The 111,419-nt window shown below is 55.3% G+C and carries 121 protein-coding genes, 2 tRNA genes, 1 pseudogene and 1 riboswitch (1 of these 125 running past the window's edge); of the genes and pseudogenes, 30 read left to right on the top strand and 94 right to left on the bottom strand.

Annotation, left to right across the window (positions count from 1 at the left end; all coding sequences use genetic code 11):
* Positions 1-120 carry the beginning of a hypothetical protein gene (locus tag QWY83_RS10085; protein WP_249945983.1) on the bottom strand. The gene continues 414 nt to the left of window position 1, outside the view, so the window shows 120 of its 534 coding nt (coding positions 1-120); its start codon is at positions 118-120; its stop codon lies beyond the left edge, outside the window.
* 3 nt (positions 121-123) lie between these two features.
* Positions 124-843 carry a 16S rRNA (uracil(1498)-N(3))-methyltransferase gene (locus QWY83_RS10080; protein WP_249945984.1) on the bottom strand — a complete coding sequence of 240 codons (720 nt, stop codon included), beginning with the start codon at positions 841-843 and terminating at the stop codon, positions 124-126.
* A 12-nt stretch (positions 844-855) separates the two neighbouring features.
* On the opposite strand from QWY83_RS10080, the gene ubiA reads away from it, so the two are divergent.
* The 3 genes from ubiA to QWY83_RS10065 are packed head-to-tail and all read left to right on the top strand — an operon-like array spanning position 856 to position 4,126.
* Positions 856-1,815, top strand: a complete 960-nt coding sequence (gene ubiA, locus QWY83_RS10075) for a 4-hydroxybenzoate octaprenyltransferase (protein ID WP_249945985.1) — start codon at positions 856-858, stop codon at positions 1,813-1,815.
* A gap of 60 nt (positions 1,816-1,875) precedes the next feature.
* Complete coding sequence (locus tag QWY83_RS10070) at positions 1,876-3,789, top strand: OmpA family protein (RefSeq protein ID WP_290245949.1); 1,914 nt, start codon at positions 1,876-1,878, stop codon at positions 3,787-3,789.
* A gap of 10 nt (positions 3,790-3,799) precedes the next feature.
* A complete protein-coding gene (locus tag QWY83_RS10065; protein ID WP_067550271.1) occupies positions 3,800-4,126 on the top strand; it encodes a hypothetical protein in 327 nt (108 codons plus the stop codon).
* A 7-nt stretch (positions 4,127-4,133) separates the two neighbouring features.
* Here QWY83_RS10065 and QWY83_RS10060 read toward each other — a convergent pair whose 3' ends face one another.
* Positions 4,134-5,081, bottom strand: coding sequence for an L-threonylcarbamoyladenylate synthase (locus tag QWY83_RS10060; RefSeq protein ID WP_249945987.1), 948 nt, complete (start codon positions 5,079-5,081; stop codon positions 4,134-4,136).
* Positions 5,082-5,189: 108 nt separating this feature from the next.
* On the opposite strand from QWY83_RS10060, the gene QWY83_RS10055 reads away from it, so the two are divergent.
* The 5 genes from QWY83_RS10055 (at position 5,190) to QWY83_RS10035 (ending at position 9,308) form a co-directional block, all read left to right on the top strand.
* Positions 5,190-6,890, top strand: a complete 1,701-nt coding sequence (locus QWY83_RS10055) for an acyl-CoA dehydrogenase (protein WP_105235852.1) — start codon at positions 5,190-5,192, stop codon at positions 6,888-6,890.
* Positions 6,890-7,927 (top strand): MBL fold metallo-hydrolase, encoded by a 1,038-nt coding sequence (locus QWY83_RS10050; RefSeq protein WP_249945988.1) that lies wholly within the window; start codon positions 6,890-6,892, stop codon positions 7,925-7,927. The genes QWY83_RS10055 and QWY83_RS10050 overlap by 1 nt, the downstream gene beginning before the upstream one ends.
* 48 nt (positions 7,928-7,975) lie before the next feature.
* Complete coding sequence (locus QWY83_RS10045; protein WP_249945989.1) at positions 7,976-8,443, top strand: DUF6173 family protein; 468 nt, start codon at positions 7,976-7,978, stop codon at positions 8,441-8,443.
* Positions 8,444-8,524: 81 nt separating this feature from the next.
* A complete protein-coding gene (locus QWY83_RS10040; protein ID WP_105235855.1) occupies positions 8,525-8,659 on the top strand; it encodes an aa3-type cytochrome c oxidase subunit IV in 135 nt (44 codons plus the stop codon).
* Positions 8,660-8,699: 40 nt separating this feature from the next.
* Positions 8,700-9,308 carry a hypothetical protein gene (locus QWY83_RS10035; RefSeq protein ID WP_249945990.1) on the top strand — a complete coding sequence of 203 codons (609 nt, stop codon included), beginning with the start codon at positions 8,700-8,702 and terminating at the stop codon, positions 9,306-9,308.
* Here QWY83_RS10035 and QWY83_RS10030 read toward each other — a convergent pair.
* From QWY83_RS10030 to greA, 4 genes are all read right to left on the bottom strand, one after another.
* Positions 9,292-9,627, bottom strand: coding sequence for an AzlD domain-containing protein (locus QWY83_RS10030; RefSeq protein ID WP_249945991.1), 336 nt, complete (start codon positions 9,625-9,627; stop codon positions 9,292-9,294). The genes QWY83_RS10035 and QWY83_RS10030 overlap by 17 nt on opposite strands.
* Positions 9,618-10,277, bottom strand: coding sequence for an AzlC family ABC transporter permease (locus tag QWY83_RS10025; RefSeq protein WP_249945992.1), 660 nt, complete (start codon positions 10,275-10,277; stop codon positions 9,618-9,620). Before QWY83_RS10025 ends, QWY83_RS10030 begins: the two co-directional genes overlap by 10 nt.
* A 144-nt stretch (positions 10,278-10,421) precedes the next feature.
* A complete protein-coding gene (locus QWY83_RS10020; RefSeq protein WP_249945993.1) occupies positions 10,422-11,411 on the bottom strand; it encodes a hypothetical protein in 990 nt (329 codons plus the stop codon).
* Between the two features lie 19 nt (positions 11,412-11,430).
* Positions 11,431-11,901: a transcription elongation factor GreA gene (gene greA, locus QWY83_RS10015; protein WP_249945994.1), complete on the bottom strand. Its 471-nt coding sequence runs from the start codon at positions 11,899-11,901 to the stop codon at positions 11,431-11,433.
* 321 nt (positions 11,902-12,222) lie between these two features.
* Here greA and QWY83_RS10010 point away from each other — a divergent pair, with 321 nt between their 5' ends.
* The 3 genes from QWY83_RS10010 (at position 12,223) to QWY83_RS10000 (ending at position 16,525) form a co-directional block, all read left to right on the top strand.
* Positions 12,223-13,869: an electron transfer flavoprotein-ubiquinone oxidoreductase gene (locus QWY83_RS10010; protein ID WP_105235860.1), complete on the top strand. Its 1,647-nt coding sequence runs from the start codon at positions 12,223-12,225 to the stop codon at positions 13,867-13,869.
* A gap of 69 nt (positions 13,870-13,938) precedes the next feature.
* A complete protein-coding gene (locus QWY83_RS10005; RefSeq protein ID WP_249945995.1) occupies positions 13,939-15,678 on the top strand; it encodes a tetratricopeptide repeat protein in 1,740 nt (579 codons plus the stop codon).
* Positions 15,665-16,525, top strand: a complete 861-nt coding sequence (locus QWY83_RS10000) for a 4-(cytidine 5'-diphospho)-2-C-methyl-D-erythritol kinase (protein ID WP_249945996.1) — start codon at positions 15,665-15,667, stop codon at positions 16,523-16,525. Before QWY83_RS10005 ends, QWY83_RS10000 begins: the two co-directional genes overlap by 14 nt.
* Here QWY83_RS10000 and QWY83_RS09995 read toward each other — a convergent pair.
* Positions 16,518-17,516 carry a polyprenyl synthetase family protein gene (locus tag QWY83_RS09995; protein WP_249945997.1) on the bottom strand — a complete coding sequence of 333 codons (999 nt, stop codon included), beginning with the start codon at positions 17,514-17,516 and terminating at the stop codon, positions 16,518-16,520. The two genes, QWY83_RS10000 and QWY83_RS09995, sit on opposite strands and share 8 nt — an antisense overlap.
* Positions 17,517-17,571: 55 nt before the next feature.
* Between QWY83_RS09995 and QWY83_RS09990 the strand changes: the two genes are divergently transcribed.
* The 3 genes from QWY83_RS09990 (at position 17,572) to QWY83_RS09980 (ending at position 18,823) form a co-directional block, all read left to right on the top strand.
* Entirely contained in the window at positions 17,572-17,787 is a 216-nt protein-coding gene (locus QWY83_RS09990) for a putative signal transducing protein (protein WP_105235864.1), read from the top strand.
* Positions 17,784-18,536 carry a tRNA1(Val) (adenine(37)-N6)-methyltransferase gene (locus tag QWY83_RS09985; protein ID WP_249945998.1) on the top strand — a complete coding sequence of 251 codons (753 nt, stop codon included), beginning with the start codon at positions 17,784-17,786 and terminating at the stop codon, positions 18,534-18,536. The genes QWY83_RS09990 and QWY83_RS09985 overlap by 4 nt, the downstream gene beginning before the upstream one ends.
* A gap of 119 nt (positions 18,537-18,655) precedes the next feature.
* Positions 18,656-18,823, top strand: a complete 168-nt coding sequence (locus tag QWY83_RS09980; RefSeq protein WP_067550298.1) for a YdcH family protein — start codon at positions 18,656-18,658, stop codon at positions 18,821-18,823.
* Here the strand turns inward: QWY83_RS09980 and yddG are convergent.
* The 15 genes from yddG to QWY83_RS09905 form a co-directional block, all read right to left on the bottom strand.
* Positions 18,820-19,683 (bottom strand): aromatic amino acid exporter YddG, encoded by an 864-nt coding sequence (gene yddG, locus QWY83_RS09975; RefSeq protein ID WP_249945999.1) that lies wholly within the window; start codon positions 19,681-19,683, stop codon positions 18,820-18,822. The two genes, QWY83_RS09980 and yddG, sit on opposite strands and share 4 nt — an antisense overlap.
* A gap of 60 nt (positions 19,684-19,743) precedes the next feature.
* Positions 19,744-20,466 carry an acetoacetyl-CoA reductase gene (phbB, locus tag QWY83_RS09970; protein WP_249946000.1) on the bottom strand — a complete coding sequence of 241 codons (723 nt, stop codon included), beginning with the start codon at positions 20,464-20,466 and terminating at the stop codon, positions 19,744-19,746.
* 145 nt (positions 20,467-20,611) lie between these two features.
* On the bottom strand, positions 20,612-21,787 hold the full coding sequence (locus tag QWY83_RS09965; RefSeq protein WP_105235867.1) for an acetyl-CoA C-acetyltransferase: 1,176 nt from the start codon (positions 21,785-21,787) through the stop codon (positions 20,612-20,614).
* A gap of 124 nt (positions 21,788-21,911) precedes the next feature.
* Positions 21,912-22,688: an EAL domain-containing protein gene (locus QWY83_RS09960; RefSeq protein ID WP_249946001.1), complete on the bottom strand. Its 777-nt coding sequence runs from the start codon at positions 22,686-22,688 to the stop codon at positions 21,912-21,914.
* 91 nt (positions 22,689-22,779) lie between these two features.
* The gene (locus QWY83_RS09955; RefSeq protein WP_249946002.1) at positions 22,780-23,220 is read right to left on the bottom strand and encodes a molybdenum cofactor biosynthesis protein MoaE; all 441 of its coding nucleotides are present in this window, start codon (positions 23,218-23,220) and stop codon (positions 22,780-22,782) included.
* Positions 23,220-23,468, bottom strand: coding sequence for a molybdopterin converting factor subunit 1 (gene moaD, locus QWY83_RS09950; RefSeq protein WP_249946003.1), 249 nt, complete (start codon positions 23,466-23,468; stop codon positions 23,220-23,222). The genes QWY83_RS09955 and moaD overlap by 1 nt, the downstream gene beginning before the upstream one ends.
* 4 nt (positions 23,469-23,472) lie before the next feature.
* Positions 23,473-24,060: a CDP-diacylglycerol--glycerol-3-phosphate 3-phosphatidyltransferase gene (gene pgsA / locus QWY83_RS09945; RefSeq protein ID WP_067550312.1), complete on the bottom strand. Its 588-nt coding sequence runs from the start codon at positions 24,058-24,060 to the stop codon at positions 23,473-23,475.
* An 84-nt stretch (positions 24,061-24,144) separates the two neighbouring features.
* Positions 24,145-26,040 carry an excinuclease ABC subunit UvrC gene (uvrC, locus tag QWY83_RS09940; RefSeq protein WP_435404513.1) on the bottom strand — a complete coding sequence of 632 codons (1,896 nt, stop codon included), beginning with the start codon at positions 26,038-26,040 and terminating at the stop codon, positions 24,145-24,147.
* A 263-nt stretch (positions 26,041-26,303) separates the two neighbouring features.
* On the bottom strand, positions 26,304-27,083 hold the full coding sequence (locus QWY83_RS09935) for an SDR family oxidoreductase (RefSeq protein WP_249946004.1): 780 nt from the start codon (positions 27,081-27,083) through the stop codon (positions 26,304-26,306).
* 13 nt (positions 27,084-27,096) lie between these two features.
* Entirely contained in the window at positions 27,097-28,032 is a 936-nt protein-coding gene (locus QWY83_RS09930) for a calcium/sodium antiporter (RefSeq protein ID WP_249946005.1), read from the bottom strand.
* Between the two features lie 168 nt (positions 28,033-28,200).
* Entirely contained in the window at positions 28,201-28,992 is a 792-nt protein-coding gene (locus QWY83_RS09925) for a S49 family peptidase (RefSeq protein ID WP_249946006.1), read from the bottom strand.
* 43 nt (positions 28,993-29,035) lie between these two features.
* On the bottom strand, positions 29,036-29,797 hold the full coding sequence (locus QWY83_RS09920) for an ABC transporter permease (RefSeq protein ID WP_249946007.1): 762 nt from the start codon (positions 29,795-29,797) through the stop codon (positions 29,036-29,038).
* Entirely contained in the window at positions 29,794-30,726 is a 933-nt protein-coding gene (locus tag QWY83_RS09915; protein ID WP_249946008.1) for an ABC transporter ATP-binding protein, read from the bottom strand. The genes QWY83_RS09920 and QWY83_RS09915 overlap by 4 nt, the downstream gene beginning before the upstream one ends.
* An 83-nt stretch (positions 30,727-30,809) precedes the next feature.
* Positions 30,810-31,640, bottom strand: coding sequence for a tryptophan synthase subunit alpha (trpA, locus tag QWY83_RS09910; RefSeq protein WP_249946009.1), 831 nt, complete (start codon positions 31,638-31,640; stop codon positions 30,810-30,812).
* Positions 31,641-31,714: 74 nt separating this feature from the next.
* Positions 31,715-32,347, bottom strand: a complete 633-nt coding sequence (locus QWY83_RS09905) for a YcbK family protein (RefSeq protein ID WP_249946010.1) — start codon at positions 32,345-32,347, stop codon at positions 31,715-31,717.
* 173 nt (positions 32,348-32,520) lie between these two features.
* Here QWY83_RS09905 and ilvD point away from each other — a divergent pair, with 173 nt between their 5' ends.
* Positions 32,521-34,356 (top strand): dihydroxy-acid dehydratase, encoded by a 1,836-nt coding sequence (gene ilvD, locus QWY83_RS09900; protein WP_249946247.1) that lies wholly within the window; start codon positions 32,521-32,523, stop codon positions 34,354-34,356.
* A gap of 48 nt (positions 34,357-34,404) precedes the next feature.
* On the opposite strand, the gene QWY83_RS09895 is transcribed toward ilvD, so the two are convergent.
* Both QWY83_RS09895 and QWY83_RS09890 read right to left on the bottom strand, forming a co-directional pair.
* Complete coding sequence (locus QWY83_RS09895; protein WP_249946011.1) at positions 34,405-35,715, bottom strand: TRAP transporter large permease; 1,311 nt, start codon at positions 35,713-35,715, stop codon at positions 34,405-34,407.
* Positions 35,712-36,290, bottom strand: coding sequence for a TRAP transporter small permease (locus QWY83_RS09890; protein ID WP_249946012.1), 579 nt, complete (start codon positions 36,288-36,290; stop codon positions 35,712-35,714). The genes QWY83_RS09895 and QWY83_RS09890 overlap by 4 nt, the downstream gene beginning before the upstream one ends.
* Before the next feature lie 428 nt (positions 36,291-36,718).
* On the opposite strand from QWY83_RS09890, the gene QWY83_RS09885 reads away from it, so the two are divergent.
* A complete protein-coding gene (locus QWY83_RS09885) occupies positions 36,719-38,116 on the top strand; it encodes a bifunctional enoyl-CoA hydratase/phosphate acetyltransferase (protein ID WP_249946013.1) in 1,398 nt (465 codons plus the stop codon).
* Entirely contained in the window at positions 38,113-39,276 is a 1,164-nt protein-coding gene (locus QWY83_RS09880; RefSeq protein WP_249946014.1) for an acetate/propionate family kinase, read from the top strand. Before QWY83_RS09885 ends, QWY83_RS09880 begins: the two co-directional genes overlap by 4 nt.
* Here QWY83_RS09880 and QWY83_RS09875 read toward each other — a convergent pair.
* The 10 genes from QWY83_RS09875 to QWY83_RS09830 form a co-directional block, all read right to left on the bottom strand.
* A complete protein-coding gene (locus tag QWY83_RS09875) occupies positions 39,273-40,973 on the bottom strand; it encodes a hypothetical protein (RefSeq protein ID WP_249946015.1) in 1,701 nt (566 codons plus the stop codon). The genes QWY83_RS09880 and QWY83_RS09875 overlap by 4 nt on opposite strands.
* A complete protein-coding gene (locus tag QWY83_RS09870) occupies positions 40,970-42,094 on the bottom strand; it encodes a protein-glutamate methylesterase/protein-glutamine glutaminase (protein ID WP_249946016.1) in 1,125 nt (374 codons plus the stop codon). Before QWY83_RS09870 ends, QWY83_RS09875 begins: the two co-directional genes overlap by 4 nt.
* Positions 42,091-42,930 (bottom strand): CheR family methyltransferase, encoded by an 840-nt coding sequence (locus QWY83_RS09865; RefSeq protein WP_249946017.1) that lies wholly within the window; start codon positions 42,928-42,930, stop codon positions 42,091-42,093. Before QWY83_RS09865 ends, QWY83_RS09870 begins: the two co-directional genes overlap by 4 nt.
* 16 nt (positions 42,931-42,946) lie before the next feature.
* Positions 42,947-43,435, bottom strand: a complete 489-nt coding sequence (locus tag QWY83_RS09860; protein ID WP_249946018.1) for a chemotaxis protein CheW — start codon at positions 43,433-43,435, stop codon at positions 42,947-42,949.
* Between the two features lie 14 nt (positions 43,436-43,449).
* Positions 43,450-45,120, bottom strand: a complete 1,671-nt coding sequence (locus tag QWY83_RS09855; protein WP_249946019.1) for a methyl-accepting chemotaxis protein — start codon at positions 45,118-45,120, stop codon at positions 43,450-43,452.
* 15 nt (positions 45,121-45,135) lie between these two features.
* Positions 45,136-45,618 carry a chemotaxis protein CheW gene (locus QWY83_RS09850; protein WP_105235886.1) on the bottom strand — a complete coding sequence of 161 codons (483 nt, stop codon included), beginning with the start codon at positions 45,616-45,618 and terminating at the stop codon, positions 45,136-45,138.
* Entirely contained in the window at positions 45,615-47,597 is a 1,983-nt protein-coding gene (locus QWY83_RS09845) for a chemotaxis protein CheA (RefSeq protein ID WP_249946020.1), read from the bottom strand. The genes QWY83_RS09850 and QWY83_RS09845 overlap by 4 nt, the downstream gene beginning before the upstream one ends.
* Positions 47,597-47,962, bottom strand: a complete 366-nt coding sequence (locus QWY83_RS09840) for a response regulator (RefSeq protein ID WP_249946021.1) — start codon at positions 47,960-47,962, stop codon at positions 47,597-47,599. Before QWY83_RS09840 ends, QWY83_RS09845 begins: the two co-directional genes overlap by 1 nt.
* Before the next feature lie 13 nt (positions 47,963-47,975).
* A complete protein-coding gene (locus QWY83_RS09835) occupies positions 47,976-48,275 on the bottom strand; it encodes an STAS domain-containing protein (RefSeq protein WP_249946022.1) in 300 nt (99 codons plus the stop codon).
* Positions 48,276-48,651: 376 nt separating this feature from the next.
* The gene (locus QWY83_RS09830) at positions 48,652-49,089 is read right to left on the bottom strand and encodes a 6,7-dimethyl-8-ribityllumazine synthase (RefSeq protein WP_249946023.1); all 438 of its coding nucleotides are present in this window, start codon (positions 49,087-49,089) and stop codon (positions 48,652-48,654) included.
* A 76-nt stretch (positions 49,090-49,165) separates the two neighbouring features.
* Positions 49,166-49,295: riboswitch (FMN riboswitch) on the bottom strand.
* Between the two features lie 135 nt (positions 49,296-49,430).
* Here QWY83_RS09830 and QWY83_RS09825 point away from each other — a divergent pair.
* Positions 49,431-49,507 (top strand) — tRNA-Arg (locus QWY83_RS09825).
* On the opposite strand, the gene QWY83_RS09820 is transcribed toward QWY83_RS09825, so the two are convergent.
* The 11 genes from QWY83_RS09820 to QWY83_RS09770 form a co-directional block, all read right to left on the bottom strand.
* Complete coding sequence (locus QWY83_RS09820) at positions 49,508-50,470, bottom strand: SLAC1 anion channel family protein (RefSeq protein WP_249946024.1); 963 nt, start codon at positions 50,468-50,470, stop codon at positions 49,508-49,510.
* Positions 50,471-50,789: 319 nt separating this feature from the next.
* Positions 50,790-51,308 carry a DUF2478 domain-containing protein gene (locus QWY83_RS09815; protein WP_249946025.1) on the bottom strand — a complete coding sequence of 173 codons (519 nt, stop codon included), beginning with the start codon at positions 51,306-51,308 and terminating at the stop codon, positions 50,790-50,792.
* Positions 51,309-51,319: 11 nt separating this feature from the next.
* Complete coding sequence (locus QWY83_RS09810) at positions 51,320-52,540, bottom strand: molybdopterin molybdotransferase MoeA (protein ID WP_249946026.1); 1,221 nt, start codon at positions 52,538-52,540, stop codon at positions 51,320-51,322.
* Positions 52,541-52,590: 50 nt separating this feature from the next.
* Positions 52,591-53,208 (bottom strand): carbonic anhydrase, encoded by a 618-nt coding sequence (locus QWY83_RS09805; protein WP_249946027.1) that lies wholly within the window; start codon positions 53,206-53,208, stop codon positions 52,591-52,593.
* Positions 53,209-53,386: 178 nt separating this feature from the next.
* Entirely contained in the window at positions 53,387-54,196 is an 810-nt protein-coding gene (locus tag QWY83_RS09800) for a peptidylprolyl isomerase (RefSeq protein WP_249946028.1), read from the bottom strand.
* 5 nt (positions 54,197-54,201) lie between these two features.
* The gene (gene narI / locus QWY83_RS09795; RefSeq protein WP_249946029.1) at positions 54,202-54,900 is read right to left on the bottom strand and encodes a respiratory nitrate reductase subunit gamma; all 699 of its coding nucleotides are present in this window, start codon (positions 54,898-54,900) and stop codon (positions 54,202-54,204) included.
* 11 nt (positions 54,901-54,911) lie between these two features.
* Positions 54,912-55,628, bottom strand: coding sequence for a nitrate reductase molybdenum cofactor assembly chaperone (narJ, locus tag QWY83_RS09790; protein ID WP_435404512.1), 717 nt, complete (start codon positions 55,626-55,628; stop codon positions 54,912-54,914).
* Positions 55,625-57,148, bottom strand: coding sequence for a nitrate reductase subunit beta (gene narH, locus QWY83_RS09785; protein WP_249946030.1), 1,524 nt, complete (start codon positions 57,146-57,148; stop codon positions 55,625-55,627). The genes narJ and narH overlap by 4 nt, the downstream gene beginning before the upstream one ends.
* Positions 57,145-60,873, bottom strand: a complete 3,729-nt coding sequence (locus QWY83_RS09780; protein WP_249946031.1) for a nitrate reductase subunit alpha — start codon at positions 60,871-60,873, stop codon at positions 57,145-57,147. The genes narH and QWY83_RS09780 overlap by 4 nt, the downstream gene beginning before the upstream one ends.
* A gap of 64 nt (positions 60,874-60,937) precedes the next feature.
* Positions 60,938-62,335, bottom strand: a complete 1,398-nt coding sequence (locus QWY83_RS09775; protein ID WP_249946032.1) for a NarK family nitrate/nitrite MFS transporter — start codon at positions 62,333-62,335, stop codon at positions 60,938-60,940.
* Between the two features lie 69 nt (positions 62,336-62,404).
* A complete protein-coding gene (locus QWY83_RS09770; RefSeq protein WP_249946033.1) occupies positions 62,405-63,814 on the bottom strand; it encodes an MFS transporter in 1,410 nt (469 codons plus the stop codon).
* A 249-nt stretch (positions 63,815-64,063) separates the two neighbouring features.
* Here QWY83_RS09770 and QWY83_RS09765 point away from each other — a divergent pair, with 249 nt between their 5' ends.
* Entirely contained in the window at positions 64,064-64,762 is a 699-nt protein-coding gene (locus QWY83_RS09765) for a cyclic nucleotide-binding domain-containing protein (RefSeq protein WP_249946034.1), read from the top strand.
* A gap of 170 nt (positions 64,763-64,932) precedes the next feature.
* Here QWY83_RS09765 and QWY83_RS09760 read toward each other — a convergent pair whose 3' ends face one another.
* From QWY83_RS09760 to QWY83_RS09750, 3 genes are read right to left on the bottom strand one after another with little or no spacing between them, the layout of a single operon-like run.
* Positions 64,933-68,022 (bottom strand): efflux RND transporter permease subunit, encoded by a 3,090-nt coding sequence (locus QWY83_RS09760; protein WP_249946035.1) that lies wholly within the window; start codon positions 68,020-68,022, stop codon positions 64,933-64,935.
* Positions 68,019-69,320, bottom strand: coding sequence for an efflux RND transporter periplasmic adaptor subunit (locus QWY83_RS09755; RefSeq protein WP_249946036.1), 1,302 nt, complete (start codon positions 69,318-69,320; stop codon positions 68,019-68,021). Before QWY83_RS09755 ends, QWY83_RS09760 begins: the two co-directional genes overlap by 4 nt.
* 4 nt (positions 69,321-69,324) lie before the next feature.
* On the bottom strand, positions 69,325-69,822 hold the full coding sequence (locus QWY83_RS09750; protein WP_249946037.1) for a cytochrome b: 498 nt from the start codon (positions 69,820-69,822) through the stop codon (positions 69,325-69,327).
* A gap of 95 nt (positions 69,823-69,917) precedes the next feature.
* Between QWY83_RS09750 and QWY83_RS09745 the strand changes: the two genes are divergently transcribed.
* Entirely contained in the window at positions 69,918-70,511 is a 594-nt protein-coding gene (locus QWY83_RS09745; protein WP_249946038.1) for a TetR/AcrR family transcriptional regulator, read from the top strand.
* Between the two features lie 193 nt (positions 70,512-70,704).
* Here QWY83_RS09745 and QWY83_RS09740 read toward each other — a convergent pair whose 3' ends face one another.
* The 5 genes from QWY83_RS09740 to QWY83_RS09720 all read right to left on the bottom strand — a co-directional run bounded on the left by QWY83_RS09740 (position 70,705) and on the right by QWY83_RS09720 (position 76,297).
* A complete protein-coding gene (locus QWY83_RS09740; RefSeq protein ID WP_249946039.1) occupies positions 70,705-72,090 on the bottom strand; it encodes a transposase in 1,386 nt (461 codons plus the stop codon).
* Between the two features lie 562 nt (positions 72,091-72,652).
* A tRNA-Arg gene (locus QWY83_RS09735) sits at positions 72,653-72,729 on the bottom strand.
* Positions 72,730-72,792: 63 nt separating this feature from the next.
* A complete protein-coding gene (locus tag QWY83_RS09730; RefSeq protein WP_249946040.1) occupies positions 72,793-74,193 on the bottom strand; it encodes a sensor histidine kinase in 1,401 nt (466 codons plus the stop codon).
* 18 nt (positions 74,194-74,211) lie between these two features.
* A complete protein-coding gene (locus QWY83_RS09725; RefSeq protein ID WP_249946041.1) occupies positions 74,212-75,576 on the bottom strand; it encodes a dihydrolipoyl dehydrogenase family protein in 1,365 nt (454 codons plus the stop codon).
* Entirely contained in the window at positions 75,569-76,297 is a 729-nt protein-coding gene (locus tag QWY83_RS09720) for a TVP38/TMEM64 family protein (RefSeq protein WP_249946042.1), read from the bottom strand. Before QWY83_RS09720 ends, QWY83_RS09725 begins: the two co-directional genes overlap by 8 nt.
* A gap of 250 nt (positions 76,298-76,547) precedes the next feature.
* Between QWY83_RS09720 and rpmH the strand changes: the two genes are divergently transcribed.
* From rpmH to QWY83_RS09675, 9 genes are all read left to right on the top strand, one after another.
* Positions 76,548-76,682: a 50S ribosomal protein L34 gene (gene rpmH / locus QWY83_RS09715; protein ID WP_067550427.1), complete on the top strand. Its 135-nt coding sequence runs from the start codon at positions 76,548-76,550 to the stop codon at positions 76,680-76,682.
* A 20-nt stretch (positions 76,683-76,702) separates the two neighbouring features.
* Complete coding sequence (rnpA, locus tag QWY83_RS09710) at positions 76,703-77,092, top strand: ribonuclease P protein component (protein ID WP_249946043.1); 390 nt, start codon at positions 76,703-76,705, stop codon at positions 77,090-77,092.
* Positions 77,089-77,337 (top strand): membrane protein insertion efficiency factor YidD, encoded by a 249-nt coding sequence (gene yidD, locus QWY83_RS09705; protein ID WP_249946044.1) that lies wholly within the window; start codon positions 77,089-77,091, stop codon positions 77,335-77,337. Before rnpA ends, yidD begins: the two co-directional genes overlap by 4 nt.
* Positions 77,338-77,356: 19 nt before the next feature.
* Positions 77,357-78,223 carry a tRNA 2-thiocytidine(32) synthetase TtcA gene (ttcA, locus tag QWY83_RS09700; protein ID WP_249946045.1) on the top strand — a complete coding sequence of 289 codons (867 nt, stop codon included), beginning with the start codon at positions 77,357-77,359 and terminating at the stop codon, positions 78,221-78,223.
* Positions 78,224-78,288: 65 nt separating this feature from the next.
* Complete coding sequence (locus QWY83_RS09695) at positions 78,289-79,803, top strand: putative bifunctional diguanylate cyclase/phosphodiesterase (RefSeq protein WP_249946046.1); 1,515 nt, start codon at positions 78,289-78,291, stop codon at positions 79,801-79,803.
* Between the two features lie 113 nt (positions 79,804-79,916).
* Positions 79,917-81,698: a membrane protein insertase YidC gene (yidC, locus tag QWY83_RS09690; protein WP_249946047.1), complete on the top strand. Its 1,782-nt coding sequence runs from the start codon at positions 79,917-79,919 to the stop codon at positions 81,696-81,698.
* 49 nt (positions 81,699-81,747) lie between these two features.
* Positions 81,748-82,398: a ribosome biogenesis GTP-binding protein YihA/YsxC gene (gene yihA, locus QWY83_RS09685; protein ID WP_067550438.1), complete on the top strand. Its 651-nt coding sequence runs from the start codon at positions 81,748-81,750 to the stop codon at positions 82,396-82,398.
* Between the two features lie 39 nt (positions 82,399-82,437).
* Positions 82,438-83,316 carry an acetylglutamate kinase gene (gene argB, locus QWY83_RS09680; protein ID WP_105234140.1) on the top strand — a complete coding sequence of 293 codons (879 nt, stop codon included), beginning with the start codon at positions 82,438-82,440 and terminating at the stop codon, positions 83,314-83,316.
* A gap of 631 nt (positions 83,317-83,947) precedes the next feature.
* Positions 83,948-84,457, top strand: a complete 510-nt coding sequence (locus tag QWY83_RS09675) for a SixA phosphatase family protein (RefSeq protein WP_249946048.1) — start codon at positions 83,948-83,950, stop codon at positions 84,455-84,457.
* 42 nt (positions 84,458-84,499) lie between these two features.
* Here the strand turns inward: QWY83_RS09675 and QWY83_RS09670 are convergent, their stop codons facing one another.
* The 30 genes and pseudogenes from QWY83_RS09670 to rpmC form a co-directional block, all read right to left on the bottom strand.
* Positions 84,500-85,291, bottom strand: a complete 792-nt coding sequence (locus QWY83_RS09670) for an amino acid ABC transporter ATP-binding protein (RefSeq protein ID WP_067550446.1) — start codon at positions 85,289-85,291, stop codon at positions 84,500-84,502.
* Between the two features lie 10 nt (positions 85,292-85,301).
* Positions 85,302-85,964 (bottom strand): annotated as a pseudogene (locus QWY83_RS09665) (amino acid ABC transporter permease); the annotation flags it as partial.
* Between the two features lie 1,201 nt (positions 85,965-87,165).
* The gene (locus tag QWY83_RS09660; protein WP_105234137.1) at positions 87,166-88,443 is read right to left on the bottom strand and encodes an amino acid ABC transporter permease; all 1,278 of its coding nucleotides are present in this window, start codon (positions 88,441-88,443) and stop codon (positions 87,166-87,168) included.
* 125 nt (positions 88,444-88,568) lie between these two features.
* A complete protein-coding gene (locus QWY83_RS09655) occupies positions 88,569-89,588 on the bottom strand; it encodes an amino acid ABC transporter substrate-binding protein (protein WP_105234136.1) in 1,020 nt (339 codons plus the stop codon).
* 202 nt (positions 89,589-89,790) lie between these two features.
* Positions 89,791-90,501, bottom strand: a complete 711-nt coding sequence (locus QWY83_RS09650) for an ATP12 family chaperone protein (protein WP_249946049.1) — start codon at positions 90,499-90,501, stop codon at positions 89,791-89,793.
* Positions 90,498-91,175: an HAD-IA family hydrolase gene (locus tag QWY83_RS09645; protein WP_249946050.1), complete on the bottom strand. Its 678-nt coding sequence runs from the start codon at positions 91,173-91,175 to the stop codon at positions 90,498-90,500. The genes QWY83_RS09650 and QWY83_RS09645 overlap by 4 nt, the downstream gene beginning before the upstream one ends.
* A complete protein-coding gene (locus tag QWY83_RS09640) occupies positions 91,168-92,220 on the bottom strand; it encodes an RluA family pseudouridine synthase (protein ID WP_249946051.1) in 1,053 nt (350 codons plus the stop codon). The genes QWY83_RS09645 and QWY83_RS09640 overlap by 8 nt, the downstream gene beginning before the upstream one ends.
* Positions 92,217-92,594 carry a fluoride efflux transporter CrcB gene (crcB, locus tag QWY83_RS09635; protein ID WP_249946052.1) on the bottom strand — a complete coding sequence of 126 codons (378 nt, stop codon included), beginning with the start codon at positions 92,592-92,594 and terminating at the stop codon, positions 92,217-92,219. Before crcB ends, QWY83_RS09640 begins: the two co-directional genes overlap by 4 nt.
* Before the next feature lie 31 nt (positions 92,595-92,625).
* Positions 92,626-93,942 carry a replication-associated recombination protein A gene (locus QWY83_RS09630; protein ID WP_249946053.1) on the bottom strand — a complete coding sequence of 439 codons (1,317 nt, stop codon included), beginning with the start codon at positions 93,940-93,942 and terminating at the stop codon, positions 92,626-92,628.
* A gap of 39 nt (positions 93,943-93,981) precedes the next feature.
* Positions 93,982-94,572 (bottom strand): acyl-homoserine-lactone synthase, encoded by a 591-nt coding sequence (locus QWY83_RS09625; protein WP_249946054.1) that lies wholly within the window; start codon positions 94,570-94,572, stop codon positions 93,982-93,984.
* A gap of 60 nt (positions 94,573-94,632) precedes the next feature.
* Positions 94,633-95,244 (bottom strand): autoinducer binding domain-containing protein, encoded by a 612-nt coding sequence (locus tag QWY83_RS09620; RefSeq protein WP_249946055.1) that lies wholly within the window; start codon positions 95,242-95,244, stop codon positions 94,633-94,635.
* A gap of 135 nt (positions 95,245-95,379) precedes the next feature.
* Positions 95,380-95,808: a 50S ribosomal protein L17 gene (gene rplQ / locus QWY83_RS09615; protein WP_067550465.1), complete on the bottom strand. Its 429-nt coding sequence runs from the start codon at positions 95,806-95,808 to the stop codon at positions 95,380-95,382.
* Positions 95,809-95,925: 117 nt separating this feature from the next.
* The gene (locus QWY83_RS09610; RefSeq protein ID WP_167668762.1) at positions 95,926-96,942 is read right to left on the bottom strand and encodes a DNA-directed RNA polymerase subunit alpha; all 1,017 of its coding nucleotides are present in this window, start codon (positions 96,940-96,942) and stop codon (positions 95,926-95,928) included.
* 110 nt (positions 96,943-97,052) lie between these two features.
* Positions 97,053-97,445 carry a 30S ribosomal protein S11 gene (rpsK, locus tag QWY83_RS09605; RefSeq protein ID WP_067550467.1) on the bottom strand — a complete coding sequence of 131 codons (393 nt, stop codon included), beginning with the start codon at positions 97,443-97,445 and terminating at the stop codon, positions 97,053-97,055.
* Between the two features lie 15 nt (positions 97,446-97,460).
* Positions 97,461-97,829: a 30S ribosomal protein S13 gene (rpsM, locus tag QWY83_RS09600; RefSeq protein ID WP_067550469.1), complete on the bottom strand. Its 369-nt coding sequence runs from the start codon at positions 97,827-97,829 to the stop codon at positions 97,461-97,463.
* A gap of 252 nt (positions 97,830-98,081) precedes the next feature.
* On the bottom strand, positions 98,082-98,657 hold the full coding sequence (locus tag QWY83_RS09595) for an adenylate kinase (protein WP_249946056.1): 576 nt from the start codon (positions 98,655-98,657) through the stop codon (positions 98,082-98,084).
* A complete protein-coding gene (gene secY, locus QWY83_RS09590; RefSeq protein ID WP_245918104.1) occupies positions 98,654-100,015 on the bottom strand; it encodes a preprotein translocase subunit SecY in 1,362 nt (453 codons plus the stop codon). Before secY ends, QWY83_RS09595 begins: the two co-directional genes overlap by 4 nt.
* A gap of 105 nt (positions 100,016-100,120) precedes the next feature.
* Positions 100,121-100,585 carry a 50S ribosomal protein L15 gene (rplO, locus tag QWY83_RS09585; RefSeq protein ID WP_067550473.1) on the bottom strand — a complete coding sequence of 155 codons (465 nt, stop codon included), beginning with the start codon at positions 100,583-100,585 and terminating at the stop codon, positions 100,121-100,123.
* Between the two features lie 190 nt (positions 100,586-100,775).
* Positions 100,776-100,997, bottom strand: coding sequence for a DUF1127 domain-containing protein (locus QWY83_RS09580; RefSeq protein ID WP_105234127.1), 222 nt, complete (start codon positions 100,995-100,997; stop codon positions 100,776-100,778).
* 228 nt (positions 100,998-101,225) lie between these two features.
* Complete coding sequence (gene rpmD, locus QWY83_RS09575) at positions 101,226-101,414, bottom strand: 50S ribosomal protein L30 (RefSeq protein ID WP_067550477.1); 189 nt, start codon at positions 101,412-101,414, stop codon at positions 101,226-101,228.
* A 12-nt stretch (positions 101,415-101,426) separates the two neighbouring features.
* Positions 101,427-101,987 (bottom strand): 30S ribosomal protein S5, encoded by a 561-nt coding sequence (gene rpsE, locus QWY83_RS09570; RefSeq protein ID WP_067550479.1) that lies wholly within the window; start codon positions 101,985-101,987, stop codon positions 101,427-101,429.
* Between the two features lie 12 nt (positions 101,988-101,999).
* Complete coding sequence (gene rplR / locus QWY83_RS09565) at positions 102,000-102,359, bottom strand: 50S ribosomal protein L18 (protein WP_067550481.1); 360 nt, start codon at positions 102,357-102,359, stop codon at positions 102,000-102,002.
* An 11-nt stretch (positions 102,360-102,370) separates the two neighbouring features.
* Entirely contained in the window at positions 102,371-102,904 is a 534-nt protein-coding gene (rplF, locus tag QWY83_RS09560; protein WP_105234126.1) for a 50S ribosomal protein L6, read from the bottom strand.
* Positions 102,905-102,914: 10 nt separating this feature from the next.
* Positions 102,915-103,307, bottom strand: a complete 393-nt coding sequence (gene rpsH / locus QWY83_RS09555; protein ID WP_105234125.1) for a 30S ribosomal protein S8 — start codon at positions 103,305-103,307, stop codon at positions 102,915-102,917.
* 13 nt (positions 103,308-103,320) lie between these two features.
* Entirely contained in the window at positions 103,321-103,626 is a 306-nt protein-coding gene (rpsN, locus tag QWY83_RS09550; RefSeq protein ID WP_067550487.1) for a 30S ribosomal protein S14, read from the bottom strand.
* 16 nt (positions 103,627-103,642) lie between these two features.
* Positions 103,643-104,206, bottom strand: a complete 564-nt coding sequence (gene rplE, locus QWY83_RS09545; protein ID WP_067550489.1) for a 50S ribosomal protein L5 — start codon at positions 104,204-104,206, stop codon at positions 103,643-103,645.
* Positions 104,206-104,511: a 50S ribosomal protein L24 gene (rplX, locus tag QWY83_RS09540; RefSeq protein ID WP_067550490.1), complete on the bottom strand. Its 306-nt coding sequence runs from the start codon at positions 104,509-104,511 to the stop codon at positions 104,206-104,208. Before rplX ends, rplE begins: the two co-directional genes overlap by 1 nt.
* On the bottom strand, positions 104,511-104,879 hold the full coding sequence (gene rplN / locus QWY83_RS09535; protein WP_067550492.1) for a 50S ribosomal protein L14: 369 nt from the start codon (positions 104,877-104,879) through the stop codon (positions 104,511-104,513). Before rplN ends, rplX begins: the two co-directional genes overlap by 1 nt.
* A 78-nt stretch (positions 104,880-104,957) precedes the next feature.
* Entirely contained in the window at positions 104,958-105,188 is a 231-nt protein-coding gene (rpsQ, locus tag QWY83_RS09530; RefSeq protein WP_067550494.1) for a 30S ribosomal protein S17, read from the bottom strand.
* Positions 105,189-105,191: 3 nt separating this feature from the next.
* A complete protein-coding gene (gene rpmC, locus QWY83_RS09525) occupies positions 105,192-105,389 on the bottom strand; it encodes a 50S ribosomal protein L29 (RefSeq protein WP_067550496.1) in 198 nt (65 codons plus the stop codon).
* A 247-nt stretch (positions 105,390-105,636) separates the two neighbouring features.
* On the opposite strand from rpmC, the gene QWY83_RS09520 reads away from it, so the two are divergent.
* Positions 105,637-106,257: a TIGR02466 family protein gene (locus QWY83_RS09520; RefSeq protein ID WP_105234123.1), complete on the top strand. Its 621-nt coding sequence runs from the start codon at positions 105,637-105,639 to the stop codon at positions 106,255-106,257.
* Positions 106,258-106,327: 70 nt separating this feature from the next.
* Here QWY83_RS09520 and rplP read toward each other — a convergent pair whose 3' ends face one another.
* The 10 genes from rplP to QWY83_RS09470 all read right to left on the bottom strand — a co-directional run.
* Positions 106,328-106,741, bottom strand: a complete 414-nt coding sequence (gene rplP, locus QWY83_RS09515) for a 50S ribosomal protein L16 (protein ID WP_067550498.1) — start codon at positions 106,739-106,741, stop codon at positions 106,328-106,330.
* A gap of 11 nt (positions 106,742-106,752) precedes the next feature.
* Positions 106,753-107,463 carry a 30S ribosomal protein S3 gene (rpsC, locus tag QWY83_RS09510; protein ID WP_249946057.1) on the bottom strand — a complete coding sequence of 237 codons (711 nt, stop codon included), beginning with the start codon at positions 107,461-107,463 and terminating at the stop codon, positions 106,753-106,755.
* A complete protein-coding gene (rplV, locus tag QWY83_RS09505; protein ID WP_067550502.1) occupies positions 107,463-107,843 on the bottom strand; it encodes a 50S ribosomal protein L22 in 381 nt (126 codons plus the stop codon). The genes rpsC and rplV overlap by 1 nt, the downstream gene beginning before the upstream one ends.
* A gap of 3 nt (positions 107,844-107,846) precedes the next feature.
* The gene (gene rpsS, locus QWY83_RS09500) at positions 107,847-108,125 is read right to left on the bottom strand and encodes a 30S ribosomal protein S19 (RefSeq protein WP_105234121.1); all 279 of its coding nucleotides are present in this window, start codon (positions 108,123-108,125) and stop codon (positions 107,847-107,849) included.
* A 3-nt stretch (positions 108,126-108,128) separates the two neighbouring features.
* Positions 108,129-108,968: a 50S ribosomal protein L2 gene (gene rplB, locus QWY83_RS09495; RefSeq protein ID WP_067550506.1), complete on the bottom strand. Its 840-nt coding sequence runs from the start codon at positions 108,966-108,968 to the stop codon at positions 108,129-108,131.
* Between the two features lie 123 nt (positions 108,969-109,091).
* The gene (locus QWY83_RS09490; protein WP_067550507.1) at positions 109,092-109,388 is read right to left on the bottom strand and encodes a 50S ribosomal protein L23; all 297 of its coding nucleotides are present in this window, start codon (positions 109,386-109,388) and stop codon (positions 109,092-109,094) included.
* Complete coding sequence (gene rplD / locus QWY83_RS09485; protein ID WP_067550510.1) at positions 109,385-110,002, bottom strand: 50S ribosomal protein L4; 618 nt, start codon at positions 110,000-110,002, stop codon at positions 109,385-109,387. The genes QWY83_RS09490 and rplD overlap by 4 nt, the downstream gene beginning before the upstream one ends.
* Positions 109,992-110,717: a 50S ribosomal protein L3 gene (gene rplC / locus QWY83_RS09480; protein WP_067550512.1), complete on the bottom strand. Its 726-nt coding sequence runs from the start codon at positions 110,715-110,717 to the stop codon at positions 109,992-109,994. The genes rplD and rplC overlap by 11 nt, the downstream gene beginning before the upstream one ends.
* Before the next feature lie 14 nt (positions 110,718-110,731).
* Positions 110,732-111,043 carry a 30S ribosomal protein S10 gene (gene rpsJ, locus QWY83_RS09475; protein ID WP_067550514.1) on the bottom strand — a complete coding sequence of 104 codons (312 nt, stop codon included), beginning with the start codon at positions 111,041-111,043 and terminating at the stop codon, positions 110,732-110,734.
* A gap of 264 nt (positions 111,044-111,307) precedes the next feature.
* Positions 111,308-111,419 (bottom strand): EF-Tu C-terminal domain-related protein (locus tag QWY83_RS09470; RefSeq protein WP_290245991.1); only part of this gene is annotated, 112 nt, incomplete at its 5' end.

The raw sequence follows: 111,419 nt of genomic DNA, 5'->3' as shown, positions 1-111,419 counted from the left end.
GACGATCCCAAAGCTAAAAGACGCGAGCCACAGGCCAATCGCAACGATTGCGCCACCCATGATGGTTTGCTGATGACGTAGCAGCGCCGCCTTGGCTTCGGGCCGGATCAGGTTTGCCATGTCTTACCAATCGCCCAATAGCTGCTGCCAAACCGTAAGGGCGGCAACGGCAGCGGTGTCGGCTCGCAGAATGCGCGGACCGAGGCTGACGGAATGCGCATAGGGTTTAGATTTCAGACGTGTGCGCTCTGCCTCGGAAAACCCGCCTTCTGGTCCGATCAAAATCGCCCATGGGCCCTTGCCAGCACCAGTCAGAACCTCTTGGGCACCAACCAGCGCTTCGTCACAGAACATCAACTGTCGGCTTTCGTCCCAATGGTCGAGCACCTTGGACAGTTTTTCCATCTCCCCAACCTCGGGGACATAGGTGCCGCCGCACTGCTCTGCCGCCTCAAGCGCGTGGGCTTGCAAGCGTTCTACATTCACACGCCCAGAGTTGGTAAAGTCGGTTTGAACAGGGATGATCCGCGCCGCGCCCATCTCTGCTGCTTTCTCGACGATGAAATCTGTGCGGTCTTTTTTGATCGGCGCAAAATAGAACCAGAGGTCAGGCGGCATTTGCAGGGGCTTTGTCTGCAACACGCACACGAGCGATCCCGCCTTTTTACCTGCCCGCGCAACCTCTGCATCCCATTCGCCGTCACGACCGTTGAACAGCGACACGACTGTGCCTTCGGTCAAACGCATCACGCCAAAAAGGTAATGAGCCTGCTCTTTTTCAAGAGAGACGGTTTGCCCTTCATCAAGGGCCTGTTCTACATAGAGCCGAACTTTAGATGCCATGGGGCGGACAATATGAGCGACACCGACCAAATGCCAGAGGGCACAGTAGCCGATGCGGTGAAAGGCAATTGGGTCGACACGCTAGCACCCGCATGGACCCGCCCCTACCTCAGGCTATCTCGCGCGGATCGGCCCATCGGGACTTGGCTCTTGCTCTTGCCCTGTTGGTGGAGCCTTGCGCTCGCCATTCTGCACACAAACAGCGTTGGTGTATTCGACCTCTGGATTGCCGTCAGTTGCGCGGTCGGGGCGTTTTTGATGCGTGGCGCGGGCTGCACGTGGAATGACATCACAGATCGGGACTTTGACGCGGCAGTTGCACGAACACGGTCCCGCCCGATCCCGTCAGGCCAAGTCACCCCGAAGAAGGCAGCCCTCTGGATGGGGCTTCAGGCGCTTATTTCGCTCGGTATCCTCGTCAGCTTTAACACCTTCACGATCGCCCTCGGTGTCGTGTCGATTGTCCCTGTCCTGGTCTATCCCTTCGCAAAACGGTTTACGTGGTGGCCTCAAGTGTTCCTCGGCATCGCGTTCAACTGGGGCGCGCTCATGGGCTGGGCCGCGCACACGGGATCACTGGGTTGGCCGCCTGTCCTGTTGTATCTCGGCGGCATCGCATGGACGCTGTTTTATGACACGATCTACGCCCATCAAGACACCGAAGACGATGCTCTGATCGGCGTGAAATCGACCGCTCGTCTGTTTGGGGATCGCTCCGCAATGTGGCTCCGTTGGTTCCTAATCGCGACCGTTGCGCTGCTGGGTTCTGCTGCCGTTCTGGCCACGATCGACCGTTCAATGCTATCTCTGGTGGTAGCAGTTTGTGGCGTGTGGGCGATGGGCTGGCACTTGATGTGGCAGCTCACACGTTTCAATTCTGACGACAACGCCATTTTGTTGAAACTTTTCAGATCTAACCGCGATACTGGGCTCATTCCTGTGCTGTTTTTCGCCTGCGCGGTTTTACTTTGATTGCACCTTTGGGCTGTAGGGCCTAGACAATACGAAATTCAAAAAAGAGCCGCCCTACATATGCGTCTATCCTCGGTTTTCATTCGCGTCGGCACCTTCGGAGTGGCTGCACTGATTGCAACCTTGGGCGCGCAGAGTGCCGTGCACCTTCTCGAAGACAAATCCACGCTCGCCGTTCAAGAAGCCCTGCTCGATGCTGATCTGGGTTGGGTTCGGGTGATCGGCGACGGCTTGCAGGTCGTCCTAGAAGGCGAAGCCCCTGACGAAGTGTTCCGCCTGCGGGCTGTGAACGCGGCAGGTGGTGTGGTTGATGCAAGTCGCGTGATCAGCAACATGGGCGTTGCCAATCAGACCGGCATTGAGGCCCCAGATTTTGCCATCGAAATCCTGCGCAACGACAGCGGCGTATCGCTGATTGGGCTTATCCCCGCGTCAACGGATCGGCAGAACCTGAATGGCCGTATCGCGACCGCTGCAAAGGGCAGCACTGTGACGGACCTCCTCGAGGGTGCGGATTATCCTGTTCCAGAAGGCTGGCGGAGCGCTGTAAACTTTGCTCTGCGGGCGCTGGAGGTTCTTCCTCGCTCTAAAATCTCGGTCAGTGCTGGGTCAGTGACAATCAACGCCAGCGCAGACAGTGGCGATCAACGACGCGATCTAGAGCAACGGATCAGGTCGCTAAAACCGGACAATGTAGCACTTGCTCTGACAATCACCGCACCGCGTCCCGTTGTGTCGCCCTACATCACGCGCTTCATCATCGACGAAAACGGCGCACGGTTTGAAGCCTGCACAGCAGATACGGCAGCGTCGCGCGATAAAATCCTGACGGCAGCCCATGCAAACGGCTACGAGGGGCGCGATTCGTGCACCTTGGCTTTGGGCGTTCCATCGCGCACGTGGGGCGACGCTGTTTCGCAATCGATCAATGCGTTGGGCGAGCTGGGCGGCGGGACACTGACCGTTTCGGACGCCGACGTCACCGTGACCGCGCCAGTTAATACAGATCAAGCGACTTTCGACGACGTCATCGGCCGTTTGGACAACGCTCTGCCTGAGTTATTCGCACTCACAGCCCATCTACCGACTACGACGGAAAATGGCGACGATGGTCCCGAGCAATTCATTGCGACACTGAGCGAAGACTCCAAACTGGACCTCAGCGGCCGCGTGCCAGATGACCTGACAAACATGGTTATCGAAAACTACGCGAGAGCAAAATTCGCTGGTGATGAGGTCATCATGGGCACGTTGGTCGACAGCGAGGGACTGCCCGCTGGATGGCAAGTCCGCGTTCTGGCTGGCTTAGATGCATTGTCGAACCTGTCGAACGGTACCGTGACCATCCAATCCGACACGATTTTGATCACTGGTCAAACTGGTGACGAAGAAGCCTCTGCCAATATTTCGGGCCTTTTGGTCGAGAAGTTTGGGTCGGACGCGACCTTTAGTGTCGATGTCGAATATGTACCGCAGCTTGACCTCGTCGTGGAAACACCGTCGTCCGAAGACTGCGTTGCACAAATCAATGTCGTCACCGAAAATCGCAAAATTACCTTTGATCCTGGCTCTGCGACGCTCACCACTGACACGCTTCCTGTGATGGACGACATCGCGGAAATCCTAAGCCAGTGCGTCGATATTGAACTCGAAATCGCTGGCTATACCGATAGCCAAGGCAGCGAAGAGATGAACGCAAGGCTCAGCCAGAATCGCGCCGAATCTGTTGTGTCAGCGCTGCGTATGCGCCGCATCATCACTTCTAGCTTCACAGCCAAGGGGTACGGTGAGGCCGATCCGATCGCCGATAACGACACCGAAGAAGGCCGCGAAGCAAACCGCCGTATCGAATTCCACTTGGTTCAGCCCGAACCGACCGAGGACGCTACAGCGGAGCCTGATGCGACCGAAACACCAACCGACGAAACCGCGCCCGTGACCGAGAGCGCGCCCGCCGACCAAGCCGCCGAATAAGGGACACGTCATGAACAGAACCGAGCTTATCTTTGCAACGGCAGTCATCCTGTTTGTGGCCTTCTCTTTGGGATGGTTCGCAAGCTGGCTGATCAACCGCTTTACTCGCGTGACTAAGGCCGAAATCGGTGAATTGGACCGCATGGCGCAGGCCCTGCACGAAGCCGAAGAAACCCGCGATCAGGCGATCACCTACCTGCAACAGCGCGAGGCAGAGATCACCAACCAACTGGCACAGACCGAGGCAGAGTTGCGCGCAGCCATGGACGGCCTACGCGATGCGCGTCACGAGGCCGAAGAGCTTCGGATGTATATCGAAAAGAACAACCTCGGCTGAGATTGCGTTAGTCCCGTGGGGCAGCTGCGCGAGCAAGGCGATCATTGATCGCGCGACCCAGCCCAACGTCAGGCACAGGCGACACGGCGATTTTTGCGGCCCCGAGTGCGTTCAGTTGATGCAGGCACGCAAAGAGGTTCGCGGCTGCTTCGACCAAATCACCCGTTTCAGACAACGACAGTGACGCGCCATCTATTGGGCCGAATCCCAGAAGGGTTTCGTCTGGCTGTGGGTCAGTGACGTTCAATCGCATGGTGCCTTCGGGCGCATAATGTGACGCGAGTTGCCCCGGCGCGACGATTCCCTCTCCCGCAGGGACCAAGGGACGGCTCAGCGCGGCCTCAATAGCCTCAGCAGGGACACCGCCCAAACGTAACAACGCGGGTTCACCGACACAGCCGACAATTGTGGACTCGACGCCAACACCGCATTGTCCACCATCGATGACCGCATCAATACGGCCAGACAATCCTGCGATGACGTGGGACGCCGATGTCGGGCTGACGCGACCCGATGGGTTCGCCGATGGGGCAGCAACAGGTCCGTCAAAGCTGCGCAGAACACCCTGTGCAACATCACCTTGAGGCACACGGATCGCTAACGTTTCAAGGCCCGCAGTAACTAGGGGTGAAATACCCGCATCTGCCCGCAACGGCAGAACCAACGTCAAAGCGCCGGGCCAAAATTGAGCGGCCAGAACCTCAGCTTCTGCAGAGAAGATCACATAGCGACGGGCCGTTTCCACATCAGGAACGTGCACAATCAAGGGGTTAAACGACGGGCGCCCTTTGGCCGCGTAAATCTGCGCAACGGCGTGATCGTTTCGCGCATCTGCGCCGAGCCCGTAAACCGTTTCCGTTGGGAACGCGACCAGCCCTCCGTCACGCCAAATCTGGGCGGCACGGGTCAAATCATCACTTTTGGACGAAAGTAGTATGGTCTTAACGGTGGTCATGACGCTGCGTTTCAGTTGCGGGGTCGGAGGGCATGGCTACCCTACTCTTTGATAAAGTGGAATAGACTGACCATTCTTTGGCCAATCCCGTGAAGTGAAGGACATCAGATGCCGTATCGTAGCCCCGTTTCCGATTTTCGGTTCATCATGGATCACATTGTCGATTTTGACGCTCTTGCGCAAACAGACAAATACGAAGAGGCCACACCTGATCTGGTCGACGCAATCCTAGGCGAAGCGGGCAAGCTCTGTGATGAGGTCATCTATCCCGTCCAGCGCAATGGTGATCTGCACCCTGCAAAGCTGGAGAACGGCATCGTTCGCACCTCCCCCGGTTTCGCTGAGGCCTTTTCTGCCATCGCCGAAGGAGGCTGGATTGGCGTTTGTGCGAACCCAGAACACGGCGGCATGGGGCTTCCGGTTACGATCGGCACAGCAATCAATGACATGCTGTCGGGTGCTTGTCTGTCCCTCCACCTCAATCCGCTCCTGACCCAAGGCCAGATTGAAGCGCTGGAACATCACGCAAGCGATGAGATCAAAGAACTGTATTTGCCGAAACTGATTTCGGGCGAATGGACAGGGACGATGAACCTGACCGAACCGCAAGCTGGTTCTGACGTTGGCGCGCTGTCATCCAAAGCGGAACCGCTGGGCGACGGCAGCTTTGCGATCACGGGGCAGAAAATCTACATCACTTGGGGTGATAGTGATTTCAGCGAAAACATCTGCCACCTTGTTTTGGCCCGCTTGCCCGATGGTGTTCCTGGCACCAAAGGCATCAGCCTCTTTATCGTTCCCAAATTCATCCCGAACGCGGACGGCACTTTGGGTGAACGCAATAACCTGCGCGTTGTGAGCCTCGAACACAAACTCGGTCTTCACGGTTCGCCAACTGCTGTAATGAGCTATGAAGGTGCGCGTGGCTGGTTGGTCGGCCCCGAAAACGGTGGCATGGCTGCGATGTTTACCATGATGAACAACGCGCGTTTGGGTGTCGGCACCCAAGGGATCGGGATCGCCGAAGCCGCGTATCAAGCTGCTTTGGCCTACGCGATGGACCGCAAACAGGGTAAAGTTGGCGGCACTGGCACCATCGTCGAACACCCCGATGTGCGCCGTATGTTGGCAACGATGAAGGCCGAAATCTTTACCGCACGCACGATTGCACTGGCGTGTGGCACCGCGATTGACATGGGCATCGCGACGAACGACGAGAAATGGAAGGCCCGCGCGGCCCTACTCACCCCGATTGCAAAGGCGTTCGGAACAGATGTTGGCATTGATGTGGCCAATACGGGCATCCAAGTTCACGGCGGCATGGGTTTTGTCGAAGAAACAGGTGCAGCCCAGTATTTGCGCGATGTTCGTGTGACCGCGATTTATGAAGGCACCAACGGCATTCAAGCCATGGACCTCGTTGGCCGTAAAATGATGGACGGCGGTGATGCGGCCTATCGCCTACTCGACGAGGTCGAAGCAGGTGCAGATGCCGCAAAAGCGAGCCTCCCCGAACTCGCCGAAGCTGTCTGGCAATCTGCAGAAACCCTGCGCGAGACAACGGAATGGTTGGTTGGCCAAGACATGACGGATCGCTTTGCCGTGTCCGTTCCTTATCTGCGCGCCTTCGCTCGTGTGCTGGGTGGCCACTACCACCTGACCGCGGCTCTTAAGGGCGACGAAACCCGCAAGAAACTGGCGGCATTCTACATCAAACGCCTGCTGCCCGAACATGTGAGCCTGTGCGCCCACGTGCGCGAAGGTAGCGATGATCTTATGGCGATCTCGCCAGACGATCTGGCAGCGTGATGGACGGCAGCAAGAGCCTGATCCGCTACCCGCACGAAACACCGCCCGAAAATGGTGCGGCTATCGAAGTAGCGGAAGGCGTCCTATGGATTCGCCTTCCGCTGCCGATGGCTCTCGACCATGTAAACGTCTACGCGCTGGACGAAGGCGATAGCTGGACGCTCATTGATGCCGGCATCAACACGCGGAAATGTCGTGCCGCGATGGAAGCCGCGATGGCAGGGTCTCTGGCTGGCAAGCCAATCACGCGGGTCGTCCTGACCCACCACCACCCCGACCATGTGGGTTTGGCTGGATGGCTGACGGGCCTCGGGGCGGAACTTGTCATGCCCCGCACGGCTTACCTTTTGACGCGTATGCTCACCATGGATGAGCAATCCAACTACTCGGCCCATAACCTCGCATTTTATCGGCGGAACGGCATGGCGGCCGAGGTTCTTAAGCAGCGCGAAACGGAACGTCCGTTTAACTTTTCCGACTGCGTTTTACCGCTACCCGCAGGTTACACGCGCATTTGCGATGGTGAGACGATCACCATGGGTGGGCGCACGTGGGACATACGGATGGGCGACGGCCACGCACCAGAACACGCAACGTTCTGGAGCCGCGATGACGCCCTCGTTCTGGGTGGCGATCAACTGCTGCCATCCATTAGCCCGAATATCGGCGTCTACCCGACAGAGCCTGACGCCGATCCATTGGGCGAATGGCTGCGATCCTGCCGTCAGTTCGCGCAGATTGCCAGCCATGAGCATTTCGTTCTGGGTGGGCACAAATTGCCTTACTACGGACTGCCCACTCGGCTTCAGCAATTGATCGAAAACCACGAAGGTGCGCTAAATCGCATCGAGGAACACCTATCGACACCCCGTGTTGGCGGTGACTGCTTTATCCCGCTGTTCAAGCGCGAAATTACTGGCGATCAATACGGACTGGCCTTTGTCGAAACGGTTGCCCATCTCAATCACCTTTTGAAACAAGGTCGAGTGACCCGTGAAATGGGGCCCGATGGCGCGTGGCTCTGGCAACGGGTCTAGACCTCTGGGCAGAGAAGGCTAGTGTTACCTCTGACAATGGGGGCACCAATGAGCGAACTTTCCGACACAATCGAAACTTCGGCGGAATATGCCGAGAACGCAGTCCTACCCGCACTTCATGAGGTCCATCTCAGTCCTAATGCAAAGTCCGCAGCACCGACGCAGATCCCATCCAATCTTCAAGGTAATGGAGAAGAGAAAAGCGCAGCGCGGTGGGCCTACGAACGCCTGATCCTGTATATTCAGAACTTCGAAAAGCAGCTTGATGCGGACCAAGAGGTTGCGATGGGCTTTACTGGCTCGGACGCAGGCGTGATGCGGATTGAAGGTTTGGGGTATTTCGACCCTGATATCGTGACGTTCTACGGCAGCACCGAAACGGGCACGCGCACTCAATTGATCCAACACGTGGCTCAACTGAACGTCATGTTGATGGCCCTTCCGAAACCAACCGAGCAAGCAGAGCCCACGCGGATCGGGTTTGAATTGGCGAAAGACCTCGAAACGACGGCATGATGGACATTTTGACATCGTGACAGACAGAATTGAATCGTCTATCCACGCGCAAAGCGAACAGAATTCGAGAAGGAGCCTCACATGGCTGAACACAAGCACGGCACCATGGACGCCAGCACACACGAAGCAACCTTTGAAGGCTTCGTAAAATTCTCAACCCGCGTCGCGACGATCTGCATTGTCGCACTGGTGTTGCTTGCTCTGATTAACGGCTAATCAGCAAGTCACAAATTTCGCGCTTTGGGGGCGCGCATTGATGGATCGGCGATCATTTTTGATAGGCGCGCCGCTGGCATTGGCTGGCTGCGCCGCCGAACCCGTCTGGGCTCCTGACAATCAGGTTGCCAGCATGCGCTATCATCACGATGGCCCGCCCCGCCTTACCCTTATGACCATGCGCAACGTAGGTTCCGGCCGCGGCGCCCATACGAGCCTCATGGTCAATGCATCCGAACGGGTCATTTGGGACCCCGCTGGATCGTTCAAACATCCTTCGATCCCTGAACGCAACGATGTCATCATCGGTGTCACGCCACAGATCGAAGACTATTACATTTCTTACCATTCCCGCGCGACGTTCTACACCGTTGTCCAAGAGCTTGATGTCTCTGCCGATGTTGCGGAACGTGCGCTTCGGGCGGTTATGACACACGGTGCCGTGCAGAAAGCCAATTGCGCACGGTCGACCTCGGCCATCCTGAAATCCCTACCGGGGTTTGACCACATCCGCGTCACATTCTTTCCTGAAACCTTGGAAACGCAATTCGGCAAAATGCCCGGCGTTCGGACACGAGAAGTGCGTGAGAATGATTCCGACGACAACGCGCAGGTGCTCTACCAGATTCAGGTTAGCCCGCTGCGCTAAGCTGTAGGCCGATAATCAGCACCGCACTCCCCGCGACAATCGCAGGAAGAACCTTACGCGTCACCATCCCTACAGCCAGCGTGGTCAAGGCGGCAAGCATTCGAACGGGATCGGTCTGGCCATCGGTCGCATTCGGCCAAAGCACCTGTGGCGCGACGAGTGCGGGCAGAACAGCCACTGGCGTGAACCGCAACAAACGAACGACGATGGGCGGCAAGGGGCGATCACCGATTAGTCCCAAGAATGAAAATCGGATCAGAAATGTCCCGACGGCCAAAATGGCGATGACCGTCCAAACCAGCACTGCATCTACAGCCATGTCGCGCTCCGTTTTTCTTGCCAAATTTCCGTTGCGGCCCCTGCGGCCATGGCGCAGGCCGCCGCGATCAAAAGCCCCATCCCTGACGGCAATCCAGAGAGTATAAGTCCAACCGCCACTGACACCGATGCCGCGATCATCTGCGGCACTGTTCTTAGCATTGGCCCAACCAGCGCGATAAAGGTGATCGGCAGGATGAAATCGATGCCAAGGTCCGTGGGAATAGCTTTGCCAATAAGCGCCCCGACCAAAGTCGCCGCAATCCAAGTCGGCACAATCGGAGTGGCGACGCCAAAAAAGAAGGTAACCTTGCGTTCTACGGGCCACTCTGGATTTTGCTCGTAGGCAATGCTGGCAACCGCATAAGTTTGATCGAAATTCATGTAGGCGATCAGTGCACGCTGCCACAGTGGAGCCTTACCCAGATGCGGCACAAGTGCGGCGGAATACATCGCCATCCTCAGGTTCACCGCCAACGCCGCTGCAATGATCAACCAAAGCCCCGCGTTATCGACCATCATTTGCAACGCCGTGAACTGGGCGGCCCCCGCGATCACAAGCATCGTCATGCCCATGGTTTGCGTCAGCGTGAGCCCCGCATCCATCGCGACGACGCCGAACAAAAGGCCAAAAGGTACGACGACGAACATAAAAGGCAAACCGCCAGTCAAACCTTGGCGATAGGCTAACGCACGCGAAGAGGGGGCATAATGATCAACCAGAATGTGAAACGTCGAATTTGATCATTTATTCAAACTCGGAGTTTTACAACCCCTCGACGATCACGAAATAGATCAGTCAAACGCGCCAGTCACACGGCCTACAAGCATAAAGGCCCGTGCAGTTCTGGTTTCTGACAGTGCGGCGATTTCCTCATCCGTGGCCTGCGGTTCGAACGCAACAAGCATCTGATCAAAACGACGTAGGAAATGGTGCGCGGCATCGCGGAAAATAGCATCCTCGCGCATACGAGCCGAGGTCAGTGCCAGACAGGACCGATCGCGAATACCGCCCAAAACGGCTGTTGCACGACCGCGCTCACCCTTAGCAAAGCGGCGCCAAATTTCTGGACGAGCACGGTCGGGCCGCATGTCGTCCATGTAGATACCGTCTTGGGACAAGAGCGTAAGGACATCTTGGCTCGCCTGAACCAGCTGTCGGGCTTGACGGTCCTTGAGCGCAGCACGAAGGGCAGCAAACCCGTCAGCATCCTGATCCGATTCTGGGAAATTGATCGCACGGATCAACATCGCATTCGAAAGCGGCGGCTGCAGCTCTTCTGCGGTGGTCCCCAAGGCGAGACTGGGCTGATCGTCTGACGGTTCGGGCTTGGCCAAGGGTAATTGCACACGGCCCTGTTGGCGGGCCGACGAAAACGTCGCCAATACCGTCTCTGTTTTCTGGGCTGACTGCGCAATCGCGGCCAGTTTCTCTTCGACCTGCCCTGTGATCGCTTTGGACTTCGCCTCACGTTCACCAAACAACGCCTGACGCATGTCATCAATGGAACTACGCAGTCGTTCTGTTTCTTCGCGGTAGATACGCGCGGTCCGTGCGGCGCTGGCTGCGACCCAAATCACCGCCACGGGCAGAAATAGCGCAACGAGCGTCATGACAAAGCGCAAGCTGTCCATCGACCCATCACCATTCGACGGCGCGAAATAGAAAAACGCGCCCGCACCAACGAGCCAAATGAACGTAACCGAATAGCCAATCAGCTCCGCACTCGAAAGAGAGCGGGGTTCGTCTTTGGTTTCTTTAGCTTTGCCTAGACCAGTGCCCATGGCGTGCCGCCTTCCAGCGTTAAACGAAGAGGACCGACAAAATTTCGTAGCTACGGTCGCCGCCAGGTGTGCGTACTTCAACGCTGTCACCTTCGTCTTTACCGATCAAAGCGCGAGCGAGCGGCGATTTGATGTTCAACTTGCCGTTCTCAAGATCAGCCTCGTATTCACCAACGATCTGATATTTCTTCTCTTCGTCAGTGTCTTCATCGACCAACTCGACGGTCGCGCCGAATTTGATTGTTCCCGACAGTTTCGACGGATCAATAACTTCAGCAAGGGACAGAACGCCTTCGAGTTCCTTAATGCGGCCCTCGATGAACGACTGCTTTTCTTTGGCAGAGTGATACTCTGCGTTCTCGGAAAGATCGCCCAGCGCACGCGCTTCGGCAATGGCCTGAATGATAGCTGGACGCTCCACCGATTTGAAGTGTTTGAGTTCAGCGTCAATCTTGTCAAAACCGGCCCGAGTCAGCGGGATCTTTTCCATAATTTACTCCGTCGCACGTCTGTCGTGTTCTCTTGCCCATAACCTATCGGGCAGGTCAAAAGTCAATAGCCCCGCATATCGATTAAAGCTACAAGAAATCAATAAGCCAAGGCGTTTAAGGGGATAACGGACCGATATATCGATCTACTCCACCCTAAGACGGAGAAAGGCCCGCAATATTTTAACGTCGATACCCCGTCCAAATGTCGCAATGCAGCAAAATAACGCCGTGTCGTGATTGCCCAAGAGTTGCGTCTAGTTTAGTCCTTTTGCGAAAGAATGTTACCCAAGCGCGTCGCGCTGAGAACAAAAGGAAATGCCATGACCGCCATCGAACGCGAAGCAATGGACTATGATGTTGTGATCGTCGGTGCCGGCCCTGCTGGGCTTTCGGCCGCGATCCGTCTGAAACAACTGGATGCCGACCTGAGCGTCGTCGTTCTGGAAAAGGGCTCTGAGGTTGGGGCTCACATCCTGTCGGGTGCGGTTCTGGACACCTCTGGCCTTGATCGCCTGATGCCTGATTGGAAAGCCAAAGGCGCGCCGATCAAAACCGAAGTCAAAGAGGACAACTTCTACTTCCTCGGCGAAGCTGGCGGTATCCGCCTGCCGAACGCTGCGATGCCGCCGCTCATGAACAACCACGGCAACTACATCGTGTCGATGGCGAACGTCTGCCGCTGGATGGCAGAACAGGCCGAAGAACTGGGCGTCGAGATTTTCCCAGGCATGTCCTGTTCGGAACTGGTCTACGGCGAAAACGGCGAAGTCGCTGGCGTTGTTGCTGGCGTTTTCGGCCTTGAGGCTGACGGCTCCTACGGTCCGAACACCGAGCCGGGGATGGAGCTTCGCGGTAAATACGTCTTCCTTTCCGAAGGCGTGCGCGGCTCGCTCTCCAAAGAGGTTATGGCGAAATACGACCTTTCCAAAGGGCACTGCCCGCAAAAGTTCGGCATCGGCATGAAAGAGATTTGGGAGATCGATCCAGCTAAGCACAAAGAGGGCACAGTGACCCACACGATGGGCTGGCCTCTGGGGTCCGAAGCTGGCGGCGGTTCGTTCATCTACCACCTCGACAACAATCAGGTTTACGTCGGCTTCGTGGTTCACCTGAACTACAAAAACCCGCACTTGTTCCCTTACATGGAATTCCAGCGGTTCAAGCACCACCCGATGGTGGCTGAACTGCTCAAAGGCGGTAAACGCGTGGCCTACGGTGCTCGTGCGATCTCTGAAGGCGGCTATCAGTCGATCCCGCAGACTGCGTTCCCCGGTGGTGCGCTGCTCGGTTGTTCGGCGGGCCTCGTCAACGTGCCGCGTATTAAGGGTAACCACAACGCGATGCATTCGGGCATCGAGGCTGCGGAATCCGCATTCGCAGCGATCCAAGCGGGTCGTTCAGGCGATGTGCTAGCAGACTACGATACTCGCGTCCGCGAAGGCGTGATCGGCAAAGACCTCAAGAAGGTCCGCAACGTGAAGCCGATGTGGTCGAAATACGGTCTCTTGGGTGGTCTGGCGTTGGGCGGTCTGGACATGTGGACCAACACGCTCGGCTTCTCGTTCTTTGGCACCCTGCGTCACGGCAAAACCGACGCTGCCTCGACCGAAGAAGCGTCGAAGCACCAGAAGATCGACTACCCGAAACCCGATGGCGTTCTGTCGTTTGACCGCCTGACCAACGTGTCGTTCAGCTTTACCAACCACGAAGAGTCGCAGCCTTGCCACCTTCAGCTCAAAGACGCCTCAGTTCCGATCTCGGTTAACTTGCCCAAGTTCGACGAACCAGCGCAGCGCTACTGCCCCGCAGGTGTCTACGAGGTCCTTGAGGGCGAAGACGGTCCGAAGTTCCAAGTGAACTTCCAGAACTGTGTTCACTGCAAAACCTGCGACATCAAAGACCCGTCCCAGAACATCAACTGGACCGTCCCACAAGGCGGTGACGGACCGAACTACCCGAATATGTAATCTCACATCCGCGAGATCACGCCCATTTGGCCCGTCGTCTGATTGCAGGCGGCGGGCCATTTCTTTACGATGTCTTTGAAACTTCTGGATAAGGGGCGCTGCTTCGTGAAAATTCGCACGTTCGGTCTGATGCTGCTCACTGTGGCGAATATCGGTTTGGCACCTTTGCCGTCGCAGGCAGATAGCTTGTCAGGCCCCTACCTCGCAGCACAGCGGGCCTTTGCGGCGGGCGATTTCGAACAGGCGGCGGAATATTACCAACGCGTTTTGGCAATCGACCCAGAGAATATTGGCATGGCAGATAGCGCCATGTCGTCGCTCGTGGCACTCGGTGATTTCGAAGCAGCGCTGCCATTTGCGCAACTCCTAACAAGCCAAGGAAACGTGAGCCAAATCGCGAATATGGTCGTGATGCTTGATCATATCAAAGCGGATCGTTGGAAAAAGGTGCAGTCAGACCTCGAGACTGGACTAGCCGTCAGCGATATGATCGACGGAGCCGTTCAGGCTTGGGGTGCATTGGCCCAAGGAAACGTGCGCGATGCGATTGAAGGTTTCGATGCAATAATCGCAACCGAAGGGCTATCCGCCTTTGGATCATACCAAAAAGCGCTCACGCTAGCCTATGTTGGTGATTTCGAAGGGGCCGAAGACCTGTTCGGAGATCCTGCAAACACCAGTATGCTGCGAAACACTCGCGCGTTGATCGCGCAAGCGCAAGTATTGGGACAGCTGGGCCGCACCGACGATGCGATTGCGCTGTTATCTCGAGCCGACCCATTGGGTAGCGACACCGCGATCCAAAACCTTCTAGCACGCCTAACTGCAGGCGAAACCGTGCCTTTCGATGGGATCACTAATCCCAAAGAAGGCCTTGCCGAAGTGTTCCTGACAGTCGCCATCGCCATCCAAGATGAAGCGCCCGAGGCCTACACCCTCGCTTATTCGTGGGCCGCACATGAACTGGCCCCGACACGTTCAGACGCGATCCTGACCACGGCGGAACTCTACGACGCGTTGGGCCGCTATGACCTGTCCAACGCGACCTTCGCGATGATCTCACCCGAAGACCCCGCATTCCTCGATGCAGAGATCGGTCGCGCGGCTGTCCTCGAAGCGGACGGACGCAACGACGCCGCCATCGAAGTGTTGCAGCAATTGGCTCGCACCTATCCAGAGTCCGGCTACGTCGCTGCGACTTTAGGCGACTCTTTGCGTCGGGTTGAGGACTACAAACAGGCCGACAGCGTCTACACGACCGCACTCGACCTCTACGGTGAGGATGCGTCCAGCGCGTGGTTCATCTATTTCGCACGCGGGATTTCGCGCGAACGGTTGGACCGCTGGGATGATGCCGAAAGCGATTTCCGCGCCGCGCTCGATTTGCGCCCTGGCCATCCCTCGGTGCTGAATTACCTCGGCTATTCACTCGTCGACCGTGGCGAGAAGCTCGACGAAGCCTTGTCGCTCATCGAACAAGCTGTCGCGGCCCAACCCAACAATGGCGCGATCATTGACAGCCTTGGCTGGGCCCTGTTCAAACTTGGACGTTTCGAAGAGGCTGTTCCCGTCCTCGAACGAGGGAGCGAACTGGAAGCCACCGATCCTGTGGTGAATGATCACTTGGGCGATGCTCTTTGGGTCGTGGGTCGGAAACTCGAAGCGCAATTCCAGTGGCAGCGTGCGCTGTCATTTGATCCCGAAGAAGACGAAGCTGCCCGAATCCGCCGAAAAATCGCGATTGGTTTGGATGCGGTGATGATTGAAGAAGGCAAAGACCCATTATCGGTGGCCCGTGGCGACAATTAAGACAACAGCACCTGCAAAGATAAACCTGACCCTGCATGTCACTGGCCAGCGGGCCGATGGGTATCATTTGCTGGATAGTTTGGTCGTTTTTGCCGAAGTCGGCGACGTCATCTCGGCCACCCGCGCTGTCGATATGCGACTGACGGTAACGGGACATTTTGCCGAAGGTGTGCCCCTCGACGGCAGCAACCTCGTTCTGAAAGCCGCCGAAGCCCTCCGTCGTGAGCGCGGCGTGACGATGGGCGCGCACCTCCATCTTGAAAAGAACCTCCCCCATGCTGCGGGGATTGGTGGCGGGTCGTCTGATGCGGCGGCAACGCTGAAACTTTTGGCCGAGCTGTGGGATGTTGAGCCATTGGCGCATGACGACCCTGCGGTCCTTGCCCTTGGTGCCGATGTTCCTGTTTGCCTACGTGCCCCGACACCCTGCCGCATGGCTGGGATCGGTGAAGAGTTGAGCGATTTTACCGCCCTGCCCCGCGCGGCACTCGTCCTCGTCAATCCAAATGTCGAAGTGCCAACGCCTGAAGCCTTTCGTGGGCTAACGCAGAAAACAAACCCGGCAATGGGTGAACTGCCAGTTGGTGTAACGCTCAATGGGTTTACGGACTGGCTGCATGAGCAGCGCAACGACCTTCATAAACCTGCCGCTGCAGTTGCCACAGAAATTGACAAAGCGCTCACCATGATGCGCCAGCAACGCGCCGTTCTTTGGGCAGGGATGTCAGGGTCAGGTGCGACTTGCGTGGCGGTGGTCAAGGATATGGGGGCCGCCCGTCAGGTCGCCCGCATGATCCAAATTCGAGAACAAAGTTGGTGGGTTGTCCCCACCCCGCTTCTTAGCTGATACGCGCAACCACGTAGTCAGCGATATCCGACAGCATGTCGCGGATGTCGTGTGCCGGGACTTCCGCAAGACATGCTTTAGCTTTCGCAGCCCACTGCAACGCCTCATCGCGAGTGTCATCCAACGCACCATGCTTGCGCATGATGTCGAGTGCGGCCTCTAGGTCGCCTTCGACTTGTTTGCCCTTCGCGATGGTGCGCGTCCAAAACGCCATCTCGTCCGCATCCGATTTCGCGACCGCTTTGATCAACGGCAGTGACAATTTCCGCTCGCGGAAGTCATCGCCGATGTTCTTACCGATCGCCTCGGTTCCACCGTAGTCGAGCAAATCGTCAACCATTTGGAACGCAATGCCCAAGGCGTCGCCATAATCGTAGAGCGCTTTCTCGACGCTCTCATCTGCGCCAGAAATCACCGCGCCGACCTGAGTGGCCGCAGAGAACAACGCTGCCGTTTTACCACGGATCACCTTTAGATAAGTATCTTCGGTCGTGGTCAGATCACGTGCTGCGGTGAGCTGGAGAACTTCGCCCTCAGCAATCGTCGCAGACGCATCAGCAAGGATGCCCAAAACGCGGATCGAACCCGTTTCGACCATGATCTGGAACGACCGAGAGAACAGATAATCGCCGACCAGAACGGACGACTGGTTATCCCACAAAAGGTTCGCCGTCGGACGCCCGCGACGCTGATCACTTTCGTCGACAACGTCATCGTGCAGCAAGGTCGCTGTATGAATAAACTCAACCGTTGTCGCTAGATGAATGTGATACGGACCCTCGTAACCGCAGAGTTTCGCCGCCGCGAGCGTCAGCATCGGGCGCAAACGTTTTCCACCAGCTTCGATCAAGTGGGCAGTCACTTCAGGAATACGGGGCGCGTGTTCCGACGACATCCGATCACGGATCATCAGGTTCACGGCTTCCATTTCAGGCGCCAGCGCCTCTGCCAGACGTTCATGCGGTTTGGTGGCAGTTACATCGAGGCTCATCACAGGCTCCACGGCGCTATTGGCAAAGTCGGTTTCCCGCCTTACGTCTTTGGGTATGAAAGAGCTTTTACGCACAACCGACCCCACTGTGATCGCCTTTGCAAAGGTGCTCTTAGACGGTGAGGGTATAGACTGCTTCGAGTTTGACGTAAATATGAGCGTCCTCGACGGAAGCCTCGGCATTTTGCCGCGCCGCATTATGGTGCGAGATGCCGATCATTTCATCGCAACTGCCGTTTTACGCGACAATGAAATCGATTTGGGCCTGTGACTGACCTTAGCTGCGATAACTTTCTGAATGGTAAGGTTAGGGTCTGGCAGCCGATCAATGGCTACCGCGCTGGCGTTGATCCTGTTCTGCTCGCCGCTGCTGTTCCGGCAAAATCAGGCCAAACCGTATTGGAACTTGGCTGCGGCGTAGGCACGGCTAGCCTGTGTCTTTCAGCGCGGGTTGCAGAACTGTCGATCACTGGCGTCGAATTACAGCCAGAGTATGCGGAACTGGCGCGCAAAAATGCCGCCGAGAACAAAGCGCCATTAGATGTGATCACCGCCGACCTTCGTGCCTTACCAGCGGACCTCAGAAATCAGCAATTCGATCACGTCATCATGAACCCACCCTACTATGATCGCACGGCATCTACTGCCGCGACTGACCTTGGTCGGGATACTGCACTCGGCGGTGATACCCCTTTGGCGGACTGGGTGACGATCGGCGCAAAGCGCCTCGCGCCGAAGGGCTATTTCACACTTATCCAACGAATCGACCGCTTACCCGAAGTGCTAAGCGCCGTTCAGACCTGTCTGGGTTCAATCATCGTCCAACCTATCGGGGCCCGTAACGGCCGCAGTGCAGGCCTCTTTATCGTCCAAGCGCGCAAGAATGGGCGGGCGGCCTTCAAGCTCGCAGCGCCCTTTGTCATGCATGTTGGAGAGAGCCATACCGCTGACGGTGAAAGCTATACGCCCGAAGCCACCGCTATTTTACGAGATGGCGCTGAATTGAGCATAATTTGTTAATTTAATTGCGCAGGATCGGCGGAAAACGACCGATCTCGAAAAATGCTGCAGCGCCGCGTGACAGTTTTGTAAAACTGTGCTGCAATCGAGTCGCAACCATCACAACAGAGGAGACGACTATGAGCCTAAGTTCGCACATCGAGGAACTGAGGAAGAAACACCAGAACCTCTCTGCGGCCGTAGAAAGTGCACAGCGCAGTCCGGCAATTGACGCATCAGAGATTAGCCGTCTCAAGAAACAGAAGTTGATGGTCAAAGAGGAAATTACGCGCCTGACAACCCACTAAGGCCTACGGCTCGCTTGTGCGGCCAGTGCCGCGCCTCCGGTAATTAGGGCAGCGGCAAGTAACAAAGTCCAAGTCGGGGCTGCGATCCCCGCGACAACAAGCGCCAAGGTGGAGAGAACAGGCGCAGCATAGGAGGCGACACCAAGCAATTGGATGTCGCCTTTTTTCACGCCCACATCCCAAACAAAAAACGCGATCCCGACGGGGCCAACGCCGAGCCCAATGACTGACAGCCATCCAAGCGTGGTGGTCGGCCAGATCGTGTCTTCCAATGCGACGTGCGCGACCCCTGACAGAATTGCGGTGGCGAGGCAAAACACGACGACCGATGCTGTCGGGACGGCCCCGAAACTGCGGGATACGACCGAATACCCTGACCATGTGAGCGCACAGAGGAACGCCAATCCGTAACCGGGCAATGCATCAGCATTAAACCCTGTCACACCTTGCGCGACGATCAAAACTGCGCCCGCGAATCCGATCAGTCCTCCGATGATGTGGCCGCGTTTCAAGTGCTCTCCCGGCAACAGACCAGAGAACAAGACGATCAATAGTGGCCAAAGGTATGCTATCAGGCCCGCCTCAGCGGCGGGGGCCATTCGTAGCGCCGAAAAATACAGGAAGTGATAGCCGAAGAGACCCGCCGTTCCGATGAGATAGACCCGTAGCGGCACACGGCGAAGTTGCGACAAGCCACCCGTTGCAAGCAACCAGATCACACCAATCCCCCCGCCGATCGCAAAGCAGAGCGCGTTCAACAGAAAAGGCGGCACGGGGGCCGATCCGACGGTGAAGAGCGCGAGCAGCGCCCACAAAAGGACCGCGATAAATCCGACTGCTGTGTAAGAGGTTTTAGACATGAAAAGGGCCGATCATTGTGACCGGCCCAATTTGACTAATAAAATCAAACGCGCAAGCGATTAGACGAAGAACTGTCCGCCGTTCGCGGAAATGGTCGAGCCGTTTACAAAGCCCGCGTCGTCTTCGACGAGGAATTTCACGCAACGCGCGATTTCTTCCGGCTCGCCCAGACGACCTGTCGGGATCTGGCCAATGATAGCTTCACGCACTTTTTCCGGAACAGCCATAACCATTTCGGTCGCGATGTAGCCTGGGCAGATTGCGTTTGCTGTGATGCCGAAACGTGCACCTTCTTGGGCCAACGATTTCACGATGCCGAGGTCACCGGCTTTGGTCGCGGCATAGTTAACCTGACCGAACTGACCTTTTTGACCGTTGATCGAGGAGATGACCACGATGCGGCCAAACTTGCGCTCACGCATACCCGGCCAAATCGGGTGAACGGTGTTGAAAACGCCCGTTAGGTTGGTGTCGATCACTTCCTGCCATTGTTCGCGGGTCATTTTGTGGAACGGCGCATCGCGAGTGATGCCTGCGTTTGCCACAACGATGTCAATCGGGCCGAGGTCCACTTCGACCTGCGCAAGACCCGCCGCGCTTTCGTCGTAGCTGCCAACGTTCCATTTGTAAGTCTTAATGCCTGTTTCAGCAGTGAAGGCAGCGGCTTTTTCGTCATTCCCAGCATAGGTCGCAGCTACGGTATAACCAGCGTCTTTAAGGGTTTTAGAAATCGCAGCACCGATGCCGCGGGAACCACCAGTTACAAGAGCTACACGGGACATTTGATTCTCCTCCTAAGAAATTCAGTTAGTAACGTTATTATTTGAAACGACATATATACGCAATATTATTGCGCTGCAATGCCGCATCGAACAAAAAAGGGGCCCAGCGCGCTGAACCCCTTTGACGTAGAGTAAACGCCGAATGTTACAGGCGTTCAACACACATTGCGACGCCCATGCCACCGCCGATGCAAAGGGTAGCGAGACCCTTTTTCGCATCGCGGCGCTGAAGTTCGAACAACAGGGTGTTCAGAACACGACAGCCCGATGCACCAATCGGGTGACCGATTGCGATTGCGCCGCCGTTTACGTTCACAATTGCTGGATCCCAGCCCATGTCCTTGTTCACGGCGCAAGCCTGTGCAGCAAAGGCTTCGTTTGCCTCGACGAGGTCGAGATCGCCAACCGACCATCCAGCTTTGGCCAGTGCTTTCTTCGACGACGGGATCGGGCCACAGCCCATGATCGACGGGTCGAGGCCAGCGGTCGCGTAGGACGCAATGCGTGCCAGCGGTGTCAGACCACGGCGAACGGCTTCTTCTTCGGTCATCAGCAGAACGGCTGCCGCACCGTCGTTCAGGCCAGATGCGTTACCTGCAGTGACAGAGCCGTCTTTGGTGAAAGCTGGGCGCAGTTTCTGCATGCTTTCAAGGGTCGCGCCGTGGCGGATGTATTCGTCTTTGTCGACAATGGTGTCGCCCTTACGGCCTTTGACGGTGAACGCGATGACTTCGTCGTCGAATTTGCCAGCCTTCTGCGCTGCTTCCGCTTTGTTCTGCGACGCAAGCGCGAATTCGTCCTGCATTTCGCGGGTGATGCCCCACTGGTTTGCAACGTTTTCAGCGGTCTGACCCATGTGGTAGCCGTTGAATGCATCCCACAGGCCGTCTTTGATCATGGTGTCGATCAGCTTCATGTCGCCCATTTTGGTGCCGTTGCGCATGTGAGCACAGTGAGCCGAGAGGGACATGTTTTCTTGACCGCCAGCAGCAACGATCGACGCATCGCCGAGCATGATGTGCTGTGCAGCAAGAGCAACCGCGCGAAGACCCGAACCACAAACCTGGTTAAGGCCCCAAGCAGCGGATTCAATCGGCAGGCCCGCAGCGATGTGTGCCTGACGTGCAGGGTTTTGGCCCTGACCAGCGGTAAGAACCTGACCAAGGATGGTCTCATCCACTTCGCCTTTTTCAATTCCAGCGCGCGCGACAACCGCTTCGAGCACAGCAGCACCTAGTTCATGCGCAGGAACATTGGCAAAGGAACCGCCAAAGCTGCCAACAGCAGTTCGTGCGGCAGACGCGATTACGATATTGGTCATGAGAATCCTCTCCTCTAAGGCTCAGAAAAACGGCAATTTGCTGATCACCATCGGCATCTATGTACAAATTATGCCTGCTTGGCGCAACATTATTTCGCTGCGACGCAGCTAATATAGATAGACTTTAGATTGAGAGTCGCGGCGCACCGAAATGATAGCCCTGCAAGCAATCGATTCCCATGTCACAGAGCAATTCTGCCTCTGCTGCCGTTTCCACACCCTCAACCACAGCAAACATCTCGAACTGCTGGGCCACGGTGATCAACGCTTCAGCCATGACCTGATTGTCGGGCGAGTCCTGAATGTTATGGATAAAACAGCGATCAATTTTCACCATATCGAAGTAGAAATCTTTGAGCCGCTGAAACGCGATCAATCCCGCGCCGAAATCATCGAGGGAGAAATTCACGCCATAGGGCTGCATGTCCTCCATAAAGCGGATCAACACCTCATGAAGCTGCATCGCAGAAGTTTCACTAATTTCAAGGATCAGCCGCGGCCCGATATCGCGCCCTCGGTTCAAGCCTGCCGTCAGGGTTCTGCGCCATTTTCCATCCGCCAATGACCGCGCCGACATGTTAACCGCCAAACGCATCGTCGGATTATTACGCAGAACCTCTAACCCCAGTCGCAACGACGCGCAGTCGATTTCGCGACCTAGGACGGTCTCTTCGACCTCGCCCATGAACTGACCCGCAGGGATAATTCGGCCTGTGCTATCGCGCAGACGGATCAGCCCTTCGTAAAATGCGACGGTGGTGCCATCCGCCGCCGCTATGACAGGCTGAAAGGCCAGTTGCGCCTGTCCCGCAGCGAGAGACTTGCGCACCATATTCATCACGTCTCTGTCCCGCGCATACACAGCATAATCGAGCGGGGTCTGTGGTTCTGCGGCAGCCATATAGTCCATCCTTTGCAACGGATAGAGATTGGCCGACCGATACCTAAAGCGCGGTAAAGGAAACGGAATTGAATAGAATTTGAGGTACTTCTTACCAGCGGTCGAGAGCGGCTTCGTCTTCGTCCCGCGCCTCAACCCAGCCATCGCCAGATTGGGTCATCTCTTTCTTCCAGAACGGCGCACGCGATTTCAGGTAGTCCATGAGAAATTCGGCGGCTTGGAACGCATCGACCCTGTGACGCGATGCCGTTGCGACCATCATAATCTGATCGCCAGCAGTCAAACGACCATGACGATGGATCACCAAGGCCCCTGCCAAATCCCAGCGCGACTGAGCCTCTGACACAATCGCGGCAATCGCCTTTTCGGTCATGCCCGGATAGTGTTCGATCTCCATTGCGACGAGGCCACCGTCCACATCGCGCACCACACCAGTAAAGCTCACAACCGCGCCTGCACCTGCAACGGTGTCGGTAAAGGCGTTCAGTTCCGCGCCCGCGTCAAAGACTTCGGTTTGGATGCGAACGGTCATCAGCCACCTGTCATCGGCGGGAAAAACGCGACTTCGCGCGCGCCGGCCAGCGAAGCATCGAAATCTGTCAGTTCTTGATCAACGGCCACACGCAGCGCGCGCAGGTCAGAAAACGCCAGCGCATACCGCTCTTCACGGGCTTTGAGCTCTTCGATCAGTTCAGCAACTGTCGCCGCATCTGTTGCGACTTGTTCGCGGGGCACTCCGATCCGTTCACGGACCCATGCAAAGTAAAGGATATCAATCATGCGACTACTTTAGATACGGCAGAGCTTTTCGGAAATAGTCCAAACCGGTGATAAACGTCAGGATAGAGGCGACCCACAAAATGGCGACACCCAGATACCAACTGTGCCGCGCGTAGTCCAAAAAGGCCACATCGCGTAGCGCGTGATGTTCGAATGCTCCTGTAGAAAACAGGATCGAAATCGCCACCATCTGTGCAGTTGTTTTCCATTTGGCCAGCTTGGTCACTTTCAAAAGACCCGCCGTATCCCCAAGGTATTCGCGCAGACCAGACACAAACACTTCGCGGAACATGATGATTGTCGCGGGCAACAGGAACCACGGGTTCATACCAGAGAACCCCGTGATGACCATGAGCGCAATCACGACCATCGCCTTATCCGCAATAGGGTCCAGCATTGCGCCGATTTTGCTTTCTTGTTTCCACGCGCGAGCGAGATAGCCATCCAGAAAATCGGTCACAGCGGCCAGCACGAACAGGACCAGTGCGAACCAATCGGCCCATGGACGTGCGAAGTATAGGAACATCAATGCCACACCCGGCGCAGCCAACAGGCGCAACACGGTCAAGGTATTCGGCAAGGTCCACTTCATAATCGCCCCCTTTCGTCCCATGCCTCTTCTTAACGGGCGGCTGCGACGGCGAACAGCCCCCACATTGAACCACCGTAGGGTTGTTCAGCCATTTTCGTGAAAGTAGGCGTAAATCGTCTCGGCCATCGCGCTCGAAATGCCGTCAACAGCCAGCAAATCCGACAAATTCGCGCCCCGAACGGCTTTAGCGCTGCCAAAGTGCGCAAGCAAAGCGCGTTTACGTGTCGCACCAACCCCTGGAATATCGTCCAAGGTCGTCACACCAATCGCTTTGGACCGTTTGGCGCGGTGGGTGCCGATGGCGAAACGGTGTGCCTCATCGCGCATACGCTGGATGAAGTAGAGAACGGGATCATTGCGCTGCAGGGCAAAGGGACGCTGACCTGTGCGGTAGAACTCTTCTTTGCCGTGATCACGATCAACGCCTTTTGCGACACCGACCATCGCCACATCAGCGACGCCCATCTGGTCCATGATCTCCTGCACCGCAGACACCTGCCCTGCACCACCATCAATCAGCAGAAGGTCCGGCCAGTTGCCCGACGTCCGATCAGGGTCTTCTTTTTGAAGGCGCGCAAATCGACGCGTGAGCACTTCTTTCATCATGCCAAAATCGTCACCCGGTGTGATGCTATCGCCCCGAATATTGAACTTACGGTATTGCGATTTCATGAACCCGTCAGGCCCTGCGACGATCATAGCGCCAACGGCATTGGTGCCCTGAATGTGGGAGTTGTCGTAAACCTCAATGCGCTCTGGCGGCGCGTCGAGGTCGAATGCCTCAGCGATGCCACGAAGTAGTTTCATCTGCGTAGCACTTTCGGACATTTTCCGCGCAAGGCTCTCTTTCGCATTGCGGAGCGCGTTGCTGACCAGCTCGGCCTTTTCGCCGCGCTGCGGGACAGTGATCTCGACCTTGCGCCCTGCTTTCTCGGCCAACGCCTCAGCCATCAGATCTTCGTTATCGAGGCCATGAGACAAGATGAGTGCCTTTGGCGGATCGCGGTCTGAGTAGAACTGGCCGACGAATGCCTCCATCACTTCCGCCAAATCTTCGTCTCCACTGATCCGCGGGTAAAAGTCGAAATTGCCCCAGTTTTGGTTCGCGCGAATAAAGAACACCTGCACACAGGCTTGCCCGTTTTCGGTATGGAGCGCGATGATATCTGCCTCTGCCACCGTCCGAGGGTTGATCCCTTGGGCCGTTTGAACTTGGGTCAGCGCCTTGATCCGATCGCGCAGGGAGGCGGCACGTTCGAATTCCATCGCCTCTGACGCCGCCATCATATCAGCGGCGAGGTTCTCTTGGATCTGAGCAGTTTTGCCCGATAGAAAATCAGCCGCATCTTTGACCGACTTTCGGTATTCGGCCTCGGTGATATAGCCGACACAGGGAGCCGTGCAGCGTTTGATCTGATATTGCAGACACGGGCGGGTGCGTCCCTCAAACTGGCTATCGGTACAATTGCGGAGCAAAAAGACTCTTTGGAGCTGACTTAGGGTGCGATTTACCGCCCCAGCACTCGCAAAAGGCCCGAAATACTGGCCCTTCTCTTTCTTCGCACCACGGTGTTTTTTAACCATCGGAAACGCGTGATCGGTCACCAGCACATTCGGAAACGATTTGTCGTCGCGCAGCAGCACGTTGTAGCGCGGCTTGAGCTGCTTAATAAGGTTTTGCTCTAGTAGAAGCGCCTCAGTTTCCGTCCGCGTCGTCAGGAACATCATCGACGCCGTTTCCGAAATCATCCGCGCGATACGGCCCGAGTGATTACCAGGACGCGCATAGTTCGACACCCGATTACGCAGGTTTCGCGCTTTTCCCACATACAAAACGCGACTTTCTTCATCCAACATTCGATACACGCCCGGTGAACCATCGAGCGTTTTCAAATAGGCCGCGATGCGGTCGTATCCGGTCAGAGGGGCGTCACTGTCGTCGTTCACTTCACAAGCCTGTGATTCTTTGGTTCGCTGCAATTTTACATCCCCGTCGGCAAGGGGAAAGGCATCCACTGAAACTGTGGATAACTCTGTGGAGTGATGCCGCACAGATGGAAAAAATCCTTATTTTTCGGCTCACTCCTTAGTTTGCCTATTTTTTAATCAATATAATAAATACCTGAAATTAAACGATAAAAAATTTTCCACCCGTTCAAACACCTGAAAACACAGGATTAAGTAACAGTTTCATGTCGGTATTTTGACAAAGTGCACAACTTGTCGCGCAATCTTTGAGATTGTTACTCGACCCCAAGTATATCTTGCGTTTTCCAACCTAGGTGCTGACCGCCGTCGACGCAGATCAATTGGCCCGTCACAGCGACCGAGTCGACCAGAAAACCCAACGCCGCACATATGTCTTTTGGGTTCGATCCACGCTCCAAAATCGTGGAACGGCGTTGCTGCTGAAAGTGATCGAGGGTCTGCCGCCCGCCCTGCAACGTCGGGCCAGGTCCGATCGCGTTTACACGGACTTTCGGAGCAAGACCTTGGGCCGCCGTTTGGGTCAGCGCCCAAAGCCCCATTTTGGCGATGGTGTAGGTCGAAAATTCTGGCGTCAATTTCCGGACACGCTGATCGATCATATTGACGACCAAGCTTTGCGCGACTGGTTCCCCCATATCATCCACGATCGGATCAGGGGCCTGCGCGGCTAATGCTTGAGTCAGGACATAGGGCGCGCGGAGGTTCGACTCCATATGCCGATCCCAACTAGTGCGCGTCGCAGTATGGATGTTGTCGTATTCAAAGATTGACGCATTGTTCACCAAACAGGTGATCGGGCCGCCCAGTGCCTCTGCTGCTTTTGGCAACAAATCTTGTACTTCGGCTTCGATCAGCAAATCAGCTTGAAGCGTGACCGCGGATCGACCCATTGCCCGAATAGCCATTGCCGTCTCCTCGGCACCTTCTTTGCTGCTCGCGTAGTGCACAGCAACATCATAGCCGCGCTCTGCCAAATAGAGGGCCATATCACGACCCAAACGAGCACCTGCTCCGGTTACCAATGCGCGCTTCATCATCGAACTCCTGTCACAACAGGACAAAGAGATAGGCCAGATACAGCGCGGTCAAGGCAATGCCTGCAATCCGGCCAAGATCACGTTTGAAAAAGACGAATGGGATCAACAAAAGAGATGCGGCAGCCATCGCCCACAGGTCGCGGGTTAGGAATTCTGTGGGCACGGGGATGTCGCCAAAAAAGCTCGACAGCCCGACGATTGCCAAAAGGTTAAACATGTTCGACCCGATGACGTTGCCCAACGCTACATCCGCCTGACGACGCAGGGATGCCATGACGGTCGTCGCAAGTTCGGGCAGCGACGTGCCGACAGCCAGAAGGGTCAGACCAATCACTGCATCGCTGACCCCATAACGAACGGCGATGTTCGTCGCGCCTTCGACCAAGATGTTCGCCCCCAAAGGCAGACCAACCAAACCCACTGTCAAAAACGCAATGATCTTCTTCCAAGTCATGCTTGGGTCAGCGCCCTCGACCGCCTCATCTTCAGACGATTGAGCACGGTGCTTGAGCGTCTCCAAAAGGGTATGCCCCAAGATCAACGCCAAAGCAGCGATGAGGATCAGACCTTTGACCCAAGTGATCGGTCCCGTAAAACATAGGCCGATAAACAACGCAGTACCCGCGAGCATTTGCAGATAGCTGGCGCGGGTATCGTAGTGGCTGGTGTGCATAAGCGCGATCATCGCTGGAATACCCAAGACGATCAAAATATTCGCCGTATTCGACCCTACGACATTCCCCAAAGCGAGCTCTGGAACGCCATCCAAAATGGCTTGAACCGAAATCAGCAATTCAGGGGCAGAGGTGCCAAAGGCCACAATCGTCAGCGAGACGACCAGCGCAGGCACCCCTAGTCGCAGGGACAGATTCACCGCCCCTTTGACCAAAGCATCGCCCGCCAGCAGCAGGATAATCAAACCTGCAAACGTCAGCACCCAATCCATAAAACCTTAGTCCTTTTTGCAGCCACATCGGGATTTGCCGATGCGAAACTTTCCGCAGCGCGGGCATTTGGCAGATGCAATGCGATCCTGCCCAGGGAAGCGCCACTTTCCGAACATGGCCAAAACGACCATGAAAATCAGAAAGAAAAAGACGGCGCGCACCAACATTTACAAACCAAACCGCGCAAAGGATGCGCGTTCTTCAACGCCCGCGATCACATCCTGTGCCGCTTGGGCACCGAACCGTTGGAACAGCGAACGACGCTGTTCGTAGCGTCGGAACGTGACCTTATCGCCGAAACGGTCTTTCATCACTGACACCAAATGCCCAATGCCATCCGCTAGACCGTTTTCGACGGCACGCTGGCCGATCCAGATCTCGCCCGTGAAGTGATCCGTGCCTTCAGTCAATTTTCCCGCGCGACGGGATTTTACATAGTCGATGAAATAGACATGCAAGTCATCCAGCCAGCCGCGCAGACGTTCGATGTCCTCTGGGTTTTCAGGCTTGAACGGGTCGAGCTGAGATTTGGACTTACCAGCCGTATGAACCCGCCGCTCTACGCCATATTTACCGATTAGATCGCTAAAGCCGAAGCCTGCAGAGATCACGCCAATGGACCCAACGATCGAACCGCGATCCACGAAAATCTCGTCCGCAGCGCAGGCCAGCCAGTAACCGCCCGATGCCGCCACGTCTTCGACAAAAGCGAAAACGGGGATGTCCTTTTCTTCGGACAATCGGCGAATGCGTCCGGCAATCAACGACGACTGAACAGGTGATCCGCCGGGTGAGTTGATCTGCAGCGCAACCGCATCGGGTTTACCGCGAAACGCCTTTTCGATCACAGGCGCGAGGCTGACATCATCTAGCCCGCGCGACGAATTGGAGATTTGCCCCTGAAGCCGAACGACGGCGACACGGGGGCCTGATTTCACAAAGGGTATCCAGCGTTTCATACGATGACAGATAGGCACGAGGTCCAGCCGTAACAAGCCGCCGTCACGAACGAATGCGCCAACCCGTGCGGAATATCCACGCAATTGCACCGAGGCACAGCGCGGTAAACGCCGCAATCGCCATGAGCGACACGCCAACAGGAACATCTGCCTGTTCAAAGAACGACCAGCGGAACCCAGAAATCAGATAGTGAACTGGGTTCAAAAGAGTCACGGCCTGCCAAAACGGCGGCAACATGGTGGTCGAGTAGAAGCTCCCCCCGAGGAACACCAACGGCGTGATGATCAGCAGTGGGATGATCTGCAGTTGCTCAAAATTCCCAGCCCAAATCCCGATGATGAAGCCCAGCAGAGAGAACGACAGACAGGTTAGGATCAAAAACGCGACCATCGCCAAGGGATGCATCACCTGAACATCGACAAAGAAAAACGAGGTGACAAAGATGATTGCCCCGATAATGAGGGCCTTAGACGCTGCCGCCCCGACATAGCCCACTGTAGCCTCAAGGAAGTTGATCGGCGCCGAGAGGAGTTCGTAGATCGAGCCCGTGAATTTCGGGAAATATATCCCGAAAGATGCGTTAGAGGTCGCTTGGGTCATGACTGACAGCATGATCAGACCCGGCACGATGAATGCGCCATAGCTGACGCCCTCGACCTGATCGATACGGCTGCCAATCGCCGCGCCGAACACGATGAAATAGAGCGAGGTTGAGATAACTGGCGCGAGGAAGCTCTGCCGATAAGTGCGGAAAAAGCGCGACATTTCGAAAATGTAGATCGCACGCATTGCTTGATAGTTCATGCTGCGTCTCCTTTGACCAGACCGACGAAAATCTCTTCGAGGCTGCTTTGCCGTGTTTCCATATCCACCATTTGAAGCCCCGCTTTTTGAAGGTCATTCAAAAGGGACGTGATGCCCGTGCGGTCGGCCTTTGTGTCGTAGACGTAGCGCAGGCGCGCGCCCTCTTCGATCACCTCAAGCCCATGGGCACTGAGTGCATCTGGAATGTCGCCCACAAAAGGTTGATCCAACTGAACGATCAGTTCTTTCTGCCCCATGTGGCTCATCAAGGCATCTTTGTCCTGAACGAGCATAATCTGGCCCTTGTCGATCACGGCGACGCGGTCAGCCATGGCCTCGGCCTCTTCGATGTAGTGGGTGGTCAGAATGATCGTCACGCCATCCTGACGAAGCCGATCAACCACCGCCCACATGTCTTTACGCAACTCAACGTCTACACCCGCGGTCGGTTCATCTAGGAACAGAACTCGCGGTTCGTGGGCGAGCGCCTTGGCAATCAGAACACGACGTTTCATACCACCCGAAAGGGCCATAATCTTGGTGTCTTTTTTGTCGAGCAAACCAAGCTGGCGCAGAATGTCCGTCACCAAAGCGTCGTTACGCGATTTTCCAAAGAGGCCGCGCGAAAAACTAACCGCGTTGAAAACGGTTTCAAACGCTTCGAGGCTAAGCTCTTGGGGCACCAATCCGATCATCGACCGCGCAGCACGATAGTCCTTGAGGATGTCATGGCCGCCAACGGTCACTGTCCCCGACGATGGCATCGTGATGCCGCAGATCGTCGAGATCAGCGTGGTTTTACCCGCTCCATTCGGCCCGAGGAGCGCAAGGATTTCGCCCTCTTCAATATCGAGCGTGACGCCCTTGAGCGCTTCAAACCGTGAGGCGTAGCTTTTGCGCAGGTCATTAACCCGTACGATCGGTGCCATTCGGAAATCCCCCTTAGTCGGGCAAAGAAATAGCCCGCAGCACTGCTACGGGCTACTGATATTTATGTGCGGCTGTGCGCAGATCAGTTGCTTTTGGCGCGACGCACACCAGCGGCAAGATCAGCAACCATGTCATTGACGGCAGTCGCGGTCGCGGCCGTAGCGGTATCACCTGCGCCAAAGGTCGATGCGATTTGGTTGACCAGCGCGGTGCCCACAACCACGCCATCGGCATGTTCGCCCAGCGCTGCAGCGTGTTCACCCGTCTTAACGCCAAAGCCCACGACAATCGGCAGGTCAGTATATTTGCGGATACGCTCCAACGCGGTCGACACGACCGAATAATCTGGTGTTGCCGCGCCCGTAATGCCGTTGATCGACACGTGGTAAACAAAGCCCGAAGAATTCTTCAGAATGACAGGAAGGCGTTTATCGTCCGCAGTCGGCGGAACGAGACGAATGAAAGCCAAACCCTGTTTCATCGCGGGGATGCAAAGTTCGTCATCTTCCTCAGCAGGGACATCCACGACGATCATGCCGTCAACGCCAGCGTATTTGGCATCGAGGACGAATTTCTCGGGGCCGTAGGAATAGATCGGGTTGTAGTAGCCCATCAAGATGACCGGAGTATCTGGGAAATCCTTGCGGAATTCACGCACCAGATCGAGCGTCTTAACGGTCGTTTGCCCCGCATCAAGAGCGCGCAGGCCAGACGCCTGAATGGCAGGACCATCGGCAACTGGATCTGTGAAGGGCAAGCCAAACTCGACGATATCCGCGCCAGACGCTGCAACGTTTTTCAGAATAGCGAGAGAGGTTTCCGCATCCGGATCACCCGCCATGGTGTAAGTCACCAGAACAGGACGATTTTCGGCACGGGCTTTCGCAAAGCAGGCGTCGATACGGGCGGTCATGATAGTCTCCTTGGCCGTGAGCAAAACGGCTTTAACAGGAAAGCGCGAGGTTGCAAACGGGGCGTGGCACCACGTTAGGCGGCTGTGCCCCAAAACCTCACCCGACCCGTGTCGACATGCACAAATGTGTCGTAGCCCCCGACCCCACCCATGTGCAGCCCTTTGGCGAGTTGGATCGTATCGCGGACCGACACTCCAGGCAGGCTAAAATCAATTGCCTTCGCCTGAATATGAAGCGAATTGCGCGCAGCATTGGCCCCCGCCGCGCGGATAGCGTCATTGGTTGCACGACTGCGGTAGCCAGAGAGAAAACGCATGTCGCCCGAAAACCCTTGGCGACGGGCTTGCTCTTGGATTTCAAGCAGACCTACCACAGCGTTTGCATCAATCGGTTTGACTTCGTTTCTACGCCAGTCCCGCATAAAGCGGTTCACTTGATCCAGCGCCGTATGATCGACACCTGTCGCCTGCACAGGGCGCACCGCGATGCGTTCGTCCGTGTGGATATTCCACATATTGAGAACGGGCGTTCCCGCGGCGAAGTCGACCTGAGGCGATTGGCCCATCGGCCCTTCCAGCGACGGTTCAGGTTCTGGATCGTACATCTCGTAAAGGCTCGCGCCTGTGTCGAGGTCAATCAAAGGCCCAGCGCCGCGTGCCAGAATGCTCCCAGTGGTCGCAATAGCAGGACGCGCGACGAATGGCATCGCTAAACCTACTATCAATCCTGTTATGACATCACGACGTTGCACGCGTTTCCCTTTGACCTGATCTGCCAATGAAAGTGCAAGTTCTGGGCCAAACAGGAAATCGCCGCGAAACCCTGTTCATCGGCTTTGTGACGTTATATCTAGTCAACGCGCAACAGATGGATGTCCCAATGCCCTATTACCGTTCTCGTAAATCCACCCATGGCCGCAACATGGCAGGTGCCCGTGGTCTTTGGCGTGCCACAGGCATGACCGATGGTGATTTTGGTAAGCCGATTATCGCAGTCGTGAACTCGTTCACCCAGTTCGTTCCGGGTCACGTTCACCTCAAAGACCTCGGTCAAATGGTCGCCCGCGAAATCGAAAAAGCAGGCGGCGTTGCAAAAGAATTTAACACGATCGCGGTCGATGACGGCATCGCGATGGGTCACGACGGGATGCTCTATTCGCTCCCTAGCCGCGAAATCATCGCTGACTCGGTCGAATACATGGTGAACGCGCACTGCGCTGACGCGATGGTCTGTATCTCGAACTGTGACAAGATCACCCCGGGTATGATGATGGCGGCAATGCGCCTGAACATCCCCGTGATCTTTGTATCTGGCGGCCCGATGGAAGCTGGCAAGGTTCAGATCGGCGATCTAGAGCACGCGCTCGACCTCGTTGACGCGATGGTTGCTGCAGCTGACGACAAATATACTGATGAAGAAGTTGACGCGATTGAGAAAGCCGCCTGCCCGACCTGTGGCTCGTGCTCTGGTATGTTCACCGCGAACTCGATGAACTGCCTTGCTGAGGCGCTCGGCCTTGCTCTGCCGGGTAACGGTTCGGTTCTCGCAACGCATGCGGATCGCAAGGAACTCTTCCTCGAGGCGGGTCGCAAGATCGTTGAAATCACCAAAGCCCACTACGAAGAAGAGAAACCGGGGCTTCTACCGCGTGACATCGCGACGTTTGAAGCGTTTGAGAACGCAATGTCGCTCGATATTGCGATGGGTGGTTCGACCAACACCGTCCTCCACCTTCTCGCTATCGCTCATGAGGGCGAAGTGAACTTTACGATGGCGGACATGGACCGTCTGTCGCGCAAGGTTCCGTGCCTGTCCAAAGTTGCCCCTGCAAAAGCGGACGTTCACATGGAGGACGTGCACCGCGCTGGTGGCATCATGGCGATCCTTGGCGAACTGCATCGCGGCGGCCTGCTGCACGGCAACGTCAGCACCGTTCACACCCCCACTATGGCCGAAGCCATTGCAAAGTGGGACGTGATGACCACCAACGACCCGAAAGTGGACGAATTCTTCCGCGCTGCACCGGGTGGTGTTCGCACGACCGAAGCGTTCTCGACCCAGAACCGCTACAAAGAGCTCGACCGTGATCGCAAAGGCGGCGTGATCCGCTCGGTAGAAAACGCGTTCTCCAAAGATGGCGGCCTTGCCGTTCTGTACGGCAACATCGCGCTGGACGGATGCATCGTGAAAACGGCAGGCGTTGACGACTCGATCCTCAAGTTCACTGGCAAAGCCAAGGTCTATGAGAGCCAAGACGATGCTGTGAACGGCATCCTGACGGGCAAAGTGGTCGAAGGCGACGTCGTAGTCATTCGCTACGAGGGTCCGCGCGGCGGCCCGGGCATGCAGGAAATGCTCTACCCGACGTCCTACCTGAAATCCAAAGGCTTGGGTAAGTCCTGCGCGCTCCTCACCGACGGCCGTTTCTCGGGCGGCACTTCGGGCCTGTCTATCGGCCACGTTTCCCCTGAAGCCGAAGAAGGCGGCCTGATCGGTCTGGTCGAAACTGGCGATACCATCGAGATCGATATCCCGAACCGCACCATCAACCTCGCTGTTGATGAAGCGACTCTGGCCGCACGCCGTGAAGCAAAAGGCCCGCTTCCTTGGAAACCCGCAGAGCCACGCAAGCGTCAAGTATCGACCGCGCTCAAGGCCTACGCAATGCTGGCATCATCGGCAGCAAAGGGCGGCGTTCGTATTCTTCCAGAATAAGTTCGCGCATCATTACAGTCAAAGGCCGCCTCTATCGGGCGGCCTTTTTCATATCAGAAAGAGCGTGATCGCTGGGAACAAAAGCAAAATCGCCACGCGGATCAAATCGGACCCCACGAACCAAATAACTGCGCGATAGGTCTCTGGCATCGGGGTTTCACGATCCATCGAGTTGATGATGAACAGGTTCATCCCCACAGGCGGCGTTATCAATCCGACCTCAACCACGATCAAAACGAGAACCCCGAACCAGATCGCCAGTTCTTCGGTCGTCATGCCCCATTCCATCATTTTCAACGCAGGGAAAAAGATTGGGACGGTCAGTAGTATCATCGACAGGCTGTCCATCACGCAGCCCATGATGAGATAGAACACAAGGATGGCGATCAGGATAACGATAGGCGCGTAGCCTTGGGACAAGAGCCATTCCGACACCTCTTGCGGTGCACCTGATCGGGCAAGGAAGCCGTTGTAATACTTCGCGCCAAATACGATCAGATAGATCATCGCGGATGATTTTGCCGTCGCCAGAAACGCCTCGACCATAGCACTCCGCCCTAGGGTTCCGTTTAGCGCCGCGACGATCCCCGTCCCAGCCGCGCCAACGGCAGCCCCTTGGGTTGGCGTGAAGAGCCCAGTGTAGATGCCACCAACAACCGTCGCGAATACGGCGAGTACAGGCCAGACTTTGACCAGCTCGCGCATCCGATCCGCATAGGACACGGGCGGACGCGTGCCCGCTTGATCAGGATACCGCCGCACATAGAGTGAGATGGTGATGGCATAACCAACTGCTGCCAAAAGGCCCGGAATGAAGGCCGCAAGGAGCAATTTCGCGATGTTTTGCTCGGTCAGGATCGCATAGACGACAAGGATCAAAGACGGCGGAATGAGGATACCTAACGTTCCGCCTGCGGCCAGCGTTGCCGTCGAAAACCCACCTGCATAGCCAGCGCGTTTGAGTTCAGGCAGAGCGACCTTGCTCATCGTGGCCGCCGTGGCCAGCGAGGACCCGCAGATCGCACCAAAGCCAGCACAGGCCCCGACCGCTGCCATGGCCACCCCGCCGGGGCGATGGCCAATCCAGCTTTCTGCGGCTTTGAACAAGGCACGCGACATGCCGCCAATAGATGCGAAATGCCCCATGAGGAGGAACATCGGCACGATTGACATGGAGTAGTCGGAAAATGTTGTGAAGGTCTCAGTCTTTAACTTTGCCAAAGCGAGGTTGGGGTTCCCCATCATCAACCAAAGCCCGCCAAATCCCGCGCAGAACATCGAAATACCGATTGGCACGCGCAGAAAAATGAGGCCGAGAAGTGCGGGAAACGACCAGAGGCCGATTTCGAGGTTACTCAATGAACCGCCCCTTCCACAACGGGCAGGATCGCCCGCCCCGTCAGTGCCTCTGCTATTCGAACGGTTGCCGTGTAGAGGCTGCATAGCGCCGTGAGCCCCAGCCCAATGAGAGCTACCAAATACGCCCACCAAAGCGGAATCTGCAGCAATGTCGTCCGCGTGCCTGCACGGTGTTTTGCCTCTAAACCCTCGAACAATTTCCAAACGATCACGACCAGTACAGCGGCGACCAACACGTCAACAAATGCTTGGAGGATGCGCAAAACGGGCACAGGCATGTTTTGCGTAAAGAGGTCGACGCGCGCATGTCCTGCTGTCATCTGACACAAGGGCAAGAAAAGGCAAATCGTAACCGCCATGCCCAGCTCGACCAGTTCGAAATCACCGCGCACGGGCCCAATGCCCAGCGCCAATATCCCGTCGGACAAGGCTGGAGCGCGCTCAACCATCGCATGTGAGATGTCAGCAGTGATTTTGCCGATAATCGACAAGCAAACCATCACGATGAGCGCTGACAGAACCAATCCGCCCACGATCGCACAGCCTTTTGCCAACCAAAGTAAAACTCTGAACATCCCGTCCACGTTCATATGCCCCTTTGACCGCAGCGATATGCGCAAAGGTCCTGAAAGTCGAGATTTTAGGGGGCCAGAAATACAAAACCCCCGATCCGCTCAGCCTTTTGGGCGATCAGATCGGGGGTATTAATGCTAGTCCATATCCCTCCTCCAAAGCATATGGACCTGCATCAAACTGAAACCTGTGTTTCGAGCGTCAACGTGACGGCAGGTCACCCTGATGTCAAATAGTGCAAATACAACCTATACTTTTGAGACTTTTATGCTGCTGTGCAGCATTTTTCCACATTATCGATTGAGCCGTTGAACTGTCGAGCCAGTTTCATAATTTTATGATTAAGGTCAAAGCGAAAGCCCGTGGGGACAGCTAGTGACCTCTCGGGAGGAACGACCGGACACCAACTCAAGGGAGCCATCGGGCCACCATGCATCTCGTAAACAAAACATTCGATGAACTCAGAATCGGTCAGACCGAATCCCTCCGCCGATTGGTGACGGCAGACGACCTGTACGTGTTCGCCAACGTATCAGGGAACTACAACCCGATGCACCTGCCGCGTCACGATGGCGACGGCGATGGTTCGGTCGAAAGCGTCGCGCCTGGGATGTATGTGGCCTCACTGATTTCCGCGGTGCTGGGAACTTGCTTGCCTGGCCCTGGAACGCTTTATCGTCGCCAGACGCTAGAATTTTTTGACCGCGTTCATGCTGGCGAAGAAATAATCTGCACGGTCACTGTCACCACCAAAGATGAGGATGGGATAGTCACTCTATCCACCGACATCACCCATGCTGACACGGGCAACCTCGTGTTGCGTGGTGAGGCGCAGGTCCATGCCCCAACGGTCAAGTTTGACCAAGACAACGTAGACGTGCCGCGCCTCGTCGTCGAAAGGCATCGGCATTTTGAGGCCCTTCTGGAGAAGGCAAAGCCCCTGCCCCCACTTGCAACAGCGGTCGTCTGCCCCGAGGAAGTAAAATCCTTGGGGGGCGCGCTACTTGCGGCGCAAGAGAGCATCATCACGCCCATCCTGATCGGCAATCCTGCCAAGATCAAAGCCGCGGCAGACGAACTGGGCGAAGATATATCTGCCTTTGAAATCATCGCGGCGGACCATCACTCAGCTGGATCGATCGCCTGCAAGCTGGTCCATGACGGAAAAGCGGCTGCCGTAATGAAGGGGCATCTACACACGGACGATCTGTTGCGCCCGATGTTGGACAAACAAAACGGTCTGCGGGTCGGCCGTCGATTTACCCATGTCTTTGTCATGGACGTTCCGGGCATGCGGCACCCCGTGATGGTCACGGACGCCGCGATTAACATCGCGCCTGACCTCGAAACCAAGGTCGACATTGTTCAGAACGCAATCGACCTCGCGATTTCTATTGGGTCCGAAGAACCGCTTGCCGCTGTTTTGTCTGCTGTTGAGACCATTAATCCGTCTATCCCATCCTCAATCGACGCTGCGCTTTTGTCCAAGATGGCAGAGCGCGGACAAATCACGGGCGGCAAAGTTGACGGCCCGCTGGCGATGGACAATGCGGTCGACATCGGTGCTGCCCGTACAAAGGGGCTAAGCGGCGATGTGGCTGGCCACGCGAATATCCTTGTTGTTCCCAACCTTGATGCGGGGAATATGTTGGCCAAACAGCTCGCATTTATCAGCCACGCCGAAGGGGCTGGCCTCGTTCTAGGGGCAAAAGTTCCCGTGATCCTGAACTCGCGGTCTGACAGCAAAATGTCGCGCCTTGCATCCTGCGCTGTTGCTGCGCTCCATGACGCACGGCTCAATGGCGTCAAAGCAGGTGACGTGAAATGACGACCGTTTTAACGCTGAATGCGGGGTCATCATCGCTGAAATTTGCAGTCTACTCGTCAGATAGCGATCACCCGCTGGTCACGGGATTGGTGGACCGGATCGGGACGAATGCAACGTTGAAACTAAAGGATAAACGGGGGTTCGACCTACCAACGAAAACTGACGGTCTGAGCACACATCAAGAAGCGCTCACCTCTGTGCTTTCAGCAATCGAGCCAGAACTGGATGGACAATCGATCGATATCGTAGGGCACCGCGTCGTTCATGGTGGACTGTGGTATGATGCACCCGTGATGGTCACGGATGAAGTTTTAGAGCGGTTGACCACGCTCGAACCGTTTGCGCCCCTTCACCAGCCGCATAACCTCAATGGGATCAAGGCAGCCAAAGCGGCGTTTCCTAACGCGCCTCAGATCGCCTGTTTCGACACCGCATTTCACCGCCACCACCCTTATGTGAACGATACCTTTGCGATACCCCGCGCCTATTACGACAAAGGCGTGCGGCGGTATGGGTTTCATGGGCTGTCTTATGATTACATTGCTGGCGAATTACGCCGCATCGCGCCGACAATCGCCCAAGGTCGTGTAGTCGTTGCCCACCTCGGGAACGGCGCATCAATGTGTGCGATCCAAGACGGCAAGTCAGTCGCATCGACCATGGGGTTTTCGGCCCTCGATGGGTTACCGATGGGAACCAGATGCGGGCAACTCGACGCGGGTGTCGTTCTATATCTGATGGACCAAGAGGGCCTTTCGGCGACCGACATTTCAGACATGCTCTACAAGAAATCCGGCCTTCTTGGGCTGTCTGATTTGTCAAACGACATGCGAACGCTAGAGGCCTCGGATAGCCTCGAGGCCCGACAGGCAATCGACTATTTTGTCTTCCGCATTCAGCGCGAACTGGGCGGGATGGCCGCTGCGATGGGCGGGATTGATGGCTTGGTATTCTGCGGCGGGATTGGTGAAAATTCAGCCTTTATCCGTGATCGCGTCTGCGAACGAACGGCATGGATGGGGATCGAAATCGATCACAGTAGGAACGACGCCCATGCGCAGGTCATCTCGACAGAGATGTCCCGAACAACGGTCATGGTCATTCCAACCAACGAAGAGCTCGTGATCGCACGCGCCGCCCGTGAACTCACAGACGTTTAAAAGAGGATATCGTCCAGATCATCCGAACCAGCGTCGGGCGCGGTATCGGCGACAGCTTCGAGAGTTACGAAATCGCCACCGAAAAGTTCGTCGTGGATGATCCGTTCACCTTCCATGGTGTATTTCGAACGGAGTGATGAAAGGATGTCCGACATTCGATCAGGGTCACTCGCGCCCTGATCGGAAACCGTATCCTTGAACAATTGCAGTCCCATCAGATGCGACCCAAGGCGGTCAAGACGTTCGCTAAAGCGCTCCAACTCACCCGTTGCCGATGCGATCTGAATTGGCAGCGAAGAGGCCGCCGCGTCAAAACCAGAACTGGTGCGAACCATCAGCCCATTTGCTGTCTCGATCATATTGAACAGCGACTGGCCGTCGTTTGAGAAATCCGACAGGCAGTTTTCGAGGCCACCTATACGATCTTCGGTCAAGACACGGATCGTTTCACGCGTATCGGCCAAAATCGACTGAAGCCGCGCGATGATGAGGTCGCTCTCGTCCGTCAAATCGCGGAGCCAATGCGCCAACTCGCGAAGTGCGCGGCCTTCAGTACCAAGTTTTGCGCAGATGATCACAGCGTTGATACCAGACAGACGGATCTGATGCGCGATGCCACGCAGGGTCGCTTCGTGTTTCAGAATAACTGACAAACGGTTGTGGACTGCTTCTGCGCGGCCTTTCATGGCGGCGAAGTGTTCACCGTTACCGCGTAAGCTCTGTTCGAGCTTTTTGTGTTCCTTCCCACCCGCCGTCGACGAAAGCCCAGTCCCACCCAAGGTCGTTCGCGAAGCCGCTAGAATAGCCTGCTCGCCACGCTCCTGAACGGCACGCAAAGAGGCAATCGCCGTTTGGATGTCCTCTTGGGTCCGAAGCTTCATACGCTCGGACAATGCGATCGCGAGATCAGCCAGTCGGGACGCATCGCGGCCATCAACAGTTTCCGCAATCGCCAGTGTCTCTTCGACACGCTCGATACGCTGACGCGCGGAATCGCCGGTTTGAAGCGCCACGATGATACGCCCGACTTCAGACGCGATCTGATTGGCCTGTTCATCCATGTCCTGCGCGGCAGAAACCATGCCTGCCTGACCATCGCGAATTTTGGTCGACATGGTCGAGAACGCAGCAATGGACGGCATAACGTTCTGGCGCAATTCGCCCAGCATCAGCCGCTGCTCGTAGTCCATCGCTCTGACGTCATAAGCAATTTCTGCCATCGAGTCGTTGATTTCGCTTAGGATGTTCTCTGACTCTTCCGACATAGCGGCAAGCCTGTCGATAAAAGCCGTCACCTGCGGACGTGCGGGAACAAGGCTGTTGCCCTGAATGCGCGCGTTGATCGAAATATTGGCGATGGTCCGAACAACGCGATCCAATTCATGGACTTCGGACGAAATCAGACGCACCGATTTATGCAGTTCTGACGATGCTGTCGTAAAGCTGCCGCAGTTGGCCTGAAGCGTCGAAAGATGCGCGTTGACGGTATCGATCAATGCGGACAGTTGCGCTTCGGTTTCAGCACCGAGTCCCTCGCGCAATTCGCCAAACACCGACGACAAATAACCAAGCCGATCTAGGGCACCTTCTAGGCTTGAGCTCGTCGATACAAAGGTTGTTTCGATCTCTGATCTGAGCCGAACAAAGTGGTCAATTGTCGCGCGAATGGGCGATTGGATAGGGGTAAAATGCGTCATGAGCCGGCCCCGTGATACCCGTGCATACGGGCAAATGTAGTGATTGAAAGTGCAAGACGGCCTAGAGGCAGAACCTGCTTTGCGTGACCGAGGTTCACCGCTTCGCGTGGCATGCCGTAGACGACACAAGTTGCCTCGTCTTGGGCGATAGTGTGGCCACCCGCCCGTTTGATTTCGCCCAAGCATTGCGCCCCATCATCGCCCATGCCCGTCATGATGATACCCAGAATATTCGCGCCACCCGCCGCGGCCCCAGAGCGGAACAGCACATCAGCAGAGGGTCGATGCCGACTGACACTTTCGCCTTCCACCACTTGGACGCGGTAACCCGAAGGACTACGGCGCAATAGCATGTGACGATCACCCGCAGCGATGATGCAGCGCCCTTGTGTGACAGTCATTCCGTCTTCGGCTTCGCAAATTTCGATCTGAGCGAGGCTATTCAAACGATCCGCAAAGGCTTTGGTGAAACCTTTTGGCATGTGCTGAACGACGACGATCCCAGGAGCATCCGCAGGTAAAGCGCAAAGGACTTCGCGCAGAGCCTCAGTCCCCCCCGTCGAGGCGCCGATGCAAACGATCGGTTCAGTCTTTGGGATCGGGCGCGAGAAGTTAGGCGGCGGTAGAATGACATCCGCTGAGAGTTTAGCCGTGGGCTGAACTGGCGCTGCCGCACGACGCGGGAGCCTGCGACCAGGCGCGCGATTGCTCTGAGCAGCGGCATGGATTGCATCACAAATTCTGGCCGACGCCTCTTGGAATACCTTCGCGTCTGCCATCGACGGCTTGAGGATCACATCAACGGCACCCGCCTCCATTGCTTCGACACTACGCTGGGATCCGCTCTGCGTAAGCGAGGAACAGATGATGACGGGCAATGGACGCTGCGCCATGATCTTTTTTAGGAATGTGATCCCGTCGACACCCGGCATTTCAAGGTCGAGCAGGATGACATCTGGCAAAGCCTCTTTCATCAAACGTGCTGCGGAATAGGCATCCTGCGCCATGGCCTGAACGCTCAACGCTGGATCGCTTTCAACGATTTTACGCATCATGACGCGCGCCGACGATGAATCGTCCACGATCAGAACTTTGATGGGGTCAATTTCGGCACTGGTCATCTTGCGATCTTCTTAAAAATTGTAGGTTTTACTTGTTCGAGGCTGTCACATCGAACGACCATGCTTTCAGCGTGCCCCACGATCAGATAACCGCCTATCTGCAAGTGGTCTGCCAGCCTTTGTACGACAGCTGCTTTGTCAGGCGCATCGAAGTAGATCAGGATATTGCGCAGAAAAATCACAGATACATCGCGGTCGACGGGGTAGGACAGATCGATCAGGTTCATGTGACGGAACCGAACGCGCTGACGTAGCTCGGGGACGATGCGCACTTTGCCATCCATTCGCGGGGTCTGCGCAGTCATGATGTAGCGCCGCGCTAAATCAGGGGCGACGGTCGAAATCTGTTCTTCATCATAGACGCCAATCGTCGCCTTTTTGATCATGCGACGCGAGATATCAGTGCCCAGAACGCCCCAGTCAAATCGCACGCCTGTGCGACAGGCCTCGGACAGAACCATCGCGATTGTATAGGCTTCGGCACCTTCGGAACTCGCGGCGCTCCAAACCTTCATGCGTGCCTTTTTCACACCCGCATTGGCGATTAGCTCGGGCACGATATGGCTGCGCAAGAAGTCAAAATGCTCCTTCTCGCGGAAAAAGCTCGTCGTGTTTGTGGTGATGAGATCAATGACCTGACGCAATTCATCTTCGGGCAATTGTCCATTGACGAGAGCCTGAAGGTAGCTGTTCACATCAGGAAGCTGCCACATGACCATCCGCTTGCGCAGACGCTGTTCGATCATTGGGGCCTTTGACGCGGGCAAGCTAATGCCAGTTAGGGTCCGGATGATATGCCGGAACCTTTCGCTGGTATCAGTTTGCAATGACGTCATGACCACGGTGGAATCCTCAAGCCGCGTCAATCGCAGCAGAGGTCGAGACCCCAGCTAGAAGTGCAGGATCACCAAACAGATGATCAAGGTCGAGGACGCTCACGATTTCACCGTTGCGACGTCCGATCCCCGCGATGGCAGCACCGTCCCACCGCAGCAATTCAGCTTCGGTCAACGGACGAATTTCTTCGTCGTCCATACGGGTAACTTCGATCACGCGGTCTGTCCGCACGCCAACAACGCCAGAGCCCGTGCCATAGTCCATCAAGGTCACGAGGATACGTGTATTGGGCGTGTCCTCTAACGGCTCGAGGTTCAGCAAACTACGCAGATCGACGACAGGGATATTTTCCCCACGCAAATCAATGATGCCCATCAGATACTTCGGAGCCTTCGGCAATGGTGCGATGGGACGAATGTCCAGAATCTCTCGAACCCGATCGACCGCGACACCATAGATGGCGCGGTCGATTGTGAAGGTGACGATGTCAGTGCAAGTCGACATACATCCGCTCCGGATCAGTAGGATTTGCTGCGAGCAAATTGATCGTCGAGCGAATCCAGATCATCTTCACCCAGATCGAAATCGAACCCACCATCAGCTTTTTGCGGACGCGATGGACGCATCGGTTTCTTGGCAGCATTTGCAGCAGGAGCAGATTTGCGCGGTGCTGGTTTTTCAGCTGCAGCGCCATCCATTTCAAAGAACCCAACGATACGCTCCAACTCAGAGGACATATCCGCCAATTCAACCGCACTTGCCGAGAGTTGCTCGGACGCCGAGGTGTTCTCTTGGGTCACGCGGTCCAGCTGTTGGATCGACATGTTGATCTGGGACGAACCCGTTGCCAGTTCACGCGCAGCCACCGAAATTTCAGTGACAAGCGACGATGTGCGTTCGATGTCAGGAACAAGACCTTGAAGCATTTCACCAGCGCTTGCAGCAGTCTGAACTGTCGACGCAGAGAGCGACGAGATTTCAGTTGCCGCAGTCTGGCTACGTTCTGCGAGTTTCCGAACTTCAGCCGCAACGACCGCGAAACCACGCCCATGCTCACCCGCACGTGCAGCCTCAACAGCAGCGTTCAGAGCGAGCAGGTCGGTCTGACGCGCGATTTCCTGCACAATCATGATGCGTTCAGCGATGGTCTGCATCGCATCAACAGCTTGGGTCACAGCCTTACCGCTGTTGCGCGCATCTTCGGCAGACTTGGTTGCCATCTGTTCGGTGATGCTCGCGTTTTCAGCGGTCTGTTTGATGTTCGCAGCCATCTGCTCAACAGCAGCCGAAGCTTCTTCGGTCGACGATGCCTGTTCTGTTGCGCCCTGCGAGAGCTCTTCGGAGGTCGCGGCCATCTGAGTCGCGCCGTTGTTCACGTTGCGCACCGAATGGGTCACTTCACCGACGATATCACGCAGCTTTACAACCATGTCGTTGATTGCGGTCTGCAGATCACCGATCTCGTCACGGCCCTGGACGTCAATTGTGTTGCGAAGATCACCTTTGGCAACGCTACGAGCCATTGCCGAAGCCACACCAAGGCGACGCGAGATACTCAGAACGATGAAGAGCGCGGAAATAGCACCCACCAGCATCGTTGCGGCAACGATGATAATCAGATTGCGACGACCGGCAACAAAGCTCGCTTGGTCTGCAGCGACGCTGGCTTCGAGGCGGCCGTGAACGAGTTCATGCAGTTGCTCGAGCATGTTCTGCAGATTTTCTGTTTCGTCGCGCAAAGCGCCGTGGAACATGGTGTTCGCTGGATCACCCTGACCCGAAAGTTCATATGCTATGACACGCTGAGCGGTCGCCAGCGCTTCAGCATCGGCCTGTTCGAAATTATCTAAGATCGTGATCATGTCCGGCGTAGCGACAGCACGAATTTCAGCCACATATTGCTTGGCTTCCTCATTCAGCTCATTCAAGTGCGCGCGAAGGTTCGGAATGTGGTTCGCTGGCGCATCAGGAAGACCGATGAGAATTTCCGCAACAGTGGTACGGACCATCAATTTAATGCGGGTCAGATCTTCGATCAGCAACAAAACCGGAACTTCGTCAGCGACAACCGCGTCGTAGTTTTGGTTGACCTTATCGAGGTCCCTAAGGGCGATCCCCATCGAAATCGACGAGAGGATAAACACGAACAAAAAGGTGGCGGCGAGTTTAACTTTGATGCTCAGACGCATGTCACAGTTCCCAAGTTAGGCAACAGCGGCGCGCTGCGCCATTGCTGTAAAGATTGCGGATAGGTCGGGGATGAGGACGAATTCGCCCTCTGGGCCCTTGAACAGGCCTTCGACAAATTCAGAGGGCCACATAGACGTGGCGGGTAGTGGTTCGATGGATTTCGACGGGATGGTCGCGACTTCGTGGACGATGTCAGCCATCACGGCGACCGTTGTTGGTTCGCCGCCGATGACGGCTTCTAGGACGAGGAAACGACGAGCGTCCTCGGGGCGTTCGGCTGGATTGGGGTCGTTGATCCCCAACGGCAAACGCAGGTCGCCCAGTGGCAAAACTGCCCCACGGACGTTAACCACCCAAGGCGCAAAATCACCTGCACCTGGAACGCGGGTCGTTGGAAGCGGGTCGATGATCTCGCGCAGATCGGTCGCTGGAATAGCGAGGCGTTGAGGGCCGATCGAAAAGGTGATTACGATTTTATGAGACGCGGCGAGTGTCATGCGGCCACCTCTTTCTTAGGTTCGATCAATGGCCCCGACATCGCGAGAAGCTGCGCAACATCTACGATCAGAGAAACAGTGCCATCCCCCAGAATGGTCGCGCCAGAAATCGCGCGGGCACCCTGCTGGAGTTTAGAGACCTGTTTGATCACCGTTTGGTTCGTGCCGATAATCCGATCGACAACGATCCCCATGCGGGCATCGCCAGACTCCACCACCACAACGTTCTGTTCGGTCGGCGGCTCACCTTCGCAGTCAAACAGATGACGCAACCGAACGAAGGGCACGAACTGACCGCGGATATCGAGGTAGTCGCCGTTGCGAGATGCAATGCGTTTGTCCAACGGCAGTTCGAAAATCTCTTTTACTGACGACATCGGCAGTGTGTAGCGCTCGTCCGCAATCTCAATCAGCAAACCATCAATGATCGCGAGGGTCAGTGGGAGGCGCAGAGTAACTGTCGTTCCTTGACCCAGTTTACTGTCGATTTCGATGACACCACGCAGCCCTTCGATGGTGCGGCGGACAACATCCATGCCGACACCACGGCCAGACAGTTCTGTGATCGTTTCGGCGGTCGAGAACCCAGGTTCAAGAACCAGCGCGAACACCTGACCTGCTGTCAGTTGGGCTTCAGAGGTGATCAAGCCGCGCTCGATCGCCTTTGCGCGAATTTTGTCGGCGCTCATGCCACGCCCATCATCGCGAACAACGATGTGAACCTCGCCACCAACATGAGTTGCGGACAGTTCAATCCGCCCAACATGATCTTTGTCCGTCTGCGCTCTGGCTGCGGGATCTTCCATACCGTGGTCGATGGCATTGCGCAGGATATGCACCAACGGATCAGCGAGCTTTTCGATCACCGTTTTGTCGAGTTCGGTATCCTCACCATCGACCACAAATTCCACGGGTTTGCCCAGATCAGACGAAAGACCAAGGATCAAACGGCGGAAGCGCGACACCAAAGTCCGCATCGGGACCATGCGCATGGTCATCGTCGCATCCCGCAGACGTGCAGCAAGGCGGGTGACTTCTTCTGCGGTCGAAAGCAGAGCGGGATCACGGCTGTGACGCGCCAGTTCCGTCAAACGCGCCTCAACGGTCACCAGTTCCCCAACAGAGTCCATAAGCGCGTCAAGACGCGCAGCAGGCACACGAATAGAGGCGGCAGGTTCGGTTGCGGCAGGCGCTTTGTCAGAGGGCGCTTGCTGTTGTGGGGCTGGGGTGTCGAGGGCGGGTGCCTCGGACAGGAGATCATCAATCTCGTCACGCTCGACAACCTCGTTGACCTCGGTAGCGGTCAGCGTCCAGTCAGCGTCCGCGAACATGAATACGTCTTCGACATCACCCTCTGCGACGCCAGCAGGCAATTGCATCTGCCACGCGACATAGCACTGATCCGCATTCAGATCGTCCAATGCTGGAATGTCAGAAAGGTCGGCAACGATTTGGGTCGCGCCGAGGTCTTTCAACTCCGACAGCAGAATATCGGGGCGTGCGCCCAGCGCGAGGGCATCCTCGGACAGTTTGAACCGAAGGGTCGCGGGCGCGTTTGATGTGACCGCTTCGGCCTCGATTTCATCGTCGATATCGGCTGCCGCAACTCCTCCACCCGATGTCAGATCGCGCAAGGCATTCAAAATAGCGACACGATCACCGTCTGGATCAGCGTCGCCATTGACCAGTCCCGGAATTTGGTCACGTGCCGCAAGGCCGAGGCGCACTAACTCGGGCGTTACAGGAACTGCACCAGCGCGGACCTTTTCAAAGGCGGTTTCAAAGTCATGGATAAACGCCGCAAGATCGGTGAACCCGAACATCGCGCCGCTTCCCTTAACGGTATGAAGATCACGGAAGACCTGATTGATCAGCCCCGCATCTTCAGGGCTCTCCTGAAGATCGACCAAGCCCCTTTCGAGACTCTCGAGCAGCTCTACGAGCTCTTCCTGAAAGACTGCAATCAGATCATCAGACATCAGCCCAATACCTTTTTCACAACAGCGAGGAGTTTGTCTTGGGTGAAGGGCTTAACCATCCAACCCAATGCGCCCGCTTCGCGAGCTTGAGATTTCAGCGTGTCGGCGGAATCTGTCGACAGAACTACGATCGGCACGCCGCGACCGTTAGGGTGCTGGCGCAACGCCTTAATCATGGAAATCCCATCCATGCGCGGCATGTTCTGATCGGTAATGATGGCATCAACGCGCGAGCTGGTTGCTTTTTCCAAACCGTCTTGGCCGTCGGACGCCTCGAGAACGTTATAACCCGCTTCGCGGAGCGTCAGGGCAATCATCCGGCGGATCGACGGGCTATCATCAACGGTCAGTACAGTTTTAGTCATATCGATATCCGAGTTATTCTTGTGCGCCAGTCATTGAGCCGGCAATCATTTCAGCGCTGAGCGCATGGGCCGCCAAAGCATTGAGAACCGTGGTGTTTTCAGGTGACATACGAACCTCAAAACCGATCCGACGCGCGCGTGCCGCTGCAGCTGTTGCGACAAGAACCTGAAGCGGACCGAATTCGATCTTTTCCAGCTCAGCCACATCAACGATGCATCCACCTTCGTCCAAGGCATCCTTAAGACACTCGAGCAGTTCAGCCGCATCCGAGTGAAACAGTTCTCCTGACAAAGAAATCTCGACGTCAGACATGTACACTTCTTCTCCTCAACACGCCCAAAACGGACTGATTTTACTTGGCCCACGTGTCGATAACGGTCGAAGGGGCAAAAACTTTACTTCTCCATGCCAAACCACTGCATCTCTTTCGTATCGACAGGTGCCCAATAGGGCCCGTCTACGCAGAGCCAAAATGCGAAGGTATCAGGCGGGGATTAGTCGCAAGTTTCGTGCCACATGAACAAAGGAGAAGACGCAGCAGGAACTGCCGCGTTGTGAAATGTTGGCGATGAGATGAGAATGGGACCGAACGAGACTTTACGGCTTCGAAAAACAACCGTCTCAATCGGTTAAGGTCTTTGCCAAGCAAAGTAGAACGGGCCGCACTTTGGCGGCCCCTCTTCAAAAATCAGATATTGAGATCAGCGATCATTCGTACAGCCGATGCAGCCTCTTCGCCCTTCTTGACGAAGTGTGCATGATAGAACCCGATGTGTTCCTCAGTCGGCTGGAAGTGATGTGGTGTCAGGGACACCGAATACGTCGGCACACCTGTTTCCATCTGCGCTTGCATCAGGCCATCGACGACAGCCGAAGCGACGAAATCGTGACGGTAAATGCCACCGTCAACAACCAGCGCAGCGCAGACGATTGCGTCGTATTTTCCAGACGCGCCCAGCTTTTTCGCCAGAAGCGGCATTTCGAATGCCCCTGGGACATCGAAGGATTTGATATCTACAGCACGGCCAGCGTCAGCCATACCTTTTTCAAAGCCGACCAATGCTTGATCGACGATTTCCGCATGCCAGCGGGCCTTAATGAAGGCAATGTTTAGTTTGTCAGTCATGGAACCATTCCTTTGTCTTATCAAAATGGTCCCAAGGCGCAGCCGCCCGAACACAGACGCATTGCTGCGCTGCCCCGAACGTTCTCTTTCATCCGGACTTTAACCGTCGGCCCCGGAATTTCACCGGATCTGCTGACCCCACCTTTGATGGGCGCTCGCGGGCTTTAACCGCCGGTGGGGAATTTCACCCCGCCCTGAGAACACGGTTTTAATGCCAACCTTCCCCAAGATTGACAAGGGCTGCCTGCGACAGATCAGTTAACCGTTGCGTCACCAAAGCCGAAACGGCCTTAGAGTTTCGCTTGCACGTCATGGCGCGCCAAAGTTAAAGAGCATCCAGCGGTCCCATAGCTCAACTGGATAGAGCAGCTGACTTCTAATCAGCAGGTTCGGGGTTCGAGTCCTCGTGGGATCGCCATCACTCAGGCTGACAAATTTCACCACGTCGCACGGCGATTGCGGTGCGCATGAGTAATCCCCCGACGATAGTTAGCAAAAGCACTAGGAGCACTGTGCCGATCACGATGTGGCTCTGTGATTGCAGCTCTTGGCCATAGAGGAACGATGCGGTCGACAGCGCTGCGATCGGGAACGAGAGAGCCCACCACGACAATGCGAACGGCAAACGCATAAATTTCGGCGCTTGGGTCAAAACGATCAGCGCAAACACGTAAGCCAAGCTCAACAGAATATGGCCAAAAGAATCGACGCCGCCAGACAGCCGCGTCCACGCGATAAACGCAACCGATGGCGGCGCAATGAGGATGACGAGGGTTGGCACAAGGCGACCTGGCAGTGGGTCGTGGAACATGAGCCTATTGATCACCAGCGTCAGTAATACGATCCAGAACATCACACCGGCGGAAAAGAACAGCCACGAAAGTTCTGCGTGCCCCAATGGCACACCAGCGAGCGGAACAATTACGTTGCCAACGGCAGGAATGAACCATGCGGGGCTGACGTGGACTGGCGCGAAACTACGATGCCCGATCCACGCCGAAATCACTGAGAGAGCCAGCACACCCTGCAATGCCATTCCGATCCACCACAGAGGTCCAGCAATGGCCTTGTGGTCCGTGAGCAGTGCTGCGGACAAAAGGAGAAGAGAAATTGAAATCGCTGGGAAAAAAGCGATTCGAACGGGGTGGTTCCACTCGGCTTTTACCGCATCAGGATGACGGATGATTTTCGCCAGATACCCAAGGGTGACGGCCGCCAGTAAGGCGACGCTCACCCAAAGCGCATAGGCCGAATAGTACGCCTCGGTCCGGTAGGTAAGTTCGGCAGCGTGAATAGCCAAGGTTAGGCCAAGCATCCCCATGCCGATAGCAAAGAGCGTTACTGGATAATGGCGGAGTTGTGGGGAAGCAGTGTTGGACATGTCAGCCTCTGAAATGTGATGCCAAAACATAAACAAAATAAAATGTTTTGACCAGCAAACAAAGCAGGACCGACGCAGCTTATTTCACGCTTACAAACGTTTTTTGTAAGGGGAGTTAAATGGCGGCGGATTTGCAACGAAAGCCATTTTAGCTCAGGTGAAAACTGAGAAATCTGAAGAAAAACTATGCTCGCACGCGAAGTGCAGCGGTTACGCAAAATCCACCGAATACTGCTTACAAAAAGCATTCTACACGAAGTCACCCTTGCCGGTGATCAGCAAGGAAACCCACAAGGTTTGAGTGTCATCTACCGTAATCTCAGCCTACAGATACGGCGACCGAAGCCCCCTCAATCCAACTAAGAATCTCTTCTGTTTTGGGCGCGATTTCTTCCGCTAAACCACCTGAAAACTCGAGAAATGCATCACGATTGAGACCGTTAATGCCAACAACTACCGGTATGTTGAGGTCTATTGCCGTTGCTATAACTTCTCGAAAGCCCCTCCCCTCAGCTTCATGTTTCCCGAATTTATTGATGATCAGAAGATCAGCGCCTCTTGCCAAGCGAGCCTGAACTTTGCCCACGGCTTCTTCTAGTGCTTCAGGGTTCAAACGGCATCCTCGTGATCCAGGGCCTAACGTTTGAGAAATCCTAACAATAGGACCAGTTGGTAGGACTTTCACATCCATGTCACACGGACCATCTGTTTTTCGTTCAGTGTTGATCTGTACTGTTCCACAAAGTCGCAAACCGCGTCCGATGAGTGCACTAGAAACTTGCTCGAGGATGAAGTCAGTATCACCTCGTCCGGGAGCCATTGTATAAGCAAGATGCATTGAAGTTCCTCTTAGTTGTTCACAGCGAAAGGAAGAAATTCGACAAGCCCCCCTCGGGGAATGGAATCCGTTTCTGCTGGAATTAAAATCAGCCCATCTGCATCGATCAAACCTGCAACGCGGGCCGAGTGCGTAGCCGCAGGACAAGTCACAACTTCACGTCCTGTTTCGTCAAAGTCACCCAATCGGGCGAGACGTAATTCACATCGTCCTCCACGATTTTGCACTGGATCAAGCAAAACAACATTTCGCAGCTTGGTTCCTCGATGCGAACCGGCAAGGCTTGCGAACAGTTTCTCGCCAAAAATCGTCCAGGTTACGAGGGCCGCCACTGGGTTTCCTGGCAACCCAAGCCAAAGAGCATCGCCGACGCGGCCAAATGAAACTGGTTTTCCAGGTTTGATAGCAACTCCACTGAAGTAGATCAGTCCTCCGGCATCGAGAAGCGCCGGCTTTACAAAATCAGCTTCACCAACAGATAATCCGCCCGTGGTAACGATTAGATCCACTAGTTTCGAAAGACGAGCGATTTGGGCCGCAAGGGCTTGTCTATCATCCTCTGCAAATGTCACGTGGGTTATGTGCGCGGATGGGCGCGATATAACGGCACGAAGCATCGGAGAATTTACGTCACAAATATGCGCGTCGCTGGACACGTGGTTTGCCGATTGAACCTCATCTCCTGTAACCAGAAGCGCCACACGAATGGGCTTTTTGACAACAACTTCACCAATCCCTGCAGCAGCTAGTGCTGCAACATCTTTAGGACTAATCCTCAGTCCTTCGGAGAGAATTAAATCTCCCTTCCGAATGTCTTCGCCTCGGCGCCGAACGTTTAATCCAGGCAATGGTCGAGCCGAAAAGCAGATGGTGTCCCCAAGTCGCTCAACGTTTTCTTGCATGATGACCGCGTTTGCCCAGCTGGGCATAGGTGCGCCTGTGAAGACGCGAACGGCACCGCCTTGGTCGCAACCCAGAGATTGCCCCGCAGAAACTCGACCTTTAACCTCTAAACACCACGGTCCTTCCCCAACCAAACTGGAAGTATCAATGGCGTATCCATCCATGGCAGAATTATCAAAAGGGGGATTAGACGTGAGGGCAAACTCAGGCCGCGACAAGACCCTCCCAACAGACATATCCAACGGAACCACATCATTTCCGAAAGAAGGAAAAGCGGCTTCAGAAATGAGATGCAACGCGTGATCAATAGAAATCAGGCCCCGTTTCATGTCATGCGCTTCACACCCACATCCCGATAGGTCACGCCGTTCAACAACATTCATTCCGCGGCCTCTAATCTGGAATGCGATTCGTCGATTGTGCAATTTAGATCTCGTAGCAATCCATCCCTAAGGCTATAGATTAGGCCATGTACGCGTATTTCTGTTCCGTGCTTCCAAGCACGTTGTAAAATTGGTGTTTCAGACACACGCCGTACACCCTCAATCACATTTAATTCCGCCAAACGATCTCTGTAGGTTTCCTTGTCTGGAGCATGTGCGAGATCCACAGCATAAGAACGAGACAAGCGTCGAATGGGCTCCAGCCAGTGATCTACCAATCCATGTGGAAGATCTTCTGTCGCCGCACGCACTCCGCCACATCCATAATGGCCGCAAACGATAATTTCGCGGATTTCTAGTGCTTCAACTGCGAATTCCAAAGCAGTCAAAAGGTTCATGTCTGAACTGTGGACCACATTGGCTACATTTCGATGTACGAAAACTTCACCAGGATCTAATCCCGCAACCACATTGGCAGGAACACGACTGTCAGAACATCCAATCCAAAAGAATTCTGGCGCCTGCTGAGTTGCCAGGCGTGAAAAATAGTTCGGTTCATTTGAATTGCGAAGCGTCGACCATGCCACATTTCTTTTTAGAAGCTCAGAAAGCATATCGCCCCCCTTCAGCAATCTTATTCGGTTTGTAGCCATGGATGCGATTATGGCTCAAACTATGAAAAGCAAGGCCGCTCACCATTGTGTAGAGACCACGCAGGTTTATCAACCGAACCAAACCAACTTGAAATCGAACACCATCATACTGAGTATTCATATTGAAAGAGGACATGATCTAGCTCGCGTCGATCGTCGAACTAAGGTCAGCTCCGCTGATTGTCGCTTTTTGAGCTAGAACTTGAACTAAGGCACGGGCCTGAGAGGACCAAGCTGCTTTTTCTATTGCATCGGTGATCTTTTGACGAACGGTCTCAAAAGGTAGAACTTTACCCGCAGCGACGGCATCCATGCGGATGATATGCCAACCGAACCGGCTCTGGACCGGCGCCTTGGTCGTCTCGCCTTCGCGCAGGTGACGCAAGACCGCTTCGAATTCGGGAACCGTGTCGCCCTGCCCCATTTGGCCGAGGGCACCACCGTTGCTCCGCGATCCGCAATCGCTGTTTTCCTCGGCCAGACGCGCAAAGCTCTCGGGTGACTTTAGCACTTTGGCGGTCAGGTCCTCTGCGTGGAGTTTGGCCTTTCCCACGGCGGTTTTGTCTGCCGGATCGCACGCAATGAGGATATGGGAGACCTCCCACAGCGGCGGTGCGCGGAACCGATCCGGATCACGGTCAAATTCGGCACGGATCGCAGCCTCTGAAATCGGCGCGACCTCAACTTCCGTATCGAGAAGGCCCCGTATCAGGGCCTCCTCTTCGGTTTCGAACTTGTCCGGCGCGACCTCTAAAGGTTCGGCGATTAGCCCGCGCGCTCGTGCCTCTTGCAGCAGCAAGGTGCGGATGGCTACCGCCCGGGCGGCCTTGCGCCATGCGATGCCCGGTTTTCCGGCGGGGGCATCATGGTTCTGGACCTCGGCGGCAACAACCGCGTGCGGGACAGTTTCACCATTGACTATCAGATCGGGAAAAAGTGCAGTTCCCATCCCACCTACTCCGCTGGCGTACGAGGTGCCGACCGGCGCGAGCGCACGATCTGATATCCCGGACGAACAAAGTAGCGCACCGGAACCGACAGCATGTGAACAAGCCGCGTAAACGGGAACACCAAGAGGATCGTCAGACCAAGGAACAGGTGAAGTTTGAACACAAGCGCCACATCGGCGATATGATCTGCTGCACCTGCTTGGAAGGTAAAGATACCCTGCGCCCAAGCCATGAATTTGGTCATTTCATGCCCATCGAGGTGCTGGAGCGATACAAAGATCGTCCCTAAGCCCAGCACGAGTTGCGCCAGAAGCATTGCAAGGATCGCAATATCGGCAAAGCTAGACGTTTTGCGGATGCGCGGATCGGTCCAGCGGCGATGGAACAGCATCCCCCCGCCGAACAGGGCCGACACACCAGCGATGCCACCTGCCACGACGGCTAGGGTCTGTTTCGCCCCATGGCTTACGCCCAGCGCATCAAATATCTGGATCGGAGTTAACAGACCAACAAGGTGACCAGCAAAAATTACCAAAACGCCCAAGTGGAACAGGATGGACCCGATCACCAGTTGTTTGCGCCGCAGCAATTGCGAAGACGAGGTTTTCCATGTGAACGGGTCACGTTCGTAGCGCGCAATTGACCCTACAAGCAGAACCGAAAGCGAGATGTAAGGGTATATACCGAAAAGGAAATTATGCATCTGAGCCTCCGTTACTCAGCCGCGACATTGGGCGCGGAGTTTACGGGTTCATCCATCCGTGCGAGCATGTCACGCACTTGCGGGCAACCGGCGTTTGGATCAGGACCGAAACGAACTTCGGACTCTTCCCAGACCTTATCCAGCGCCTCCAGATCGTTCGGATCATCGTCGGGCTGGTCGAGCATTTCGGCCACCGCCTCTTGATCCGCGGCGACACCTGCGAGCTGTAAAAGAGCGGCGAACACGGCGCTATAGGGGCTCTCGCGCCGGACAAGCCGGGCGCTAAGGGCCTCGAAAATATGCGCCGCGTCCGCCAGTATTTCCTGAGCCTCCGAAGGGAAACGAGTGGCCAGGAATTCGAGCAAAACAGGAAGGTGATCTGGGAGTTCTGATGTGTCTGGTTCAAAACCGGCATCGCGATAAGTTTCGATTAGTGACACCATCGCGCCACCACGGTCGCGGCTTTCGCCATGAACGTGTTCAAAGAGGTTGAGCGACAGCGTGCGCGACCGGTCAAAGAGCATCACATATTGCTCTTCGATGTCGTAGATGTCCCGCGTGGAGAGTTCCTCGACCAGCGGACGCAGATCACGACGGGCCGCAGCGGTCAGGCGGGTTTCGGAGGCGAGAACACCCCCGATTTCCGGCATGGCCGATTGCAGTTCGCGTGTCGGGTAACTCAGAAGAAGAGACAACGCTTTTAGAGTGCGATCACGGAGTTCCATCATAGCACCTCCTGTGGCATTTTCAGCGGTCGTTTGGAGCCGCCAAAAAGCGAGCCTTTGGAGATGCCCGTCGAACAGCCGTTGGTGTCGGTAAAGCCGCAGCCGGTTTTGAGGTCATAGGCCTCTTCGACCTGTTCGCGGTGGGTTGTCGGGATGACAAACCGGTCCTCGTAGTCGGCGAGGGCCATGATTTTATACATGTCCTCTATAGTCCGTCTAGTAAGGCCAACGCGCTGGGCAATACCTTCGTCAATCACACCCTCAACCGATTTGATCCGCATGTAGGACCGCATCGCCAGCATCCGTTCCAGAGCTGTAACGACCGGCGCCTCGTCCCCTGCGGTCAGCATGTTGGCCAGATAGCGCAACGGGATACGCAGATTGCGGACATCCGGCATACCGTTGTTCGACGCAATCGCACCCGCCTCAGCGGCGTTCTGGATCGGGCTGAGCGGCGGGATATACCACACCATCGGCAGCGTCCGGTATTCGGGGTGCAGCGGGAAAGCGACCTTCCACTCCATCGCCATTTTCCAGATCGGGCTTTCCTGAGCAGATTTGATCCAGTCCTGCGGCACACCATCGCGTTTTGCAGCGGCGATCACTTCGGGATCGTTCGGGTCAAGGAACACACCCAACTGTGCATCATAGAGATCGGTCGCTTGATCGGCGGCGGCTGCCTCGCTAATCTTGTCCGCATCATAGAGCATGACGCCCAGATAGCGGATACGGCCCACACAGGTTTCCGAACATACTGTCGGGTTGCCGGATTCGATCCGCGGATAGCAGAGCGTGCATTTCTCGGACTTACCGGTCGACCAGTTGTAATAGACCTTTTTATACGGGCAGCCCGATACGCACATCCGCCAGCCACGGCATTTTTCCTGATCGATGAGGACAATCCCGTCTTCTTCGCGTTTGTAGATCGCACCAGAGGGGCACGATGCAGCACAGGCCGGATTGAGGCAGTGTTCGCACAAACGGGGGAGATACATCATGAATGTATTCTCGTATTCCCCGTAGATGTCCTTCTGGATGCCGTCGAAGTTATAATCCTGCGACCGCTTGGCAAATTCACCGCCAAGGATTTCTTCCCAGTTCGGGCCTTTCTCAATTTTTTCGATCCGTTCGCCGGTTATCTTCGAGTACGGACGCGCGGTCGGAAACGCCTTCATCTCCGGCGCGGATTTCAGGTGATCGTGGTCGAAGTCAAACGGTTCATAGTAATCGTCGATTTCCGGCAGATCGGGGTTGGCGAAAATATTCGCCAGAATACGCCACTTGGCCCCCTGTTTCGGTTGGAGTTTGCCCGAGCGGGTCCGCTCCCAGCCGCCGTTCCAACGTTTCTGGTTTTCCCAGTCGGTCGGATAGCCGGTGCCTGGTTTGGTTTCGACGTTGTTGAACCAAGCGTATTCAACGCCGTCGCGGCTCGTCCAGACGTTCTTACACGTGACGGAACAGGTGTGGCACCCGATACATTTATCAAGGTTCAGCACCATGCCGATTTGTGCGCGCACCTTCATTGGTTTGCCTCCTTCTCGGTCGCTTCCTGATCGAGCCAGTCGATCTTTTTCATTTTCCGCACGACGACGAATTCGTCACGGTTGGCCCCGACGGTTCCGTAGTAGTTGAAGCCGTAAGATTGCTGCGCATAACCGCCGATCATGTGGGTTGGTTTCAGCACGGTTCTGGTGACAGAGTTGTGGATCCCGCCGCGATGGCCGGTCTTTTCCGAACCGGGCGTGTTCACGATCTTTTCCTGAGCGTGATACATGAACGTGGTGCCGTCCTTGATCCGCTGGGACACAACCGCCCGCGCCGTCAGGGCGCCGTTGGAGTTATAGAGTTCGACCCAGTCGTTATCGACTATCCCCGCCGATTTGGCGTCATTCTCGGAAATCCAGATCACCGGCCCGCCACGGTTCAGCGTGAGCATCAGCAGGTTATCAGAATAAGTCGAGTGGATGCCCCATTTCTGGTGCGGGGTAATAAAGTTCAGAACGAGGTTATCGCCGTCATCCTGCACGTCCTTGGTGATCGTTTTCAGGTCGACCGGAGGGCGGTAAGACATGAACCCTTCGCCGAATGCCCGCATCCACAGGTGGTCCTGATAGAGCTGCTGACGGCCAGTCAGCGTGCGCCACGGGATCAGTTCGTGCACGTTGGTGTAACCCGCGTTGTAGCTGACCTTTTCGCTCTCAATACCCGACCAAGTCGGAGACGAGATGATCTTGCGCGGTTGGGCCGCGATATCGCGGAACCGGATTTTGTTGTGATGTTCGCCTTCGGCAAGGTGAGCATGTTCGCGCCCTGTAGCCTTGGACAGGGCTTCCCATGCTTTGACGGCAACTTCACCATTGGTTTCGGGGGCGAGCATCAGGATCACCTCGGCCGCGTCGATCGCGGTTTCAATGATCGGACGACCTTCGGCATGACCCTCGTGACGGATACCGTTCAGTGCACCCAGCGCGTCGACCTCGTCCTGAGTGTCCCAACCGATGCCTTTTCCGCCGTTGCCGAGTTTATCTAGTAGCGGGCCAAGCGCCGTGAACCGGTCATAGAGCGCGGCATAATCCCGTTCGACCGCGATATAGTTTGGTGCGGTTTTACCAGGGATCAGATCACATTCGCTTTTCTTCCAATCTTTCACCTGATCCTGCGCAATCTCAGCAGGAGTGTCGTGGAGGATTGGAAGTGCGACGATGTCGATCTCAGTTCCCAGAATTTCCGGAGCAACTTCTGAGAACTTCTTGGCGATGGATTTAAAGATTTCCCAGTCGCTTTTGCTCTCGTAAGCTGGATCAACCGCCGCCTGAAGCGGGTGGATGAACGGGTGCATGTCCGAGGTATTCATGTCGTCCTTTTCGTACCAAGACGCGGTCGGCAGTACGATGTCGGAATAGACACAAGTGGTGGACATACGGAAATCAATGGTCACCAGCAGGTCAAGTTTACCCTTCGGGCTCTCGTCATGCCATTTTGCTTCTTTCGGAAGCTGACGACTCTCTTCGCCCAGATCCTTGCCCATAACGCCGTTGTCGGTGCCCAGCAGGTGTTTGAGGAAATACTCGTGCCCTTTACCCGACGAACCGAGTAGGTTCGACCGCCAGACAAACAGGTTACGCGGCCAGTTTTCTGGCGCGTCGGGATCTTCGCATGACATTTCCAATTCGCCGGACTTAAGCTGTTCGGCAACATAAGTGGGAATGTCTTTGCCAGCGGCTTTGGCAGCTTTGGAGACTTCAAGTGGGTTGGTTTTCAATTGAGGAGCCGAAGGAAGCCACCCCATCCGTTCAGCACGGATGTTGTAGTCGATCATCGACACATCCCAATCACCTTCTGGCGCAGTCGGTGACAAAATTTCATCAGCTCGCAGCGTTTCATAACGCCACTGGTCTGTGTGGGCATACCACGCGGAGGTAGAATTCATATGACGCGGCGGACGTGACCAGTCGAGAGCGAACGCCAATGGCTGCCAGCCAGTTTGCGGTCGGAGCTTTTCTTGACCTACATAGTGCGCCCAACCCCCGCCAGACTGCCCCACGCAACCGCACATCACTAGCATATTAATGACACCACGGTAGTTCATGTCCATGTGGTACCAGTGGTTCATCGCAGCGCCGATGATGATCATCGACTTGCCCTGGGTATCCTCGGCATTTTGTGCGAATTCACGCGCGACATGGATAATTTTGTCTGCCGAAACACCGGTGATTTTTTCTGCCCAAGCAGGTGTCCCAGGCATATCATCAGTATAATCTGAAGTGACCCAGTCGCCCCCCAAACCGCGATCCAGTCCATAGTTGGCACAGAACAAGTCGAACACGGTTGCGACCTTGACTTCTCCTTGAGAGGTTCTGATTGTCTTGACTGGAATATTACGTGTCAGAACGTCGGGATGATCTGCATCAGTTTTAAATTGAGCAGTCGCATCGCCTCCAAAGTATGGAAAATCAACGCCAACAACACTGTCGTGATCTTCCTCAAGGACCAGAGACATCTTGAGGTGTGTGTCAGTCTCGGCGGCCTTTTCTTCAAGGTTCCACTCACCGTCTTCCCCCCAGCGATAGCCGATCGATCCATTCGGAGCGACAAGCCTGTCAGATTTCTCATCAATCGCTACGGTTTTCCATTCTGGATTATTATTTTCGCCCAGTTTTCCATCTAGATCATCGGCGCGCAGGAAACGACCAGGAACCCATTTTCCATTCTTTTCTTCCAACTTCACTAGCATCGGAAAATCGGAGTATTTCCGGGTGTATTCCTCGAAATAATCCGCCTGACGGTCGAGGTGGAATTCACGGAGGATCACATGGCCGAATGCCATGGCGAGCGCTGCGTCGGTCCCCTGTTTAGCGTTAAGCCAAACATCACCGAATTTAGCGGCCTCAGAATAGTCAGGGCATATTACAGCGGACTTCGTACCCTTATAGCGGACCTCAGTATAGAAGTGCGCGTCTGGTGTACGTGTTTGCGGAACGTTTGACCCCCAAAGCAGAAGGTATCCCGAATTATACCAGTCGGCAGATTCCGGAACATCAGTTTGTTCACCCCATGTCATCGGAGATGCAGGAGGAAGGTCACAGTACCAATCATAGAACGACATACATACGCCACCTAGAAGGCTCAGGTAACGAGAGCCCGCAGCGTAAGACACCATAGACATCGCCGGGATTGGCGAAAAACCAAACACTCGGTCGGGGCCGTAAGTTTTAGCTGTATAGGCATTAGCGGCTGCAACGATCTCTGTGGATTCATCCCATGAAGCCCGCACAAAACCGCCCTTTCCGCGGTTTTCGACATAACTTTGACGAAGGATCGGGTCATTTTGGATCGCGGTCCATGCCTCAATCGGCGATTTTGTCTCGCGCATTTTGCGCCAGACCTTCATTAGGCGACCACGGACCAGTGGATTTTTAACCCGGTTAGCTGAATAGAGATACCAGCTATATGACGCACCACGGGCACAGCCGCGCGGTTCGTGGTTCGGAAGGTCAGGACGTGTACGCGGATAGTCAGTCTGCTGGGTTTCCCAGGTCACGATCCCCGACTTCACGTAGATCTTCCAAGAACACGAGCCCGTGCAGTTTACGCCATGCGTAGAGCGAACAATTTTATCGTGGCGCCAGCGGTTCCTGTAAGTGTCTTCCCAGTCACGGTTTTCGCGCGTGACCAGTCCGTGGCCGTTCGAAAACTGTTCCAGTTCTTTGGACTGAAGAAAGTTCAAGCGGTCGAGCAGATGGCTCATGTTATTTCTCCTTGAGGCGGGGGGCGCGCCAACCAGACGGCTGGCGCGGGAGGAGTTCATTGGCTTAACAAGAAACCGGAGCGTTCTTGCGGCTATAGAAGATCCAGGTGATCACAACACAGATCACGTAGAAGTAGAGGAAGGCCCAGAGTGCGCCGTTAGGTGCACCAGTCATGCTGATCGAGGTGCCGTAGGCTTTGGGAATGAAGAACGCACCGTATGCCGCAATTGCCGAAGTGAAAGCGATGATTGCGGCACTTTCACGTTCGATCTGTTTGCGCAGATTGTCGCCTTTGAGGTGCGGCTCGTGGATAGGCACCTGATGTGCCATGATCGTCGGGATCATCTGGAATGTGGACGCGTTGCCTACACCAGTGAGGAAGAATAGCGCCATGAAGCAGGCAAAGAAGCCCCAGAAGTTACCGGCAGCGTTTGCTTCAGACGGAAGAAACTGAAGCACACCCCAGACTGAAATGATCATGCCAAGGAATGTCCAGAAGGTCACACGGCCACCACCAAATTTGTCTGAGATCCATCCGGTGCCGGCTCGGCTCAATGCGCCGACAAGCGGGCCGAGGAAGGCATAGGAAAGCACATTCACATCGGGAAATTGGGTTTTCATCAAAAGTGGGAAACCAGCGGAATAACCGATAAAGCTGCCGAAAGTGCCTGTGTAGAGGATACACATGATCCAGTTGTGGGTGCGTTTGAAAATGATCGACTGTTCGCTGAACGACGCTTTGGCATCCGCAATGTCATTCATACCGAACCATGCCGCCAGAGCAGATACAACGATGAATGGAACCCAGATGAAACCGGCATTCTGGATCCAGAGCTGGCTACCATTAGCAAGTGTGACCGGCTCGCCACCGATTGCGCCAAAGACACCAGCGGTAATGACCATCGGCACAACAAACTGCATGACCGACACGCCGAGATTGCCCAGACCGGCGTTAAGTGCCAGTGCATTGCCTTTGGTTTTCTTAGGATAGAAGTAAGCGATATTGGCCATAGACGAGGCGAAATTACCGCCGCCAAAACCGCACATGAGGGCCAGAGCAAGAAACACGACATAGGGCGTTTCGGGGTTCTGAACCGAATAGCCAATGCCGATGGCAGGCAGCAGCAAAGATGCAGAGCTAAGCGTTGTCCAAAGGCGACCACCAAATATCGGGATCATAAAGCTGTAGAAAATCCGCAGCGTGGCTCCCGACAAGCCCGGAAGTGCTGCCAGCCAGAACAGTTGGCCGGTCGTATAATCGAAACCGATTGCCGGAAGCTTCGCCACAACCACCGACCAAACCATCCAGACCGAGAAAGCAAGCAGCAGGTTGGGAATCGAAATCCAGAGGTTGCGGGTTGCCACCGCGTGACCGCGTTCTTTCCAGAACTGCGGGTCTTCGGGGCGCCAGTCGATCATCGTATGACCGGACTTATGAAGGTGAGTATCAGCATTCGCCATGGGAACCTCCCTGTTGGCGTGTTTCAGTTTGGGCCGCCGCACAGGGCGACCCGAGAGTTTGGATGAGTACTATTCGGCAGCCGTACCAGAACGCCTTTGGCCGATCGCAGCGAGGCCTCGTTCGAATTCGGCGTTCGCCCGTTCGGCCTTGCGCCGGAGAGTCTCAATATTGGCGGCGGCGAATGCAGCGCGTTCTTCGTCTTCTTGCTTGGTAGAGAAGCGGACAAAGAAGGCCAGAACCGAAGAGCAAGTTACCACAATACCCAGGATCAGGAACGCACCGCTCCAATCCACCATCCCTTTGAAAAGAAAACCGGCTAGCACAGCCCCAGCATTACCCCCTGCCCCAACAACACCAGCGACGGCGCCCAGCGCCTTTTTGTTGATGAAGGGGACGACCGAGTAGGTTGCACCTTCGGACATCTGCGTGAAGAGCGAGAAGACTATCAGTGCAGGCAGAGCAAGAAAGAGCACGTGCATCTGGCTGAAGATCATCAGTGCAATGCCTTCAAACAAGAGGCAGATAAATAGCCAAAATGCCCGCCCCTTCAGCCCCCAAAGTGACCCGAAGTTATCCCCGAACAAACCGCCCAATGTACGAGCGAAGATATTCATAAGTCCAAATGATGCAGCAACAAAACCGGCAGCAACGAGAGACAAATCGAAGTAATCTGTGAAGTAGAGCGCCGCTACGTTATTCACGGTAAGCTCGATGCCGAAGCAAGCACCATAAAGCACGAAGAGTACCCAAACACGAGGATCAGCCATCGCTGCCCAGTATGCTCCTGTGACCTTCTTTTTCTCTAGCATCATGCCTTTCGCACGAAGGTCATCGTAATTTCCATCAGGCGCATCTTGCGTCAGGAAGTAATAAGCTACCCCGGTCAACATGATGATGGCGCCAACTACTAACATCGCCAGTCGCCAGCCAATTTGCTCAGAAAATCCGAAACCAACGACCAACACCGAAAACAACAGTGGCATTACAAATTGAGTAACGCCGCCGCCCAGGTTGCCCCAGCCAGCACTCGTAGCATTGGCCTGGCCAACAACGTTCGGCGCAAACATCACAGACGTATGGTACTGAGTAATGACGAATGAAGCACCAATCCCGCCGATTAGAACTCGAAAGATCAAGAACGACGTGAAGTCACTGGACAAGCCAATGCCCATTACAGGCAACGCACCCAAGACCAACAGCCATGTATAAGATTTTCGCGGCCCAATCCGGTCAACCAGCCAGCCGATAAATAGTCGTGCAAAAATCGTCATCGATACTGAACCGATAATTGCCCAACCAATTTGCTCCTTGGTCAGCATTAATTCGTCACGGACGACACTCATGAGTGGAGCGATGCCAAACCAAGCAAAAAAACATGCGAAGAAAGCAAACCAAGTCATATGGAATGTACGGATTTGCACCATCTTAACGTTGAAGAAGTTGCTCCATAAGCTCGTTGCCTTGTTTTCGAGTTCCATTTGTCCCTCCGTTTTGCGGCAGTTTTTCCGCCTGCATTGGATTTCGACAACTGGAATGCGCGCGTTGGCGTAGGAGCTGTTTGATGTGGATCAAACAGGACTTAGATGCTGAACGAAATAAATAAACCCAGCAATTACATCAAGTTATAACGACGCCTTCCGCAAATACGCTCTCTGAAAGTGCAAACTGGGCACGTTAAATTCGCAATCTAGACTCTTGATAAATATCAAGTCATAACTTGGGGCATCATGGCTAGACCCGAAATTGAAGAGATTCGTGAACTTCCGCTTTTTGCGGACATGCGAGACGAAAGTTTCGAAGCGCTAACGCGTGGCGCGTACGTTCAAAACTTCCCACCATTGATTGAACTCATCCGCGAAGGGGACCCCGCGGATTTCTTGCATATTATCATTGAAGGGAATGTCGAACTGTTTGCCGAGTGGAACAACCGAGAAACCACGATGGCTACGGTTCGCCCAATTTCAACATTTATTTTGGCTGCAACCATAAAGGATGGTCCTTACCTAATGTCAGCCAGGACGCTCGAGAAATCGCGTATCATTTTACTCCCGTCGTTAGATGTACGCACAGTTTTCGAGAACGATGCCAAATTTGCTCAAGCAATAGTTTTGGAGCTCGCCCAATGTTATCGAGGCGTTGTAAAATCTTCAAAAAACTTAAAACTTCGTACTTCTGTAGAACGCTTAGCTAATTATTTGATCCGCCAACATGGGTACCAAGGTCACCCGGAGGTATTTCAACTCCAGGTAGACAAAAAACGATTGGCAGCTCTTTTAGGCATGACTCCAGAAAATCTAAGCCGAGCGTTCAAAACACTCGGCAACTATGGAGTTGCTGTCGATGGTGCACAAATTCACATTTCGAACACCCACGATTTGCACCAGTTCGCAAAACCTAGCAAACTGATTGACGATTATTCCTGCTAGTGTCTCGTCATTCGTTTTTTTCTGAGTTTTTGTATTTCTTTGCAATCGAACACCTAAAGAAGAAATCACTAAGTGGTTGCCCCTAAAAAGTAAGTTACGCTGTTAGTTTGAGCTCACATTCGGTCGTGGCCCTTTGCTTTACACATGCCAAACTGGCTTCAAGTCTCCGCTCACCTCTCGATGTCAAACGGCTTCCGCGGCCGGATATCCTCGAGCGCAGCATAGAACGCAGGCAACACCAGCAAGATCAAAACCGTTGCCGCCAACAAGCCAAAAACAACCGAGATAACGAGTGGTTTCAACGTCTGAGCTTGCGTCGAAGTTTCGAACAGTAAAGGTGCCATTCCCATGATGGTCGTTGACACCGAGACAAAAATCGGTCGGAAGCGCGACCTGACAGCCTCTCCGGCGGCCAGTGCGGCAGAAAGCCCTTCGGCGCGGCGTTCATTGATGACGCCGACCAATAAAATCGCATTGTTCACAACAATACCGGCAAGAGACGCGGCCCCAACCAGAGACGGCATGGAAATATTGTAGCCCATAAGGACATGGCCCCAAATCACGCCTAGAAAAGCAAGTGGGATGGTGATCATCACAATGATCGGCTCAACATAGCTTCGGAACTGGAAGCTGAGAACAATGTAGATACCTACCAAGCCGATCAAAAAACCACGCAGGATCGAGGCGACGGTCTCGGCTGAATTTGCGGCTTGCCCTCCAACTTCGAAGTCAAGGCCTGGGGTTGCAGACACCAAATCAGGAAGAAAACCATCGACCAGTTGAGCGGTGATAGCGTCAGCGTTGCCGATGCGACCGTCGACGTCAGCAGCAATGGTTAATGTCCTCAAACCATTACGCCGTGTGATGCCTCCCCATCCGCGTGCCTCGTCAATGGTAACGATGCTCGATAGTGGCACAGTCACTCCGTCGGGCAGGGCAATTTTGAAGTCATTTAAGTCGGCGCGGGTAACGCGTTCAATATCAGGCAGGCGCACTTCAAGGTCCCAAGCAAGATCAGCGCGCCGAATTTCCGAAAGTTGAGTACCAAGAAAAGCGGCACGAAGTTGGCCAGCGACATCCGTGGCAGTCAGTCCAAGCGCCTCTGCACCTGGCGATAAGGTCAGTCGCAACTCAGTTGCGCCGGGTCGTAGATCTAGGATCGCGTTGCGCACACCAGCGTATGTCTCGAGTTCAGCCAAAGTGTTACGCCCTGCCGCTTCGAGCGCGACAAGGTCAACGTGATTCAGGCGCAGTTCAACGGCGATACCCTGAGGGCCAATCCCCGGCTCAGTTAGGATTAGGGATGATACCCCAGCCAATGGGCCGATCTCTTCTCGCCAGAGAGTGACAATCTCATCCAATGAATTTGCTCGAGTCTCAGCGCCAAGAAGGTCCACTGCAACAGTGGCTACATGAGCGCCATTTTCGCCTGTCGAAAGGTTGCGGCCAAGTCGGGTAATGCGACGGATCACGAGTGTCTGCGCCGCAGGCTGTTCGGGGGAAAGGCGTTCATTTACGCGGTCTAGAGCAGCCTCAACCTGCACAACGGCTTCTGTCGCTCGTGCCAGCGGGGTACCGGCAGGCAGCATCAATCGCGCTTCAAGAACATCGCCATCTATTTCAGGCATAGCCTCCCGCTTGACCACCCCCCCGACTAGAGCGCCCACAGTCAGGATAAGGGCCCCAATCGCGAGGCCTGCAACCAGCCAGCGCGCCTTGATCGCTGCGTCAGCCAGACGGCCCACACCACGTTCACGCAAGGTATCGAAGCCTGCATCAAAGCGAGTTCGGAAACGAGACGGAGTGGTATTTTTCATCCCGCCTTTTAGGTGATGTGGCAATATGAAAAAGGCTTCGATAAGCGAAGCGGCGAGCGCCGCCAACAAGACGACAGGCAGAACTTCGAGCACGGCCCCCAATTCACCCGCCAAAAAAGCCAGAGGTAGAAACACTGCCAACGTCGTTAGGAATGACGATATAACGCCAGGGGCTACAGCTGTGACACCTTTGGTTATAGTTTCGACTGTCGGATCTTCAGCGGCATGCACCGCAATGGAATCCGCAATCACAATAGAGTCGTCCATTACGATGCCGATAGCCATAAGAAGCGCAACCAACGTCATCATATTCAAACTGAGACCAGTCAATGCCATCCAGAGGAATGCACCGGCAAAAGCAACGGGCAAGCCCATTGCCGCCCAGATCGCAAAACCAGGGCGAAAAAACAAACTCATGACGATGACGACTAGAACAAGGCCGATCACCCCGTTCTGCACCAGCATCACCAATCGATCGCGGATGATGGATGTCACGTCCTGAACGACCTCAACCTTGATTGAGGCAGGTAGGCGATCCGTTTCCTCAGCTACAAGCGTTGCCACGCCGTCCAGCACGCGCAATGCGTCTGCATTGAGCGCTTTCGCCACGTCAAGCACGATAGCAGGAGCGCCATCGACGAAGGCGCGATCGTGTGGCGGCTCGAAGCGCTCCTCGATCAACGCAACGTCGCTCAGCGTCAGAGTAGCACCATTCGGTAGCACCATAACGGGGATCGTGGCCAGCTCAGCAGCGGTGTCACGCTCAGCGGTGAAGCGCACAGTAAGTTCGGCACCATCTCCCTCAAGCGTTCCGATAGGCAGGTCAATGTTTTGCGCAGCGATAGCCATAGCAAGTGCCGCGGGTGTGAGCCCGTGCCCTTCCATCGCTGTGCGCGAGACAGAAATTGTAAGTGTGCGGGTGCCCAAGCCTCCGCGTGTAACACGGGCAACGCCAGGCAGAGCTGTCAAGCGGTCCGACAGTCCGTCTGCGTAGAAATCCAATTCGCTTAAGGGGAGATCGCCCGAGATGGCAACTGATGTGACAGGATCGGTGCGATGTAGTTCGCGGACAACAGCCGGATCTGCGCGTTCTGGGAAGGTGTCGATGGCCGAAACCTCGGTCCGCAGAGAGTTAACGAAGCGCAAAGCGTCATTGCCAGGCGCCATTGTGGCTACTGCTCGCGCGCGACCAGCCTGTGCGGTGCAGGTGAAGGTTTCTAACCCCTCGACACTTTGCACGCCGTCCCAGAGGGGGGCGCAGATAGCTGTTTCCACATCTTCGGCGGTCGCACCTTTGTAGGGTACGACAATCTCGGCTTCCACCGCGCGGAAATCAGGGAAGGTCTCGCGCAAAAGTCCAGGCGCCGCAAAGAAACCTGCAGCAAGAAAAAGAAGCAATAGAAGATTGCCCGCCGTCGGATGGCCCGTGAACCAACGTATCATTGATGAACCTCGATCGCGGTCAGCGCCATTCCAGGAATAGCAGGAGCGATGTCGTCGATGACGACAATGTCGCCCGGCTCGATCCCGTCGGCGATGACGATGCGCCCATTCTGAGAAAGGGCAACTGAGACCGGACGCAATTCTAAGAGGCCACCATGACCCAAGACGCGTACCATTCCGCCATGGAGCGCTGTTTCAGGAAGTACAACTGCGTCAGTGAGAGGCTCGCCTTCAAAGGAAATCAGCACTTGCATGTTTGGAACCAGCGGCAGGCGGCTTGGTGGGTTAGCTCCAGCATATGGATCATCAACGACCACCACGACCGGCACGGTCCGAGCACGAGCGTCAAGCGCACCTTCAACCCGACTAATGTGGGCTGACCAGATCTGCGATGGGTCTGACAACGGACTAAGAACCACATCAACTTGCGTGAATGGCATGGCGCTCAACATCATCTCTGAAACAGAGATTGTATCAGACGTGTCGCCAAACAAGCCACGAAAGCTATCGATCGGCAGATGCGCGACGACCTCAGCGGCAGCGATGCCATTTGCCCGGACAACGACCTGACCGGGTGCGACGGTTTGAAACCGCTCGGCAGCGACCTCGGTGACCCTTAGATCGAAAGGCGTCCTTATCTCGGTGTGCTCCAGTGCCCTCAAGGCCCGCGCAATTGCAGCTTCGCTACGTGCGATCTGTGCTGTGATCCGAGCCTCACGAGGCGGGATCAATGCGAGGCTGTTTTCCAATTCGGCAACAGTGCGGCGGGCCAGAAGGGTTGCGCGCTCAGCATCATCGGCGCGGGACTGGGAAATCGTCTCCTGAGCGGCCAACGTGCTAATGCGCTCCAGTTCAGCTTCGGCAAGAACGAGCCGCTCGCGCTCCAATTCTAATATCCGGGCAGTGTTGGTCGCTTCAGTAGCCAACTGCGCGCTTTCAGCGTTAAAAGCCAACAGGTCTGCCTGGGCCTGAGCCAAAGCAAGCTCGTAATCGGCAGGATCAATACGCAGCACCTCGGTCCCGGCCGGGATCAGGCGTCCGGGCTCCAAGTCGGGGTGACGCCAGATCACCTCACCCTGCACCTCCGCAACCGCAACCCAGGTATCGGCCGCACGCAGGTTTCCCCAAACATTGATCGTGGGACGAATAATTTCTGACGCGGCCGTAATAACCCGGACTGGCAGAGCAGGCGCTGCACTCTCAATCCGATCTGGGCCGGGAGCAGACGAAATCAACCAGACGGCGACAGCGATACCAAGCGCGATGGGTGGTGCAGCGAAGAGCGGGGCTAAACGCATGAGGTCATCCTTTCGCTACGCGCATCCGCGCCAAGGTGCCGTCACGCAGAACGAAGTGGTGGTAGAATGCACCTAAGACATGAAGGGCCACTAACGCCAACAGCACGATTTTCATCACGTTGTGCCCCTGCGCAGCGGCCTCAACACCTCCGAACCACGCGACCGATCCGCTCACCGGCATCAGGATCATCAACGCATAGAGGCCAAAATGAGTGAGTTTGGCGAGTGCCCCCTGTAGCTTGTTGGCTTCAATTGCTTCCGGCACACCATGCCGGGCGCGCAGAGATATTCGCCACATCGCAAAGAGCAAGACGAGGGCACCGCCCCCGACATGGGTAAAGACGAGCGGATCGAAGCCGATTTCCATCCCGTCAGTCACGCGATCCCACGCTGCCGAAATCGCACCCTTGAAGAGGTATTGCTGGGCGATCAACGCAAAGACCAGCCAGTGTAAAACTATTTGCAGGCGAGAATAGCCAGAGGGGACAGTTTTGACATTCATGGCAGGGACCTTTGTAACTGGACTGAAGACTCGGGATAGTAGTTGTTGGCGCTTCCCTTATATGTTAGTGAGTTATAACTAACAAGAGGTGACAAATGTCCAGCCGACAGAGTGCTGAAGAGCGAAAGACGCAGATCGTGGCTGCGGTGTTAAAATTAGCCGATGAGATTGGCCCTGATCGGTTAAGTACAACAGATGTCGCACGCGCCATTGGCCTCAGCCAGCCTGCGATCTTTCGCCACTTCCCGACCAAAAACGAACTCTGGCTGGAAGTGGCCGAGTATATCGCGGAACAGCTAAAGACAGCTTGGAGCGCAGCAGAACTCTTTGCTAATGGGCCGAATGATCGATTGAAGGCTTTGATCGAAGCGCAGCTATCAGAAATTGCCCACACGCCGGCCTTGCCATCAATCTTATTCTCCCGCGAATTGCAGGTAGAAAATCCTGGCTTGCGCAATGTGTTTCGCGAAATTCTCAGCGCGTATCAAAGTCGATTGGTTTCGACGATCCGAGATCAGCAGGCGTCTGGGTATCTGCAGGGTGACGAAAGTCCCGAAGACATCGCCATTTTGCTAACCTCGCTTGTGCAGGGTATCGCAATTCGATGGACCCTTGGAGCACGTGGCTTTTCGCTCGTGAATGAAGGTTTGCGCTTATTTGACGTGCAAATGGCGTTGTTACGCAGATAGAAGAGAATCTGGACCGCTTTTGAGAAGCTGCGACGCAGCGATCGGTCAGAGACTGAACCGCAACTTTGGGCGGATGTTGTTGAAAAAGTCGGCCGAAATCGCCGATTTTGAGGCTTGCTGCCGCCGGACTATCCAATTGCGTTCGGGCGCTCGCCCGTTGACCCGCCTCAAGGCGGTGATTGGGGCGTTCAGCTCATGCTGCGGCTTCCTGTTTGTCGTTTCGCGGGCGTAGCTTTGCGAGTTTTCGGAGGTTCTGTGCGATGGCGGCGAGGAGGAATTCGTCTTTGGCACCATTTGGGCCGCGCAGGCGTAGTCGGGTCAGGCCGAGAATGCGCTTCAGATGTGCAAAGAGCATTTCTACTTTCTTCCGCTTGTCTCGGGATACCTTGTAGGCTTTGGTCTTGCGGCATTCGCGGGCGAACTCGCGTGCTTCCTCGTGGGGTTCACGGGTGACGTAACGGGCCTCCGCTTTCGGGCAGCAGATTTCCTTGGATGGACATGTCTGACATGTCGCCTTCAAAGCACGATATTTCTTCCGTCCGCCGATGTCCTGACCCCTGTTCGGATCGGAGTAGTTCCGGCGATATTGCTTGAGGGCCTGACCCTCGGGGCAGATGTATTGATCATTCGCCTCGTCCCATTCGAAATCCGAGCGGGAGAACGTGCCATCGGTCCGTTCTGATTTGTCGATGACAGGGATGAATGGGATGATGCTGCGCTGCTCAACCAGCCATCCGAGGTTCTCGGCGTTGCCATAGGCGGTGTCGGCTGCCAGCCAATCCGGTCTGATGCCGAACCGTTTCTCGGTTCTGTCGAGCATCGTGCGCGACGCCCCGACTTCGGCCTGACGAATGGCTCGCGTCGCCTCAACATCCATGATTACCGAGCTTTTGGTGTCGATCAGGTAGTTGGTGGCATAGGCGAAGTAGGGGCGGCTTTCCTCGGCGCGGGTCCATTGCGCCGCCGGATCGGACTTGGCCACGAACTTCGGCTGGGTCGGTGACGCTGCGCCGAATGCGGCATCATCCAGCGTGTCTAGATATTCCTGCGCGGCCCGGTTGCCCGCCTCGCGTGCGACCTCAGGGCTCCAGTCCTCAGCTGCGATTGACCTGGCCTTGTTGGCGTCAGCGGAGATCAGGCTGGCATCTACGGCAAAGCCCTCGCCAGACACCAGATCCTCTTTCAGGCAGCGTTCAACGGTTGTCTCGAACACCTGTCGCAGCAGACCGCTTTCCCTGAACTTGCCATGGCGATAGCGAGAGAAGGTCGAGTGGTCGGGAACGTTGCCTTCTAAACCCAACCGGCAGAACCAACGGTAGGCCAAGTTCAGATGAACCTCGTCACAGAGCCGGCGCTCCGAACGGATCCCCATGACATACCCGACCACCAGCATCCGGATAATCAGTTCGGGGTCAATCGAGGGACGCCCGAGGTGGCTGTAAAAGGGACGAAGAGCATCCCGCATTCCATCTACGTCGAGAAACCTGTCGATCTCACGAAGCATGTGATTGGCAGGGATGTGGCGCTCCAGATCGAAATCGTAAAACAGCTGCGCCGGTGCTTCTTGCCTGCCCATCATGACGAAATCCTCCAATCCCCTCATATTCGAGTGAATCAAAGGACTTGCCGCGCTGCAACAAAGACTTTTTCAACAGCATCGGCGGATTGAGGACGTTCGCTGCATATGTCTACCTAGAACCTACTTAAATTCTTCGCCGCCTTGAGGCTACTTCACCTTTGATCAGAGACGCGCATTTGGGATACTCACCTAAATGACTGGTAAATTTTGCATTTCCAAAGGATGAAGCATCAGCCCTCGAGATGATGCTTAAAAAAGAGTGATCGCGGATATCTATCGCTCTTGATGCCCTAGTGAAGTTTCCAAGGCACATATGCCAAGCAATTACACCGGTTCAACTTCCCAAACGCAAAATTGAACCAACCCATTGAATTATATAAAAAATTAATCAAGGGGTTAAAGTCGCAAAAACCCTTTGGTTTGGGCGGCTCAAGTTCCTCTCCAAGAAATACTCCCAAAAATTCAAAAAATCAGCCCCCTAACGACACCGATAAGTATTTGAATTTAATTTGAAATTATTAAGTCCAGCTCTAATGTTGAGATTTTTTGAGCTAGGTTTAAATGGCGGACTGGGGAGGATTCGAACCCCCGACCCCTTGATTCGTAGTCAAGTACTCTATCCAACTGAGCTACCAGTCCGCGTCAGAGTGGGGGCGATGTATCCCCACAGTTTGGTAATGGCAAGAGCCGAAATGAAAGTTTTTACGCTTCAGGTGTAGAAAGTCTGATTTCGGCCTTTGGCAGGGTCATTTCAAAGGATGTTCCGTTCGCACCACTCTCGGCCAATTGCAGAATTCCACCGTGGCCGCGCACCAATTCGGCTGCAATCGCAAGGCCAAGCCCCGAACCACCCTTTGTTGCGCCGCCCTGAAAGGCTTGGAACAGATGCTCTTTTGCGCGAGGAGGAAGCCCTGGCCCTGTGTCAGAGACGGTGATGTGCCAGCTATCCTCGGTCTCAGCGGCATGAATGTTGATCTCACCCGCCTTCCCCGTCGCCATAATAGCCTGCCGCGCATTCCGCACCAGATTGGAAAGGACACGGTAAATCTGTTCGCTATCGGCGCGTATCATCAGATTCGCAGCAACGTCCTCGGAGAACGACAAATCGTAGTCGCCAGCAGAAAGACGTTCACTGTCGATAACGTCCGCCACAATTTCTGCCAGTGCAAAACGCGTTAGTTTTGGCGGCGCTTCTTCTGCCCGACCGAACGCCAAAGTGTTTTCACACAAATGAACGGCCCGCGTGATCGAGTTCACGAGTTTCGGGGCGAGTCGCTGAACCGCGGGATCGTTCGAAACTTCGATCCGATCGGTAAATAGCTGGGCAGAGGTCAGGATATTGCGCAGGTCGTGGCTCACCTTCGCGACGCCTTCACCCAACTGCGCCAGACGATCTTTTTGCTTGAGGGCGCCCGTGAGCTGTTCTTGCATCGATTTTAGCGCCTGCTCCGCTTCGCGCAGTTCAATGACGCCCGCGCTAGGTTCAATAAACCTACGGGCATCCTCGGGTGCTTCTGCATAGAGCGTCATGTGGCGCACCACGCCGCGAATGGGCTTTACCAAGAACACCTGCACCGCAAAGAACAGCAAGAGCGCGGTAATAATCGAGATAACAGCCGATAAGAGAAGCACGTTAAGACCGTATTCCAGCATCGCCACGCGCAGCGGCCCCTGCTCCATCGTGACCTCGATCAGCAAGCCACCATCCTGAACTGGGTTCCCGATCACGCGAATAACGGGGTTATGCGTCGAAAGCAGCACTGACATCGCATCACGGATTAAGGCCAGCGCACTAGGATCGCGCATATCGTAGGTCGCTTCGACTTGCCCCGGAATGGGCGAGGACAAGGCAAGCTGCCGCACCTCATCACGTCGCAACACCACGTTAAACACGCCAGCATTGTCGAGAAGCTCCGCCTCCAACTCTGGCGTAATCATATCGTCTGCCAAAAGAGCCAAAGACGCGATCTGCGCCCGCTCAAGGCGCAGCAAAAGGTAATCCTGACGGAACCGCGCGACAGAGGGCACGAAAATGAACACCTCTGCCAACATGACAAAGATGACGGTCAGAATCAAAAAACGCCCCGATAGCGTTTTGAACATTGCCCCTCCGTTTCGGGACTACGGCAGCAATCGCTGCACCACCCCCACGACCCGCTTAACGAGCGGGCTTTCGAATAACTTTGGAGTAAAATAGGCACTCGCAGCGCGTTTGTTAATCTCTGCCAAGGTCGGGTAAGGCAAAACAGTATTGGCGATAAACGAAAGTTTAGACCTATTCGCGATCGCCATTGCCCACATTGCAATCAACTCGCCCGCCTGAGGGCCGACGATTGTCACCCCAACAGGCCGACCTTTGACGACCATAAGTTTGAGAAAGCCCACGGTTGTTCCACCGGCCACTGCGCGGTCATTACCTGCAAACTCCACGCGATGGACCGACAGCTTAGCACCGTATTTTTCAGTGGCCTCGGCCTCCGTCGGGCCAATTTGAGCCAACTCAGGCGAAGTGTAGGTCACACGTGGAATATGTTCGGTCCGCGCCTTGGCAGGCAGACCGAACAACATTGACCGAACGATGACGCCCGCATGATAGCCCGCAAGGTGCGTGAACTGCATCCCGCCAGCAACATCGCCAATGGCATAGACATTTCGGTTGGACACCGACCGCAGTCCAGGATCGACATGAATACCTTTGAGGTCGTGGTCGACCCCACCCACCGCCAAATCGAGCTTACCGATATTTACGCGTCGTCCAGCCGCGACGAGCAAATGCGACCCGACAATAGGACCCCGATCCGTCTGAACGGTGACGCCATTCTCGGCTGAAATGTGCAGCGCTTTACAGTTCTCGAGAATCGCTACGCCCTGCTCCACCAACGAAGTCCTGATCACATCAGCCGCATCTCGGTCTTCATTTCCGAGGATTTCTACGCCTTCAATAACCGTAACCTCGCAGCCAAACCCGCGATGCGCTTGCGCCATCTCTATACCAATCGGACCACCACCGATGATGATCAGATGCTTCGGCTTTTCACTGAGATCAAAGATCGTTTCATTCGTATGCGCCTCTACAGTGTCAATGCCGTCAATTGGCGGGACAAATGGTGACGATCCCGTGGCGATCACGAATCGGCGTGCCCGGATGTGCTGTCCACCTGCGAGAACGACAGCGGGTGAAATAAATCGAGCGTAGTCTCGGATGACAGTGCACCCCAGCCCTTCGAATCGGTCCTGACTGTCGTGGGGTTCAATCGCGGCAATCGTTCGCGCGACGTGATCTTTGGCGGAAACATAATCCTGACTCGCTCGTGCCGCCGACAAGAGCGCTTTTGACGGCACGCAGCCATAGTTCAGGCAATCACCGCCCATTTTATGGCCTTCGATCAAGACGACACTGGCCCCCATTTGCACAGCCCCCGCCGCGACAGAGAGCCCGCCAGACCCTGCGCCGATCACGCAAATATCACACCGAAGTTCATCCATTCTTTGATCTCCGAATAGCTTTGACAACTATGGGCAATGCGGCCAGGGCACACAGGCCTATTAAAGGTAACAGCACAGATGGTTCGAACACGATCGATAAATCGGGCGATTCTCCGCGATCAAAAACCGCGCCCAAACCGTTCCCAATCGACGTGAACACCAATGCCCCTGGGACAATGCCCAGCGCCGTTGAAATCACAAATCGGTGCAAGGGCACGCCCACTAGCGCGGGCACGAGATTCGCAACAAAGAACGGTACGGCTGGCACAAGCCGAATTAGGAACAGCATCGACCATTGGTTTTCGTCGATCCCATCTTTGATCCGCTTGATCGCGCCGGTTGACCCATCCATTTTCGCGGACAGTCGTTCTCCCAGACCCCAGCGTGCAGCTAGAAACAATGAAGACGCGCCGACAGTGGCACCGAGAACGTTATACATAACGCCCGGAAAAGTCGCGAAGAGGAACCCGCCTGTCAAAGTCGCAACTGTCGCTCCGGGCAGAGAGAACGCAACGATCACGATATAAACGGTGACGAAGACAAGGACCGACATTACGGGGTTCGCATCTCGGAAGTCGATGAGAAGCTGACGGTTCCCTCGCAAGGTTTCAAAGGTCAGCGTATCGCGCAGAAACCAGACGCCAAGAATCGCACCAACGAGAATAACGACGATGGGTAAACGCCGAAGAAGTGTTGGCTCCAGAATTGATTTCTCTATCATTTTTGCTCCGTTGGCTTTGATCTTTCATGGACAAATCCAACGCCCCCGCATAGCCATGCTCACGCGAGGTTGATGAACTGGCCTTAAATCTGGCCAGTTTTGTAACATCGGGCAGGGAATGTGACGGTTTTGTCAAAAACCTACCCCCAACCGCGTTGACAGAGTGGTGAGGCCCCTCTAAAGGCAGGGCTTCAAAGTTTCACGGCCTCGAATCTGTAAAGGTTCGGCCCATCTGACCGGAGAGAACGCGATGAAGCGCACGTTCCAACCTTCTAACCGGGTTCGTAAGAACCGTCACGGCTTCCGCGCCCGTATGGCGACTAAAGCTGGCCGCAAGATCCTGAACGCCCGTCGCGCACGTGGCCGTAAGGTCCTGAGCGCCTAATGGCGCCTGCGGGGTCCGTTGTGACACCGCAAGAGAATTCGACGCGAACCGCCGAGGCGCAGCCTGCGGCGGTTTTCGTTCGTCCGCCGGTCCTGAAAAAACGGGCCGATTTTCTGCGGGCCGCCAATGCGCGGCGTCAGGGCACATCAGGCTTTCACCTCCAAGCCCGCGAACGTGGCGACGATGCGCCGTTTCGCGTTGGGTACACCTGCTCGAAAAAGGTGGGGAACGCGGTAGCACGTAACCGCGCCAAACGGCGTTTGCGCGAGATTGCCCGTCTTGTGATGCACAACCACGCCCAAGCTGGCTGGGACTATGTCCTCATTGGCCGCAAAGAAATCACGGCAACGGCGGATTTCAAACAAATGCAAAAGGACCTGATCTGGGCTCTGCGAAAGGTGCACAAATGACACCCGCTGCTTGGGTAATATCCCTGCCCGTCAGGTTCTACCGATTGGTCTTTAGCGCATGGGTCGGACACGGCTGCCGCTTCCAGCCAACCTGTTCTGCCTACAGCATGGAAGCATTGGAAAAACACGGCGCGATCAAAGGGACCTACCTGATGATCTACCGCATTCTTCGGTGTAATCCTTGGGGTGGGTCGGGAATCGATAACGTTCCTGAACCCAAACACCGCTGCAATCACGACCACTAATCACGACAAAGGACGCGCCATGCTCGACGATCTGGACGACATCCATCCGCTTTTTCACGGCGCTCCAAAGTCGACCGAATTCAAAAAGCTGCGCAAACGCATTGTTCAAAACGTCCGTGAGGCGATCGAACAGTATGGGATGATCGAACGTGATGCCCGCTGGCTCGTTTGTTTGTCTGGTGGCAAAGACAGCTACACGATGCTGGCTATTCTCTATGAACTGAAATGGCGCGGCCTCCTGCCTGTGGACCTTTTGGCCTGCAACCTAGACCAAGGTCAGCCGGGTTTTCCTGCGACGGTTCTACCCGAATTCCTTGAGAAAATGGGCGTTCCGCATCGGATCGAGTACCAAGACACCTATTCGATCGTGATGGATAAAGTGCCTGCAGGCCGCACTTTCTGTGCCCTGTGTTCGCGCCTCCGTCGCGGCAACCTTTATCGAATCGCGCGCGAAGAGGGCTGTAGCGCGGTCGTTTTGGGGCACCATCGCGATGATATTCTCGAAACCTTCTTTATGAATCTCTTCCACGGCTCCCGCCTTGCAACGATGCCGCCGAAACTAGTTAACGAAGAAGGTGACCTGTTCGTCTATCGCCCGCTTGCACATGTCGCCGAAGCCGACTGCGAGAAGTTCGCGACCGCGATGAACTACCCCATCATCCCTTGTGATCTTTGTGGGTCACAGGATGGGCTGCAGCGCCAACAGGTTAAAGGCATCCTCGACGGTTGGGAGAAAAACGCACCAGGCCGCCGTCAGAAAATGTTCCGCGCATTGATGAATACGCGCCCGTCACATCTGCTCGACCCTGCGATCTTTGACTTCAAAGGATTGCAGATCAATGAACAAAAACCGGACAATTTTCTGGATATTCCCGACTTACGTTAAGGTTTCACTTAGCAATTGAGCTTTAGGTTCATCCTGACCGGAAACGGGCAAAGGAATGAACTACTATGCCTAACGCAATCGTCGACGCCGTTCGCCGCAATAAGGCCCGCTGGCCCTATATCCTCATTGCGCCGCTTGGCGCTGTGGCGGGATACATTTTGGCAGGGCAACCCGGATTAATCGTCGCGACCTTTTTGGGGCCGACGTTTCTCGCCTTCATCTTGCCGAACTTGCCAGATGCGGTCCCATTCGACGCGGCCACTGGCCTCACCACACGCGCCGGCCTCGTTATAGCGCTGGACAACGCTCTTCGCTCGGGCAAGCAAAACGGGCTTACGACGGGCGCGATCGTCTTTGAAATTGATCGGTTTAAGTTGATTGAAGAACGCCATGACCGATCAGGGGTCGAGGCGATTTTCAAATCAATCGCGGTTCGTCTCTCCGCGATTCTTAGGGCTGACGACATCGCTGCGAGGCTCGATGGTCCAACCTTTGCGGTAGGGCTTTCTCCGACGCGGCGCTTTGACCTTGAAGCCGCGATACAACTCGCCTCGCGCATCCAACACACTATGGCCGAACCGTTTCATATTGCAGGGATGAACGTCTATCTGACTGTCTCGATCGGGTTTGGCCTATCAGATCGCCTCGACCAGAAAACGGGTGTCGCACTTTTGCAGGCCGCAAATTCGGCCCTTATCGAAGCACAAAGGCACGCCCCCGCCGCCATCCGAAGCTTCTCCCCATCAATGCGAAACCGTATCGCAAATTGCAATGAGCTGTCCCAACAAGTCACGCGCGCTTTGGACAACGGCGAAATTCGTGCCTTCTTCCAACCCCAGATTTCGACACGCACCGGAGAAATCACTGGATTTGAAACCTTAGCGCGGTGGCAGCACCCTCGGCGCGGGCTGATCCCTCCGCTGGAGTTCCTACCCGCATTGGCTCAGGCTGGTCAGATGCATCGACTGGGCGAAGCGATGATCCACGACGCTTTGTCATCTCTTCGTCGTTGGGATGAGACAGGGCTGTTGATCCCCCGCGTTGGTGTGAACTTCTCAAAAGAAGAGCTAACAGATCCTCAACTTGTGGATCGGATAGAACAGCGCCTCCATGAATTTGGTCTGGACGCCAATCGGCTCGCTGTTGAGGTGCTCGAAACCGTGGTTGCCGATCATGCCGATGACATTGTGATCCGAAACCTTTCAGGCCTCGCGGGACTAGGCTGCAGTCTCGACCTTGATGATTTCGGAACAGGCCACGCATCAATTACGTCGATTCGGCGATATTCTATCGAACGCATCAAAATCGACCGATCATTCGTGACCCGCATCGATGCAGATGATGAACAACAGAAAATGGTCGCTGCGATTTTGACGATGGCAGATCGGCTCGGCCTCGATACGCTGGCAGAAGGTGTCGAAACCACCGAAGAGCGCCTAAAGCTGGCTGAATTAGGCTGCGGCCACGTCCAAGGCTTTGGAATTGCACGCCCCCTACCGCCCGAGGATGTAGACAACTGGATCAACAACTACAGCCCTATGGCGGTTGGCAGTCGCGGTTTGCGGCGAAAAGCAGGGTAAACAGCAATGTGACACGCGTCTAATCCGCCAAAACCCCTAAAACCGCTTGACCTTTGACGCTATGGCCTGTTGAACCCTGCCTGATCATTTACCTTACAAAACGGGCGGTTCAGATGGAAAATCAGAACAAGAACCTAATTCTTGCCACAGCACTTAGCTTTCTGGTTATCACAGTTTGGTTCTTCCTGTTTCCACCTGAACAACCGGCGGAAACAGCAACAGATGCAACTCTAGCAACGGAACAGACTGATGTCGCCGCTCCAGTTGCAGACGCATCGGCTGACGCTGCAGCACCCGCCGTGACCGAAGCCGCGATGCCCGCAACGCCGCGTGTCCCCGTTGAAACCCCCGAACTGACAGGTTCTATTGCGCTTCTCGGCGGGCGCATCGACGATATCTCGTTGAAAAATTACACCGTCGCGGTCGACAGCCCTGAAATCGTTCAGCTCATGCGCCCGCAGGGTGAGAACGATGCCTACTACGCGAGCTTTGGCTGGATCGGCAATGCTGGCGTCGATGCGAATGCCGTCCCTGGACCTGACACAATGTGGGAACTCGAAGCAGGCACCACATTGACCCCAGAGACGCCGGTCACGCTGAAATGGGACAACGGTGCTGGTCTGACCTTCCGTACCACTTACGCGATCGACGAAAAGTTCATGATGACCATCGACCAGACCGTCTCGAACGCGTCTGGCGACGAAGTCACCCTTACTCCTTACGGCCTCATCCGCCGCTTCACTGAACCGGATGCGCAGCGTCGCTTCTTTGTCCTGCACGAAGGTCTGGTTCGCATGACTGACGGCAAGGTTGATGAGCAAACCTACAAAGACATCCGCAAAGTTGACGGCGGCGTGAGCAGCGTTGATGTCCTACAGTCGGGCTGGACTGGGTATACCGACCACTACTGGATGACGACCCTGATCCCCGATCAGAGCAAGCCGTTCACTTCGATGTCGCGCTACTTCACCACTGACGTTTACGAAGTCGACGCGATCCTCGAGTCCGAGACGCTCGCCGCTGGCGCGGAAACTTCCGTTTCGACGCGTTTCTTCGTGGGTGCAAAAGAATGGGAAACTATCCGCAACTACGAAAACAATGCGGGCGTTTCTGGCTTCATCAACTCGATCGACTGGGGCTGGTTCTTCTTCCTGACCAAGCCGATCTTCTGGCTGCTGCACAACATCAACGCTGTAATCGGCAACATGGGCTGGTCGATCATGGTCCTGACGCTCGTTCTGAAAGCGTTGGTACTGCCGCTTGCCTATAAATCCTACGTCTCGATGGCGAAGATGAAAGAGCTTCAGCCTGAGATGGAGAAGCTGAAAGAAGCAGCTGGCGATGACCGTGCTAAACTGCAGCAAGGCATGATGAAGCTCTATAAAGAGAACAAGGTTAACCCTGCATCGGGCTGTCTGCCGATGATCCTGCAGATTCCGATCTTCTTCTCGCTGTATAAGGTTATCTTCGTCACGCTCGAACTGCGTCACGCTGAATGGATCGGCTGGATCCGTGACCTCTCTGCTCCAGACCCGTCATCGATCCTGAACCTCTTTGGCCTTCTGCCTTGGGGCACTCCGGAACCGGGCAGCATGTTGTTCATTCTGTCGCTGGGCGTATTGCCCATCATTCTCGGTGTCTCGATGTGGCTGCAACAGAAACTCAATCCAGCTCCCACTGATCCATCCCAAAAGATGATCTTTGCATGGATGCCTTGGATTTTCATGTTCATGCTGGGATCGTTCGCTTCGGGTCTGGTTCTCTACTGGATCACCAACAATACCATCACGTTCCTGCAGCAATACGCGATCATGCGCAGCCACGGCCACCGGCCAGATGTTCTGGGCAATATCACCTCTGCGTTCAAACGTGGTAAAGCTAGCAAAGCAAAATAAATTGACAGGCTGCCTTTAGGGCGGCCTGTTCCGCCAAGAGGGTATGGTCATGCAATTAAGTTTTCCGATCGTTGAAGATCTGGACCCGACGGTCGTCGAAGCTGGTCGTATGCTGTTCCATGCTCCGATCGAGTTCCTCAAAGGTGTCGTCGCCATGGACGGCATGCCGCCTGCAGATCGGATCGAACTTTGCTTTGCGGGTCGATCCAACGTTGGAAAATCGAGCCTGATCAACGCGCTGACAGGTCGTAAAGGGCTTGCTCGTGCCTCGAACACACCTGGCCGCACCCAAGAGATCAACTTTTTCACCGTTGGCGACGAACACTACATCGTCGACCTTCCGGGTTATGGTTTTGCCAACGCGCCTGTGGCTATCGTTGAAAAATGGCAACGGCTGCTGAAGCGATACCTTGCTGGCCGCCCTACTCTGCGGCGCGTCTTTGTTTTGATCGACAGCCGCCACGGCGCTAAAGCCGTCGACGAAGAGATCATGTCGCTTCTCGATAAGGCCGCCGTGACGTTTCAGGTCGTTATGACAAAGACGGATAAGGTCCGCAAAACGCAGCTCGATCAATCGATCGAAGCCACGCGTGCTGTTTTGGCAAAGCACCCTGCCGCCTACCCTGAAATCGTATTGACGTCGTCTGACAAAGGGGACGGTATAGCCACACTTCGCGCTATTATTTATGGCATCGTTTGACCCCTATTTGGAAAGGGCCCTGCCGTGAGGAAACAAGACATGAACCGTGACTGGATCGCAACTGCCCGCACTCTGTCAGAGGCATTGCCCTACCTTCAGCGATATTCGGGTGCGATCGTCGTGGTCAAGTTTGGCGGCAATGCCATGGGCGATCAGGATGCCATGGCTGATTTCGCACGAGATATCGTTCTTATGCGTCAGGTCGGCCTGAACCCCGTTGTCGTGCATGGCGGCGGCCCGATGATCAACGATCTGCTCGGTCGTCTTGGCATCGAATCCCAATGGGTGCGCGGCAAACGCGTAACCGACAAAGCAACTGTCGAAGTCGTTGAGATGGTTCTGACAGGCCTCGTCAACAAACGGATCGTTCAGGCGATTATGGACGAAGGCGGTCGCGCGGTTGGTCTGTCGGGCAAAGACGACGACCTGATGGTTTGCGAACCCGACGATCCAGAATTGGGGTTTGTTGGACGTCCGGTCGAAATGAACGTCCAAGTGCTGCATGACATGTTTAATGCGGGCATCATTCCAGTGATTGCTCCCGTTGCTACTGGCATGAACGACAACGAAACGTTCAACGTAAACGGCGATACGGCCGCCGGTGCGATTGCGGGTGCACTCAAGGCCGATCGCCTGCTTTTGTTGACCGACGTATCTGGCGTGAAAAACAAAGACGGCGAAGTGATCACTCAAATGACGCCCGCTGAAGTGCGCGAAATGATTGCAGATGGCACCATTGCAGGCGGCATGATCCCAAAAACAGAAACCGCTCTCAAAGCAATTGAGGACGGTGTACGCGGGGTGGTTATCCTTGATGGTCGGGTCGCGAATGCGTGCCTGCTCGAGCTGTTCACAGAACACGGCGCTGGCTCCATGATCCGCACCACCGAACCTCGTGTGAAGCCGCGCAATTCATGACAAACCTCATCGGCGACTTGGAGGGATATGGCCTGAGAATTTCAGGAATTACTCCTCCATCCGCCGATGACAATCTCCCAGACTGGGCGACGGCGATTGCGCTGATCTCACCTAAAGAGCCCCAATTCTGGTCGCATTTTTGCGGTTCGCCAGAATGGCGCGATGGGCAAAGCGACCCCGTAGATCGTTGGTCTAAACGCGTCCTAAGCGAAGTCGCGGCCGCATATGACGGCGTCGCATATTTCCCGTTTGGTGGCGCCCCGTTCCATCCGTTTTACAGCTGGGCCATTCGTTCGGGGGCGTTTTGTGCCTCCCCCGTCGCGTTCTTGGCAGACGGCTCCGCAGGCTTATTCACGTCCTTTCGCGGCGCCATCGCACTTCGCGATGCACCTAAAGTCGTATTAGCCCCTCCGCCCTGTGCGACGTGCGTCGCCAAACCATGCGTCACGGCCTGTCCGGCGTCAGCATTGGTGCCCGCAGGATATGATGTGGCAGCCTGTCACGGTTACCTAACAGGGACGGAAGGTGCAGACTGCCTAAACAACGGATGCGCAGTTCGACGGTCCTGCCCCATTGGGTCGTCACAACGTCCACCTGCCCAGTCTGCGTACTTCATGAGTGAGTTTCACAAATGACCCTTCGACTTGTTCTTATTCGTCACGCCAAATCATCTTGGGATGACTTTTCCATTGAGGACCATGATCGGCATTTGAACGAACGAGGACGGCGATCGGCACCAGCCATCGGGCAATGGATCGCTGACACAAGTGATATTCCGACGGAAGTTCTATGCTCCGACGCTAAACGTACGAAGGAAACGCTGGACCTTATGATGGAGCAGTGGCCGACTACGCCCGCAGTGCGCTATGTGCACTCTCTCTACCTCGCGCCCGCGACAACGATGCTAGCCGAGTTGAAAACCGCGAAAGCGCCTATCGTTGCCATGATCGGCCACAACCCAGGTATCGGGAGCTTTGCTTGTGGGCTCGTCCATGATCGCCCCGACCATCCGAAATACGCTTCATACCCGACCTGCGCGACTGCCATCATCGACTTTGATGTGGCCCAATGGTCAGATGTGACTGCCGCCTCTGGTCGCGTCGTTGCCTTTACCACTCCACGCGAGTTGCTGAACGAGTAAGGGCGGACACTAGGCCCGCCCCTTTCGAAAATTTATCTGAGCTTAGTGGCCCAAAATCTGGCTCAAGAACAGCTTCGTGCGATCCGACTGAGGATCGTTAAAGAACGCATGTGGTTCGTTTTGTTCGATGATCTGACCCTGATCCATAAAGATCACGCGGTTCGCCACAGCTTGAGCAAAGCCCATCTCGTGGGTCACGCAGAGCATGGTCATGCCTTCTTCAGCCAGCTCGATCATGGTGTCGAGAACCTCTTTGATCATCTCGGGGTCGAGAGCAGAGGTCGGTTCGTCGAACAGCATGATGCGCGGCTTCATGCAGAGCGAACGCGCAATCGCCACACGCTGCTGCTGACCACCCGACAACATGCCCGGATACTTGTGGGCCTGATCGGGGATCTTTACCTTTTCAAGGTAGTGCATCGCAATATCTTCGGCCTCTTTGCGCGGGACCTTACGGACCCAGATTGGAGCCAGCGTGCAGTTCTCTAGAATGGTCAGGTGCGGGAACAGGTTGAAGTGCTGGAAGCACATACCAACCTCAGAACGGATCTTATCGATGTTTTTGAGGTCAGAGGTCAGCTCTGTCCCATCAACAATAATGTCACCCGACTGGTGCTCTTCGAGGCGGTTGATACAGCGAATGAGCGTCGACTTACCAGAGCCCGACGGACCACAGATTACGATCCGCTCACCGCGCTGAACGGTCAAGTTGATGTCACGCAACACGTGGAACTGACCGTACCACTTGTTCATGTTGTTGATCTGAATGGCGACCTCATCAGAGATCGTCATGTGGCTGCGGTCGATTTGACGTTCGATTGCAAGTTCGGACATGGCGGTCTCCTTAGCGGTGTCCACGCTGGAGTTTTTTTTCCAGCCAGAGCGAGTAGCGGCCCATGCTGAAGCATGAGACAAAGAACAAAAGGCCGATAAAGACGAACAGTTCCCAATAGACGCCGTTCCATTCGGCAGCGGCACGGATCGAGTTCGATAGGTTGAGCGGGTCAAGTAGACCAATAATGCCAACCAGTGTGGTGTCTTTAAACAGACCGATGAAGGTGTTCACGATCCCAGGGATCGAGATTTTGAGTGCCTGCGGAAGCACGATCAAACGCATCGATTTCCAGTAGTCGAGGCCAAGCGAATCCGCCGCTTCGAACTGTCCCTTCGGCAGTGCCGCAAGGCCCCCACGAATAACCTCTGCGATGTAAGCAGCGGCAAAGAGAGTCACCATAATCACAACGCGCAACACAAGGTCGAACGATGTGCGTGGCGGCAGGAAGTAGTTCAAGAGCAGTGACGCCGTGAACAGCCAAACGATCAGCGGCACGCCGCGGATAATTTCGATGAACGCAACGGCGAACCCTTTGACGATCGGAAGATTGGCCTGACGTGCCAACGCCAGCAAAACGCCGAGTGGCAAGGACAGCACGATACCTGCCACACCGATGATCATCGCAAGCATAAAGCCACCGAAATCACGGCTGGTCACAGGCGCTAGGCCCAGAATACCGAGCCGTTCATAAGCGGTCTCGATGTTGGCATGTAGGTTTAGGACCGCAGTATCCGCGTCGAGATATGCACGCAGCGCGTCGACGGCTTCGGGCGATGTCCCAGCGGGCACCTGATTGACCGAAACCAGATTGTGCAGCCCGTCAGGCAGAGCTGCTTCCATCTCAGCTGCGGTCACGATGGCATTGGGCAGGTCGGCTTCCCACTGAGGCAGAGCTTCGATGTTGGCCAACAGACCGTTTGCGTCACTGATCGCTTGTTGCAGTTTGAATGCTGTAAAGCCCAGCGCCGTGTAATGACGACGCTCTACCATCAGTTCGTCCATGATCGCGTTGAATGCCGACTTTTGGTCGGACGACGGTTCGGACCCAGCTTCACGAGCCGCGAGCATTTCAACGACCAGCACATCTTTCTCAGCGGTCAGTTCGTTGATCTTCTCCTGCACGGCGGCCTGTTCAGCCTCGATCTCATCGATTTGCGCAGGATTTGTAACAAGCGTTTCGAGTAGCTCGGCTTTCGTCCCGTCGATGCGCGACAAGGCAACGGCCTTGTGCAACGCTCCGTTGATAGATGGCATAGCAATCATCCACCAGAGCGCAGCGCCAGCAATTCCGAGTGCCACAGCCCCGAACGCACCCGCGAAACGGCCACCGATTTTGAAGCCTACTGCACCCACGACGAAGCCGAGGATCACAAGGATCGGAACCCAGAACGAGCCCCCCCAGAGGAGCCACGTGCCGAGGAACGGGAACAGAATCGAGAACCAGAGCAGTTGTTTCGGCAACCGAGCCGAGAACAGAATTGGCGCCAATGCGACGAACATCAGAATGAAGACGAGGATCGGGCGCCAGTAGCTCTCAGCTGGGTAAAAGCCAAAGAGCAGCTGAAGCCAACGGTCGCTGATGACTGCGAAACACGCGCCGCCATGGGTGGTCAGACCCTCCAAAACAGCCAGAGTTTCACGACATTCATTGAGCGATCCAGCAGTCCATACCGAGTTCCAGAACCACGGAACCAGCGCGAAAAGCAACTTCACCAGAACGTAGATGGAAACGAGCGAAAGAAGCGTGTTCTTCCAGCCCGAGAACAGGTTTTCCCGCATCCATTTGACCGCACCTTGTTCCTTGAGAGGTGGCTCGGACGGTGGGATCATGGATTCGCGCACATAGCGAACGGTTTGCGCATTATCAGACATCTTAGCGCTCCTTCAGCTTAACGCGGTCATTGAACCAGTTCATCCCTGTCGAAATCGCGAGACTGAGCAGGAGATAGAACAAACCAACGAGAAGAATACCTTCGAGCTCGCGCCCTGTTTGGTTCACGGTAATGCCGCCCAAAGTGGAACGGACATCCATGTAACCAATGGCGATCGCGAGCGAAGAGTTCTTCGTCAGGTTCAAGAATTGAGAGATTAGCGGTGGAATGATCACGCGCAGAGCCTGCGGCAGGATCACCAAACGCATCGTGCGGTTCGGACGAAGTCCCAGTGCAAACGCCGCTTCGGTTTGGCCTTTGGACACGGCGTTAATACCGCCACGAACGATCTCTGCGATAAATGCGCCTGTGTAGAGCGACAGAGCCAACCACAGCGCCAACAGAGAGTTGCGAAGGTGTGTACCACCCGCAAAGTTAAAGCCCGACAGTTCTGGTTTGCCCAGATAAAAACCAAGACCCCAGAGGAGCGCAGCGATTGGGGCAACGATAATCAGCAGATTAACCCACCACGTCGTTGGACGAACACCTGTCGCATTTTGAATATCCGCAGCGCGGGTATTTACCAGTTTAACAACAAGAAGGCTCGCCACCAGAGTAAGCAAAATAACAATCAAGTCGATGCTGACATTGAAATACAGGTCCGCAAAAATGCCACCTGGTTTGATTTCAACATCGCCCAAACCGTTCGCAAATAGGGGTTCAGGGATATAAGCACCACGGTTCGTGATCGCCACATTGTCGGCGAGTGCCATGCTCGCGACCGGATTTTCACCACGGAAATCTTTGGGCGACGGCGTGGATTCTGTCATCACAGCAAAAATCGCGATGATCCAAAGCAGCAGCGGAACGTTGCGGAAGCCTTCGACGTAAACAGCAGCCAGACGCGACACGATCCAGTTTTTCGAAAGTCGCAGGACACCAAAAATAACGCCGAGTATCGTCGCGAGAACGCAACCAAGGCCAGCGACCAACAACGTATTCAGAATGCCGACCAGCGCCGCACGTCCGTGCGTCGCATTAGAATCGTAAGCAATCAGACGTTGGTTGATGTCGTATCCCGACCGGTTTCCAAGAAACTCGAGCGTGAAATCTTTGCCCAATGCGGTCAGGTTTGCGACGGTATTGCGCGCAAGCCACCACAGGGCCGCGACGATCAGCACAGTCGCGATCACCTGAATGGTAATCGAACGATAGCGCGTATCGTAAATGAGCTGACTTAGCCGAAAGCCTTGCTTCGGCGTATCCGTGAGCGTGGTCATAAAAGTCTCCCCGGCTCCCGACGCGACAGGAGGTCACCGGTTATCCGGTTGTTGGCAATGTCGCGGGGGGGCACTTCAAGTATGAAAAGGGCGCAGATTGACTGCGCCCTTTCCGGTAGATCAACTTAACGGAACGGCGGTGCGTAGATCAGGCCGCCTTCGGTCCATTGTGCGTTCAGACCACGTGCAAGGCCGATCGGAGTGTTAACACCGATGTTCTTTTCGAACAGTTCGCCGTAGTTGCCGCCAGCAGCAATCGCGCGAACAGCCCACTGAGCGTCCAGACCGATCATCGCGCCAAGGTCACCTTCGGTGCCGAGCAGGCGGTTGATTTCTGGGTTGGTGGTCGCAGCAGCGGCCAGCTCTTCAACGTTCGCAGAGGTCACGCCGAGTTCTTCAGCAGCGATCAGAGCGTTGAGGGTCCACATTGCGATATCACCCCATTCGTTGTCGCCGTGACGAACAACCGGGCCGAGCGGCTCTTTGGAGATGATTTCCGGAAGGATCACGTGATCGCCTGGTGCTTCGAAGGTTGCGCGAGTTGCAGCAAGGCCCGAAGCGTCAGTGGTGTAAACGTCACAAGCGCCAGCAAGGTACTGCTGCTGTGCTTCCGCGTTGGTTTCGATCGGGATCGGCTCGTAGCTGATGTTGTTGGCGCGGAAGAAGTCGGCCAAGTTCAGCTCTGTGGTGGTACCAGTTTGGATACAAACGGTTGCACCGTCGAGGTCTTTAGCCGAAGTCACGCCGAGCGATTTCGGTACCATGAAGCCTTGACCGTCGTAGTAGTTCACGCCGATGAAGTCGAGCTTCAGGTCGGTGTCGCGCGAGAAGGTCCAAGTGGTGTTACGTGCCAGAATGTCGATCTCGCCCGAAGCCAGCGCGGTGAAACGCACTTGGGTGGTGAGCGGAACGAATTCAACAGCGGTCGAGTCGCCCAAAACAGCAGCAGCAACAGCGCGGCATACAGCAACGTCAAAACCTTCCCAAACGCCATTTGCGTCGGGCTGCGAGAAGCCGGTCAGGCCGGACGACACGCCACAGTTCAGTTTACCACGGGCTTTGACATCATCGAGCGTGGATGCCGATGCGCTTGCAGCGGTCAAACCAGCGACGGCCAGAGCGCCGAGCATAATGGATTTCTTCATTTCTACCTCTTCCTGAGTTCCCGATACTTACGATCGGGGTTTTCGCTTTGATAGCGTATGGCGCGGCAGGGGTACCACCACGAAGCCTTAGATTGGTCTCAAACTATCTATTTGGTCAAGGGGGACCAGACGGGAATATTCCCTTGATCTTGGGTCAACTGGCCGCAAATTTGATCTTAGGCAGGAAAAAAGCCTGCGGATTTCAGCTTCGCAACATTTGATAGATCCGCGCGGCCATTAAAAACTCGCCTTGCTTGTGGTTCGCTAACACCGTGGCCTCATCATCTTGACCCCATTGCTCTTCCTGCCACAATTCATCGACTCGCGACTTCAACCAAGCGTCTTGTGCAGTCAAATGTCCCTCTGTGACGGCGAATGCCAGCACGAGCGACCCGCTAATTCCCACCAGATCGTGAAATGCCGCGATTTCAAAAGGGCTTAGCGCTCCAACATGGCCACGCAGAACACGCAGGTTCTCGTCAGATTGGGTCACGGGCATCACACCGAATCCACAGACCAAGCGGGTGCCAAAACGCCCCTCCGCCCAATCAAGAATCGGGTCCCATTCATCAGATTGACGCTTTGTTAATTCAACTGGGCTATCTGCCCGATAACAGAGCAAGTCGCTGCCGCCGTAGGCAGAAAGCATATCGGCCACTTCGTCAAACTGGGCCGAAACCTTATCCAACGCAGCATTTGCAGACCGCGTGATCGGCATAGATTCGGGCTTCACTTCCTCGGTCTGAGCATCCCACTCGGCGGCGATGGCTTCCGCCATGGCCTTGGTGGGAACAACCATGAGCGCCTTGGCGGGCGTTCTGACCGGGCGCCCATCCAACTCTACACGGTAGCCGCCCTCTACTTCGCTGATAGTTGCTTCTTTCCAGAACCGTTTTGCTTTCCAACCGCTCATGATCGGGCCTCCAGTAGTTCATTAATCGCTGCGGGGAGTTCGGCAAAATCACCGACAATCCGATCCGCGCTTAGTGTTTCGACGGCGTGATAGCCCCAAGATACTCCAATCGCAGCAACACCAGCAGCTTTGGCCATATCCATGTCGTAGGTGGTATCCCCAACCATAACAGTTCTAGACCGCGCAACGCCTGCCTCATCGACCGCCGTAAAAATCATCGAAGGGTGAGGTTTCGACGGATGGAAATCAGCGACCTGCCGCGAGACAAAATAGCCCTCTAGCCCATGCGCCTCAATCAAAGCGTCCAACCCGCGCTTTGATTTTCCTGTAGCAACGGCGAGCAGCGTCCAAGGGTCAGCACGCAACTGGTCAAGCACCTCACGCGCACCCGAGAAAAACGGGCTAGACGCAGCGGCACCTTCTGCACTGCGATAGGTAAAGAAGGCGTCCTTGTAGGTTTGCACAATGCGCTGCGCCTCGTTGTCTGAGGCTGTTGGTGCGAGCAAAGCTACGGCGCGATCAAGTGATAACCCTACAATTCCCTTGATCGCATCACGCGAAGGCGACGGGAGGCCCACGCCATCAAAAGCAGCTTCCATCGAACGAACGATCAGTCCCTGACTATCGACCAACGTTCCATCGACATCAAAAATAACGAGGCGCAGTTCACTCATCTTCCGTCACAAAAGGATCGATAGGCGGATAGTTCACATCCCACCCAAAGAAGTCCCAGGTTTCCTGCATATGCGGCGGAAGCGGGGCTTGAAGGGTGATGATCTCTTTGGTGATCGGATGTTCGAACGAGATCATACGCGCATGGAGGTGCAGTCTTTTACTCAACTCGCCACCAACACCAGCGCCCCAACCATCGCCAAGGTTCTCAGTTGAAGAACCGCCATATTTACCGTCGCCAATAATCGGGTGACCAAGTTCCGCGATGTGCGCACGGAGCTGGTGCGTGCGGCCAGTGATCGGCGTCATCGCGACCCATGCAATCCGCGACCCTGCGAGGTCGATGGTGAAAAAGTCGGTATGGGCCCGTTTCGCGCCCTCATGCTCGTCCAATTTAGCAGGGTGAACACAAACCATCTTTTCGCCTTCACCACCGCGGCCACGACCCGGCGCTTTCATCAGGCCGTATTTGATCGAACCAGCACGCGGCGACGGAACACCAGCGACCGCTGCCCAGTAGATCTTGCGAACATTGCGGTGACGCAGAGCCTCAGACAACCGACGGGCAACGCGATCCGTGCGGGCCAGAAGCAAGAGGCCAGATGTATCTTTGTCCAGACGATGCACCAGCTTTGGCTTGTCTTTGTAGCCGAACATCAAAGCCTCGGCCAAAGCATCAACGTGACGGTCGCCCTGCCCCGATCCGCCCTGTGACGGCAGGCCCGAAGGTTTATCCAACGCGATGATGTGCTCATCTTTCCAGACCACACAGGACTGGATCATCTCAACGTCAGATCGCGTAATTTTGCGATCAAACTTGGGCGCAGGCTTCACAGCCTCTTCGCCCATCGGCGGGATACGGACGGTTTGCCCGGCCTCGATGCGCGAATTCGACTTCACACGACCGCCATCCACCCGCAGTTCGCCCTTGCGACACATCTTTTCGATGCGGCCTTGGGTCAGGTGGGGGTAAAGCTTGCGAAGCCAGCGGTCGATCCGCTGATCGCCATCGTCTTCGCTGATTGTGATGTTTTGGACACCGCTCATTGTAGCACCATTCGGCCAAAGGCCATTCCTGCGACCAGTGCCGCAATTCCGACGATCACCGTGCCGAGGACATAGGCACCAGCCAGCACGATTTCACCGCGATTATAAAGTGTCACAGCATCCAGCGAATAGGCCGAAAACGTTGTGAAACCACCCAATACACCTGTCATCAAAAACGGCGCGAATTTGTTGCCGCCCTTCTCTGCTAGGACAACAACCATAAGCCCCATTAGGAACGACCCAAAGACATTCACGACGACCGTACCAAAGGGAAACCCAGGTCCGATCAAGCGCATGACGCCCACGTTGGTCAGATAACGTAGCGCTGCGCCTATAGCACCGCCCGCCGCGACAAAGAGAGTATTCCAGATCATCCGCGCTCCTTGGCTGTTCAGCAGCAAAGAGTCAATTCTGACGTCCCTGCCGCTTGGCCCTTAGGCCTGCGAAATAGTCTGCCCGCTTCTTAAGATCACGCTCAAACCCACGATCAACGGGTTTGTAGAACGTTGGGCGTTGCATGGTCTCTGGAAAGTAGTTTTGCCCTGAAAACCCGTCCTCAGCGTCATGGTCATAGGCATAGCCTGCGCCATACCCTTGCTCTTTCATCATCTTTGTCGGAGCGTTGAGTATATGTTTGGGCGGCGGCTCACTTCCCGATTTTCGCGCGGCATCTCTGGATGCCTTATAGGCCACATATCCTGCGTTGGTTTTCGGCGCGAGCGCGAGGTAGATGACCGCCTGCGCCAAAGCCAATTCGCCCTCGGGGCTTCCAAGCCGTTCATACGTCTCCCACGCATGCAGGCAAATCGTTTGAGCATTAGGGTCGGCCAGCGCGATGTCCTCAACCGCCATACGCAATATCCGCCGCGCCAAGTAACGAGGGTCTTCGCCGCCCTCTAACATGCGCGAATACCAGTAGAGCGCAGCATCAGGATCTGAACCGCGCACGGACTTATGCAGTGCCGAAATCAGGTTGTAATGCTCTTCACCAGACTTATCGTATTTCGCCGCCCGTCGCATCAGACGGGTCGTAAGCTGGTCGACACCCAAAGGCGTGGTAATTTTCCACGCGAGAACCTGTTCGATGAGGTTCAGCAAGGCTCGCCCGTCCCCGTCGGCCATGTCTAAAAGCGCCGTGCGCGCCGCAGGTTCGAGCAACAGCGTTTTACCCGCCTCGTCCTCTGCCCGCGCTGCCATTTTCTCAAGCTCCTCCGTCGATAAGCGATTGAGCACCAAGACCTGCGCACGGCTCAGAATAGCAGCGTTTAGTTCGAACGATGGGTTTTCGGTCGTCGCCCCAACGAGCACGATTGTGCCGTCCTCCATATGGGGCAAAAAGCTGTCCTGCTGGGCTTTGTTAAAACGATGAATCTCGTCCACGAACAAAAGAGTGCCACGCCCATTTGCGCGACGCAGCTTTGCTGCCTCGAACACCTTTCGAAGGTCGGGAACGCCCGTAAAAATCGCGCTGATCTGTTCAAAATGAAGTTCGGTTTCACGAGCAAGCAATCGCGCAATCGTCGTCTTACCAACACCCGGTGGACCCCAGAGAATCAAGGACGACAACGACCCCGACGCGAGCATAACGCCCAAGGGGCCATCGGGGCCGAGAACCTGCTCTTGCCCGATCACCTCGGCCAACGTCTGCGGCCGCAGCCGATCCGCTAGGGGACGGGGCGCGTTCTGTGTCTGAGGTGCAGGTGTTTCGAAAAGATCGGACATGGGCCCAACCTACGCCCGCGTCCGATCTTTGGCAAAGGGTCAGTGAAGTTTGTCCCCAAGATCAAACCAGACGGCCTGATAGTCCACGCCCCCCATATCCATCACCCGTCCTGCTGGTGAAATGTCGAGTGCCGCCCGTTTGGACCAACGTGTCCAATTGGCGGGTAGCAAAGCAATCATCTTACGCGCGTTCAGTTCCCGACCAGCCGTTACAATCTGGTCCGCCAGCAGCAATCGTACGCGGAGACGGATGTTGTTGGGGATATCGTGGCCAATGAAGCCCCGTGTCACCTCCCAAATGCCCTCATCAATCGGGGCATCCTCATACAAAAGGTCCTGCGGAATGGTTTCCAGAAGGCCTCTCTGTGCGTCGCGGATCATGTAGCTGTAAACGCCACACCGCGCCGTCGTGGGTGTCATACGGGCCCCTGCCAACACGCGGCCCGTTGCATCATGCACGGCAACCCAGCGCGATTGCGGCGTGTCGTATTGGTCGTATTCCATACCCATCGTCTCAGGCAGGTCCCACGATCGTTTGACGATGAAAGAATCCCGCCGTGCCCGCAGGATATTTGCGAAAAGTTCGCCGTGATTGTGCATATTGGCGAACGAAAGAACGGTGCTCAGCATCAGTGCCTCCAGCGAGGGTTAAGGGTCACACAACCCTGCATCCGCATCCCGAAAAGGACGTCAGAGCAGCCTGTAATCCCTCGCTTTCTGGATGGCCTCTACCGTAGTGCGGGCCTGAAGGCTCGAACGGGCGGCGGTCAACCGCGCTTTGAATGCGCTTTGAGAAATTCCGAGTTTTGCAGCAGCCGCAGCATAACGATCCCCCTCGGCAATCCGCCGCAGGGCCTCTGTTTGGGCGTCCGTTAAGGACTCGGGGGGCTGATAAATGGTATGAAGCGCGTCGATTACATCGGCAAAAGACGCAATCTCTGTATCCGTAAACTCGCGATCTGGCCGCGAGGCCGTCGCTATGGTCCGTGAGTTGAGCGATCCGAAAGACACCGCGATCCCAAAATTCATCCCAAATTCCTGCGCCTGTCCAAGAATGTTGAACGGGTCCGGAATATCAATTTCGCTCCAACGGCAAGTGCCCACCCGATCAAGCCCCCACGCAATGATCGGATCACGGAGCGCGTAAGCCTCCCTAATGTAGTGATTAACCCATAGACTCGGGTACGTTTGATGAGTGAACAAAGGCAGCGTGTGCCGTATGTGCAGTCCGAAAAAGAAACCATTCGGCGCGATTTGATCGAGCCTCTCTAAATGTGTTTCGATTCCAAATACCTGAGCCATACCGCGATACTTTCAACCTAAGGTTTATTGGTCAACCTATAATTGTATCGCAAATATTCACTACCCAGAAATGGCGAAATGAAAAACCCCGCCAGCTATGCTGACGGGGTTCCCAAAACTAGCGATGGTCGAGACTTATTCGTCGTCGCCCAGCAGAGCTTCTTCTGCTTCAAGACGTGCACGGTCTGCTGCGCCTTTTGCGTCAACATCACGGTCAACCAGCTCGATGATCGCCATCGGAGCCATGTCGCCATAACGGAAGCCAGCTTTCAGAACGCGGCAGTAACCACCGTTACGCTCTGCGTAACGCGGGCCGAGGACTTCAAACAGTTTCGCAACGTGAATGTCTTGTTTCAGCTGCGCATCAGCCTGACGGCGTGCGTGCAGGTCACCACGTTTGCCAAGAGTGATCAGCTTGTCGATGACGCGCTTCAGTTCTTTTGCTTTCGGCAGGGTGGTTTTGATTTGTTCGTGTTCGATCAACGAACCAGCCATGTTCGCAAACAGGGCTTTACGGTGTTCGTGAGTACGATTCAGACGGCGGTAACCGCGAGCGTGACGCATTTTAATTCTCCTAGCGTTTTATGCTTTGTCCGGTGGCCTATGCGTATTGGCCACTCTCCTTGGGGCGGGATTGCCCGAAAAGGCAGGACGTTCCCGCCCTGCCCACCGAAGCCAGAATTAGAACTGGTCTTCGAATTTCTTTGCGAGGTCTTCGATGTTGTCTGGTGGCCAATCCTCGACGTCCATGCCGAGGTGCAGACCCATGCCAGAGAGCACTTCTTTGATCTCGTTGAGCGATTTGCGGCCGAAGTTCGGAGTGCGGAGCATCTCTGCTTCGGTTTTCTGGATCAGATCGCCAATGTAAACGATGTTGTCGTTCTTCAGGCAGTTTGCCGAACGTACGGACAGTTCCAGTTCGTCCACTTTCTTGAGGAGAAGCGGGTTGAACTCGAGACCATCGTCGTCCGAACCAGCGGAAGCCGATTCCGGTTCGTCGAAGTTTACGAAGATCGACAGCTGGTCCTGCAGAATGCGAGCTGCGTAAGCAACTGCATCATCCGGAGTCAGCGAGCCGTCGGTTTCAACTTTCATCGTCAGTTTATCGTAGTCGAGAACCTGACCTTCACGGGTCGGCTGAACGTCATACGATACTTTTTTAACCGGCGAGTAGATTGCGTCGATCGCGATGAGGCCGATCGGTGCATCTTCTGGCTTGTTTTTGTCTGCAGCTACGTAGCCTTTACCGGTGTTAACGGTAAGTTCCATGTAGAGGTCAGCGCCATCGTCGAGGTGACAGATAACGTGATCTTTGTTCAGAACTTCGATGCCTGCGGATTCCGAAATGTCACCGGCGGTAACAACGCCCGGACCTTTGGCCTGAACGGTCAAACGCTTCGGACCTTCGACGTCCATGCGGATCGCAACGCCCTTGAGGTTCAGGACGATGTCGGTGACGTCTTCACGTACACCAGCAACAGACGAAAATTCGTGCAGAACGTTGTCGATGTGAACTGCGGTGATCGCAGCGCCTTGCAGCGACGACAGCAGGATACGACGAAGTGCGTTGCCCAGTGTCAGGCCGAAACCACGCTCGAGCGGTTCAGCAATAACAGTGGCCTGACGCTGCGGGTCATTGCCCGGTTTTACGTCAAGTTGGGTCGGCTTGATAAGTTCAGCCCAGTTCTTGTGGATCATGCGTCCCTCCATACTTGTCTGCCTTTCATGTCCCAAAAGGCAAACGCCCGAGGTTTAAAATGACGTACTGGGGCCGTGGAAAAACCACAGCCCCAGTGGGATAATCGATATTAGACGCGGCGGCGCTTAGGCGGACGGCAGCCGTTGTGTGCCAGCGGGGTCACATCACGGATCGAGGTGATGTTGAAACCAGCAGCAGCCAGAGCGCGCAGAGCGGATTCACGACCCGAACCTGGGCCCTGAACTTCTACTTCAAGCGTCTTAACGCCATGTTCCTGAGCTTTCTTGCCAGCATCTTCTGCAGCCATCTGAGCAGCATAAGGGGTCGATTTACGCGAGCCCTTGAAGCCCATGGTGCCAGCGGACGACCAAGAGATCGCGTTGCCCTGCACGTCAGAGATCAGGATTTTGGTGTTGTTGAAGGTGGAGTTCACATGAGCAACGCCTGCTGCGATGTTCTTGGAAACTTTTTTCTTACCACCACGACGGGTATCACGAGCCATTGTCTATGCCCTCCCTTACTTCTTCTTACCAGCGATGGCCTTTGCAGGGCCTTTGCGGGTGCGAGCGTTGGTGTGGGTACGCTGACCGCGAACGGGCAGATTACGACGATGACGCAGACCACGGTAGCAACCGAGGTCCATCAGACGCTTGATGTTCATTGTTACTTCGCGGCGCAGGTCACCTTCAACGGTGACGTTTGCGTCGATGTATTCACGGATTGTCAGAACTTCAGCATCGGACAGTTCGTTTACACGACGGGTCAGATCGATGTTGCATGCTTCGCAAATCTGGTTTGCGATGAACGGGCCGATGCCCGTGATGTAGGTGAGGGCGATTGGAACCCGCTTAGCAGTCGGGATGTTCACGCCGGCGATACGTGCCACGTTAGCTTTCCTTTTCGTTGCGATTCCGTCGTTCCGGAATCTTTTTTCACAACGGAAGCCCGAGAGGAGACACCTAGCGGGCCACTGTTCATGAGGTGGTCATGCGAATCGGGAGCGACCCGAAAAACATGGTTGATTCCCCCAAAAGGGATGGGGCTGTTTATGGGGGCTTTTCGAACGGGTCAACCCCTTGAAGGCAAAAGGCCCGCGAAACATGTCGCAGGCCTTACACCAATGCTTAGAAGGGTCAAATTAACCCAAAATGTCCGCGATGTTTTTCGCAACATCGTCCATGCTAGCCAGACCATCGACCGACTTCAGACCGCCTTTGGCATAGTAGTAGCCGATCAGCGGGCTGGTCTGTTTGTAGTAGGCAGCCAGACGAACGCGAAGTGCGTCTTCGTTGTCATCCGCACGAACTGGTTGACCTGCAGCAGCCGCAGCCTCAGCGCGACCCACGATGCGGCTCACAAGAACCTCATCATCCACCTGCAGTTCGATAACCGCGTCCAGCTTCTGACCCATTTCAGACAGCAGACCGTCCAGTGCGTCAGCTTGAGCAAGAGTGCGCGGGAAGCCATCAAAAATGAATCCGCCAGCAGCGCCCTGCTCTAGTTTTTCGCGAATAAGACCGATGACGATTTCATCGGTGACGAGATTGCCAGCGTCCATGACTGCTGCAACCTTCTTACCCATTTCAGTGCCGCTTGTGCGTGCCTCGCGCAGCATGTCGCCAGTCGACAGCTGCACCATGTTGCGTTCCTCCACAAGCTTTTGAGCCTGTGTTCCCTTACCCGCACCCGGCGGTCCAAGCAGAATAATGTTCATCGACGAGCCGGTCCCCTGTTCCGTTTATTGGCACCACGTTTGCCACGCAGTTGCGATTTTTCAATGAGGCCTTCGTATTGGTGAGCGAGCAAATGAGACTGCACTTGCTGGATTGTATCCATCCCAACCGACACGATGATCAGCACTGAAGTGCCGCCAAAATAGAAAGTGAAACCGGAAAAGCTACGGATAATCTCTGGCATGAGACAAACTAACGCAAGGTAAGCCGAACCGAGCACGAGGACGCGGGTCACAACGTAGTCGAAGTATTCCGCAGTACGCTTGCCTGGACGGATACCAGGAACAAACCCGTTCTGGCTCTTGAGGTTCTCAGCAACTTCGTCGGTCTTGAACGCGACTTCCTTGGTGTAGAAGTAAGTGAAGAAGACGATCATCGCTGTGAAGAACAGCAGATAGAGCGGCTGACCGGGGCCGAAATAAGCGAGAACCCAAGACAGAACAGCGTTAGAGGTCTGCTCCGTAAAGGTCGCGATGGTTGTCGGCAGCAATAGGAGTGCAGACGCAAAGATCGCAGGAATAACGCCAGCTGGGTTAACCTTGATCGGGAGGTGCGAAGAACCGCCGTCATACACCTTCATACCACGCTGTTGGCGAGGGTATTGAATGTGGATCTTGCGCAGCGAGCGTTCCATGAACACCACAAATGCAAGCACCGCAGCAAGCATCACGATTACACCGATAACAAGCATCCAGTTGCTGGTCTGCTGAGCGGTAGACAGGAACTGCGCCGCAGCAGCAGGAAGTTCGGCGACAATACCGACGAAAATGATCAGCGAGATACCATTGCCGATGCCGCGGCTGGTGATCTGTTCACCCACCCACATCAGGAACATGGTGCCGCCAACGATGGTGATCATCGTCGATGCGCGGAAGAACAGACCCGGATCATGAGCCATATCGCCCGATTCTAGCGAAACCGCGAGGCCGTAGGCCTGGAACAGCGCCAAAACCACGGTGCCGTAACGGGTATACTGAGCGAGCTTCCGACGACCTTGATCGCCTTCTTTCTTCAATTGCTTCCAGGGCTCATACATGGAGCCCATCAACTGCACGATAATCGATGCAGAGATGTAGGGCATGATGCCAAGGGCAAAGATACCCATACGGCTCAAAGCGCCGCCCGTGAACATGGCCAGCATACCGCCGATACCCGTGTTCTGAGATGCAAAGAAGTTCTGAAGCGCGTCGATATCGATCCCAGGCACGGGAATATAAGTGCCAAGACGATACACGATCAGAAGTCCGATGGTGAAGAAGATGCGCTGACGAAGCTCTTTGGCCTTACCAAAGGTAGACCAATTGAGGTTTGCCGCCATTTGCTCTGCTGCTGAAGCCATAAGTCGGTGTCTCTTTCATCGAAAACGCCGCCGACCGGTTTTCCCGGACGGCGGCGCAAGGAAACTAGTTAGGTAAGTAAGCGCCCGTAAGGGCACTCACAACCCTTATTCTGCTGCTGCAACAACAGTCAGCTTGCCGCCAGCCTTTTCAACCGCTTCAACAGCGCCTTTCGAAGCGCCGGTAACGGAGATGGTAGCTTTTGCGGTGATCTCGCCTTTTGCAAGAACGCGGATGCCGTCCAGTTTGCGACGGATCAGGCCCGAAGCAACCAGAGTGTCTTCGTTGATGTTGGCAGCGTCGAGCTTGCCAGCGTCGATGAATTTCTGGATGAGGCCGAGGTTAACAACTGCGTATTTCTTTGCGTTCGGCGTGGTGAAGCCGCGCTTAGGCAGACGCTGGTAGAGTGGCATCTGGCCGCCTTCGTAGCCGTTAATCGCTACGCCCGAACGGGATTTCTGACCTTTGATACCACGGCCAGCAGTTTTACCTTTGCCCGAGCCCGGACCACGTGCAACGCGCATGCGTTTCTTGGTTGCGCCTGCATTATCGCGGAGTTCATTAAGTTTCATGTCGCTTCTCCTTGCCGGAACTGCCCTCCAGCGACGGAGTGGGCAAACACGGCATAATGGTTATGATTCTGGACCCAAAGCGGGCCACCGCGTGCGTATACGGCCCGAGGTTCCGTATTGCAAGCATTGGCTGAAAAAACAAAAGCCCCGATGTTTCCATCGAGGCTCAGCTTCAAACTCTAAAAGACGCTTAGTTCTTGTAAGCTGCCTGATGTGCAACGTCTTCGATCATTCCGCGCGAGATACCGATATCTGCGAGGTCCCGATCGGTCATTGCAGCCAGCTGGTTGTATACAGCGCGGTATTCGGCGCGACGGGCCAGCGCTTCTTTCACTTCTGCAACTTTGGTACGGACGATTGCGCCAAGGTCAATGTGAGCGACGCGGGGTGCGTGGAAAGTGATGTGAGCCATTTTCGTATTCCTTTTTCAATGCCAGAGCCGGTTGCCCCGGCGAGGATGTGTTCTTGTCCTCTTCTGTCTCTAGATATAACCGCACCCGTTCGCGCTAACAAATTCCCGTTTGGAACGCCCGCCATGCATTTACTGCATGACGCCGCACCGCAGCATTAACTCAATTGCCCAAACAAAAACGCCCCGCAGTAACCTACGGGGCGTTTTATAATTGCTTTGCTCTGAAGCTTAGCCGCGCTCTTCGATGATCTCGACGAGGTGCGGGATGCTTTCGACCATGCCGCGTACCGAAGGTGTATCTTCAAGTTCGCGAGTCTTGTGCATCTTGTTCAGACCCAGACCGATCAGCGTAGCGCGCTGTTTAGCTGGACGACGGATCGGCGAACCGATCTGTTTAACAACGATGGTTTTAGCCATTATACAGACTCCTTACGCTTCTGCTTCGGCTGCTGCTTCTTCCGGCTTGCGGAGGATGTCAGCAACTTTCTTGCCACGACGCGCTGCAACGGAACGAGGCGAAGCTTCTTTCTTCAAACCGTCCAGAGTTGCGCGGATCATGTTGTAAGGGTTCTGCGAACCGAGCGATTTCGAAACAACGTCTTTGACGCCGAGCATTTCGAAAACTGCACGCATCGGACCACCCGCGATGATACCAGTACCTTCAGGAGCGGTGCGCATTACTACGCGACCAGCGCCGTGACGGCCTTCGATATCGTGGTGCAGGGTACGACCGTCGCGCAGCGGCACACGGATCATCTGACGCTTAGCTTGTTCGGTAGCTTTACGGATCGCTTCAGGAACTTCCTTAGCTTTACCTTTACCGAAGCCTACGCGGCCCTTTTGGTCACCGACAACCACCAGAGCAGCGAAGCCAAAGCGCTTACCACCCTTAACGGTTTTCGAGACGCGGTTGATCGCCACGAGACGATCGGCGAATTCCGGTGCTTCGTCGCGTTCGCGACGGTCCCGGCGGTTTTCACGTTCTGCCATACTCTCGTCTCCTTAGATCTTCAGACCAGCTTCACGCGCAGCGTCGGCCAGAGCCTTCACTTTGCCGTGGAACAGGAAGCCACCGCGGTCGAAGTAAGCTTCGGTTACGCCAGCTGCTTTCGCGCGCTCTGCGATAACCTGACCAACTTTGGCTGCGGCCTCTTTGTTGTTCTTGCCGACGAAGCCCAGATCCTTTTCGAGGGTCGAAGCCGCAGCCAGGGTGGTGCCCTGGATGTCGTCGATCAGCTGGACGCTGATGTTCTTGTTCGAACGGTGAACCGACAGACGTACGCGGCCAGCGTTCACTTTGCGAAGTTTGTTCCGGACGCGCAGGCGGCGCTTTAGGAACAATTCCCGTTTGCTGTTTGCCATTTTTGCGTTCCTTACTTCTTCTTACCTTCTTTGCGGAAGATGTACTCGCCCTTGTAGCGAATACCTTTGCCTTTGTACGGCTCTGGTTTACGCCACTCGCGGATGTTAGCAGCAACCTGCCCCACCAGCTGTTGGTCGATACCTTCCACAACGATTTCGGTCTGCTTCGGTGCGGTGACAGTTACGCCAGCCGGGATATCGAAGTCGACGTCGTGCGAGTAACCGAGAGCCAGTTTCAGGGTGTTGCCCTGAATGTTAGCACGGTAACCAACACCGGTGATTTCCAGCTCTTTTTTGAAGCCTTCGGTCACACCGACAATCAGGTTTTCTACCATCGAGCGAGACATGCCCCACTGCTGACGAGCGCGCTTCGAAGTGCCACGCGGGGTCACTTTTACAGCGTTCTCTTCGACAGTGATGGTCACATCGTCGGTAGCAGAGAAGGAACGGGTGCCTTTCGGACCCTTAACTTCAATGGTCTGACCCGACACAGTGGCAGTAACGCCGCTGGGCAGCTCGACCGGTTTTTTACCAATACGAGACATCAGACCCCCCTTAGAAGATGGTGCAGAGCACTTCGCCGCCAACATTGGCTGCGCGTGCGTTTGCGTCCGACATCACACCCTTAGGGGTGGAGACAATCGACAGACCCAGGCCCTGACGGACCGACGGGATGTCCTTGACGCCCATGTAAACGCGACGACCAGGTTTAGAAACCCGCTTCAGTTCGCGAATGACAGGAGTGCCTTCGTAGTATTTCAGGCTGATTTCGAGTGTCGGGTGACCACGGTCATCCGTGCCAGCTTCGTAGCCGCGGATGTAACCTTCTGCAGTCAACACATCGAGAACCCAACCGCGCAGCTTGGATGCCGGAGTCGAAACAGTCGACTTGCCGCGCATTTGAGCGTTACGGATACGGGTCAGCATATCACCGATAGGATCGTTCATGTTCTAACCCTCCTTACCAGCTCGACTTGACCAAGCCCGGGATCTCGCCATTGGAGCCGAGATTACGGAGCATGATACGGCTGACTTTCAGCTTGCGATAATACGCATGCGGACGACCAGTCAGCTGGCAACGGTTATGAAGACGGGTGGCAGAGCTGTTACGCGGGAGTTCCGCGAGCTTCAGGCGTGCCTTGAAGCGCTCTTCCATCGACTTGGTTTCATCGTTCGCGATTTCTTTAAGCTCTGCGCGCTTAGCAGCAAATTTTGCTACCAGACGCTCACGCTTTTTTTCGCGTTCGATCATGGATTTTTTAGCCATAGTTCTCTCTCCGCGCTTAGCTGTTGAACGGCATGTTGAAATGCTTCAACAGCGCTTTCGCTTCCGCGTCAGTTTTCGCGGTAGTGCAGATGACGATGTCCATACCCCAGACTTCATCAACTTTATCAAAGTTGATTTCTGGGAATACGATGTGTTCCTTCAGACCGGTAGCGTAGTTGCCACGGCCATCAAACGAAGTACCCGATACGCCGCGGAAGTCGCGGATACGAGGCATTGCGATTGTGATCAGACGATCAAGGAATTCGTACATACGGTCACCGCGGAGGGTAACTTTAGCGCCGAGCGGCATATCTTCACGAACGCGGAAACCAGCGATGGATTTCTTTGCTTTCGTGGAAACAGCCTGCTGACCTGCGATGGTGGACAGATCTTCAACAGCGGATTTGGCTTTTTTGCTGTCACGAACAGCTTCAGCACCACAACCGATGTTCAGAACGATTTTGTCCAGACGCGGGATCTGCATATCGTTTTTGTATGCGAACTCTTCTTTCAGAGCGGCTTTGATAGTCGCTTTGTAGAGGTCCTTAAGACGCGGGGAGTAGTTAGCAGTGTCAAGCATCAGATAACGTCTCCTGTTGTCTTGGCGAAGCGAACTTTCTTGTCGCCTTCCATGCGGAAGCCAACGCGAGTTGCTTTGCCATTTGCATCGACGATAGCCAGGTTCGACAGATCGATCGGCATTGCCTTAGGAAGGCGGCCGCCCTGGGCAGTCTGAGTTTGGCGAGTGTGACGGATGGCCATGTTCACGCCATCGACAACGGCCTTGCCAGCAGACGGGTTAACCGAAGTGATTTCACCGGTTTTACCTTTGTCCTTGCCAGCCAGAACGATGACTTTGTCACCTTTACGGAGTTTCGCAGCCATTACAGCACCTCCGGAGCAAGCGAGATGATTTTCATGAAGTTCTTTGCGCGCAGTTCGCGAACAACCGGTCCGAAGATACGGGTGCCAACCGGCTCGCCGTTGTTATTCAGGATAACAGCTGCGTTACGGTCAAAACGAATTGCGGTACCGTCTTCACGACGAACCTCTTTGGCGGTGCGAACGACAACGGCCTTACGGACGTCACCTTTCTTAACACGGCCGCGTGGGATGGCTTCTTTCACCGATACTACGATGATGTCACCAACCGACGCATAACGACGGTGCGAACCGCCGAGAACCTTGATGCACTGAACACGGCGAGCGCCGCTGTTGTCAGCTACATCCAGATTTGTCTGCATCTGGATCATGGGTTACTCCCGACCTTTGGGGGGACTTGCAGTGTTGTCCTGATCCCCAGGGTTTCGATTAAACTGGGATCACCGCAATTAGGCGGTGATGACTTCCCAGCGTTTGGTCTTCGACTTCGGTGCACATTCCTGGATACGGACGGTGTCACCTACGTTGAATTGGTTGTTCTCGTCGTGAGCGCGATATTTCTTCGACTTACGGACGGTTTTGTGAAGCAGCGGGTGCTTGAAACGACGTTCGACCAATACGGTTACGGTCTGTTCGTTCTGGTTCGAGGTGACAACACCCTGAAGGATACGTTTGGGCATGTCTTAGGCCTCCGCAGCAGCTTTTTCGTTCAGAATAGTCAGCACGCGAGCAGCGTCACGACGGACGGTGCGCATACGAGCGTTGTTTTCCAGTTGGCCGGTGGCCTGCTGGAAGCGCAGGTTAAACTGCTCTTTCTTCAGAGCGACCAGATCTTCCCGGAGCTGTTCCGGCGTCTTGGCGCGAAGTTCAGTGGCGTTCATAGCCTTTTCCTTTCTTAACACCAGAGGGCTCCGCTCGCATTATTTTGCGGGTCACCCTGTTCCTGGTGGACGAATAACAAAACACACGAATCCCGTAGACAGGAATCGTGAGATAGCGCCGTATAAGGTGCTGGTCATTGGGAGGCAAGAGGAATAGGGCATTTCCCCAAGAAAACTTGGGCAGCCGGTGCCGTTGATGCTAAACGGAGCCTAACTGCCAGATCAAGACTTTTTGCAGGAGCCCAACATGGCCAAAATCGAATCCCTTTTCGTAACCCGCTTTTACAAAGGCCGCCTAACCGAGTTCGGCCACGAGATTGACGAAGAAGAACTGCACGACAACTGCTACGCCATCATGGAAGATGACGAGGCGGGCCAGCAATGGTGCGAGGAAAACGGCTACCCAGGCTACACCAGCTACGCATCCCTGACAGACCTGCCATGGCGGTCGCCTGTGTTTGCCGCCGTCAAGGAAGCGCTCGACAAACATGTCGCTGAATTCGCCAAAGACCTAGAGTTCAATTTGGACGGTCGCGAACTGGTTCTCGAGGACCTGTGGATCAATATTCTCCCTGAGGGTGGCAACCACGGGTCCCACTTGCACCCGCATTCGGTCATCTCTGGCACTACCTATGTTTCGATGCCTGATGATACATCGTCCCTCAAGCTCGAAGACCCGCGCCACTGCATGATGATGGCCGCCCCACCCCGTCGCAAAGATGCGCGCCGTGAATTGCAGGCCTTCATCTACCAGAAGCCAGAAATCGGCGATGTGTTCCTTTGGGAAAGCTGGCTCCGCCACGAAGTGCCCGCGAATACCTCCGAATATGACCGTGTATCGGTGAGCTTTAACTACAAGTGGGAATAATCCCCACGACAGACCCGAAACAAAAAAGGCGCCCCAAAAAGGGCGCCTTTCTTAATTCTTGTCGACTGGATTACCAGTCTTCGCGAACCACAGTGCGGGTTTTGATCGGCAGCTTCATAGCTGCGAGACGCAGTGCTTCACGTGCGATATCTTCGGATACACCGTCGATTTCGAACATGACGCGGCCCGGCTTCACTTTGCAGGTCCAACGGTCGACGGAACCTTTACCTTTACCCATACGAACTTCGATAGGCTTAGCGGTTACCGGCAGATCCGGGAAAATACGGATCCATACGCGACCTTGACGCTTCATGTGACGGGTCATCGCACGACGTGCTGCTTCGATCTGACGTGCAGTTACACGCTCGGGCTCAACAGCTTTGAGGCCGTATGTACCGAAGTTCAGATCCGAACCGCCTTTTGCCTGACCGTGGATACGGCCTTTGTGCATTTTGCGGAATTTTGTACGCTTAGGCTGTAGCATTATCTAGCTCCTTAGCGACGGCCACGATCGCCACCGCGCGGTGCGGGGCCATCTTGGGCTTCAGCTTGACGACGGTCACGAGCCTGCGGGTCGTGTTCCATGATCTCGCCTTTGAAGATCCACACTTTGATACCGATGATGCCGTACGGAGTCGTAGCTTCGAACAGAGCATAATCGATGTCAGCGCGCAGGGTGTGAAGCGGAACGCGGCCTTCGCGGTACCATTCGGTACGAGCGATTTCAGCGCCACCAAGACGACCAGCAACGTTTACACGAATGCCAAGTGCGCCCATACGCATTGCGTTCTGAACCGCACGCTTCATAGCACGACGGAACGAAACACGGCGCTCGAGCTGCTGACCGATGCTCTCTGCAACGAGGGCAGCGTCCAGCTCAGGCTTGCGTACTTCAACGATGTTCAGGTGCAGTTCGCTTGCAGTCAGAGCTGCGAGCTTTTTGCGAAGAACTTCGATGTCAGCGCCTTTTTTACCGATGATAACACCCGGACGTGCAGCGTGAATGGTCACGCGGCATTTTTTGTGCGGGCGTTCGATGATAACGCGAGCGATACCAGCTTGTCTCGCTTCTTTCTTAACGAAGTCCTTAATTTTAAGGTCTTCAAGAAGAAGGTCACCGTAGTCTTTGGTGTCGGCGTACCAACGGCTGTCCCAGGTGCGGTTGACCTGAAGACGCATACCGACGGGGTTTACTTTGTTACCCATTAGGCTTGCTCCTCAATCTGACGCACCTTGATGGTGAGTTCCGAAAACGGCTTCATGATCTTGCCAAAACGACCACGTGCACGCGGGCGACCGCGCTTCATGGTGAGGTTTTTGCCAACATAAGCCTCGGCTACGACCAGTTCATCAACGTCGAGGTTGTGGTTGTTCTCGGCGTTCGCAATTGCGGACTGAAGGCATTTCTTCACATCCACAGCAATCCGCTTGTTCGAGAAAGTCAGGTCGGTCAGAGCCTTCTCGACTTTCTTGCCACGGATCATAGCGGCGACGAGGTTAAGTTTCTGCGGGCTAGTGCGAAGCATGCGCAGTTTTGCCATTGCTTCGTTGTCTGCCACGCGGCGGGGGTTCTGTGCCTTGCCCATGACTTACTTCCGCTTCGCTTTCTTGTCGGCAGCGTGCCCGTAGTAGGTACGGGTCGGCGAATATTCACCGAATTTCTGACCGATCATGTCCTCGGATACCAGCACAGGAACGTGCTTTTTGCCGTTATAAACGCCAAACGTCAGACCCACAAATTGGGGCAGGATCGTCGAGCGGCGCGACCAAATCTTGATCACTTCGTTGCGGCCAGCTTCGCGTGCAGCTTCGGCTTTCTTAAGCACATAAGCGTCAACGAACGGACCTTTCCATACAGAGCGAGACATATCTTAGCGCCCTTTCTTAGCGTGGCGCGAACGAAGGATAAGCTTCGACGACGCTTTTTTCTTGTTGCGGGTACGTGCACCTTTGGTCGGCTTGCCCCACGGGGTAACCGGGTGACGACCACCAGAGGTACGGCCTTCACCACCACCGTGCGGGTGGTCGATCGGGTTCATAGCAACACCGCGAACCGACGGACGGATGCCTTTGAGGCGCATACGACCGGCTTTACCGAAGTTCTGGTTCGAGTTGTCAGGGTTCGACACAGCACCGATGGTCGCCATGCATTCCTGACGAACGAGACGAAGCTCGCCCGAGGAGAGGCGGATCTGTGCGTAGCCACCGTCACGACCTACGAACTGAGCGTAGGTGCCAGCTGCACGAGCGATCTGACCGCCCTTGCCCGGCTTCATTTCGATGTTGTGTACGATTGTACCAATCGGCATGCCCGAGAACGGCATCGCGTTACCCGGTTTGATGTCAGCCTTCGCAGAAGCGATGACTTTATCGCCAATAGCCAGACGTTGCGGCGCAAGGATATATGCCTGCTCACCATCTTCGTACTGGATAAGTGCGATGAATGCGGTCCGGTTCGGGTCGTACTCGATACGAACTACGACTGCCTGAACGTCAAACTTGTTCCGTTTGAAGTCCACGATACGGTAGAGGCGCTTTACACCACCACCACGACGACGTGCGGTAACCCGTCCGGTATTGTTCCGGCCACCCTTGCTGGTCAGACCCTCTGTGAGAGCCTTAACCGGGCGACCTTTCCAAAGCTCCGAACGGTCGATCAGAACCAGCCCACGCTGGCCCGGCGTCGTCGGTTTATACGACTTGAGTGCCATGTTCTCTGTCTTCCGTTGCTTTGAGGGAGGTTAGTCCCCGTAGTTTAGGGCCCCGAAGGTCCCCGAAATAAACAAAAGGCACGGCCCCGGACGAATCCGGGGCCGAACCGATGTGGTCAAGTATTAGAGACCGGTCGAAACGTCAATGGTGTTACCTTCTTCGAGGGTAACGTAAGCTTTTTTGACGTCGTTACGGGTACCAACGGTACCGCGGAAACGTTTGACCTTGCCTTTGGTGATCACAGTGTTGACCGCTTTAACCTTTACACCAAAGAGAGCTTCAACAGCTTCTTTGATCTGCGGTTTGTTCGCGTCTTTCGCCACTTCGAAAACAACTGCGCCATGCTCGGATGCCATAGTTGCTTTTTCGGTGATGATCGGCTTGCGGATCACATCGTAATGTTCAGGTTTCGCGCTCATTTCAGACGTGCCTCCAGAGCTTCGACACCAGCCTTGGTGAGCACGAGAGTGTCACTGCGGAGGATGTCGTAGACGTTCGCGCCGATGGACGGCAGAACATCAACGGTTTCGATGTTGCGCGCAGCTTTCGCGAAGTTCTCGTTTACGGCTGCATCAATGATGAGCGCGCGTTTCCAGCCCAGGTTTGCAACCTGTTTCGCCAGAGCCGAGGTTTTTACTTCGTTCAGGTCTGCGGACTCGATCACGATCAGTTCGCCAGCTTTGAGCTTTGCGGACAGTGCGTGACGCAGGCCCAGCTTGCGGAACTTCTTGGTCAGGTCGTGTGCGTGCGAACGCGGGGTCGGACCTTTATAGATGCCACCGTGACGGAAGATCGGCGCCTTCTTGGAACCGTGACGTGCGCCACCGGTGCCTTTTTGGCGGTAGATCTTCTTGGTCGAGTAGGACACTTCCGAACGACCAAGAGTCGCGTGAGTACCCTGCTGTGCCTTAGCACGCTGCCAACGGACAACGCGGTGCAGGATGTCGGCGCGCGGCTCCAGACCGAAGATTGCGTCGTTAAGTTCGACGGAACCTGCAGCGGCGCCATCAAGTTTGATAGCTTCAGCCTTCATTGTTTTCGCCTCCTTCAGCAGCAGCCTCGACCGGAGCAGCGTCCGACTTCAGCGCAGCGGGCAGAACCAGGTTGGACGGAGTCGGTTTCTTAACCGCATCCTTAATGGTGACCCAGCCGCCTTTCGAACCCGGTACAGCGCCTTTGACCATGATCAGGCCACGGTCTGCATCGGTGCGAATGACTTGCAGGTTCTGGGTGGTTACACGAGCAGCGCCCATGTGACCTGCCATTTTCTTACCTTTGAAAACGCGACCCGGATCCTGACACTGACCAGTCGAACCGTGCGAACGGTGCGAGATGGACACGCCGTGAGATGCACGAAGACCACCGAAGTTGTGACGCTTCATCGCACCTGCGAAACCTTTACCGATCGAGGTACCCGAAACGTCAACGTATTGACCTTCGAAGTAGTGATCAGCGATGATTTCAGCACCAACCGGAAGCAGGTTTTCCGGTGCAACGCGGAATTCTGCAACTTTGCGCTTAGGTTCAACTTTCGCAGTAGCGAAGTGACCACGCATAGCTTTCGAGGTGTTTTTAGCTTTGGCAGTGCCAGCGCCGAGCTGAACAGCAGTGTAGCCGTCTTTATCAGCTGTACGCTGAGCAACGACCTGCAGGTTGTCCAGGTGAAGAACGGTTACAGGGATCTGTTTACCATCTTCCATGAACAGGCGGGTCATGCCGATTTTTTTTGCAATAACGCCAGAGCGCATATCCTATGCCCTCCTTAGACTTTGATCTCGACGTCAACGCCAGCGGCGAGGTCGAGCTTCATCAGTGCGTCAACGGTTTGCGGGGTCGGATCCACGATATCAAGCAGACGCTTGTGGGTGCGGATTTCGAACTGGTCGCGCGACTTTTTGTCGACGTGCGGACCACGCAGAACGGTGAATTTTTCGATCTTGTTCGGCAGCGGGATCGGACCACGTACAGATGCACCAGTGCGCTTTGCAGTGCTGACGATCTCAGCAGTGGAAGCGTCGAGTACACGGTAGTCGAATGCCTTCAGCCGAATGCGAATGTTTTGGCTTTGTGCCATATCATTTGCCTTTCGCGGCTCTAACCGGTTGAGAGGTGGTAGAGCGCACCATTGCGTCCCCACGTCGAACCTAGAGGAATACGAATCCCTCATTAGACGTTCACCCGAAGGTGAACCCGCGCCCAATACACGCCGCCCACCTACAGATCAACAGTTAATCTTCAAGAATCTATCGCAGACAACCTGAACAGCCCTGAAGCCTTCTAAAGATAAAGGGCCGCCCTTTTCAGGACGGCCCTTCGTGATTGTAAAATCTATCGCGAATTAAGCGAGGATTTTGGAAACAACGCCCGAACCAACGGTACGGCCGCCTTCGCGGATCGCGAAGCGGAGGCCTTCTTCCATCGCGATCGGTGCGATCAGCTCTGCCGACAGC

Origin of the sequence: Marivivens donghaensis (genome assembly GCF_030410045.1) — a bacterium.
GTDB lineage: Bacteria > Pseudomonadota > Alphaproteobacteria > Rhodobacterales > Rhodobacteraceae > Marivivens > Marivivens donghaensis.
Note: the sequence above shows the minus strand (reverse complement) of the source record. Positions and strands in the feature narration are given on the sequence as shown.

What these genes read in the sequence shown, in the direction of transcription:
- QWY83_RS09935 (WP_249946004.1), bottom strand. Translation starts at nt 27,083, where the DNA reads ATGAAGCGCGCATTGGTAACCGGAGCAGGTGCTCGTTTGGGTCGTGAT.
- ubiA (WP_249945985.1), top strand. Translation starts at nt 856, where the DNA reads ATGAGCGACACCGACCAAATGCCAGAGGGCACAGTAGCCGATGCGGTG.
- QWY83_RS09875 (WP_249946015.1), bottom strand. Translation starts at nt 40,973, where the DNA reads ATGACGCATTTTACCCCTATCCAATCGCCCATTCGCGCGACAATTGAC.
- ttcA (WP_249946045.1), top strand. Translation starts at nt 77,357, where the DNA reads ATGCTCGACGATCTGGACGACATCCATCCGCTTTTTCACGGCGCTCCA.
- QWY83_RS09820 (WP_249946024.1), bottom strand. Translation starts at nt 50,470, where the DNA reads ATGTCCAACACTGCTTCCCCACAACTCCGCCATTATCCAGTAACGCTC.
- QWY83_RS09830 (WP_249946023.1), bottom strand. Translation starts at nt 49,089, where the DNA reads ATGACTGACAAACTAAACATTGCCTTCATTAAGGCCCGCTGGCATGCG.
- QWY83_RS09990 (WP_105235864.1), top strand. Translation starts at nt 17,572, where the DNA reads ATGAAAGAGCTTTTACGCACAACCGACCCCACTGTGATCGCCTTTGCA.
- rplB (WP_067550506.1), bottom strand. Translation starts at nt 108,968, where the DNA reads ATGGCACTCAAGTCGTATAAACCGACGACGCCGGGCCAGCGTGGGCTG.
- QWY83_RS09860 (WP_249946018.1), bottom strand. Translation starts at nt 43,435, where the DNA reads ATGTCGACTTGCACTGACATCGTCACCTTCACAATCGACCGCGCCATC.
- QWY83_RS09840 (WP_249946021.1), bottom strand. Translation starts at nt 47,962, where the DNA reads ATGACTAAAACTGTACTGACCGTTGATGATAGCCCGTCGATCCGCCGG.
- QWY83_RS10005 (WP_249945995.1), top strand. Translation starts at nt 13,939, where the DNA reads ATGTCTTTGAAACTTCTGGATAAGGGGCGCTGCTTCGTGAAAATTCGC.
- QWY83_RS10050 (WP_249945988.1), top strand. Translation starts at nt 6,890, where the DNA reads ATGGACGGCAGCAAGAGCCTGATCCGCTACCCGCACGAAACACCGCCC.
- rpsQ (WP_067550494.1), bottom strand. Translation starts at nt 105,188, where the DNA reads ATGCCCAAACGTATCCTTCAGGGTGTTGTCACCTCGAACCAGAACGAA.
- QWY83_RS09625 (WP_249946054.1), bottom strand. Translation starts at nt 94,572, where the DNA reads ATGCTGAGCACCGTTCTTTCGTTCGCCAATATGCACAATCACGGCGAA.
- QWY83_RS09740 (WP_249946039.1), bottom strand. Translation starts at nt 72,090, where the DNA reads ATGATGGGCAGGCAAGAAGCACCGGCGCAGCTGTTTTACGATTTCGAT.
- QWY83_RS09655 (WP_105234136.1), bottom strand. Translation starts at nt 89,588, where the DNA reads ATGAAGAAATCCATTATGCTCGGCGCTCTGGCCGTCGCTGGTTTGACC.
- QWY83_RS10035 (WP_249945990.1), top strand. Translation starts at nt 8,700, where the DNA reads ATGGATCGGCGATCATTTTTGATAGGCGCGCCGCTGGCATTGGCTGGC.
- QWY83_RS09995 (WP_249945997.1), bottom strand. Translation starts at nt 17,516, where the DNA reads ATGAGCCTCGATGTAACTGCCACCAAACCGCATGAACGTCTGGCAGAG.
- ilvD (WP_249946247.1), top strand. Translation starts at nt 32,521, where the DNA reads ATGCCCTATTACCGTTCTCGTAAATCCACCCATGGCCGCAACATGGCA.
- rplR (WP_067550481.1), bottom strand. Translation starts at nt 102,359, where the DNA reads ATGGCAAACAGCAAACGGGAATTGTTCCTAAAGCGCCGCCTGCGCGTC.
- yddG (WP_249945999.1), bottom strand. Translation starts at nt 19,683, where the DNA reads ATGTCTAAAACCTCTTACACAGCAGTCGGATTTATCGCGGTCCTTTTG.
- QWY83_RS09520 (WP_105234123.1), top strand. Translation starts at nt 105,637, where the DNA reads ATGGCCAAAATCGAATCCCTTTTCGTAACCCGCTTTTACAAAGGCCGC.
- yidD (WP_249946044.1), top strand. Translation starts at nt 77,089, where the DNA reads ATGACACCCGCTGCTTGGGTAATATCCCTGCCCGTCAGGTTCTACCGA.
- QWY83_RS09920 (WP_249946007.1), bottom strand. Translation starts at nt 29,797, where the DNA reads ATGAACTATCAAGCAATGCGTGCGATCTACATTTTCGAAATGTCGCGC.
- rplN (WP_067550492.1), bottom strand. Translation starts at nt 104,879, where the DNA reads ATGATCCAGATGCAGACAAATCTGGATGTAGCTGACAACAGCGGCGCT.
- QWY83_RS09810 (WP_249946026.1), bottom strand. Translation starts at nt 52,540, where the DNA reads ATGAAACGGGGCCTGATTTCTATTGATCACGCGTTGCATCTCATTTCT.
- QWY83_RS09965 (WP_105235867.1), bottom strand. Translation starts at nt 21,787, where the DNA reads ATGACCAATATCGTAATCGCGTCTGCCGCACGAACTGCTGTTGGCAGC.
- QWY83_RS09835 (WP_249946022.1), bottom strand. Translation starts at nt 48,275, where the DNA reads ATGTCTGACGTCGAGATTTCTTTGTCAGGAGAACTGTTTCACTCGGAT.
- QWY83_RS09595 (WP_249946056.1), bottom strand. Translation starts at nt 98,657, where the DNA reads ATGAACATTATTCTGCTTGGACCGCCGGGTGCGGGTAAGGGAACACAG.
- rplC (WP_067550512.1), bottom strand. Translation starts at nt 110,717, where the DNA reads ATGCGCTCTGGCGTTATTGCAAAAAAAATCGGCATGACCCGCCTGTTC.
- rpmC (WP_067550496.1), bottom strand. Translation starts at nt 105,389, where the DNA reads ATGAACGCCACTGAACTTCGCGCCAAGACGCCGGAACAGCTCCGGGAA.
- crcB (WP_249946052.1), bottom strand. Translation starts at nt 92,594, where the DNA reads ATGATCTGGAATACTCTCTTTGTCGCGGCGGGCGGTGCTATAGGCGCA.
- rplD (WP_067550510.1), bottom strand. Translation starts at nt 110,002, where the DNA reads ATGAAGGCTGAAGCTATCAAACTTGATGGCGCCGCTGCAGGTTCCGTC.
- QWY83_RS09695 (WP_249946046.1), top strand. Translation starts at nt 78,289, where the DNA reads ATGCCTAACGCAATCGTCGACGCCGTTCGCCGCAATAAGGCCCGCTGG.
- rplO (WP_067550473.1), bottom strand. Translation starts at nt 100,585, where the DNA reads ATGAAACTTAATGAACTCCGCGATAATGCAGGCGCAACCAAGAAACGC.
- QWY83_RS09730 (WP_249946040.1), bottom strand. Translation starts at nt 74,193, where the DNA reads ATGTTCAAAACGCTATCGGGGCGTTTTTTGATTCTGACCGTCATCTTT.
- QWY83_RS09890 (WP_249946012.1), bottom strand. Translation starts at nt 36,290, where the DNA reads ATGTTCAGAGTTTTACTTTGGTTGGCAAAAGGCTGTGCGATCGTGGGC.
- QWY83_RS09660 (WP_105234137.1), bottom strand. Translation starts at nt 88,443, where the DNA reads ATGACCACGCTCACGGATACGCCGAAGCAAGGCTTTCGGCTAAGTCAG.
- QWY83_RS10070 (WP_290245949.1), top strand. Translation starts at nt 1,876, where the DNA reads ATGCGTCTATCCTCGGTTTTCATTCGCGTCGGCACCTTCGGAGTGGCT.
- QWY83_RS09490 (WP_067550507.1), bottom strand. Translation starts at nt 109,388, where the DNA reads ATGAGCGCGAAACCTGAACATTACGATGTGATCCGCAAGCCGATCATC.
- rpsE (WP_067550479.1), bottom strand. Translation starts at nt 101,987, where the DNA reads ATGGCAGAACGTGAAAACCGCCGGGACCGTCGCGAACGCGACGAAGCA.
- narJ (WP_435404512.1), bottom strand. Translation starts at nt 55,628, where the DNA reads ATGATGGAACTCCGTGATCGCACTCTAAAAGCGTTGTCTCTTCTTCTG.
- rplV (WP_067550502.1), bottom strand. Translation starts at nt 107,843, where the DNA reads ATGGGCAAGGCACAGAACCCCCGCCGCGTGGCAGACAACGAAGCAATG.
- QWY83_RS09815 (WP_249946025.1), bottom strand. Translation starts at nt 51,308, where the DNA reads ATGCATCTTGCTTATACAATGGCTCCCGGACGAGGTGATACTGACTTC.
- QWY83_RS09850 (WP_105235886.1), bottom strand. Translation starts at nt 45,618, where the DNA reads ATGACACTCGCCGCGTCTCATAAAATCGTAATCACCTTTTCGATCGGC.
- QWY83_RS09885 (WP_249946013.1), top strand. Translation starts at nt 36,719, where the DNA reads ATGCATCTCGTAAACAAAACATTCGATGAACTCAGAATCGGTCAGACC.
- rplX (WP_067550490.1), bottom strand. Translation starts at nt 104,511, where the DNA reads ATGGCTGCGAAACTCCGTAAAGGTGACAAAGTCATCGTTCTGGCTGGC.
- QWY83_RS09765 (WP_249946034.1), top strand. Translation starts at nt 64,064, where the DNA reads ATGGCTAGACCCGAAATTGAAGAGATTCGTGAACTTCCGCTTTTTGCG.
- trpA (WP_249946009.1), bottom strand. Translation starts at nt 31,640, where the DNA reads ATGACCGCCCGTATCGACGCCTGCTTTGCGAAAGCCCGTGCCGAAAAT.
- QWY83_RS09650 (WP_249946049.1), bottom strand. Translation starts at nt 90,501, where the DNA reads ATGAGCGGTTGGAAAGCAAAACGGTTCTGGAAAGAAGCAACTATCAGC.
- QWY83_RS09620 (WP_249946055.1), bottom strand. Translation starts at nt 95,244, where the DNA reads ATGGCTCAGGTATTTGGAATCGAAACACATTTAGAGAGGCTCGATCAA.
- QWY83_RS09580 (WP_105234127.1), bottom strand. Translation starts at nt 100,997, where the DNA reads ATGGCTCACATCACTTTCCACGCACCCCGCGTCGCTCACATTGACCTT.
- moaD (WP_249946003.1), bottom strand. Translation starts at nt 23,468, where the DNA reads ATGATTGATATCCTTTACTTTGCATGGGTCCGTGAACGGATCGGAGTG.
- QWY83_RS09845 (WP_249946020.1), bottom strand. Translation starts at nt 47,597, where the DNA reads ATGTCTGATGATCTGATTGCAGTCTTTCAGGAAGAGCTCGTAGAGCTG.
- QWY83_RS09745 (WP_249946038.1), top strand. Translation starts at nt 69,918, where the DNA reads ATGTCCAGCCGACAGAGTGCTGAAGAGCGAAAGACGCAGATCGTGGCT.
- argB (WP_105234140.1), top strand. Translation starts at nt 82,438, where the DNA reads ATGAACCGTGACTGGATCGCAACTGCCCGCACTCTGTCAGAGGCATTG.
- yihA (WP_067550438.1), top strand. Translation starts at nt 81,748, where the DNA reads ATGCAATTAAGTTTTCCGATCGTTGAAGATCTGGACCCGACGGTCGTC.
- QWY83_RS09750 (WP_249946037.1), bottom strand. Translation starts at nt 69,822, where the DNA reads ATGAATGTCAAAACTGTCCCCTCTGGCTATTCTCGCCTGCAAATAGTT.
- pgsA (WP_067550312.1), bottom strand. Translation starts at nt 24,060, where the DNA reads ATGAAGTGGACCTTGCCGAATACCTTGACCGTGTTGCGCCTGTTGGCT.
- narH (WP_249946030.1), bottom strand. Translation starts at nt 57,148, where the DNA reads ATGAAGGTGCGCGCACAAATCGGCATGGTGCTGAACCTTGATAAATGT.
- rpsS (WP_105234121.1), bottom strand. Translation starts at nt 108,125, where the DNA reads ATGTCTCGCTCTGTATGGAAAGGTCCGTTCGTTGACGCTTATGTGCTT.
- rpsJ (WP_067550514.1), bottom strand. Translation starts at nt 111,043, where the DNA reads ATGGCACAAAGCCAAAACATTCGCATTCGGCTGAAGGCATTCGACTAC.
- QWY83_RS09880 (WP_249946014.1), top strand. Translation starts at nt 38,113, where the DNA reads ATGACGACCGTTTTAACGCTGAATGCGGGGTCATCATCGCTGAAATTT.
- QWY83_RS10010 (WP_105235860.1), top strand. Translation starts at nt 12,223, where the DNA reads ATGACCGCCATCGAACGCGAAGCAATGGACTATGATGTTGTGATCGTC.
- QWY83_RS09645 (WP_249946050.1), bottom strand. Translation starts at nt 91,175, where the DNA reads ATGAGTGAACTGCGCCTCGTTATTTTTGATGTCGATGGAACGTTGGTC.
- rplF (WP_105234126.1), bottom strand. Translation starts at nt 102,904, where the DNA reads ATGTCTCGTATTGGTAAAAAACCGGTCGAGCTGCCCAGCGGCGTTACT.
- QWY83_RS09805 (WP_249946027.1), bottom strand. Translation starts at nt 53,208, where the DNA reads ATGCTTTCTGAGCTTCTAAAAAGAAATGTGGCATGGTCGACGCTTCGC.
- QWY83_RS10040 (WP_105235855.1), top strand. Translation starts at nt 8,525, where the DNA reads ATGGCTGAACACAAGCACGGCACCATGGACGCCAGCACACACGAAGCA.
- yidC (WP_249946047.1), top strand. Translation starts at nt 79,917, where the DNA reads ATGGAAAATCAGAACAAGAACCTAATTCTTGCCACAGCACTTAGCTTT.
- rpmH (WP_067550427.1), top strand. Translation starts at nt 76,548, where the DNA reads ATGAAGCGCACGTTCCAACCTTCTAACCGGGTTCGTAAGAACCGTCAC.
- QWY83_RS09780 (WP_249946031.1), bottom strand. Translation starts at nt 60,873, where the DNA reads ATGAGCCATCTGCTCGACCGCTTGAACTTTCTTCAGTCCAAAGAACTG.
- QWY83_RS09775 (WP_249946032.1), bottom strand. Translation starts at nt 62,335, where the DNA reads ATGGCGAATGCTGATACTCACCTTCATAAGTCCGGTCATACGATGATC.
- QWY83_RS09755 (WP_249946036.1), bottom strand. Translation starts at nt 69,320, where the DNA reads ATGCGTTTAGCCCCGCTCTTCGCTGCACCACCCATCGCGCTTGGTATC.
- QWY83_RS10060 (WP_249945987.1), bottom strand. Translation starts at nt 5,081, where the DNA reads ATGACCACCGTTAAGACCATACTACTTTCGTCCAAAAGTGATGATTTG.
- QWY83_RS09800 (WP_249946028.1), bottom strand. Translation starts at nt 54,196, where the DNA reads ATGGGAACTGCACTTTTTCCCGATCTGATAGTCAATGGTGAAACTGTC.
- QWY83_RS09905 (WP_249946010.1), bottom strand. Translation starts at nt 32,347, where the DNA reads ATGCCATTCGTCGCGCGTCCTGCTATTGCGACCACTGGGAGCATTCTG.
- QWY83_RS09925 (WP_249946006.1), bottom strand. Translation starts at nt 28,992, where the DNA reads ATGAAACGCTGGATACCCTTTGTGAAATCAGGCCCCCGTGTCGCCGTC.
- QWY83_RS10065 (WP_067550271.1), top strand. Translation starts at nt 3,800, where the DNA reads ATGAACAGAACCGAGCTTATCTTTGCAACGGCAGTCATCCTGTTTGTG.
- QWY83_RS10045 (WP_249945989.1), top strand. Translation starts at nt 7,976, where the DNA reads ATGAGCGAACTTTCCGACACAATCGAAACTTCGGCGGAATATGCCGAG.
- QWY83_RS10030 (WP_249945991.1), bottom strand. Translation starts at nt 9,627, where the DNA reads ATGGCTGTAGATGCAGTGCTGGTTTGGACGGTCATCGCCATTTTGGCC.
- QWY83_RS09770 (WP_249946033.1), bottom strand. Translation starts at nt 63,814, where the DNA reads ATGGAACTCGAAAACAAGGCAACGAGCTTATGGAGCAACTTCTTCAAC.
- QWY83_RS09955 (WP_249946002.1), bottom strand. Translation starts at nt 23,220, where the DNA reads ATGACCGTTCGCATCCAAACCGAAGTCTTTGACGCGGGCGCGGAACTG.
- QWY83_RS09670 (WP_067550446.1), bottom strand. Translation starts at nt 85,291, where the DNA reads ATGTCCGAACTTGCAATCGAACGTCAAATCGACCGCAGCCACATGACG.
- rpmD (WP_067550477.1), bottom strand. Translation starts at nt 101,414, where the DNA reads ATGGCTAAAACCATCGTTGTTAAACAGATCGGTTCGCCGATCCGTCGT.
- QWY83_RS09640 (WP_249946051.1), bottom strand. Translation starts at nt 92,220, where the DNA reads ATGAGCGGTGTCCAAAACATCACAATCAGCGAAGACGATGGCGATCAG.
- QWY83_RS09630 (WP_249946053.1), bottom strand. Translation starts at nt 93,942, where the DNA reads ATGTCCGATCTTTTCGAAACACCTGCACCTCAGACACAGAACGCGCCC.
- QWY83_RS09960 (WP_249946001.1), bottom strand. Translation starts at nt 22,688, where the DNA reads ATGGCTGCCGCAGAACCACAGACCCCGCTCGATTATGCTGTGTATGCG.
- QWY83_RS09760 (WP_249946035.1), bottom strand. Translation starts at nt 68,022, where the DNA reads ATGATACGTTGGTTCACGGGCCATCCGACGGCGGGCAATCTTCTATTG.
- QWY83_RS09930 (WP_249946005.1), bottom strand. Translation starts at nt 28,032, where the DNA reads ATGGATTGGGTGCTGACGTTTGCAGGTTTGATTATCCTGCTGCTGGCG.
- QWY83_RS10055 (WP_105235852.1), top strand. Translation starts at nt 5,190, where the DNA reads ATGCCGTATCGTAGCCCCGTTTCCGATTTTCGGTTCATCATGGATCAC.
- QWY83_RS09720 (WP_249946042.1), bottom strand. Translation starts at nt 76,297, where the DNA reads ATGATAGAGAAATCAATTCTGGAGCCAACACTTCTTCGGCGTTTACCC.
- QWY83_RS10080 (WP_249945984.1), bottom strand. Translation starts at nt 843, where the DNA reads ATGGCATCTAAAGTTCGGCTCTATGTAGAACAGGCCCTTGATGAAGGG.
- secY (WP_245918104.1), bottom strand. Translation starts at nt 100,015, where the DNA reads ATGGCTTCAGCAGCAGAGCAAATGGCGGCAAACCTCAATTGGTCTACC.
- narI (WP_249946029.1), bottom strand. Translation starts at nt 54,900, where the DNA reads ATGCATAATTTCCTTTTCGGTATATACCCTTACATCTCGCTTTCGGTT.
- QWY83_RS09870 (WP_249946016.1), bottom strand. Translation starts at nt 42,094, where the DNA reads ATGACCAGTGCCGAAATTGACCCCATCAAAGTTCTGATCGTGGACGAT.
- phbB (WP_249946000.1), bottom strand. Translation starts at nt 20,466, where the DNA reads ATGTCCCGTGTAGCTCTTGTAACTGGTGGTTCCCGCGGCATCGGTGCT.
- greA (WP_249945994.1), bottom strand. Translation starts at nt 11,901, where the DNA reads ATGGAAAAGATCCCGCTGACTCGGGCCGGTTTTGACAAGATTGACGCT.
- QWY83_RS09675 (WP_249946048.1), top strand. Translation starts at nt 83,948, where the DNA reads ATGACCCTTCGACTTGTTCTTATTCGTCACGCCAAATCATCTTGGGAT.
- QWY83_RS09980 (WP_067550298.1), top strand. Translation starts at nt 18,656, where the DNA reads ATGAGCCTAAGTTCGCACATCGAGGAACTGAGGAAGAAACACCAGAAC.
- QWY83_RS09855 (WP_249946019.1), bottom strand. Translation starts at nt 45,120, where the DNA reads ATGCGTCTGAGCATCAAAGTTAAACTCGCCGCCACCTTTTTGTTCGTG.
- rplQ (WP_067550465.1), bottom strand. Translation starts at nt 95,808, where the DNA reads ATGCGTCACGCTCGCGGTTACCGCCGTCTGAATCGTACTCACGAACAC.
- rpsN (WP_067550487.1), bottom strand. Translation starts at nt 103,626, where the DNA reads ATGGCTAAAAAATCCATGATCGAACGCGAAAAAAAGCGTGAGCGTCTG.
- QWY83_RS10020 (WP_249945993.1), bottom strand. Translation starts at nt 11,411, where the DNA reads ATGGGCACTGGTCTAGGCAAAGCTAAAGAAACCAAAGACGAACCCCGC.
- QWY83_RS10025 (WP_249945992.1), bottom strand. Translation starts at nt 10,277, where the DNA reads ATGTTCGTCGTCGTACCTTTTGGCCTTTTGTTCGGCGTCGTCGCGATG.
- rpsK (WP_067550467.1), bottom strand. Translation starts at nt 97,445, where the DNA reads ATGGCTCGTGATACCCGTCGTGGTGGTAAGAAAAAAGTTTCCAAGAAC.
- rplE (WP_067550489.1), bottom strand. Translation starts at nt 104,206, where the DNA reads ATGCTTGACACTGCTAACTACTCCCCGCGTCTTAAGGACCTCTACAAA.
- QWY83_RS09865 (WP_249946017.1), bottom strand. Translation starts at nt 42,930, where the DNA reads ATGACGTCATTGCAAACTGATACCAGCGAAAGGTTCCGGCATATCATC.
- rplP (WP_067550498.1), bottom strand. Translation starts at nt 106,741, where the DNA reads ATGCTACAGCCTAAGCGTACAAAATTCCGCAAAATGCACAAAGGCCGT.
- QWY83_RS09610 (WP_167668762.1), bottom strand. Translation starts at nt 96,942, where the DNA reads ATGATCCACAAGAACTGGGCTGAACTTATCAAGCCGACCCAACTTGAC.
- QWY83_RS09915 (WP_249946008.1), bottom strand. Translation starts at nt 30,726, where the DNA reads ATGGCACCGATCGTACGGGTTAATGACCTGCGCAAAAGCTACGCCTCA.
- QWY83_RS09725 (WP_249946041.1), bottom strand. Translation starts at nt 75,576, where the DNA reads ATGGATGAACTTCGGTGTGATATTTGCGTGATCGGCGCAGGGTCTGGC.
- rpsH (WP_105234125.1), bottom strand. Translation starts at nt 103,307, where the DNA reads ATGAACGATCCTATCGGTGATATGCTGACCCGTATCCGTAACGCTCAA.
- rpsC (WP_249946057.1), bottom strand. Translation starts at nt 107,463, where the DNA reads ATGGGTAACAAAGTAAACCCCGTCGGTATGCGTCTTCAGGTCAACCGC.